At 42.3% G+C, this 115,343-nt stretch carries 88 protein-coding genes and 1 tRNA gene (2 of these 89 running past the window's edge); 35 read left to right on the forward strand and 54 right to left on the reverse strand.

Annotated elements, in window-relative coordinates; translation table 11 throughout:
• The 6 genes from mrcB to purH all read left to right on the forward strand — a co-directional run.
• A protein-coding gene (gene mrcB, locus JMX48_RS03630) for a penicillin-binding protein 1B (protein WP_201534420.1) crosses the window boundary here: on the forward strand, window positions 1-953 show its 3' end. Its footprint begins 1,510 nt before the window's first position; the window shows 953 of its 2,463 coding nt (coding positions 1,511-2,463); its start codon lies beyond the left edge, outside the window; it ends in the stop codon at window positions 951-953.
• Between the two features lie 31 nt (window positions 954-984).
• Window positions 985-1,818, forward strand: a complete 834-nt coding sequence (locus JMX48_RS03635; protein WP_201534422.1) for a tetratricopeptide repeat protein — start codon at window positions 985-987, stop codon at window positions 1,816-1,818.
• 169 nt (window positions 1,819-1,987) lie between these two features.
• Complete coding sequence (gene prmA, locus JMX48_RS03640) at window positions 1,988-2,914, forward strand: 50S ribosomal protein L11 methyltransferase (RefSeq protein ID WP_201534424.1); 927 nt, start codon at window positions 1,988-1,990, stop codon at window positions 2,912-2,914.
• A 181-nt stretch (window positions 2,915-3,095) separates the two neighbouring features.
• On the forward strand, window positions 3,096-4,307 hold the full coding sequence (locus JMX48_RS03645; protein ID WP_201534427.1) for a DUF3426 domain-containing protein: 1,212 nt from the start codon (window positions 3,096-3,098) through the stop codon (window positions 4,305-4,307).
• A 247-nt stretch (window positions 4,308-4,554) separates the two neighbouring features.
• Window positions 4,555-4,860: a DNA-binding transcriptional regulator Fis gene (fis, locus tag JMX48_RS03650; protein WP_227687892.1), complete on the forward strand. Its 306-nt coding sequence runs from the start codon at window positions 4,555-4,557 to the stop codon at window positions 4,858-4,860.
• A gap of 153 nt (window positions 4,861-5,013) precedes the next feature.
• The gene (purH, locus tag JMX48_RS03655) at window positions 5,014-6,594 is read left to right on the forward strand and encodes a bifunctional phosphoribosylaminoimidazolecarboxamide formyltransferase/IMP cyclohydrolase (RefSeq protein ID WP_201534433.1); all 1,581 of its coding nucleotides are present in this window, start codon (window positions 5,014-5,016) and stop codon (window positions 6,592-6,594) included.
• A 154-nt stretch (window positions 6,595-6,748) separates the two neighbouring features.
• On the opposite strand, the gene JMX48_RS03660 is transcribed toward purH, so the two are convergent.
• Window positions 6,749-8,623, reverse strand: coding sequence for a SurA N-terminal domain-containing protein (locus JMX48_RS03660; protein WP_201534435.1), 1,875 nt, complete (start codon window positions 8,621-8,623; stop codon window positions 6,749-6,751).
• A gap of 391 nt (window positions 8,624-9,014) precedes the next feature.
• Window positions 9,015-9,287 carry an HU family DNA-binding protein gene (locus tag JMX48_RS03665; RefSeq protein ID WP_045445077.1) on the reverse strand — a complete coding sequence of 91 codons (273 nt, stop codon included), beginning with the start codon at window positions 9,285-9,287 and terminating at the stop codon, window positions 9,015-9,017.
• Between the two features lie 510 nt (window positions 9,288-9,797).
• Between JMX48_RS03665 and JMX48_RS03670 the strand changes: the two genes are divergently transcribed.
• The 8 genes from JMX48_RS03670 (at window position 9,798) to fdx (ending at window position 17,042) form a co-directional block, all read left to right on the forward strand.
• Entirely contained in the window at window positions 9,798-10,442 is a 645-nt protein-coding gene (locus JMX48_RS03670; RefSeq protein WP_201534437.1) for a hypothetical protein, read from the forward strand.
• 458 nt (window positions 10,443-10,900) lie between these two features.
• Complete coding sequence (locus tag JMX48_RS03675; RefSeq protein ID WP_201534439.1) at window positions 10,901-11,410, forward strand: Rrf2 family transcriptional regulator; 510 nt, start codon at window positions 10,901-10,903, stop codon at window positions 11,408-11,410.
• Window positions 11,407-12,633: an IscS subfamily cysteine desulfurase gene (locus JMX48_RS03680; RefSeq protein WP_201534441.1), complete on the forward strand. Its 1,227-nt coding sequence runs from the start codon at window positions 11,407-11,409 to the stop codon at window positions 12,631-12,633. The genes JMX48_RS03675 and JMX48_RS03680 overlap by 4 nt, the downstream gene beginning before the upstream one ends.
• 154 nt (window positions 12,634-12,787) lie before the next feature.
• Complete coding sequence (iscU, locus tag JMX48_RS03685; protein ID WP_201534443.1) at window positions 12,788-13,198, forward strand: Fe-S cluster assembly scaffold IscU; 411 nt, start codon at window positions 12,788-12,790, stop codon at window positions 13,196-13,198.
• Between the two features lie 224 nt (window positions 13,199-13,422).
• Window positions 13,423-13,743 carry an iron-sulfur cluster assembly protein IscA gene (gene iscA / locus JMX48_RS03690; protein ID WP_110922414.1) on the forward strand — a complete coding sequence of 107 codons (321 nt, stop codon included), beginning with the start codon at window positions 13,423-13,425 and terminating at the stop codon, window positions 13,741-13,743.
• A gap of 151 nt (window positions 13,744-13,894) precedes the next feature.
• Window positions 13,895-14,476 (forward strand): Fe-S protein assembly co-chaperone HscB, encoded by a 582-nt coding sequence (gene hscB, locus JMX48_RS03695; RefSeq protein ID WP_201534445.1) that lies wholly within the window; start codon window positions 13,895-13,897, stop codon window positions 14,474-14,476.
• Between the two features lie 252 nt (window positions 14,477-14,728).
• A complete protein-coding gene (gene hscA / locus JMX48_RS03700) occupies window positions 14,729-16,609 on the forward strand; it encodes a Fe-S protein assembly chaperone HscA (protein WP_201534447.1) in 1,881 nt (626 codons plus the stop codon).
• Window positions 16,610-16,703: 94 nt separating this feature from the next.
• Window positions 16,704-17,042: an ISC system 2Fe-2S type ferredoxin gene (gene fdx, locus JMX48_RS03705; protein ID WP_201534452.1), complete on the forward strand. Its 339-nt coding sequence runs from the start codon at window positions 16,704-16,706 to the stop codon at window positions 17,040-17,042.
• 277 nt (window positions 17,043-17,319) lie between these two features.
• Here fdx and JMX48_RS03710 read toward each other — a convergent pair whose 3' ends face one another.
• From JMX48_RS03710 to JMX48_RS03730, 5 genes are all read right to left on the reverse strand, one after another.
• Window positions 17,320-18,741 carry an adenylate/guanylate cyclase domain-containing protein gene (locus tag JMX48_RS03710; RefSeq protein WP_201534454.1) on the reverse strand — a complete coding sequence of 474 codons (1,422 nt, stop codon included), beginning with the start codon at window positions 18,739-18,741 and terminating at the stop codon, window positions 17,320-17,322.
• A gap of 396 nt (window positions 18,742-19,137) precedes the next feature.
• Window positions 19,138-19,569, reverse strand: a complete 432-nt coding sequence (locus tag JMX48_RS03715; protein WP_201534456.1) for an HIT domain-containing protein — start codon at window positions 19,567-19,569, stop codon at window positions 19,138-19,140.
• Window positions 19,570-19,818: 249 nt separating this feature from the next.
• On the reverse strand, window positions 19,819-23,523 hold the full coding sequence (gene mfd / locus JMX48_RS03720; protein ID WP_201534458.1) for a transcription-repair coupling factor: 3,705 nt from the start codon (window positions 23,521-23,523) through the stop codon (window positions 19,819-19,821).
• A gap of 210 nt (window positions 23,524-23,733) precedes the next feature.
• Entirely contained in the window at window positions 23,734-24,249 is a 516-nt protein-coding gene (gene rraA / locus JMX48_RS03725) for a ribonuclease E activity regulator RraA (protein ID WP_227687893.1), read from the reverse strand.
• Window positions 24,250-24,384: 135 nt separating this feature from the next.
• Window positions 24,385-25,086 carry an NAD-dependent epimerase/dehydratase family protein gene (locus tag JMX48_RS03730; RefSeq protein ID WP_201534462.1) on the reverse strand — a complete coding sequence of 234 codons (702 nt, stop codon included), beginning with the start codon at window positions 25,084-25,086 and terminating at the stop codon, window positions 24,385-24,387.
• A gap of 467 nt (window positions 25,087-25,553) precedes the next feature.
• Here JMX48_RS03730 and rpsT point away from each other — a divergent pair, with 467 nt between their 5' ends.
• Complete coding sequence (rpsT, locus tag JMX48_RS03735) at window positions 25,554-25,820, forward strand: 30S ribosomal protein S20 (protein ID WP_010200097.1); 267 nt, start codon at window positions 25,554-25,556, stop codon at window positions 25,818-25,820.
• A 173-nt stretch (window positions 25,821-25,993) separates the two neighbouring features.
• On the opposite strand, the gene JMX48_RS03740 is transcribed toward rpsT, so the two are convergent.
• The 19 genes from JMX48_RS03740 to JMX48_RS03830 form a co-directional block, all read right to left on the reverse strand.
• Complete coding sequence (locus JMX48_RS03740) at window positions 25,994-26,830, reverse strand: histidine phosphatase family protein (protein WP_201534464.1); 837 nt, start codon at window positions 26,828-26,830, stop codon at window positions 25,994-25,996.
• Between the two features lie 317 nt (window positions 26,831-27,147).
• A complete protein-coding gene (locus tag JMX48_RS03745; RefSeq protein WP_201534467.1) occupies window positions 27,148-27,945 on the reverse strand; it encodes a metallophosphoesterase in 798 nt (265 codons plus the stop codon).
• Window positions 27,946-28,182: 237 nt separating this feature from the next.
• Window positions 28,183-28,881 (reverse strand): orotidine-5'-phosphate decarboxylase, encoded by a 699-nt coding sequence (gene pyrF, locus JMX48_RS03750; protein ID WP_201534469.1) that lies wholly within the window; start codon window positions 28,879-28,881, stop codon window positions 28,183-28,185.
• 79 nt (window positions 28,882-28,960) lie between these two features.
• Entirely contained in the window at window positions 28,961-29,368 is a 408-nt protein-coding gene (locus tag JMX48_RS03755) for a lipopolysaccharide assembly protein LapA domain-containing protein (protein WP_201534471.1), read from the reverse strand.
• A 109-nt stretch (window positions 29,369-29,477) separates the two neighbouring features.
• Complete coding sequence (locus tag JMX48_RS03760) at window positions 29,478-29,783, reverse strand: integration host factor subunit beta (RefSeq protein ID WP_201534472.1); 306 nt, start codon at window positions 29,781-29,783, stop codon at window positions 29,478-29,480.
• A 305-nt stretch (window positions 29,784-30,088) separates the two neighbouring features.
• On the reverse strand, window positions 30,089-31,777 hold the full coding sequence (rpsA, locus tag JMX48_RS03765; RefSeq protein ID WP_201534473.1) for a 30S ribosomal protein S1: 1,689 nt from the start codon (window positions 31,775-31,777) through the stop codon (window positions 30,089-30,091).
• Between the two features lie 294 nt (window positions 31,778-32,071).
• Window positions 32,072-32,839 (reverse strand): (d)CMP kinase, encoded by a 768-nt coding sequence (gene cmk / locus JMX48_RS03770; protein ID WP_201534474.1) that lies wholly within the window; start codon window positions 32,837-32,839, stop codon window positions 32,072-32,074.
• 171 nt (window positions 32,840-33,010) lie between these two features.
• Window positions 33,011-33,586: a tRNA adenosine(34) deaminase TadA gene (gene tadA / locus JMX48_RS03775; RefSeq protein ID WP_201534475.1), complete on the reverse strand. Its 576-nt coding sequence runs from the start codon at window positions 33,584-33,586 to the stop codon at window positions 33,011-33,013.
• A complete protein-coding gene (locus JMX48_RS03780) occupies window positions 33,587-34,324 on the reverse strand; it encodes a uracil-DNA glycosylase (protein WP_201534476.1) in 738 nt (245 codons plus the stop codon).
• 168 nt (window positions 34,325-34,492) lie between these two features.
• Window positions 34,493-37,075, reverse strand: a complete 2,583-nt coding sequence (gene clpA, locus JMX48_RS03785; RefSeq protein WP_201534477.1) for an ATP-dependent Clp protease ATP-binding subunit ClpA — start codon at window positions 37,073-37,075, stop codon at window positions 34,493-34,495.
• Between the two features lie 663 nt (window positions 37,076-37,738).
• Window positions 37,739-38,134 carry an ATP-dependent Clp protease adaptor ClpS gene (locus JMX48_RS03790; RefSeq protein WP_201534478.1) on the reverse strand — a complete coding sequence of 132 codons (396 nt, stop codon included), beginning with the start codon at window positions 38,132-38,134 and terminating at the stop codon, window positions 37,739-37,741.
• A gap of 72 nt (window positions 38,135-38,206) precedes the next feature.
• On the reverse strand, window positions 38,207-39,070 hold the full coding sequence (locus tag JMX48_RS03795; protein ID WP_201534481.1) for a hypothetical protein: 864 nt from the start codon (window positions 39,068-39,070) through the stop codon (window positions 38,207-38,209).
• A 103-nt stretch (window positions 39,071-39,173) separates the two neighbouring features.
• A complete protein-coding gene (argC, locus tag JMX48_RS03800; RefSeq protein ID WP_201534483.1) occupies window positions 39,174-40,241 on the reverse strand; it encodes an N-acetyl-gamma-glutamyl-phosphate reductase in 1,068 nt (355 codons plus the stop codon).
• 127 nt (window positions 40,242-40,368) lie between these two features.
• Window positions 40,369-41,505: a uroporphyrinogen decarboxylase gene (gene hemE / locus JMX48_RS03805; RefSeq protein ID WP_201534486.1), complete on the reverse strand. Its 1,137-nt coding sequence runs from the start codon at window positions 41,503-41,505 to the stop codon at window positions 40,369-40,371.
• Between the two features lie 255 nt (window positions 41,506-41,760).
• Complete coding sequence (gene proB / locus JMX48_RS03810) at window positions 41,761-42,933, reverse strand: glutamate 5-kinase (protein WP_201534488.1); 1,173 nt, start codon at window positions 42,931-42,933, stop codon at window positions 41,761-41,763.
• 78 nt (window positions 42,934-43,011) lie between these two features.
• Window positions 43,012-44,223: an Obg family GTPase CgtA gene (gene cgtA / locus JMX48_RS03815; protein ID WP_201534494.1), complete on the reverse strand. Its 1,212-nt coding sequence runs from the start codon at window positions 44,221-44,223 to the stop codon at window positions 43,012-43,014.
• Between the two features lie 261 nt (window positions 44,224-44,484).
• Window positions 44,485-45,930, reverse strand: coding sequence for a glyceraldehyde-3-phosphate dehydrogenase (locus tag JMX48_RS03820; RefSeq protein ID WP_201534497.1), 1,446 nt, complete (start codon window positions 45,928-45,930; stop codon window positions 44,485-44,487).
• 327 nt (window positions 45,931-46,257) lie between these two features.
• A complete protein-coding gene (locus JMX48_RS03825) occupies window positions 46,258-47,460 on the reverse strand; it encodes a lipocalin family protein (RefSeq protein ID WP_201534500.1) in 1,203 nt (400 codons plus the stop codon).
• Between the two features lie 462 nt (window positions 47,461-47,922).
• Complete coding sequence (locus JMX48_RS03830; protein WP_201534502.1) at window positions 47,923-49,026, reverse strand: NUDIX domain-containing protein; 1,104 nt, start codon at window positions 49,024-49,026, stop codon at window positions 47,923-47,925.
• 307 nt (window positions 49,027-49,333) lie between these two features.
• Between JMX48_RS03830 and hemP the strand changes: the two genes are divergently transcribed.
• Window positions 49,334-49,492 (forward strand): hemin uptake protein HemP, encoded by a 159-nt coding sequence (hemP, locus tag JMX48_RS03835; protein ID WP_227672156.1) that lies wholly within the window; start codon window positions 49,334-49,336, stop codon window positions 49,490-49,492.
• A 276-nt stretch (window positions 49,493-49,768) separates the two neighbouring features.
• Here the strand turns inward: hemP and JMX48_RS03840 are convergent, their stop codons facing one another.
• On the reverse strand, window positions 49,769-54,763 hold the full coding sequence (locus JMX48_RS03840; protein ID WP_201534505.1) for a translocation/assembly module TamB domain-containing protein: 4,995 nt from the start codon (window positions 54,761-54,763) through the stop codon (window positions 49,769-49,771).
• Window positions 54,764-54,848: 85 nt separating this feature from the next.
• Window positions 54,849-58,451, reverse strand: coding sequence for an autotransporter assembly complex protein TamA (locus tag JMX48_RS03845; RefSeq protein ID WP_201534508.1), 3,603 nt, complete (start codon window positions 58,449-58,451; stop codon window positions 54,849-54,851).
• A 448-nt stretch (window positions 58,452-58,899) separates the two neighbouring features.
• Between JMX48_RS03845 and JMX48_RS03850 the strand changes: the two genes are divergently transcribed.
• The 7 genes from JMX48_RS03850 to JMX48_RS14230 all read left to right on the forward strand — a co-directional run bounded on the left by JMX48_RS03850 (window position 58,900) and on the right by JMX48_RS14230 (window position 68,499).
• Complete coding sequence (locus JMX48_RS03850) at window positions 58,900-60,237, forward strand: MFS transporter (RefSeq protein WP_201534510.1); 1,338 nt, start codon at window positions 58,900-58,902, stop codon at window positions 60,235-60,237.
• Between the two features lie 325 nt (window positions 60,238-60,562).
• Window positions 60,563-61,207, forward strand: coding sequence for a 2-polyprenyl-3-methyl-6-methoxy-1,4-benzoquinone monooxygenase (gene coq7, locus JMX48_RS03855; RefSeq protein WP_201534512.1), 645 nt, complete (start codon window positions 60,563-60,565; stop codon window positions 61,205-61,207).
• A gap of 222 nt (window positions 61,208-61,429) precedes the next feature.
• Window positions 61,430-62,593, forward strand: a complete 1,164-nt coding sequence (locus JMX48_RS03860) for a tetratricopeptide repeat protein (protein ID WP_201534514.1) — start codon at window positions 61,430-61,432, stop codon at window positions 62,591-62,593.
• 338 nt (window positions 62,594-62,931) lie between these two features.
• Window positions 62,932-65,394, forward strand: a complete 2,463-nt coding sequence (locus JMX48_RS03865) for an esterase/lipase family protein (RefSeq protein WP_227687882.1) — start codon at window positions 62,932-62,934, stop codon at window positions 65,392-65,394.
• Between the two features lie 373 nt (window positions 65,395-65,767).
• Window positions 65,768-67,273: a cytochrome ubiquinol oxidase subunit I gene (locus JMX48_RS03870; RefSeq protein WP_227687883.1), complete on the forward strand. Its 1,506-nt coding sequence runs from the start codon at window positions 65,768-65,770 to the stop codon at window positions 67,271-67,273.
• Window positions 67,273-68,289: a cytochrome d ubiquinol oxidase subunit II gene (cydB, locus tag JMX48_RS03875; RefSeq protein ID WP_201534516.1), complete on the forward strand. Its 1,017-nt coding sequence runs from the start codon at window positions 67,273-67,275 to the stop codon at window positions 68,287-68,289. Before JMX48_RS03870 ends, cydB begins: the two co-directional genes overlap by 1 nt.
• 93 nt (window positions 68,290-68,382) lie before the next feature.
• Window positions 68,383-68,499 (forward strand): DUF2474 domain-containing protein, encoded by a 117-nt coding sequence (locus JMX48_RS14230; protein ID WP_413786342.1) that lies wholly within the window; start codon window positions 68,383-68,385, stop codon window positions 68,497-68,499.
• 76 nt (window positions 68,500-68,575) lie between these two features.
• Here the strand turns inward: JMX48_RS14230 and murU are convergent, their stop codons facing one another.
• Window positions 68,576-69,316, reverse strand: a complete 741-nt coding sequence (gene murU / locus JMX48_RS03880) for an N-acetylmuramate alpha-1-phosphate uridylyltransferase MurU (RefSeq protein ID WP_201534518.1) — start codon at window positions 69,314-69,316, stop codon at window positions 68,576-68,578.
• 90 nt (window positions 69,317-69,406) lie between these two features.
• Window positions 69,407-70,483 (reverse strand): aminoglycoside phosphotransferase family protein, encoded by a 1,077-nt coding sequence (locus JMX48_RS03885; protein ID WP_227687884.1) that lies wholly within the window; start codon window positions 70,481-70,483, stop codon window positions 69,407-69,409.
• A 409-nt stretch (window positions 70,484-70,892) separates the two neighbouring features.
• On the opposite strand from JMX48_RS03885, the gene JMX48_RS03890 reads away from it, so the two are divergent.
• Both JMX48_RS03890 and JMX48_RS03895 read left to right on the forward strand, forming a co-directional pair.
• Window positions 70,893-74,015: an LPS-assembly protein LptD gene (locus tag JMX48_RS03890; protein WP_201534523.1), complete on the forward strand. Its 3,123-nt coding sequence runs from the start codon at window positions 70,893-70,895 to the stop codon at window positions 74,013-74,015.
• A 174-nt stretch (window positions 74,016-74,189) separates the two neighbouring features.
• Window positions 74,190-75,584 (forward strand): peptidylprolyl isomerase, encoded by a 1,395-nt coding sequence (locus JMX48_RS03895; RefSeq protein ID WP_201534526.1) that lies wholly within the window; start codon window positions 74,190-74,192, stop codon window positions 75,582-75,584.
• Between the two features lie 425 nt (window positions 75,585-76,009).
• On the opposite strand, the gene JMX48_RS03900 is transcribed toward JMX48_RS03895, so the two are convergent.
• Window positions 76,010-77,182 carry an endonuclease/exonuclease/phosphatase family protein gene (locus tag JMX48_RS03900; RefSeq protein ID WP_201534529.1) on the reverse strand — a complete coding sequence of 391 codons (1,173 nt, stop codon included), beginning with the start codon at window positions 77,180-77,182 and terminating at the stop codon, window positions 76,010-76,012.
• Between the two features lie 426 nt (window positions 77,183-77,608).
• Between JMX48_RS03900 and asd the strand changes: the two genes are divergently transcribed.
• The gene (gene asd, locus JMX48_RS03905) at window positions 77,609-78,742 is read left to right on the forward strand and encodes an aspartate-semialdehyde dehydrogenase (RefSeq protein WP_201534532.1); all 1,134 of its coding nucleotides are present in this window, start codon (window positions 77,609-77,611) and stop codon (window positions 78,740-78,742) included.
• A gap of 471 nt (window positions 78,743-79,213) precedes the next feature.
• Here the strand turns inward: asd and JMX48_RS03910 are convergent, their stop codons facing one another.
• Entirely contained in the window at window positions 79,214-79,882 is a 669-nt protein-coding gene (locus JMX48_RS03910; RefSeq protein ID WP_201534535.1) for an SOUL family heme-binding protein, read from the reverse strand.
• A gap of 258 nt (window positions 79,883-80,140) precedes the next feature.
• Here JMX48_RS03910 and tgt point away from each other — a divergent pair, with 258 nt between their 5' ends.
• Window positions 80,141-81,292, forward strand: coding sequence for a tRNA guanosine(34) transglycosylase Tgt (gene tgt / locus JMX48_RS03915; RefSeq protein ID WP_201534538.1), 1,152 nt, complete (start codon window positions 80,141-80,143; stop codon window positions 81,290-81,292).
• A gap of 151 nt (window positions 81,293-81,443) precedes the next feature.
• On the opposite strand, the gene JMX48_RS03920 is transcribed toward tgt, so the two are convergent.
• From JMX48_RS03920 to rimO, 13 genes are all read right to left on the reverse strand, one after another.
• Window positions 81,444-81,575 carry a methionine/alanine import family NSS transporter small subunit gene (locus tag JMX48_RS03920; protein WP_201534541.1) on the reverse strand — a complete coding sequence of 44 codons (132 nt, stop codon included), beginning with the start codon at window positions 81,573-81,575 and terminating at the stop codon, window positions 81,444-81,446.
• Window positions 81,576-81,627: 52 nt separating this feature from the next.
• Window positions 81,628-83,145 (reverse strand): sodium-dependent transporter, encoded by a 1,518-nt coding sequence (locus JMX48_RS03925; protein ID WP_201534544.1) that lies wholly within the window; start codon window positions 83,143-83,145, stop codon window positions 81,628-81,630.
• A gap of 293 nt (window positions 83,146-83,438) precedes the next feature.
• Window positions 83,439-84,218 (reverse strand): acyl-ACP--UDP-N-acetylglucosamine O-acyltransferase, encoded by a 780-nt coding sequence (gene lpxA / locus JMX48_RS03930; RefSeq protein WP_201534547.1) that lies wholly within the window; start codon window positions 84,216-84,218, stop codon window positions 83,439-83,441.
• Between the two features lie 187 nt (window positions 84,219-84,405).
• Entirely contained in the window at window positions 84,406-84,915 is a 510-nt protein-coding gene (fabZ, locus tag JMX48_RS03935) for a 3-hydroxyacyl-ACP dehydratase FabZ (protein WP_227687886.1), read from the reverse strand.
• Window positions 84,916-84,967: 52 nt separating this feature from the next.
• A complete protein-coding gene (gene lpxD, locus JMX48_RS03940; RefSeq protein ID WP_201534549.1) occupies window positions 84,968-85,984 on the reverse strand; it encodes a UDP-3-O-(3-hydroxymyristoyl)glucosamine N-acyltransferase in 1,017 nt (338 codons plus the stop codon).
• 142 nt (window positions 85,985-86,126) lie between these two features.
• Complete coding sequence (bamA, locus tag JMX48_RS03945) at window positions 86,127-88,556, reverse strand: outer membrane protein assembly factor BamA (RefSeq protein WP_201534551.1); 2,430 nt, start codon at window positions 88,554-88,556, stop codon at window positions 86,127-86,129.
• A gap of 262 nt (window positions 88,557-88,818) precedes the next feature.
• Window positions 88,819-90,195, reverse strand: coding sequence for an RIP metalloprotease RseP (rseP, locus tag JMX48_RS03950; RefSeq protein WP_201534553.1), 1,377 nt, complete (start codon window positions 90,193-90,195; stop codon window positions 88,819-88,821).
• A 33-nt stretch (window positions 90,196-90,228) separates the two neighbouring features.
• Window positions 90,229-91,431 (reverse strand): 1-deoxy-D-xylulose-5-phosphate reductoisomerase, encoded by a 1,203-nt coding sequence (ispC, locus tag JMX48_RS03955; protein WP_201534555.1) that lies wholly within the window; start codon window positions 91,429-91,431, stop codon window positions 90,229-90,231.
• A gap of 163 nt (window positions 91,432-91,594) precedes the next feature.
• A complete protein-coding gene (locus JMX48_RS03960; RefSeq protein WP_201534557.1) occupies window positions 91,595-92,404 on the reverse strand; it encodes a phosphatidate cytidylyltransferase in 810 nt (269 codons plus the stop codon).
• 205 nt (window positions 92,405-92,609) lie between these two features.
• Window positions 92,610-93,353: a polyprenyl diphosphate synthase gene (gene uppS / locus JMX48_RS03965; protein ID WP_201534559.1), complete on the reverse strand. Its 744-nt coding sequence runs from the start codon at window positions 93,351-93,353 to the stop codon at window positions 92,610-92,612.
• 251 nt (window positions 93,354-93,604) lie between these two features.
• Window positions 93,605-94,159 (reverse strand): ribosome recycling factor, encoded by a 555-nt coding sequence (gene frr / locus JMX48_RS03970; RefSeq protein WP_201534562.1) that lies wholly within the window; start codon window positions 94,157-94,159, stop codon window positions 93,605-93,607.
• A 123-nt stretch (window positions 94,160-94,282) separates the two neighbouring features.
• Entirely contained in the window at window positions 94,283-95,008 is a 726-nt protein-coding gene (pyrH, locus tag JMX48_RS03975) for a UMP kinase (RefSeq protein ID WP_201534565.1), read from the reverse strand.
• Window positions 95,009-95,180: 172 nt separating this feature from the next.
• Window positions 95,181-96,779, reverse strand: a complete 1,599-nt coding sequence (gene rimO / locus JMX48_RS03980; RefSeq protein ID WP_201534568.1) for a 30S ribosomal protein S12 methylthiotransferase RimO — start codon at window positions 96,777-96,779, stop codon at window positions 95,181-95,183.
• A 134-nt stretch (window positions 96,780-96,913) separates the two neighbouring features.
• Between rimO and JMX48_RS03985 the strand changes: the two genes are divergently transcribed.
• From JMX48_RS03985 to JMX48_RS04010, 6 genes are all read left to right on the forward strand, one after another.
• Window positions 96,914-98,296 carry a two-component system sensor histidine kinase NtrB gene (locus JMX48_RS03985; protein ID WP_201534571.1) on the forward strand — a complete coding sequence of 461 codons (1,383 nt, stop codon included), beginning with the start codon at window positions 96,914-96,916 and terminating at the stop codon, window positions 98,294-98,296.
• Between the two features lie 83 nt (window positions 98,297-98,379).
• Window positions 98,380-100,155: a sigma 54-interacting transcriptional regulator gene (locus tag JMX48_RS03990; protein WP_201534575.1), complete on the forward strand. Its 1,776-nt coding sequence runs from the start codon at window positions 98,380-98,382 to the stop codon at window positions 100,153-100,155.
• A 237-nt stretch (window positions 100,156-100,392) separates the two neighbouring features.
• Window positions 100,393-100,477 (forward strand) — tRNA-Leu (locus JMX48_RS03995).
• A gap of 338 nt (window positions 100,478-100,815) precedes the next feature.
• Window positions 100,816-101,211 carry an outer membrane protein assembly factor BamE gene (locus tag JMX48_RS04000; RefSeq protein WP_201534578.1) on the forward strand — a complete coding sequence of 132 codons (396 nt, stop codon included), beginning with the start codon at window positions 100,816-100,818 and terminating at the stop codon, window positions 101,209-101,211.
• 11 nt (window positions 101,212-101,222) lie between these two features.
• Window positions 101,223-101,753, forward strand: a complete 531-nt coding sequence (locus JMX48_RS04005) for a hypothetical protein (protein WP_201534581.1) — start codon at window positions 101,223-101,225, stop codon at window positions 101,751-101,753.
• On the forward strand, window positions 101,750-102,175 hold the full coding sequence (locus JMX48_RS04010) for a hypothetical protein (protein WP_201534583.1): 426 nt from the start codon (window positions 101,750-101,752) through the stop codon (window positions 102,173-102,175). The genes JMX48_RS04005 and JMX48_RS04010 overlap by 4 nt, the downstream gene beginning before the upstream one ends.
• A gap of 92 nt (window positions 102,176-102,267) precedes the next feature.
• Here the strand turns inward: JMX48_RS04010 and JMX48_RS04015 are convergent, their stop codons facing one another.
• Window positions 102,268-103,287 carry a serine/threonine-protein kinase gene (locus JMX48_RS04015; protein WP_201534586.1) on the reverse strand — a complete coding sequence of 340 codons (1,020 nt, stop codon included), beginning with the start codon at window positions 103,285-103,287 and terminating at the stop codon, window positions 102,268-102,270.
• Window positions 103,288-103,369: 82 nt separating this feature from the next.
• Here JMX48_RS04015 and JMX48_RS04020 point away from each other — a divergent pair, with 82 nt between their 5' ends.
• Window positions 103,370-104,335: an ATP-binding protein gene (locus tag JMX48_RS04020; protein WP_201534588.1), complete on the forward strand. Its 966-nt coding sequence runs from the start codon at window positions 103,370-103,372 to the stop codon at window positions 104,333-104,335.
• A gap of 1 nt (window position 104,336) precedes the next feature.
• Here the strand turns inward: JMX48_RS04020 and JMX48_RS04025 are convergent, their stop codons facing one another.
• The 8 genes from JMX48_RS04025 to JMX48_RS04060 all read right to left on the reverse strand — a co-directional run bounded on the left by JMX48_RS04025 (window position 104,337) and on the right by JMX48_RS04060 (window position 114,428).
• Window positions 104,337-105,440 carry a ribonuclease Z gene (locus tag JMX48_RS04025; protein WP_201534590.1) on the reverse strand — a complete coding sequence of 368 codons (1,104 nt, stop codon included), beginning with the start codon at window positions 105,438-105,440 and terminating at the stop codon, window positions 104,337-104,339.
• A gap of 32 nt (window positions 105,441-105,472) precedes the next feature.
• Window positions 105,473-105,721, reverse strand: a complete 249-nt coding sequence (locus tag JMX48_RS04030; RefSeq protein ID WP_227687887.1) for a hypothetical protein — start codon at window positions 105,719-105,721, stop codon at window positions 105,473-105,475.
• Between the two features lie 85 nt (window positions 105,722-105,806).
• A complete protein-coding gene (locus JMX48_RS04035; protein WP_201534592.1) occupies window positions 105,807-106,475 on the reverse strand; it encodes a glutathione S-transferase in 669 nt (222 codons plus the stop codon).
• A 204-nt stretch (window positions 106,476-106,679) separates the two neighbouring features.
• Complete coding sequence (rarD, locus tag JMX48_RS04040; protein ID WP_201534594.1) at window positions 106,680-107,750, reverse strand: EamA family transporter RarD; 1,071 nt, start codon at window positions 107,748-107,750, stop codon at window positions 106,680-106,682.
• A 356-nt stretch (window positions 107,751-108,106) separates the two neighbouring features.
• Complete coding sequence (rarD, locus tag JMX48_RS04045; protein ID WP_227687888.1) at window positions 108,107-109,234, reverse strand: EamA family transporter RarD; 1,128 nt, start codon at window positions 109,232-109,234, stop codon at window positions 108,107-108,109.
• 83 nt (window positions 109,235-109,317) lie between these two features.
• Window positions 109,318-112,122, reverse strand: a complete 2,805-nt coding sequence (gyrA, locus tag JMX48_RS04050) for a DNA gyrase subunit A (RefSeq protein WP_201534596.1) — start codon at window positions 112,120-112,122, stop codon at window positions 109,318-109,320.
• Between the two features lie 294 nt (window positions 112,123-112,416).
• Entirely contained in the window at window positions 112,417-112,596 is a 180-nt protein-coding gene (locus JMX48_RS04055; RefSeq protein ID WP_201534598.1) for a hypothetical protein, read from the reverse strand.
• Window positions 112,597-112,718: 122 nt separating this feature from the next.
• Window positions 112,719-114,428, reverse strand: coding sequence for an alpha/beta hydrolase family protein (locus JMX48_RS04060; RefSeq protein ID WP_201534600.1), 1,710 nt, complete (start codon window positions 114,426-114,428; stop codon window positions 112,719-112,721).
• 314 nt (window positions 114,429-114,742) lie between these two features.
• Here JMX48_RS04060 and JMX48_RS04065 point away from each other — a divergent pair, with 314 nt between their 5' ends.
• Window positions 114,743-115,343 carry the 5' portion of a methyltransferase domain-containing protein gene (locus JMX48_RS04065; protein ID WP_201534602.1) on the forward strand. 305 nt of this gene lie beyond the right edge of the window, so 601 of the gene's 906 nt are visible here — the first part of the coding sequence; the start codon lies at window positions 114,743-114,745; the stop codon falls past the right edge of the window.

Genomic DNA, 115,343 nt, shown 5'->3' on the forward strand with positions numbered 1-115,343 from the left:
TAAACGACGGTACCAAGTGGAACCCTAAAAACTATGACAATCGCGATCATGGTTATGTTCCTCTTACCACAGCTTTATCGCAATCTTATAATCATAGCGCGGTACGCTTGGGTATGGAGTTTGGGGTAAGCACATTTGCCAAACAATTACAGCGTATGGGTGTTAAAGAAAAAATACCGCCTTATCCTTCTGCTTTGTTAGGTTCGGTCAATCTTAGCCCAATGGATATGCTTGGCGTTTACCAAGTTTTTGCAACTGGTGGCTTTCGCACGCCTATTCATAGTATTCGTAGTGTCATTGATGATCGTGGTCGTATCTTACAACGTACTGGCCTTAATACTCAGCGTAGCATTCCACCTGAGACCAATTTTTTGACCAATTATGCTTTACAGCAAGTGGTTGCAACGGGTTCAGGTAAACGTGCGCAATCGCTTGGTAGCAATTTAAATCTGGCGGGCAAAACAGGCACGACGAATGATTTCCGCGACGCTTGGTTTGCAGGCTATAGTGGTAACTATGTCAGTGTGGTTTGGGTTGGTCGTGACGACAATAAGCCGATTGGGTTGAGCGGTGGTACTGGGGCATTACCAGTCTGGGTTGATTATATGAAACAATTGAAACTCACGCCTGTGGCATTACCAGAGCCTGAAGGTATCGAGTGGCTATGGCTTGAAAATAACTCAGGTAAATTGTCTAATGAACGCTGTGCCGATGCTCGCTACTTACCAGTGCTGTCAGCGCATCTACCAGAAGAGGCCAGCAGTTGCGCTATAGGCTTGTATCAGCAAGATCGTGAGCAAGTGCAAAGCGAGCAAGGTGCTATCAACCAGCAACGCCGCCGTGAAGGTTTAGAGATTCCAGATGGCGAAGCGGTTGATAATGACGGCCAAACAGAGAATGACGCAGAAAGTCGTGCAGATACTTGGTATGATCGTGCTGTTGAATGGTTCTAAAAAAACTTTAAAACTTATAAAGGGTCTCAACATGGTGTCAAATATCACGCAAACAGTCTCAGCCAAGCAAGGCGTTATTATGCCGCTTAAAAGGACTGCACTTGCCAACACAGTATTGGCAGTCGGTGCCTTTATCGCCATGCTGAGTTTGAGTGCCTGTCAGACTGCGCCCAGTACGACTGGTACGGCTGCTACGAGGCAAACCATACCCATTCAAACTGACTCATCGTCGCAAATGCCAAAAACAGCGGCTACCACAGTAGTAACTACGGTTACTCAAGCACCTATTGTCAGAACCGATGACGAAATCGATAATACAATTGATCCTTATAGCACCTCCGACTCATCAGAGCCATTTAATCCGTTGACGCAAGAAACCCCTATCTTTACGCCATCTAGCTCAGCAGCAGATCAATCTAATACAGTGGTTACCCCGCCTTCTCGTAATGACTACATGATTTCTGAGCCATCGGTGCCCTCACATAATGAGCTATTAGAGCAGGCCAGAAAAAACTCCCAGCAGCGGACGCAAAAGGCTGCCAGTAATAATAGCAATTTGCCAGCGTTTCGCAATTTGATGCAAGCGGGTATCAGTCAGCTAAAAACAGGCAAACTGACCAATGCCGAAAATAGCTTTACTCGCGCCCAGCGTCTCGCACCTAAATCCTCTGCAGTTTACTTTTATTTGGCACAAGTGGCATTAAAAAAGAACCAACCTCGCAAAGCAGAAGCAATGGCACGACGCGGTTTAAGTTTTTCTCAAGATACGGGTCGCAGGCGAGCGCTGTGGCAAATAATTTTGCAATCAGGGCAAGCCCAAAGCAATTCACGCGTCATTAGTGAAGCGAAGCAAGCTTTACGCTAATATTTTTAGATTTTGCATCCTTAACTTTTGAAGTACTAAGTATATTTGAAGTACTAAGTATAAAAGTTATTTTCCAATAATTTTTGTACTCTATATATTTATAAGTTATCCAATACTAATCGTTTATCTACAACATATATTCATTTTATTTTCGCTTAAGGTTATCGTTATGGCATGGCAACAACTGCACTTACAGTGTGAAAAAGCAAACGTCGATTTGGCTGAGGCACTACTACTCGAAGCAGGCGCATTATCAATCGCTTTAGACGACGCAGGTGACCAACCTCTATTTGAGCCATTACCTGGTGAATCACCACTATGGGATGACGTTATCTTGACTGGATTATTCGATGCGACCGACGCTGCGGGTAGCCGTCAGGCTGTCGAGCAGTTAAGCCATGAAATCGCAGCGCAAGTACAAGCCACACGTATCTGGCTAAGCGCCGTTGATGATAAAGATTGGGAACGCGAATGGATGAGCAACTACCACCCTATCCAATGCGCAAATGATTTATGGATTGTACCAAATTGGCTCACGCCGCCCAATCCTGATGCGACCAATATTATCATGGATCCAGGACTAGCCTTTGGTACAGGCTATCATGCCACTACTCGTTTATGTCTCGACTGGCTCACAGAGCAAGACTTAACAGATAAAGTAGTCATTGATTATGGATGTGGCTCAGGTATTTTGGGCATTGGGGCTTTATTGTTAGGGGCGCGCCAAGTGTATGCAGTCGATATCGACCCACAAGCAGTACTCGCGACCAATCAAAATGCAGAACGTAATGATGTTGGTCATTGCCTACAAGCATTTTTACCAGAAGCGTTTGCCGATTATTGTGCGCAAAATGATATCTTGCCCGTAGACGTTATCGTCGCCAATATTTTAGCCAAGCCACTTATTGGTTTAGCACCTTATTTTGCCACACTTATGGCACCTAAAGGCCGTATTGTATTAGCAGGTTTGATCGAATCACAAACCGAGGACGTCACTGCTGCTTATCAGCCCTATTTTGCGCTTGATCCAAAGCATGCTTTTACGGCACAAGAAGAACAACATTGGCAGCGGTTGTCTGGTACATTTACAGGCTAGCAACATTTAATTACATCTGTTACGATAGAGGGCGGTCAAATGTTATCTATTTGACGCCACTCTATCGTTGCCTGTGACTCATAAATTTGTAGAGTATCTAAATGGCATTATTAGTATGATAGGCAACTGTTAGTGAGTGGCTAAGCGGTATTGATCATCATACTTTTTTGGATTCGACTCTATGACCACGCCAATAAAAACTCAGTGTCCTCATTGTCATGCCTGCTTGAAAATACAAAAATCTCAGTTAAATCAAGCAAAAGCGACTGTCGAATGTGATCACTGCCACCAGAGATTTTTGGTCAACAAACATCTTATTGTCACTCCTGATGCTTTTAATACTGCTACTACTGAAGCCGATACAATAAAGACCAATATAAGTGGTCAATCCAATCTGAATGGTCAACCTTCAAAAGAATTTTTCTCTGATACTTTAATCCATGACGACTTAATTCATGATGACATGATTTATGATGATATGGATACCGATGGGCCAGCAGAAACGACGTCAGATTATGACTCATTAGACAGCATGGATGCGTGGTTGACTCAAACCAGTCATACCGATACATCGATTGACGAACCATCAAATAATACTCCTAAAACAATCAATAAAAATAGCCGTTCGTCCGTGAAATTATCGCCCTCTCCCGCTGTAACAAAGCATACATCATCACAACAGTCTGCACTTAGCTCAACAGAGGCTAATGATCTTTATGCAAATGTTGACAACTTCGCTGACAATTCATGGCTCGAAAAGCTTCTTATAGAACAAAATAAAAGTGAAAGTATGCCGCAAGATGACACAGATTTATCGCAATTATTGATCGATATGGGTGTTTCTCTCAAAGATGAAGATAACCTCTCTGAAGAGCGTATCAGAAAAGCGCAAGCACAAAAAAGGTTTGCACCAACGTCAGAAAAACATTCGATCGCATCGCTACTGTGGGCACTTGGATGCTTGGTATTAGCACTGCTACTTTTTGCACAATATGTCATTTTTAACCTAGATAATTTGGTCAAAAATCCTGTTTATGCTCAGCGCCTTCAGGCGATATGTTCGATCGCGGCTTGTAGTTTGCCTAGTGCAGATCTAAGCGCATTCGCCATTACCAACGCCAGTCACAAAGCCAGTCAAGTTCAAACGACTGGTGCATTTAGTGATGTGAGTGCTACATTAAACAACCAAAGCGCAAAATCGCAGCTCTATCCTAATGTTAAAGTCAGCGTTTATGGCGCAGATAATCTGATTGGCGAGTTTATCGCAGCACCGAATGACTATCTTTTGAGTAAGCAAAGCCAATTAGCCGCTGAAAGTGACCGACAATTACTACTCACGATACCTATTGCCAACGCACAAATTCGAGAAGTTACCTTGCTCCCTATGTATTGAGCACACTTTTTAAGTAAGGTAGCTTTTTATAGATAGAATCGATATGTTATAAATATCATCGATATGAACGCTAATTAATAATAGTGCTGGCAAGATAACGACCAATATATCAGTGCTAGACAATATTAATTTGATATAATACCCTAACATCTTATGGTTTGATTTCCTCTAATCTCAAGGATATTATCTTATGGCACCTCATGCACAGCATAATGCCAATCATTTTGCCAAAAGCCCTGAGTATCCTATCGACTATAATAAAAGTGATTATCAACATCCGGCTTATGGTTCCAGCTCCTCTCTAGAAAACTATGCAAACTATACGCACGAGCCACTGCGTGTGCATGTAGAGCGGGTGGTAAGACAGTATTTTGCAATGCTGGGTGATGATATACCTACCGACTTATATGAGCTTATTTTAAAGCAAGTCGAAGAGCCGCTTTTAACGGTTGTCCTTGAACACTCTCGAGGTAATCAAACCAAATGTGCACAAATCCTCGGTCTGAATCGCGGTACTTTACGCAAAAAACTCAAAACCTATGGATTAATGTAGCACCAGCCATATGACCGCACCTATCTTCATTGATAAGCATTATGCATGGCAATTGAACGTTCATGACTTTATCCATTGTGATACTGTCTACAATAATTGTCGTTATCACCTTGCCAGACGTTTACGTCAGGCTTTTTTTATGGAAGTTTTTTTATGAGTACAACCCCACTTGCCCTATTGTCGGTCTCCGATAAATCTAATATCGTTGAGTTTGCTCAAGGCCTTATTAACGCAGGTTTTGGCTTACTATCTACTGGTGGTACCTATCGGTTACTCACAGAAAACAATGTCGCTGTGACCGAAGTATCAGATTACACAGGTTTTCCTGAGATGATGGATGGCCGTGTTAAAACGCTACACCCTAAAATTCATGGTGGTATCTTGGGACGTCGTGGTACAGATGATGCCGTGATGAGTGACCACGCAATTGAACGCATTGATTTGGTGGTCGTCAACTTATATCCTTTTGCTGAAACCATTGCTCGTGCGGATGTAACCATGAACGATGCCATCGAAAATATCGATATCGGTGGTCCTACTATGGTGCGTTCAGCGGCAAAAAACCATGCTCACGTAGGTATCGTTACTGATCCAGCAGATTATGAGCGTATACTTGCCGCTTTAGGTAGTGGCACTGAATTGACCACTGCGCTACGCTACGACTTAGCGGTTAAAGCGTTTGAACATACTGCACAATACGATGGTATGATTGCCAACTTTTTAGGCAGCCGTGTCAATGAAAGCCAGCAGCCTGAGCATTTTTCACGTACGTTCAATGTACAGCTTGAGAAAGCGCAAGACCTACGCTATGGCGAAAACCCACATCAAAATGCAGCTTTTTATACCGAAAATCACCCACTAAAAAGCCAACAGGCCTCTATTGCCACTGCTAAGCAGTTACAAGGTAAGGCGTTATCTTATAATAATATCGCTGATACTGATGCGGCCCTTGAGTGTGTTAAAGCGTTTAATGCACCTGCTTGCGTTATCGTTAAGCACGCTAACCCTTGCGGTGTTGCTGTCGATAGCGATCAAGTAGCGGCTTATCACACTGCTTTTAGTACCGATCCTGAATCTTCTTTTGGTGGCATCATTGCTTTTAACCGTCCACTGACAGTCGCTGCCGCTAAAGCCATTATCGACAATCAGTTTGTAGAAGTTATTATCGCGCCTAGTATTGAAGATGGCGTGCTTGAAGCGACTGCTACTAAGAAAAATGTACGCGTATTGGTATGTGGCGAGCTACCAGCCCCCGATCAGCGTGATACTCAACTTGACTATAAGCGTGTCAATGGCGGCCTGTTGGTACAGGAGCAAGATCTTGGGTTAATCACGGCTAAAGATTTAAAAATCGTCACTGACGTACAGCCGACTGAAGCGCAAATTGCGGATCTACTGTTCAGTTGGAACGTGGCAAAATACGTCAAATCTAACGCTATCGTTTACGCGAAAGGTCAACGCACTATAGGTGTGGGCGCAGGACAAATGAGCCGTGTCAATTCAGCACGTATTGCCGCTATCAAAGCGGAACACGCTGGATTGGCCACTGAAGGCGCTGTTATGGCTTCGGACGCCTTTTTCCCGTTCCGTGATGGCATTGATAACGCGGCCCAAGTCGGTATTTCTGCTATTATTCAGCCAGGCGGCTCTATGCGTGATGATGAAACCATTGCTGCGGCAAACGAGCATGGTATCGCGATGGTATTTACCGGTATGCGTCATTTCCGCCATTAATAAGTTACGATTAATGGATGATAATAGAAAAATCTAAAGTGCTGATGGTATATATACCATCAGCATCATCCACAAAAAAGGCCACTGTAACGATACAGTGGCCTTTTTATGTTCTGCTCTTATGGCAGTATAGGATTAATAAGCAATCAAACGCTTAACGCCCCTGTGCACTTGCCATATTAGCTTCGTTGATTTCAACTTTATAAACCAAACGTAGATAATCTAAGTAATCCTGTAGCTGATCTTGTCCTAAATTATCACGAATAATTGCCGCTGTTTGCGCTCGCTGCTCATCAGACAATGGCGACTGCTGCTCGGTTTTGATACGATCGCCGACCAATAAAGTCACACCCGTCTCAGTTTCACTGGCGATAGCCACAACGCCATTATTAGCGGCTTGCTGACTAAAGGCCAATCCGCGTTCTTTGTCTGTCAACCGAGTCGTTTGACGATTGACTTCACCTAATGCCTGAAAACGTATCGATTGCTTAGTCATATCAGCAGGTGTCTTAATACCAGCAGCCAATGCTTTGGCTTCTTTTAGCGCCAGTGCCGTGGCTTTTTGCTGACGTAATATCTGCGTGACTCTTGGTGTAGCAGCAGCTAAGCTAAGCGTCTTAGTAGGACGGTAGTTGCTTGGTTGCACCCATACCGTACTATTACCTACTTCGATGGCGGCTGTCACTGCCTGATCTTGAATAGTGAATTCATCAAAGGCTTGTTTGATCACTACTGGTTGAGCCAGTACCGATTGGTTATTATTTTTACGATAATCTTTGATACGTTTTAACGTCACGTTCTCTTGCTGAGCAATGTCTTCGATACTAAAACCATCTGCTGCCAAGTCATTAATCGCGGTCACTTTATCTGCATACGTTCCCTGACGCTTATACTCTTTTGCTTTGGCGGTTAATTCATCTCGCATGCTCTCTAGACTTGGCGTTTTGCTGCCATTATCTTCGGTTACCGTAAATATCTGATAACCAAAACTGGTCTTGATAGGCGCTGTTACATCGCCAACACTCAGTCCTTCTAAAGCCTTTTGCACCACTGTAGCATCGTTGCCAAATACCGTTGGATTAAAACGACCAATATCGCCACCAGTCTCTCCTGATGGATCATCAGATTCTGTTTTAGCCAATGCGGCAAAAGCTTCACCTTTATTTAGACGAGCTTTAACTTTATCTGCTTTCGCTTTAGCATTGTCACCTGTGAAGAGAATTTGACTGATTTTACGTTCATCGACGACGGCGAGACCTTGTTTGTAAGCGTCATATTGCTGCTGCACATCTTCTTCGGTCACGTCATTCATCTGAATGGTTTGCGGGCTAAGTTGTAGATAAGCCAAATCCACCATGGCAGCGCTTTTTAATGAATCCTTATTGCCATCATAGTAGATCTGTATGTCGTTCTTACTCAACTTAACCTGATCGGCATAATCTTGCCACTTAAATCGATGCAGCCAAATATTACGTGACTCAAGCTGCAAGTCAATCAATTGGCTAACCGCTTTCATTGGATATACTGCGGTACCAACGATACTGGCATTGAGCTGATCAAGACTTAGCTGATTGCGAAACTCTGCAAACAGCTGATCTTTAGTCATACCGCGCTGACGCAAAAAGTTCGCAAATTGATCATTAGAGAAATTACCGTCTGCGCCTTTAAAAACTTCCTCTTGACGCAATAAACGATTAATAGTGTCATCAGAGACAGTCATGCCAAGCTTGCCAGCTTGCTGCTCTAGTAATGTACGATCAATAAGGCCCTTTAGAACCTGCTCATGCAGCACATCTTCATTTAATAAGCTTGCATCATCAACTTGATCTAAGACTTCAGCACGACGGTTATTTACGGCAGTCTGATACTCGGACGACCCTACGCTTGCTTCACCTACCTGAGCGATTTGGTTGGGATCAACCCCACCTCCAAAATAGCTTTCGACACCCAATAGAGCGAGCGGCGATAGGCATAAAATCAATAAAATGCGACCTGGCCAGCTTTTTAAGAAATCGCGCAATTTATCCATAGTTATCTCTGCTTTATTAACCTATATTGATGAAAAACCATTGTAATACTATTATTAATATCAATGCTATCTAAGCAGGCAATGGTAAAAGTAAGAACGTGTGCATTTAATAGAGAATCATAAGGCCAATCAAAGTAGCCTTGTTTAAACAACGCATCTATCGCGCGCCCTATGATACGTGATTTTTGATGCAGACTCAAAATATTCACGTTGCATAATACAAACTATAGCGATAAAAAAAGCACCTAATGATTAGGTGCTTTTTATTCGTTCAAATTTTCGCCTAATTTATCACTTAAGCTATGAACGACCATCTAGTACTTTACTGCTAGCAAACGCTGTTTTATCCGTGTATTACATCGTTATACAGCGTCTGCTTTAAAAGAATGGCTTAGTTTAAGCGCTCTTTTAAGTTTTTACCAGCTTTGAAGCTAGGTACTTTGCTTGCTGGAATGCTAAGCTCTTCGCCAGTCTTAGGATTACGACCAGTGCGGGCTTTACGGTCTTTTACGCTAAAAGTACCAAAGCCAACAAGTGAAATGCTATCACCAGCTTCTAATGCTTCGCCAACACTTTCCATAACAGCATTCAATGCATCACCAGCTTGAGTTTTGTTTAGACCACTTTTGTCCGCGATGCTATCAATTAATTCTGACTTATTCATAAAATTTCCTTCAAGTTTAAGGGGGATAATAAACGCTCACGCCAAGCATTGTAACGCTCTCATAGCATTTAAGCAATAAAAAATACCTGACTGGCGTATTAACAGGTCTCGCTTTGTTATCGTCTTTATATCAAGGCAGCATAAGGAGCGCAAGCAATTTTACATATTTTTGTCCACTGAACTACGTATTTGACACCCAATGTTACGCAAAGCTTTTGAAACTCAGTTATTTGCCCGATATTTTAGCTGAAAGCTAGGCCGAGCTATATTTTAGAACGATTGTTACGTTCTATCGATACATTACTAGGCCACATTGCTGGCTATAAATAACAGTGTTGTCATTGACTCCCCGATTGTAAGGTAATAACTTATCAACTGACAGAAACTATCGTTACTTTTTATTATAAAGACGTTACTATAATCAAAATATCACCGCAGTCATTTGGTAAATTTTAACGATTACTTATCTTTTGCCTCTGATTTGCTAAATAAAAAAAACGGATTATTTACATGAAGCGTTCTACGTTGTCTCACTCTCTTCTTAATATCATTCTGGTGTTCATCGAGTCAGCGCTGACACTATTGTTGCGTTTAGATCCAGAACTGCGTAAAGCGGCTTATCCGCTTGCCAAGCAAGGTACTGTTGTAGCACTACGCTTGTATTTGCCGCATGTCGAGGTTTTTGCTACTTTTAGTACCAAAGGTGTCTTATTAGATGCGCAATTACCTGCTGATCGTAGTGAGCCTGACGTGATTATCAATGCCTACAGTATCCAAATTCTCAATGCGATTACCACTCACGATAGCGAAACCACTGAAAAACTGCAAATGCGCGGTGAGTCGGTTCAAGTGCAATTGGTGAAGCAATTTATAATGCAGCTCGGTCTTGGCGGCTTAATTCGAGGTTTGATGAAGAAGTTTAAAGGCGGCAAAGACAAGAGCCATGCAACTGAAGCTGACATCGAAGAAAAAAAGGAAAGCTACAAGTTACGTATCAAAGAACAACAAACTCAAATAAATACGCTAACTATCAAGAACCGCGAACTTGAAACCACTTTAAAAGAGTCGCAAAGCAAACAAAAAACCCTAATGATCGTAACCGTCATTGCCATCGTTATTATGATTGGCTCAATCATAGCGCTATTTATGAATTAATTTCGATCATGCCGTCCTGTACAATTAAGTAAGTTAAGCGTTTGCTGCTGATAAAAAAGCATTGAACGCTTTTTTTATTTTTCACCTTTACTTGAGATGCTCGAAATACTAACTAACTTTTCTCTATTTAAACACTTAGCATTAATTAAACCCTCGATATTAATGTGCCTATCCTGATTTTTAACTTCCTTTAATATCATTGTTTTTATCAATAATAGCCATAAGCTAGATTAACCATTTAACCACACTTTAATCTTGACTAAATTACTCGGGATTAAGTATAATTGGCCTAATCGTTGTACACATCAGGTTAATCATCTGCTGTTTAATAACGATAAGACACCACTTAGCAGATACAGGATTCAGGCAATAGCTCCAACAGTATTAGCCAATAATAAGTCTCATTTCACTAAGCTCGTTGTTAAATAGAAATGATATATAAAGTTTGGAGATAACATATGCGTTTGACTACCCGAGGCAGATATGCCGTTACTGCATTATTAGATTTGGCATTACAAACCAGCCAACAAGACAGTGCTGTATCCCTATCTGACATCGCCAAGCGGCAATCGATTTCTATCTCCTACCTTGAACAGTTATTCTCAAAACTTCGTAAACGTGGCCTTGTCACTAGTATTCGTGGTGCAGCAGGTGGCTATCATCTAGCCAAACCATTGCATGAAATAGATGTGATGAGCATCATATCTGCTGTTGATGAATCAGTAAATGCGATGCAGTGTGAAGGACGCGGTGACTGTCAAGATGGTACAATGTGCTTAACCCATGACTTATGGTGTGCATTATCCAATCATATTGAACACTACTTGAAAAATATAACTTTAGCGCAATTATTAGACATGGAAAACGTGCCAGCAGTTTCAGAACGCCAGCACACAGCTACTAAAGAGATTTCCATAAAAGACATCAATACTATTACCCTATCGAACAGCGAGGCAAACCCAGCATGAGCCAACATAACAACCTTATATACTTAGATTACGCCGCCACCACGCCAGTTGCTAAATCAGTAGCTGCCAAAATGAGCGAATATCTGACGGTAGATGGCATCTTTGGTAATCCAGCCTCGCGCTCGCATGGTTACGGCTGGCAAGCAGAAGAAGCAGTAGAAACCGCTCGTCAGCAAGTCGCTGATGTGGTTAACGCTGATCCACGCGAAATCGTCTTTACCTCTGGTGCCACTGAATCTGACAACTTAGCCATCAAAGGCGCTGCACATTTTTATCAGTCTCGTGGTAAGCACATTATCACTAGTAAAATTGAACACAAAGCTGTACTTGATACTTGCCGTGAGCTTGAGCAAGAAGGCTTTGAGATTACTTATCTTGAGCCGAAGCCAAGTACAGGTCTTATTTTGCCTGAACAAGTTAAAGAAGCCTTACGTGACGACACAATCTTAGTATCACTCATGATGGTGAATAACGAGCTTGGTACGATTACTGATGTCGCTGCTATTGGTGAAATCACTCGTGAAGCGGGTGTGGTATTCCATGTCGATGGCGCGCAGTCTGTTGGTAAAGTACTGATTGATCTTGAAGAGATGAAAATCGATTTGATGAGTTTCTCAGGTCATAAAGCCTATGGCCCTAAAGGTATTGGCGCTTTGTTCGTTCGTCGTAAACCACGTATCCGTTTAAAAGCAGAACAGCATGGCGGTGGTCATGAGCGCGGTATGCGTTCAGGTACATTACCGACGCATCAAATCGTTGGTCTTGGAGCGGCATTCGCGCTCGCCAATGACAGTTATAAAGAAGACAATGCTCATGCCGCAAAACTACGCCAAAAACTATGGGATGGTCTGCAAGATATCGAAGAGATTTATTTAAACGGTGATCTTGAGAACAGCGTACCTAACATTGTAAATATCAGCTTTAACTTCGTTGAAGGCGAATCTCTCATGATGTCGCTAAAAGACTTAGCGGTTTCATCAGGTTCAGCCTGTACCTCAGCGACGCTTGAGCCATCATATGTATTGCGCGCTATTGGTCGCCCAGACGAATTGGCACACAGCTCAATCCGCTTTAGTTTTGGTCGTTATACGACTGAAGAAGATATTGACACAGTCATCAAGCAAATGCATGAAGCCGTTGATAAATTACGTGCTTTATCACCGCTTTGGGACATGTATCAAGAAGGTGTTGATTTAAATTCAGTCGAATGGGCTGAGCACTAAAATTAAACTTGGATAACGATACCGTTATCAAATACATTCATTAAACGATTGATCAGACAATTACAGTTAAGTGTTTGACCCCAATTATCGATGAGTGGGTAGTGTTTTAAAGACAGATAATCTACCACTCATCATCTAACTAGGAGAAAACCCCATGGCCTATAGCGACCAAGTTATTGATCATTACGAAAATCCACGCAACGTTGGCAATCTTGATAAAAATGCCAAAAATGTCGGTACCGGTATGGTTGGTGCCCCAGCATGTGGCGATGTGATGCGTCTGCAAATCCAAGTCGATGATAATGGTATTATCGAAGATGCACGCTTTAAAACTTATGGCTGCGGTTCAGCAATTGCTTCAAGCTCACTTGTTACTGAGTGGCTAAAAGGCAAAAGCTTGGATCAAGCTGGTGAAATTAAGAATAGTCACATTGCTGAAGAATTGGCACTGCCACCAGTAAAAGTGCATTGCTCTGTTCTTGCAGAAGATGCCATCAAAGCTGCTATTAGCGATTATAAAGGCAAGCACAGCGCCGCCGCAGTAACAGAAGAAGCCGTCAGCTAAAGCTAGTAGCGTCTGCGCTATTATTTTATTAGCAATGCTTTGGTAGCCGTACGTTTAGCCGCTACTAACGCTAAAGAGGTGACAATGACGCTTATGTAATTGTCACCTTTTATTTTCTAGACATTATTAGCATAATGTTTTGGCAAGCTCATCATTTTGGTTGCCAATATATAAAGTTTTAACGTTTTATTGATATGTATTATTGATAGTCAATGGGAGTTGGCATGATTGAAATGACAGAACGCGCCGCTCAGCATGTTCGAGATTTTTTGGACAATCGCGGTAAAGGTGAAGGCATTCGAGTTGGTATCCGTACAGCGGGTTGCTCGGGTTTGGCTTACGTTTTAGAGTTTGTTGATACGCCTGACGAGAATGACACACGCTATGAAAGCCGTGATGTCAGCATCTTTATTGATCCTAAAAGCTTGGTCTATTTGGATGGCTTGTTGATGGATTACGAAAAAGAAGGGTTAAACGAAGGTTTCAAATTCAGTAACCCCAATCAAAAAGGTGAATGTGGCTGCGGCGAATCCTTTACCGTTTAAAGCTACCGAGTTTGAGGCTACTAGGTTTAAGTCTCTTAAATTGGTTTAATGCAGTGATAAGATATTATCGTTGTCATTATAGTCAGTATGGTAAAGCCGTTCTCAGCTAAAGAGAAAACTTAAAAATAAATAAAAAAGTAAGGCGTATGATATGACAGACATTACTTCAGAAGCACAGTTTGATAACTTCTTTGCCCTATTTGAGCAACCTGTACAATTTGAAGTCAATCAAGACAGTCTCGATCAACGTTTACGCCTGCTTCAAAAGCGTTATCACCCTGATAATGTTGCCAAAGATCTGACAGATACTGCCCAAGCTCAACATCATTCTGATCAAGCTTCAGCCCTAATAAACCAAGCCTATCAAGCATTAAGCGCGCCTGACAGTCGCGCCAGCTATTTGCTCGATATGGCAGATCAAGCACAGAATGTAGAGCATTCAATCGCAGACTTAGATTTCTTAGAAGACGCTATGCAGATGCGCATGGACTTGGATGATGCTATTCAAGATAAAGATCGTCAGACATTACAACAGTTACATCCGCAGATTACAGAACGCTTAGCAAAACAGTCTGAGCGCTTTAGTAACGCTTACCAAAATAAAGAGTGGCAAACGGCAATTGACGCCACGCAAAAATTAAAATTCTTAGTAAAATTAAATGCGGACGTTACTACTGGTCTTGATCAAGTAGTGACTTCTGAACATTTAGATGATGACGATCTATACGTCTAGATCTCTGTCAGGTAAGTTTGCATCACTTTTTTTATATGCAAGTATCTATATATGATACGCCTTTACCTTATGACGCTTATTTCAGCATCAAGGTTAAAATAGTACCAACTATACCGTATAATCACTTATTTTAAGCACTCTTAACCGCTATGCTTCTCTGTTTTTAGAGTGGTCTTACCGCCATTAAATGGTCATAGTGCTTATATTGTATTGGCTTTATTTCACTTATTCATTTTATCTCTGAGTTATCTTATGTCTTTATTGCAAATTGCCGAACCCAATCAAAGTGCCCAACCTCATCAGCATCGTTTTGGCCTAGGAATTGATCTTGGTACCACACGCTCATTGGTCGCGGTGGTAAGGTCAGGCAAGGCGCAAGTCTTAGAAGCAAATTCGAGTGCCGATACCCTACTTCCTTCTGTTGTATATTATCCAAGCACAGGCAACCCAGTTGTCGGTTATGATGCCCTAGCTAACTTGGCAAATGATCCAAAAAATACGATTGTTTCGGCTAAGCGTTTTATGGGACGTAGCCAAGCGGATATCAAATTCTCTCATCCTTATGAGTTAAGTGGTGAAAAGGATGATATGCCGACGTTTGTGACGGCCCAAGGCGAAGTCTCTCCTGTTGAGGTTTCAGCACGTATTTTAGCAGCACTTGAGCAACGAGCAGCGAGCGCGTTACCTAATGATAGTATCGAGGGCGCAGTGATTACTGTTCCAGCCTACTTTGATGAAGCTCAGCGTCAAGCAACCAAAGATGCCGCACAAGCCGCCGGTATCAATGTATTACGTCTACTAAATGAGCCTACCGCCGCCGCAGTCGCCTATGGTCTTGATCGTGCCACTCAAGATGATGACAAAGAAAGTTATTACCTTATTTATGATCTAGGTGGCGGCACCTTTGATGTCTCTATTTTAAAATTGACTGATGGTGTGTTTGAAGTATTGGCCACTGGTGGTAACAGCGCGCTAGGTGGCGATGATATTGACCGTTTAATCACCAACTGGCTTATCAAACAATTAGGTATCGATCCTAAAGACGTGAGTCGTCATGATAAATCGATACTTGCGCAACAAGCCAAAACTTATAAGCAAGCACTGACTGACGCTGAGCACATCGATATCGATATCACTGTTAATCAGCAGTCTTATCAAGGTGTATTACGCCGTGAAGACATGCTCGTTATTGCAGAACCTGTCAGCCGCCGTACCTTAAATGTATGCGAGCAAGTGATGCGTGATGCTAAGTTATCGAGTGCTGATTTGGACGAAGTTATCTTGGTCGGTGGCTCTACACGTATGCCTGCTGTGCAGCAAGTCGTGACTGAGTTCTTTGCCAAGCAGCCGCTGTGCCGTTTAAATCCAGATGAAGTCGTGGCTTTAGGCGCGGCACAAACAGCGCATCAATTGGTCAACGGTGATAGTGACAACAATCTATTACTATTGGATGTGACACCTTTATCACTTGGCCTTGAGACCATGGGTGGTCTGGTTGAAGTGCTTATTCCGCGTAATACGCCTATTCCTGTCAAAAAACGCCAAGTATTTACCACTTATCAAGACGGTCAAACCGGCATGGTTATTCATGTGGTCCAAGGTGAGCGCGAAACAGTAGAAAACTGCCGCTCACTTGGTCGCTTTGAATTATATGGTATTCCTTCGATGAAAGCTGGGTTTGGGCGTATCGAAGTCACCTTTAGTATTGATGCCAATGGACAGCTGACCGTCAGTGCCCAAGAAACCACAACCAAGACAGAAAGTAAGATTGAGATTGTGCCTTCTTATGGGCTATCAGATGAACAAAAAGAGCAATTGCTGGTTGCTGGATTCAAGCACGCAGAAGAAGATAAAAACGCGCGCTCTTTAATTGAAACTAAAGTGGAAGCTGAGCGTGAAGTGCTCGCTTTGCAATCTGCGCTTAACGAGTTTGCGAGCTTATTGTCTTCTGATGAGCAACAGTCATTGGCTGAGCACATCCAAAAATTACAAACCGTACTTGGCACTGATGACTTAGCACTTATCGAAACACAGCAAGCCAAGCTCAAGCCGCATAGTGACGCTTTTGCGGCTCGCATTATGAATCAGAGTGTTAAAGCCAGCATGGCAGGCACTAGTGCCCAAGATTGGTAGCAAATATCTTTAGTATTACCGCTTAAAAATTATATCAAGTAGATCTCTTATATTTTTTATTTCTTTAAATTGATTAGCATCGGACAAACGATTTATGCCAAAAATTACCCTATTACCCCATCACGATATTTGCCCTGAAGGCGCTGAAGTCGAACTAGAAGCTGGCAAAAACTTATGTAAAGCTCTTTTAGAAAAAGGTATCAATATTGAGCATGCGTGCGAGATGTCAAAAGCATGTACCACTTGTCATGTGGTCGTGCGTAAAGGCTTTGATAGTTTAGAAGAGATGGATGATATCGAAGCTGACTTATTGGATCGTGCTTGGGGACTAGAGCCTGACTCACGCCTATCATGTCAGGTCATGCTTGATGACGAAGATTTAATCATCGAGGTTCCTAAATATACCCTTAATCATGCAAAAGAAAACCATTAGATATTAGGGCATGTCCTCAATTCAAACGATACTATCTAAATGAGCTAAAAGTGGCTAAATTTTGCCAAACATCGTTAAACAGCTCATTAATATCCCGATATTATTTGCGCTATTTTCCTCGTTTGACGGCAATTTATCTCATTTTTATGACCATTTTTGAAATGAAGACACGCCCTAGTGGCAGGCTCTGATTTATTGTGGTGTTAAAAAAGCCAGCTATTACAATAATAGCTGGCTTTTTCGTATCTGAGCTTAGAGGAAGTCATCTTTTAAACGTCTACTTGTAGTTATTATCATTACGTTTACTTTCTGCTGCTATGCTTATTGCCACTTTTTCTTGCTCTTGCTCAATGCGTTCAAGCGCAAAATTTAAGCGTGCCATAATGTCTTGATAATCATGGTCTTTCATATCTTTAAAATTGAGATGTAAGTTAAAACCCGGTAAGGTGTGATCAACCCATTTAGATTGATGGCCTTTATTTGCATCCGGATCCAATACTTGCCACGCATCCACTTTCTCATCAAAGCCTTTTAGCTGAAACGCGCCAGCATGATGACACTCATAATTATGACAGATATAATCGTAGGTACTCTCGCTGACCAATATCTCACTTTTACCAGCGCTCGACTCAAGTCTTGCTGCGAGATTTGCCTCTTTACCAATCAAGGTATAACTGAGACGGTTGTTACTACCAAAATTACCAACATGGCAATAACCTGTCGTAATACCCATGCGTATGTATAATCCCTCAAAGCCCATTAGCCGCCATTTTTGTCTTAGAATACGCATTTCACGGCGCATATCTATTGCCATCGCCACACAGTCTAGAGCGTCTTGGCGCGGACCACGACTATTAGGCTCACCAAAAAAACATACCATGCCATCGCCAATGAACTTATCAAGCACCGCGCCATGTTTATTGGCAATTAAGGTCATATAGTGCATATAGGTATTTAAAATATCGGCCAAATTATCAGCACTTAAACTATCAGATAGCTCGGTAAAACCTACAATGTCTGAAAACATAATTGTCAGCTTTGCGCGCTTATTGGATACACTAACCGGACTGTTGGTTCTTACAATCGGCTCCCAAATTTGTGGTGGTACAAAGCGAGTCAACTTATTAATGACCGAAACCATGGTGCTTAAACGTTCTGTTGCCTGCTGAGCACGTGTGTTATAACTGACATATTCTTGGTAAATACGCCTAAACCGATATAAGATAACGACTATGCTTGCTAATAATACTGTATTTGGTAGCCAACCATCACCGCAGTTCATATCAGCGTCTTCTAAAATGGTACTCACATAAAAAAAGATAACGGCCGTTACCAATGCTACCGTAATCAGTTTTAGGTAATTATCAGGTCCACTTACGATGATACGTATGCCAATTAGAAATGCCAAACTAAGGGAAATTACTGTGCAAAACTGTAATGATCCAATGACTACGGACAATAAAATAATGACAATATTAGACGTCCAAAAGCTCATGTTATGTCGACAGTTATAAATAAAGATCATGATACTTGGTATCGTAATCACAACCAGTAATGCCATTGAGGTAGGACGAAAATCAAAATGCACCGCAAGCAATATCACAGTAAGAATTAAAACAAGAACTTCTGGGTAATCAAATCGACATAACCCTTCTTTTTTTGATGGAACCGGCGGTTTCAGCTTGTCTAAAAAAGGCATATGAAGTATTCACTTAATCAAAAAGGTTAAGACGCCCAAAAATAGTTTAAATCGATCGTTTGTCATCACAATAAGTTGTATACAACATTACCTAACAATATATTATATCTCTTAAATAAAACAAACCCTAGGGTATTTAAAACCAAAATAGCACCTTCTATCTATCGTTTGAATAAACCACGGTTTGATCAAGCACCTATTTCAATTTATGCAAACGCAATAATAAAAAAAGCCAGATACTGGTAGTATCTGGCTGCTCATAAAAACTCAATCTATTTTCGGAAAAAACATCCAAATATAGTCAGCATCGAGATTGATGTAGCGTCAATAGCTCCTACGCTTTCTATTATTCCAGTGCTTGCCCTTAAAATATTGCTTTTTTGCTTAATGGCTTTACTACATTTGCCAATCGAACGGCATTTGATGATGACCACGTAGCGCCATCATCAAAGTCTGCTGCATCTGCGCCAACACTTCTTTGGTATAAGGAATGGCTGGCACGCCCCATACTGGATTTGGCCATTGCATATCGTTCTGATAACGGACAATATGATGAAAATGTAGCTGCGACACTTGATTACCAAGTGCTGCTACATTCATTTTGTCCGCTTGAAAGGTCTTGGCAAGTTGGCTTGATAACCAGCTCGACTCGCGCAAAAACTGTGCTTGGTCTGCCTCAGACAACTCATACAACTCTTTGATACCAGATACACGCGGCACTAATATCAACCACGGAAACTGGCAATCATTGATTAAACGACAAGTAGATAATGGAAAATCACCCACTAAAAAACTATCAGCAGCAAGTTTATGATGAAGTTGGAACATAATGACGGTTCTCTTGTTATGAAGCTTGAAGAAAAGAAAAATATAAAAAGGCAACATTCAATAAATTAACAATATGAGGAGTTAAAACCATAATAGGCTAAATATAGAGTTTGGCTATTTTATCAGTTATCCATCCGATAAAATAGCACCATCACTTATCACCTTAATATTTTACCTTGGCGTTACTGCGCTACCTCATTTAGCCACTCTCACCAGCATGTCGTTATCAAATGAAGCTATCGAATTAAACTATGCCAACTCTTTTACCATATGCTCACTAAAATAGCGTAATAGCTCTTGAATCACACTAACGCGCTGTTGCGATGTGGCCAGTTTAGTAGCATCCTGATATCGAATGCCAGATGCCCCATTCATCCGATAGCGCTGACCATCCGTTTGAATCAATTTAATAATCGCCAACGCATCAACTGGTGTATCCGGAGCAAATTCAAGCGTCATACTACTGGTATTGGCATCAATTTTATTAATTTTCAGCGGTTCTGCTTGTAAGCGTATCCCATGAATGGCAAATAATTGCTTGGTTTGATCTGGCAGTGTCCCAAATCTATCAATCATCTCGGTACGAATGTCTGTCAGCGCTTCTTTATCATCGGCATTACTAATGCGTTTATAAAACAACAAACGCTGATGTACGTCGTGCAAATACTCCTCTGGGATCAGCGCGGAGCTATGCAGATTAATCTCGCTAGTTAGTGACAATGGCGTACTTAAATCAGGTTCTTTACCCGCTTTGATTGCTTTAGTCGCGCGCTCTAGCATATCCATATATAAGCTAAAACCAATGGCCTGCATATTACCGCTTTGCTGTTTCCCTAATATCTCACCAGCACCGCGGATTTCTAAATCCTCACTCGCCAGCATAAAACCGGCACCCAGTGTATTGGCTCGCTCAATGGCATGCAATCGGCGCTTGGCATCTCCTTTGAGACCTTTAATAGACGGTACGAGTAAGTAACAATAAGCCTGATGATGGCTACGACCAACGCGACCACGCAGCTGATGTAATTGAGCCAGACCAAATTTATCAGCGCGCTCAATAATAATCGTATTGGCGTTAGGAACATCAATACCAGTTTCGATAATGGTCGAACAAATCAACACGTTGAATTTTTTATGATAAAACTGCTGCATCACCTGTTCAAGTTGGCGCTCATGCATTTGCCCATGAGCGACACCCACACGTGCCTCAGGAACCAGTTCACGAATGGTCTCTGCCATACGCTCAATGCTGGCCACATCATTATGCAATAGATAAACCTGCCCCCCACGCAGTAACTCGCGCAAGATAGCTTCTTTCATCAATGCTTCTGTTTTTTGCATCACAAAGGTTTTAATCGCCAAACGACGAGCAGGCGGCGTAGCAATAATAGACATATCACGCATCCCTGACAACGCCATATTGAGCGTTCTAGGGATTGGCGTTGCTGTCATCGACATGCTATCCACATCGGTCTGAATGGCCTTGATACGCTCCTTATGGCGCACACCAAAGCGATGCTCTTCATCGACAATCATTAAACCTAAGTTAGAAAATTTTACATCTGGTTGCAACAATTTATGAGTACCAATGACAATATCAACCTTACCAGCAGCCAAATCAGCCAATACCGTATCTTGATGCTTTTTACCGCCGAATCGCGATAACGTCTCAACACGTACTGGCCAATCAGCAAAGCGATCACGGAAATTGTCTTCATGCTGACCTGCCAGCAATGTCGTCGGTACCAGTACGGCAACTTGGTAGCCAGCACTAACGGCAATAAAAGCCGCTCGCATGGCAACTTCTGTTTTACCAAAACCTACGTCCCCACAAATGAGACGATCCATCGGCTGGTTCTGTCTCATATCCGCCATAACCGCATGGATAGCATTGGCTTGGTCGGGCGTTTCTTCAAAAGCAAATTGGCTAGAAAATAGCTCATATTGTGAGCTGTCTATTTTAAAGTGAATGCCAACCTTGGCTTCTCGCCGTGCCTGCATATTCAAAAGCTCAGCGGCAACATCGTGGATTTGCTCTAACGCTTTTTGCTTAGCCCTGTCCCACTTTCCACTACCAATCTTGTGCAATGGCGCAAGCGCTGGATCTCCGCCACTGTAACGATTAATCATTTGCAAGTTGGCTACCGGTACATAAATACTGGCATCATCCGCATATTTTAAGTGAATGAATTCTTGCTCGCCATCACCAACGTCCAAAGTAATTAGGCCATGATAGCGACCGATACCATGCTCAATATGGACAACTGGACTACCTTCCGTTATTTCAGTAACGCTCTTGACCAAGAACTCTTCTGACACACCACTTTGACGATGACGGCGCGTTTGTAGTACCTGCCTACCAAATAACTGCGTCTCACTAATCAGTACCAAACGTTCAGGTACATAAACGCCACGTTCGATAGGAGCAACTGTTAAACCGACTTGTGGTAAATTATTATCGTTAAAACCATATGTTTTATCTGCTGCTAAAAACTCTTCAAAGCTATCATAAGCTTTGACATCGATTTTACCTTTAAACAGCTCTATCAGAATCTCACGTCGACCCGCTGTTTCTGCCACCACCAATACGGGGGTCGCTGTTTGCGCTTGTATATTTAAAAAGTCCAGCAATTCGGTTAAAGGCTCAGATTTTTGATGGTTCACTGCCAGTTGCGGTGGTTCTTGAGCGCTTAAAGTGACTAGCCCTTGTTGTTTATTGGGTGTCAGATGTGCTAATGAGGCATCTTCACTATCCATTGCTGCAACGTCATTCATGGTGCTCAATTCATTACGAGCACTTAGTATAATGCGTGGATAATGGTTTAAATGCTCGTTAAGGATATTTGATAATAGATATAGCAGCTCGGGAGCGACGATAGGCTTATCAATATCGTGGCGGCGCTCTTCATAGCGGCGCTGGATTTGTGACCAATAATCGGCCTGCTTTTCATGAATCAATTCATCAGTAATGAATAATGCATCACTTGGTAAATAGGAAAATAGACTACTTTCAGTTTCCCAATCTTTTGAATCAAAAAACAGAGGCTGATAGTACTCAAGTCCACTGCTAGCAATACCTGCCATCACATCTTTGTGCAGCTCGAATTTACGACTACTGACATTAGGGAACATCGTTGCAAAATTGGTACGGAAAGTCTCACGGCCTTCATCAAGTGGAAACTCTTTTGCGGGTAGTATTTGAAACTGCTGAATTGGCTTTGAGATATCAGGCAGTTTATGCAGTAACGATAGCGACTCTTTTGCCATACTACTGTCATTACCAGTCATCATTGTCTTGAGATCATCAACGGTCAAGGTACGCTGGGTCTGAGGATTGAAAAATCGAATCGTTTCAATTTCGTCATCGAACAAATCTAGACGCAGCGGAAATGGTTGACCCATTGCAAAGATGTCAATGATGCTACCACGTACGGCAAATTCACCTGGCTCAAAAACATTTTCTACGGCTCGGTAACCTGCCTTTGCCAGTAGCTCACGCTGCGGATTGATATCGAACCGATCACCAACGCTTAAATCAAAATGTTGCCCAATCAACCAGCTTGGCGGTGCTACACGATGCATCAATGCCTGTACCGAGATTAGCAGTACGCCAGACGTTGGCATATCCGTTAATAGATTGATACGCTCGCTGACGATATCTTGATGCGGTGACAGCTCATCATAAGTCAGTGTCTCCCAATCAGGAAACACATAGGCATCCACACCGCAAAACGCCAATTCTGTCTCTATCTGATTAAGCTGATTTTGGTCGCGCGTCACTACGACTTTGAGACGGTCAGCCACCTCCCATATTGGGGCTTGCATCAAACTTGCCAGCCACAAACTACTGACCGCACCGTGCACAGGGGCAAGCCAACGCCTCTGTGCATTTTGGATAGGAAATAACTGCTGGTTAATAGGGTCAAACGCGTCAGTCAGAGCAGTGATAGGCATAAAGGATAGGATCAACGTTAAGAGTCAGATGACTATTATACGAATATTTCAGCAATTACCAAAATTTATGCCGTAACGGTTTGTCACTTAATGCTATCTCTGGCGTTTTTGAAAAGACATAAGCAATAAAAGCGATATAAACCACTTTACAAAATACAAAAACCCCAACGATTAAGCTGAGGTTTTTGATTTCTATTCATTAAGTCGATTTTAGATTAATGGATTGCCACTAGCGATAATGCCGTTATTGTCTGCGTAGACAAACATGCCTGAGATTAACGTTAAATCACCAAAGCTGATTTCGATATCTGTTTGTCCTTCATCACGACGATTTGACTTGCGCGGGATACAGCCTAATGCTTTCACTCCAATATCCATTTTTGCCATATCATCGACATCACGAACACAACCATAAATGATGACTCCTGCCCAGCCATTATCTACGGCTGACTGCGCAATCATATCGCCTAAGAGCGCACAACGCATAGAACCACCGCCATCGACCACCAGTACCTTGCCATTATCATTTTTATCTTTGCCATTGCTATTTAGCAAGGACTTGACGCAGCTATTATCTTCAAAGCATTTCACTGTCACAATTTCGCCGCAAAAACTGTCTTTACCACCAAAGCTATAAAACGATTTTCCTTCAATATTGGGCAAACATACCTGCGATTCAGGATTGGCATCCAATAAATCACACGTTATAAAGCGCTCTTTAGTCATCGTTGCTGATTCTGGCATGATTAGATTCCTTGTTTTTTATTATTGAATGTTTATTTCAGCTTTATATTGCTTATCAATTATTGCTTAGGCTATTTAATAATTAAAAATTATCACGGATGACAGTCAATGCACCACTTAATTTTTTACTCTAGTCATCGTAAGCATCTGCTTATTTTCTATAATATTCGCCTTTTTATTCATAGGCTCCGTACGATACTTGCTACGCTCATAGATATCATGAGCACTCATCGCCATGGCAATGGCCACACGCTTGGCAGAAATAGGATGCAACGATAATGACTCTGATACTAAAGGTGAGATAAGCTGAAACGCTTTTTGACCAATACTCTCAAGTGGACGACCTTTATGCTTACCCAATAATAATGAAGGACGGAAAATAACGAGCTGCATAAAATCCAGTGCCAAAATAGATTGCTCAGTTTCTGCTTTTACCCGATTATATAAAAATCGACTGTCAATATCGGCATTCATTGAGGACAATAAAAAGAAGTTTTCAACACCTTTGTCCTGACAAAGTTTGGCAAAATTTACATTATAATCATGATCAATTTTTCGAAACGCCTCACTACTACCCGCCTGCTTTTTTGTGGTACCAAGACAACTAAAAGCATCTGTCTTTTTATCAACGCCAACGCTTGCAAATATTTCAGTTAAGTTGTCAAAATCATTGACCTGATAAAAACGCATACTGGTATTAATATAGCGCGGTGGACGCCGTGCAATCACAATCAACGTGTCATAAAGCTCGCTCAGCTGCTTAACAAGATGTTGCCCTACCAATCCTGTCGCACCAATTATAATTGCTTTTCGCTGCATATCCTATCCACTTATATACTGTTGGAAAATTTATGATGATAAAAAATGGTGTTATTAGAAGACCATCGCTTTAGTATCATACCTAAATTAATGACTAACTGACGTTATTCTATCTGATTTATTGTAAGAGATTTTATCAATGGCACACTTGCTAGGATAATGAGAGATGACTTTAGTACTTTAATAGACCAAAATTTATCATAAAAAATAACTTCTTTGAGCATTAACTGTCAAATATATTGTCCTGAGCGTAATAATTTGCTAAGATAACCGGCTTCATACGTCAATGCTGTTTAATTATTCCAAATGGCTTTGGCGCTTGCGATGATCTGTTAGTATTAGAGGCTTTAATATTAGACATCGACATCATGTTTGATGAGACGGCTACTCATTAAACATGATGGTTAAACCCTTTATTGTTGAAATCAACATTCATATTTTTATCTGTCTTTATCAAGGAGATACGCGTGGCTAATACTGCACAAGCTCGTAAACGCGCCCGTCAAAACACCAAACGTCGTCAGAACTCTGCGTCACAACGCTCTATGGTTCGTACTTACTTAAAACGTGTTGATGCGGCTATCGCAGCTAAAGATTATGACGCGGCTACCGAAGCTTACAAAAAAGCGGTACCAGTTCTTGATCGTATGGCTGACAAAGGTATTATTCATAAGAATAAAGCTGCTCGTCGTAAGAGCCGCCTAAACAAAACAATCAAAGGCTTACAAGCTTAAGATTGGTAACGTTTAGACCGCATCCCGCCTTTATAGCGTGATGACTAAAACCTTGTCACTGGTTCTAATACTAGGGCAAGGTTTTTTTATGTGTTCAAAAAAGGAATAGTGAAACAGTAATGACACTTCGTATGTTAGGGCGTGTCCCTAATCTAAGTCTCTTAAAATTGGCGTTACAACCATTTTATGTCTGTCGGTAATAACAGTTTACTGGTATGAAAGCCCGCTGCACGGTAACCGTCTAATAAGGAGCTTATCGGACGAATGTATACCTCACCGCGCCATACAAAATGTGCGTTAGCCTGCTCAAAAGGCTTATCATCAAACCATAAAAACACCCCTTCCATCATCTTTGGCCAATCATTCCAATCAATCTCAACCACATCAAACATCACCGCTAGAAATGCAGACAGTAAAGTATCATGGCTGACAGCGAGCATTAAGTGACCATGCTGGGGCTGATGTTGATAAAAAAGCGCTAAAATATCGAGGCCACCTTGATAAGCGTTTTTAGTGCCTTCAAGATTGCCTTGTAAGAATCGATTGATAAAATTGAGGACACCAATTTCTTTGAATATTGGGTTAGCAATTTCCGGTTCAATGACCAAGCTACCAGGCTCAACCAACAACGATTGGTGTGCGATATCACGTTGCAGCCCGGCCCCTTCCTGCATCAGCTGCGCAGTATCGATACAGCGCATAATCGGACTTGAGATACTATCGACATCGAGCGAATATGGTAAATATTCTGCCAGCCAACGTCCCCAAGATTTCGCCAGTATCCGACCTTTGGGTGTCAGGGGTAACTGATAACTGGCAAAACCATTACCATCAGATCGCTCACGTAAAGAATGTCTGGTAAATAGAATCAACCGTTTATTTTCGGGCAATAAGTTGACTGATGAAATCATACTATCGGGCAGGTGTGAGGGTGCTGGCATACTTGAAAGATGACTTGCACGCTTTTCAGCAGATGTTTTTGATAAGGTATTGTTAGGATCTTGGCTCATAGCAATCAGCGTAGCAGATTTTTTAGTAGGAATGGACAAAATATAAATTCAGTTGCAATATAGCTATAATTGGTTTTAGATAAAAGAGATACCACTATTATCACGCGCTACTGAGATAAATTTTGCTTGCTTGCTGTAGCTAGCAGACAGAGGCGGCGCAAAATTTACCCGAGTAGCATTAGTAGCACTGTATCTATTTTATAGTGGATCGACTATATGAGCTAGTTTGTTGAAAGCTTAGTCTGCTAAAAAAGAGTGATTATTACCAGAAACTTTATGATGCTAATAGCAAAGATATTTACATTGATCAAGCTCATCTAATCAATCTCAATCACTTTATCCCATGCAAACGCTAAAGACGTACTGCTTACCTCATTGGGATAAGCGCGAGGGTTGACAATCACACGGGTGTTTCCAATACGATAATCAAACGCTTCGTGGGTATGGCCATGTACCCAAAGTGTCGGTGCCCAATCCTCATGCATCCATCCAGACAAATCACTGACAAAAGCGGCATTACTTGGCAGATCAGCATATTTCTCAGACACGGATAACGGGCTGATACTATGATGGCTCATCACGATGGTTTTTTTGCCCAGCTCTTTTGCACTTATTAATGCCTGCTGAAGCCATTGTCGCTGCTGAGTATGGATTTTCATCGATACCTCAGGTGAGAACAGCTCGCTACCTGCATAGATTTGCTGATAGTCACGCATAAAACGTCCGGCAACAGCCATAGTGTCATCATTGGCTTGATACTGATAATCCGTCCACAGTGTACAGCCTAAAATTCGTACGTCACCAATATCAATATGTCGACACTGTAGTACTTTAACGCCTTGCTTTGACGCTTCATCATAATTATCCCAAGTTGCTAATTGCTTATCAAAATCCAGCACATTTTCGTTAAAGTACTCATGATTGCCTGATATAGTAATCAAAGGTACTTGTAGACGCGCTGCTTGTTCTTGCAGCCAAGGCATACCCATATCACTGTTGGCAGTGTCTCCTGCTACCAACACCACGTCTGCGTCAGTTTTAGGGATATGTCCTATAGGATGTGATTGACGGGCGTAGCTATCGATGTGTAAGTCACTTAAAATCTGTAATTTCATATTATCCAATATTGTCCAATCATACTGTTTTAAAAAACCTGAGTCGCCTAAAAACTAAGCGGAAGTACTATCTCTAGTAGACCAAGCAGGTTTGACAAACCCAATCGTAATTTTTGTGTTGGGTATAAACACAAGTTTAAATAGTGTAGCACTTTTTTTGCTGCCCACAAAAAGTAAAAAGACAGCGCGCTAGGCTGTCTTTTTATCATTATATCGCTATGAGAACCTAGATAGGTTTCAGATACTTTGAAGTATGTTCTGTAATTTAGCAGCAGGGTCTGAGGCTTGCGTAATCGAACGGCCAATCACCAAATAATCAGAGCCATCCTTCAATGCCTGCTTGGGAGTACAAATACGCTTTTGATCATCAACATTGTCTTCTAACAATCGAATGCCTGGGGTTACGAGCTTGAAGTCTTGACCGCATAATGATTTAAGTGCTTTGGCTTCTTTGGCTGAGCAAACGACGCCATCAAGGCCTGCTTGCTTGGTTAATTGTGCCAATCGACTGACTTGGGTATCTAGACCATCAGTAATACCCGTTTGCATCAGTGCCTCATTATCCATAGAGGTTAATACAGTCACTGCTATCAGTAACGTCTCAAAATTGCTATCTAATAAGCGCTGTTTTGATAACGACATCGCCTCCAAACCTGCGCTTGCATGGACGTTAACCATCCATACACCAAGCTCAGCCGCAGCTAAGACAGCTTGCGCGGTTGTATTAGGAATATCATGGAATTTTAAGTCCAGAAATACATCAAAATTACGCTGATGCAACGCCTTGACGATCTCAGGTCCACAGCGAGTAAATAGCTCTTTACCCACTTTTAATCGACACGACGATGGATCTAATTGATCAGCCAGTGCTAGAGAAGCGTTCATAGTCATATTATCTAAAGCGACTATAACAGGAGAATTCGTTACGTTATTCATGGTTTTGCCATTTTGAGATTAAAATTATTAAAACAGTAAGTAAATAGCTTGGTCGGTCGCAAACCTATTGATTGCTACTCTAGTCTCGCTTGTGCTTAGAGAGAACCCCTTCTTTTTGCACATTCACCGCTGCTGTATCTTGTACAGTAGGGACTGTAGAACCATAAACGGATTCTTCTATCGTCGGTGAATTCGCTTGACGATCAATGACGACGTTGGCTTGTGTTAATTGTTGTTGCAAATTGGCATTTGCTTTTTTTAGGCTCGAAATTTCCCACTTATTCTGTAACACACGGAATATCAGCAAGGCCAATAAAATACCAATAACAATACCAAGTACGAGGCAGAGAATCAGCAGCAGCCCTAAATTCATTGTTGGGGCTTGCGAGAATAATAAATTCACTCCAACTTCGGTATTGTTGGCCAGTACTAAACCAAGCGCATAAGCAAAACTTAAGAACAATAGGACAAAAAGTAAAAATCTCATGAGCGGTATACCTCGATTTGGAGTGTCGTTAGCGACAACATGCTATTAGAACGTAGCTCGTAAATTATGTCATTGAAAAGATTATTTGAGCAATATTTAAGAACGGCTATTAATTGTTTGCAACTTTATCATTAACTGCTTCACGGAGCGCTTTACCGGGCTTAAAATGTGGAATTGCCTTGGCAGGTACTGGTACGCTTTCCCCCGTTTTAGGATTGCGCCCCGTGCGAGCACGGCGATGATGTAAACAAAAACTGCCAAATCCACGAACCTCTACCCGACCATCATTGGCTAAAGTATGGGTCATGAGAGTTAATATTTCACGCACTGCGTCATCGACCACGGTATCAGTCATAGTGTCACAGTTCGCACTCAAATTACTAATAAATTCAGACTTGTTAATTGCTTGCTGCATTATTACGCTTGCCTTATTGATTAATGGATAAGATGAGCATGAATTAGACCGTTACTTTTAAGGCACTATATTCATTAGGGTAAAAAACCCAATGATTAAGTCCATATCGTTGTCTTGAATAAGCCATAATTCACATCTCGTTACTCAATGTTGCAAATGATAGCGGATATTATAGTAAATGAAAACAAGAGTTTGCCTCTTTTGGCACAAACTTTATTGATTGATAGCAAACTCAAAGTTTAGTCATAAAAAAAAGCGACCGGAGTCGCTTTTTTTATATTACTTCTATATCAATAATCTTCAGCTTACTGCATTTGCTCTTTGATCAAGTCACCAATAGTTTTTGGTTGTGCATCAGAACCTGGAGCAGCAGTTGTGGTTGTGCTACCAAGATCTTTAATCGCTTGACGCTCTTCAGCTTCGTCTTTCGCTTTGATAGACAAGTTGATGTTGCGTGTTTTACGATCAACACTGATGATTTTCGCTTCAACATCATCACCAACAGTTAGATGCTTAGTGGCATCTTCAACGCGGTCACGTTGGATCTCAGAAGCGCGTAGATAAGCTTCAACTTCGTCAGCAAGTTCGATAGTAGCACCTTTAGCGTCTACTTCTTTCACTTTACCATTAACGATAGCACCACGGTCATTGTTGACTAGGTATTCGTTGAATGGGTCAGAGCTTAACTGCTTAACGCCTAGGCTAATACGGTTTGCTTCTGCATCTACAGACAGTACCATAGCTTCTACGGTGTCGCCTTTGTTGTAGTTACGAATAGCATCTTCGCCAGTTTCGTTCCAAGAGATATCAGATAGATGAACCAAACCATCAATACCACCGTCTAGACCGATAAAGATACCGAAGTCAGTGATTGATTTGATCGTACCAGTGATTTTATCACCGCGCTCATGTTTCTTATCAAACTCATCCCATGGATTGGCTAGAGTTTGTTTGATACCTAGGCTAATACGACGACGTTCTTCGTCGATATCAAGAATCATTACTTCAATTTCATCGCCCACTTGAACTACTTTTGATGGGTGGATGTTTTTGTTAGTATGATCCATCTCTGATACGTGTACTAGACCTTCGATGCCTTCAGAAATCTCAGCAAAACAACCATAATCGGTCAAGTTAGTAACGCGTGCTTTTACTACACTACCTACTGGGTAAGTGCCGCCGACGTTGTCCCAAGGATCAGTACCAAGTTGTTTTAGACCTAGGCTAACGCGGTTGCGCTCACGGTCAAACTTCAATACTTTAACTTTTAGGTCTTGGCCAACTTCAACAACCTCAGATGGGTGCTTGATACGGCGCCATGCCATGTCAGTGATGTGCAATAGACCATCGATACCACCTAGATCAACGAACGCGCCGTAATCAGTAAGGTTTTTAACGATACCTTCGATCTCGATGCCTTCTTCAAGCTTGTTCAATAACTCTTCGCGCTCAGCTGAGTTTTCAGCTTCCATAACGGCACGGCGACTAACAACAACGTTGTTACGTTTTTGATCAAGTTTGATGACTTTGAATTCTAGCTCTTTGCCTTCAAGATGCGTCGTATCACGGATAGGACGTACATCTACCAATGAACCTGGTAAAAACGCGCGTACTGAACCGATATCTACCGTGAAACCGCCTTTAACTTTGCTTGAGATAATACCTTTTACGATTTCATCATTGTCAGCAATTTTTTCAAGGAAATTCCAAGTTTCAACACGTTTGGCTTTTTCGCGTGACAGCAAGGTTTGACCCATACCATTATCAACGGCTTCAACCACTACGTCTACTGTGTCGCCAACTTCAACTTCAAGTTCGCCTTCTTCGCTTAAAAACTCTTCACGAGCGACGATACCTTCAGATTTAAGACCAGTGTCGACAGTGATCCAATCGTTATCGATGGCGACAACAGTACCGTTAATAACCGAGCCACGCTCGATATCCAGACCTGTTTCTTCGATGCTCGCTTCAAATAGTTCAGCAAATGATTCCATTATGTCTACCTTTGTATAGCCGTATCCTGTCCAGCACAGTACGGATCAAATGTATGATTGCATAAAACGAGAATACTGGTTTTATATCTCATACAATCATATATAAAAACGTTTGTTGATAATAAGCGCAATTAATCAAACTTATTAGCAACAACTGTCTTACTTCAAATGTTTTTTATGACTCAAACTGAGCATTCATTATGTTGTTTAACAAAGTCTCACTTTTAACTGAACTATTTTATACTAAAATCAAAGCTCGTGGTTAAGTTTTTAGTACTCAATATGTTGTTTTTACTAACTATTAAAACAAATACCTTGATCTTGACAATGTTTTTTAACGTACTCATAAACGGCATCAGCATCTAATGTTGAGCTATCAAGTAATAATGCGTCTTCTGCTGGTTTAGATGGTGCCGTCGTTCGATTTTCATCACGATCATCACGGGCTTTAATCGTTGCCAAAATCGCGTCAAAATCCGCTGTTTGCCCAGCGTTGATCAGCTGAGTAACACGGCGTTCAGCACGGGCTTCCGCACTCGCCGTCAGAAACACTTTTACATCAGCGTCTGGAAAAACAACCGTACCCATATCACGACCATCAGCAACCAGTCCTGAGCGAGTTGCCATATCCTTTTGCAGTTTAAGTAATGCTTTGCGAACTGTCGGGAATATCGCTATCTGTGATGCATAGCCGCCAATTGTTTCGTTACGAACTTGCTCGCCGACCGCTTCACCATCTACAAGAATATCGACACGACCTGACTCATTATTAGGCACGAAAGCAATCTCTAAACGTTGTGTTAACGCCAATACAGCTGCTTCGTCAATAGCTTGACTCGCATCCTCGGCTATCAGTCCAGCTTCGAACGCTTTGAGTCCTACGATTCTGTACAATGCACCAGAATCTAATAACTGATAATCTAATACTTGTGATAAGCGCCATGTGACTGTGCCTTTACCCGCCCCACTAGGCCCATCGATACAAATAACGGGGTAGCGCGCCGTTTTGACTTGGCTATCGTCTCTATTGAGCAGCTCATTATCAGGTGTAGAAACGGTCATAATACTCACTTAATAATTGACGATATTTATAGGGCTTTTCTTATGCTACAAATAGCGAAATATTTACTTATTTATCAAACGCTTGACAGCATATCAAGAGGTTCGCTATCAAATAGGGCAATATTATAACAAAGAAACTTCACTATCACTAGCAGCAAGACTGATATCTTGTTACTGGTTCATATTGTCTTTCTTTTTTGTCGCATTTCGTCGCTCACGAAAAAACGCTTTAAGCATTTGGCTACTATGCATACTACACAGGCCATGACTGACTTGGATATTATGATTATAAAAAGGCTGTATCGACAAATTCATTTGACTACCAACCATACCTGCCCGTGGCTCGCTTGCCGCATATATTAGCTTATCAACACGTGCGTGAATCAGCGCACCGATACACATAGTGCAGGGTTCTAAAGTCACATACAAAGTCGTCTTCAATGGCAAACGATAGTTTTTTAAACGAGCACAAGCATCTCTTAATGCGACGATCTCGGCGTGGGCAGTGGCATCGTGGCGTCCAATCGGCTCATTAAATCCTTGACCAATAATTTGCTGATCATGTACCAGTATCGCGCCAACTGGCACCTCTCCGAGCGCTGCACCTTGCTTTGCAAGCTTGATTGCTTCTTGCATCCACTTCAAATCTTGAGGTGACCAAAATGTACAATTGGCAAGCTTTAGGATTGTCAACTGGTCAGCTACTGATGAATGCGGCTGTAAATTAAATGAGTAAGTATGTATCATTTATTGTGGTAATTGCCAATCAATGGGGGTTTGATCATATTGTTTTAAATAATCATTTGCTTTAGAAAATGGCTTCGACCCAAAAAAGCCACCACGGTTGGCAGCCAGTGGTGAAGGATGTACAGCAGTCAAAATCAGATGTTTATCGGTATCGATATACTTGCCTTTCTTTTGCGCTTTACTACCCCACAAAATAAACACGGTATGCTTTGTTTGTTCGTTGACCGCATCAATTACCGCGTCGGTAAACTGCTCCCAACCTTTGTTTTGATGGCTGTTCGGCTCGCCTTCTCTCACAGTCAATGAGCTATTCAATAGCAAGACACCTTGCTGCGCCCAGTAAGTCAAATCACCATGTGCTGAAGGATGAATACCAATATCAGCGGCCATCTCTTTCAATAGATTATTCAATGACGGTGGTTTCGGAATGGCTTTGGGCACAGAAAACGACAATCCCATCGCTTGGCCCGGACCATGATAAGGATCCTGTCCTAAGATAACCACTTTTACTTGTGACAAAGGCGTCAAGTTCAATGCGTTAAATATCAGCGGTGCAGGTGGATAAATACTCTCCGTCGACTGATACGCTTCCTTTAAAAACGCGCGTAGATTGTCCATATTATCAGACGTTAATTCTTCTGCTAATGCGGTCTTCCAATCCTCTGGCAGGCGTACATTGTCTAAAATCACCTGCTTTTGTTCTGGAGTTTTTGCCGTCTGATCATCAAACAGTTCCATAATACGTCCTTTTTATTAGTTATGAGATATAGAGAAAAGTGTATAAACACTTTATGACAACCCTTAAAATAAACACTGATAAAATGTCATATAGATTTTATTATAAATTATAGCAATAAAAAAACGGCTACCTCAGTAACCGTTTTTATAATATTAGTAATGAATGATTTAGCTGGCTATTGATTCAGAGTCTGAACGTGGCTCATGCGTCTCAACAACCGTCAAAATAATACGGCTATCCGCTGACCCTTTATCTGATGTCTTGCCACTGCTTTTGTCAAGCTTCACAGTATCATCCTCTTGCGCATCAGTTTCTTCAGGCTCTAAGGTTAGATGTACTACCCCGCCATTAACCAAGTCACCAAACAAAATCATACTGGCCAATGGTTTTTTGATCTCATCTTGAATCAAACGCTGCATTGGACGTGCGCCCATTAAGCGATCGTAGCCTTTTTTGGCCAGATAATCGCGTACTTCATCATCAATCTCTAACGTCACTTTTTTGTCATCAAGCTGTACCTGTAGCTCAACCAAGAACTTATCGACCACTGATACCACCACTGACGTATCCAATGGATTAAACTGAATAATCGCATCCAAACGGTTGCGGAACTCAGGCGTAAAGACGCGTTTCAGTGACTCAGTATTATCACGGCTATGATCTTGCTGGGTAAAGCCCATAGAAGAGCGGCTAATACTATCAGCACCAACGTTCGTGGTCATAATAACAATGACTTGCTTAAAGATAGCCACACGACCGTTATTGTCCGTCAATGTACCATGATCCATCACTTGCAATAACAAGTTAAAGACATCAGGGTGCGCTTTTTCGATCTCATCAAGCAACAACACACAATGCGGATGCTGATTAATTTTTTCGGTCAGCAAACCACCTTGATCAAATCCGACATAGCCTGGAGGCGCGCCAATCAAACGTGAAGCCGTATGAGCTTCCATATATTCTGACATATCAAATCGCACCAACTCCACGCCTAATAGATTTGCCAATTGACGTGATACTTCTGTCTTACCAACCCCTGTTGGACCCGCAAACATAAACGAGCCAATGGGCTTGTCTGGTGCTTTGAGACCTGCGCGTGACAACTTGATTGCATCAGCCAAGGTTGCAATGGCTTCATCTTGACCAAACACCAAGTGCTTAAGATCGCGATCTAAGTGCTCAAGAATACTCTTGTCATCACTCGATACTGATTTGGGTGGAATACGTGCAAGCTTTGCGACAATGGCTTCGATATCAGCCACATCGATTTTCATCGGTGGTCTCTTCTTGTCCTTAGCAGATTTTTTATCATCGGCTGATTTGGCACGATCATTGGCTTTTGCGGTATTTGCTTCCTCTTGCATCTCATTATCAATAGCATCATGAGCCTTGTCACCGTGAACATCACCGTCAAGACCCTCACTATCAGCGTCAATCTGCGAATCGAAGTCTTGTTCTATATCAGCAATGAAGCTTTCTTCGGCATCAATATCATCTGCATCAGGAATCACACCTAAACGCTTATACGCACCCGCTTCATCAATTACGTCAATCGCCTTATCAGGTAAAAAGCGCTCATGAATGTGCTTGGCAGATAATTGTACTGCCGTGACCAATGCTTCATCGGTATATATAACATTATGAAACTCTTCGTAACGCGGCTTGAGACCACGCAAAATATCGATACTGTCATCGACACTTGGCTCTTTCACATCGATTTTTTGGAAACGACGAGACAATGCATGATCTTTTTCAAATACCTGACGGTACTCGGTAAAGGTCGTTGAACCAATACAACGTAGCTCGCCATTAGCAAGCGCTGGTTTGATCAAATTCGACACATCCATATTGCTACTCATTGACGAACCTGCGCCAATAATCATATGAATCTCATCGATAAACAAGATGGCATTTGGTTTGTTCTTGAGCGCATCAAGCAGCGATTTCATACGTTTTTCAAAGTCACCGCGATACTTAGTACCGGCAATTAATGAACCGATATCAAGACTATAAATGACGCAGCCATTCAGCGGCTTTGGTGCCTTATCATTGATAATTAACCAAGCCAAACCTTCAGCAATAGAGGTTTTACCAACGCCTGGCTCACCAACCAACAACGGATTATTTTTGCGGCGGCGACAGAGTACTTGCGCGGCACGCTCAATCTCAGAAGAACGCCCAATCAATGGATCCGTTTTGCCTTCAGCAGCACGTTGGTTCAAGTTAGTGGCAAATTCAACCAATGGATCTTTACTGGTTTTCTCTGACGCACTACGACGCTCACCTGTCATAGAAGCACGCGGCTCAGAAGGCTCGTCTTTATCTTGACCATGTGACAAGTACTGAGTCAGCTCAAGACGACTGATGCCCTGTTTTTTAAGCAAATATACCGCATAAGTATCATGCTCTGAAAACATAGATACCAAAATATCTGAGCCTTCAACGAGGCGACCACCACCAATAGACTGCACATGAAAAATAGCACGTTGCAGAATACGATCAAAGCTTTGAGTCGGTTGAGGTGATTGTTCTGTATCGGCATCGACTGTTGGCGTGTGCTTATTGATATAAGCTTCAAGCTCAGTACGCAGCGTTGAGACATTGGCATTACACGCTGTTAACGTATTGGCAGCGTGCGTGTTTTCTAATAACGCCAATAATAAATGTTCAACAGTGAGATACTCATGCGATTTTTGGCGCGCAAGTGTCATTGCTAAACGCAAAGAAACTTCAAGATGACGACTTAACATAATGACTTCCTACGGTTATACCTATCTTTATAATTGATAGCTTTATGAATGAGTTAGTAAGTAAATCAGGGCAATAGGTGGATTGTTCAAGGGCAATATCTGTATTATTAAAAGTATCGCTAAATGAGATTGGCTTTACACTATTTAAATAGCGTTGCTACCTACTTATTATAGATTAATAGCTTTGATAATTTATATTCGCTTTTCTTTATCTCAACACGATAATTCAGCAGAGTCAATCTATTAACGCAGACTAAAGTGTATCGAAGTATACTGCGCATTGACAGGTAGGCAGATAGCTAAGTCATAAAACTCGACAGCTAGGCAGATAAATGAGGCATTGCTGTTTAGATAACACAGTAGTTAGAGAACAAAAGAAAGTATGTAAAATTTGAATGGTGTTTATTTAAAGAATTAGCTGAATAAACATCACATAGAACTAACATAATATTGCTATTAGACGACAACGGCTTGAAGACTCTGACTGTGCAGGCTTTAAAAAACTATTGAACAGTATGCTTTAATATATAAGGCCATATTGGGAAAAATCAAGATTATAACAGCAATATAGCCAGTAATTTAGCATGGTTTGAAGAGGGAAATTTAAAAAATAAAGGAAGGTTAAAACACTACATTAATATTATCAATATTCATACAGTATTTTTATTCGCCTTGATGCGGCTCTATTTGAGTCAATAGCGGATAGCCTTCACGATGCGCAAGACTGTTTACTTTTTTGGCTTTGGTCTCGGCAATATCTTTAGGATAAATGCCAGCGATGCCTTTGCTATTATTGTGAATCGTCAACATAATCTCAACGGCAGAGTCCGTACTATGACGGAATTCTGACTGTAAGACATAGACAACAAATTCCATGGGTGTATAGTTATCATTATACATAACGACGGCATACATTGGCGGCTTAGCCACTTCTGGCTCTGCTACCAACACATCTGCCTGCGGTGAGGTTTCACCATCCGTATCACCTTCTTGCGCACGATGAGCAGGCAGATTTGGAAAATGCCAGTCAGAAACGCTTGGCGTGTCTTGTAGTATCATTTTTTTTATCATAATAAAATATAATTATAAGGTGAGTGTTAAGTAAGAGAGGTATAAAAGAAGGAAGTTGGATTAAGGCTCAATCGGGCTATCGTCCACTTCTGGCAAGTCGGACAGCGATAATGGCATGCTATCCAATCGAGCTCCAAGCTTCCAATCATAAAGCTGTTCTACTTTTTGGCCACCAGCTTGTAAACTAAGCTTTATTTGTAACGGCTTAAAGCCAGCTGGCATCGTGAAGCGACCACGAATACGAACGATACCTTCAATCGTATAAGTCGATGGATCAAGCGGCAATTCTACAAGATCATTGTCATTGAGCAACGTCAATGTCGGCTTTAGACGCTTGGCCTGTCCATCACTCGCCAGCATTCCGATATCGAAGCCATATTCAAAGGCGTTTTCAGGCAATGGATCAATCTTAGCGCCAAGTATTTGTAAGGGCATACCGCCTTTATCGCTAATAACATCCGCATAGATTTCATTAAGCTGTGCCACTTGTTTGTTTTCGACCGTCAATGCTTGCTGATTTTCGCGAAGCTCTTTTATGTTAGCCAAACTTATCGCCAGTTCTTGCTTGGTAGTAGCGGCTTGATTGGTCGCTATTTTATTACTGAGGCGTAGGTTTTTGAGCTCTTTGGTGGCCTCGGTACTATCAATCATCGCTTGCTTGGTCTCAGTTTCCATAGAATAGAAACCTTGCTGATAGCCGAGTTTATGGCCGAATAACAAACCAACCGTGGCAGTCACCAGTATGACAATGACAAATAACGCCAACACCAGCGTAGATGCGCCTTGCTGTGTATTACCGATAGCATTTATGCAGTCCCTACTCTTAACAGAAGGTAGTTCACGCTCCAAATGATATAAAGAAGAATCTTTGCACAACGAAGGTGCAGGCTGTGACAAAAAGCGTAGTATAAGCTTAACACGCATTTAGATGGTATCTCTTAACAGTAAAGGCAAGCTATTATAGCGGAATTTATAATCAATACCTAGCACCATAAATATAGATAACTTAATCATACAAAAGACATTATTAAGGAACGATAGGCGCAAAATTAAGTCCCATTGTTTCCTCAAAGCCAAACATAACATTCATGTTCTGTACCGCTTGTCCTGCTGCGCCTTTAACTAAATTATCCTGAACGACAATAACGGTTAGCTCAGCACGTTCATTGTCTTGATGCACAGCCATGCGTAAACGATTACTGGCACGCACGCTACGAGTATCTGGATAAACCCCTTGTGGCATCACATCAATAAATACTTCTGACTCATAACATTTTTCAAATACTTGCTGCCAGTCAATAGCAGCCCCAGCATCGGTAAGCTCCATATGGATAGAGCTAAGCATGCCACGTATCATCGGTACAAGATGCGGTAAAAAACGAATACGATGGGTAAACTGACTGTCTAGTAATTGTGCAACGCCTTGCTCAATCTCTGGCAAATGACGATGCCCTTCAACGCTATACGCTTTAAAGTTATCCGTGGTTTCAGCATAATTAAGCGCAAGCTTTGCTTGACGTCCAGCGCCTGAAACACCAGATTTTGCATCAATCACAATACGAGATTCAACCAATCTCTCTGCTTGCTTATTTTGTGCCTCAATGATTGGTTTCAAACCCAAAATGGCCGTGGTTGGATAACAACCTGGATTACCAACCACTAAAGCCTTTGCGAGTTTATCGCGATTGACTTCAGGCAATCCATAAACGGCTGTTTTTAGCAGTTCAGGACAAGCATGCGACTGTTGATACCAATGCTCAAACTCAGGCAATGACTGCAAACGGAAGTCGGCAGCCAAATCAATCACTTTTACGCCTGCTGCCGTGAGCGCTTCAGCTTGTTTCATTGCAACACCGTGCGGCGTCGCAAAAAATACCACATCGCACTTTTGTAGCGTAGCAAGCGTGTCATCGCCTAGGTCACTAAAGACGATATCCGATATACCGCGTAAGCTTGGGAATATCTCATCAGCTCGTGTGCCAGCTTCGCTACGCGAGGTTAGCAAATCAATAGATACGTTAGGATGCGCGGACAATAAGCGAATCAACTCAATCCCCGTATAACCTGTACCACCAACAATCGCTGCTGAAATCATAAGATATCCTTTTTTTACCTAGTAAATATTAAGGGATGCTATACATTCAAAATAGGCATAACGATTACCAAAGCAATTGCTGTTAATGCCACTGTCAAATATTGAACACATCTAAATATTAGCGTTGTTAAAGCTTATATTCATGTACCGCATCAATGAATACTTTGGCATTATCAGGGTTAACCCACTGAGTGATACCATGACCCAAGTTTGCGATGTAACCTGTCTTTTCGCCACTAGCATAAGCACTATCAAGCATTGCATTGACTTCACTGCGTATCGTCTCAGGTGAGCCGTACAATGTTGCTGGATCCAAGTTACCTTGAATGGCTTTGCTACTTTGCAGTTTTTTATGCTGTTTGGTCAATTGGCGCTGGCTTTCAGTCAATACTTGACGTGCACGATCAATCGGCATTGTCCAGTCTAGACCTAAAACATCCGCTTCGCTATCAGCTTGAACATCGAGCCATAGTCCGCCGCCCTTAGTAAATAATACCACTGGTATTTGCGGATGACGTACTTTTAGCTCAGCGACAATACGTTTATTATAAGCGTGAGAAAAATCGATAAACTGACGATGTCCCAGCGCCCCGCCCCAGCTATCAAATATTTGTAAAATTTGAGCACCAGCCACTACTTGCGCGTCTAAATAATCAATCACAGATGTCGCTAGTTTATCTAATAATTGATGTAAAAACTCAGGATTACTATATAAGAAACCTTTGGTATAGCGATAATCTTTTGAGCTGCCACCTTCAATCATATAAGTAGCCAACGTCCACGGGCTACCAGAAAAACCGAATAATGGCACTTGACCGTTTAAGGCTTTACGGATACTCGTCACCGCACGCATGACATAATCTAGAGAGTCATTAGCATCCAGCACTGGCAATCTATCAAGATCTGCCTGCTGGCGAATAGGATATTTAAATTTAGGACCTTCACCAGTCTCAAAATATAAGCCCAGTCCCATTGCATCAGGAATGGTCAAAATATCACTAAACAAAATGGCAGCATCCAAATCATAACGGCGGAGTGGCTGCAACGTCACTTCAGTCGCGCGATCTGTATCTCTACATAAGCTCATAAAGTCGCCCGCTTCTGCACGAGTCGCTTTATATTCTGGTAAATAACGACCCGCTTGACGCATCATCCAGACTGGCGTGGTATCTATCGTCTCAAAGCGTAATGCCCGCAGCAATCTATCGTTTTTTAAAGGCGCAAATGCTTGCTGAATCGAGTTATTCTTGTCTGAAGCACTCATGTACAAATCTCCAAAACAACACCGTATTCATTATTATTAATGAACACTGTGCCGGATAAAATAAGTTGAATAAAAGAATAATAAACGCTTATAACTTACTAGGGCGTGTCATCATTTAGATTGTGAGGCTTAAAATGAGATAATGGGATGAATTTTTTGTCGCCTCTGTCTGTGCAGGCACAGCAAGCAAGAAAAATTTGTCCCAGTCATAAAATATAGTGTCGTGTATCCATTTTATTCAGTATCGACTATATATTATACGGTTAAAGCCAAGTTATCGCGGTGTACCATGACGACGCGCTCTTCACTACTACCAAAAATTTTGTCAAACTTTTCGGTACGCTCACGAGCCACTCGCCGCGCATCATGCGATGAGAAGTTCACTTGTCCAACTGCAATACGCTCGCCTGTATCTTGATGGATAATCTCTACGACATCACCTTCATCAAATCCACCATGTACTTCTACCACACCAACGGGTAGTAGACTTCTATTGTGTTCAGTTAATGCTTTTGCAGCCCCAGCATCGACAACCAAGCTGCCTGACATGCGTAAATGCGCCGCCAGCCATTGCTTACGAGCGATGATTTTATCTTCATCATTGGTTGTCAACAGCGTACCAACCGCCTCACCTGAAACCACGCGAGTGATGACATCATCGATAGCGCCGCTCACGATGACGGTCGGACAGCCACCCATTGCAGCAAGGCGACCAGCACGAATTTTAGTCAACATACCACCGCGTCCAAGCTTGCCGCCATCTCCTGCGATATCAAACAAATAATCAGCCATGGCACGCTCTTGGCGAATCATTTTGGCATTAGGATTGTCTCGCGGGTTATCAGTGAAGACGCCTTCTTGATCTGTTAAGATAATATACAAATCGGCATTGACCATCGCCGCTGCCATTGCCCCTAAAGTATCATTATCACCAAATTTAATTTCATCAATGGTAATGGTGTCGTTCTCATTGATAACGGGTAGTACGTGCCATTCTAATAGTTGTGTCAGCGCACCCGTCGTGTTGAGGTAACGGCTACGATTGGATAAATCATCATGAGTTAGTAGCAACTGCGAGCTTTGGATACCATGTTGGATCAGTGCTGACCACCACGTTTCGATCAAACCCATTTGTCCGATAGAAGCACAAGCCTGTAGTGCTGCTAGTTTTTTGGGACGTTCCTCAAGGTTCATTCGTACGACACCTTCAGCAACAGCACCTGACGATACTAGCAGTACTTCAACGCCTTGCTTATGCAGCTTGGCAATCTGTTTAGCCCACTCGTATATGGCAGTTCGATCCAGCCCTCGACCGTTATTGGTTAACAACGATGAGCCAATCTTGACAATAACGCGCTGAATATCAAAGTTGCGATTTTGCTTAACAAATCTTGCTTCTTCGATCGTGTTTTCTATGCCATCTGCCATATAAACTCCTGCTTCTCTTGTGAATTGATTAGGGGATTGATTTAAAAAATTCAGGTATATCAGTTCAAGCTTGTTAGCTTACGGAACGTAAACTACTTCGACACCGTCTTCATCATCAAAGTCGTCATCGTCATCATTCAACTCCAACCCTTCACGTGCTGCTTTACGAGCCGCGCGATACGCTTCACGCTGTGCTTCAGTGTTGAGTCGCACTTCTATTTCTAGACGCTCAAAACGCTCTCTTTGTGATTGGGCAAAGATAGGCTCTTCTATTTCGCGCTCACGCTCAAGTTCAATCTCATTCATTAAATGATATTTAACAGCATCAGTCCCTTCACCCATTAGGGTTGACGTGCGAAATACATCTCCTGTCCAACCAAGCTCGGCGACAATATGGGTGCAGAGCTCATTTAACTCTTCTTCAGGCACCTGATCGATTTTGTTTAATACCAAAATCTGCGGTAAATTAGACAATTCAGGCGAAAAACGCTCAAGTTCATTTAAGATAACACGAGCATTTTCTACCGGATCGCTGCCATCAATTGGCTTTATATCAACCACGTGTAGCAAACGGCGTGTACGAGCCACATGTTTTAAGAAACGAATGCCAAGTCCAGCACCTTCTGATGCGCCTTCAATTAAACCCGGAATATCAGCCATAACAAAAGAGCGATGACGACCAATATCGACGACACCCAAATTAGGAACCAGCGTGGTAAATGGATAGTCAGCAACTTTTGGTCTAGCAGCAGAGACTTGGCGGATAAAAGTAGATTTACCTGCATTAGGTAAACCAATCAAACCAACATCAGCCACTACTTTTAGCTCGAACTTAAGAACTTTTAGCTCACCTTCAAAACCTGATGTGGATTTGCGCGGTGCTTGGTTGGTAGAGCTTTTGAAATGGGTATTACCCAAACCACCATCACCGCCTTTGGCAATCAGTAAAGTCTGACCAATTTCAATCAAATCACCCAACACTTCATCTGTTTCGGTATCAACGACTGTAGTACCAATAGGCACTGGTAGAAAAAGGTCATCAGAACCCTTGCCTGAACAGTTTCTGCTATGGCCATTCTCCGCTCGCATGGCGTCGTGACGACGAGTATAACGATAGTCAACTAGAGTATTGGTATTATCCTCTGCAATGACATAAACATCTCCGCCCTTACCGCCATCGCCACCATCAGGGCCACCACGTGGGACATACTTTTCTCGGCGAAAACTGGCGATTCCGTTACCACCGTCACCTGCTTTTACCGTTACGACGGCTTCATCAATAAATCGCATCTTACGTTCCTTAATTTACAATCCAGTTTATAAACTGGTTACAGCCAACGACTGTATTTTAGGTTTTAACTATATTATTTGGATAAAATTCTTGCAGCACATTTTGTGTTCGTACTCAGCGTCTATTATGACAACAACACCCGATAACCAATCGGACTATCGGGTGCTTAAGTAGGGCATTTAAGATTATACCGACTTATCAAATATACAATGGACTGCGGTATAACTGTTCTCACCGTATCACTGATAGGTACAGACGTTTTATGCTGGAATCTGAGTGTAGCTGATGCCTGCCATTTGCGTCGCTAAACGTAATACTTGAGTACTATAGCCTACTTCGTTGTCATACCAAATATAAACAATAGCGTGATTATCAGTCAAAATAGTGGCTTGGGCATCAACAATACCTACGTGAGTATCACCAATGAAGTCAGTCGATACAGCTTCCGTAGAATCCGTATACGCAATCTGTGTCTGCCAAGCGTTGCTATTAGAAATCTTGTACATAAACTCGTTTAACGCATCCACACTTGCTGGCGCAGTTTTAAGATTTAGGTTCAAAATCGCTAGGCTAACATTTGGGGTCGGCACACGAATAGAGTTGCCAGTCAGTTTTCCACTCAGCTCTGGTAAGGCTTTACCAACTGCTTTTGCGGCACCAGTACTGGTGATAACCATATTGAGTACCGCACTACGACCGCGGCGATCTGCTTTATGATAGTTATCAATTAAGTTTTGATCATTCGTAAATGAATGAATGGTTTCGACATGACCGTTTTCGATACCGTACTCATCATTCAGTACTTTTAACGTAGGGGTAATAGCGTTAGTGGTACAGCTTGCCGCACTTACAATAGTATCATCACCAATAGTGTCGTTATTTACATTATAAACAACGTTTTTAATCTCACCACCAGCAGGCGCAGTCAATAGTACTTTTTTCACGCCTGTAGATTGTAAATGCTTGCCAAGACCTGCCTCATCTTTCCAAATACCGGTGTTATCGATCACTAACGCATTGTCGATTCCATAAGTAGTGTAATCGATATCACTTGGATCATTGGCATAGATAATTTGTACAAAGCGACCGTTGATGATCAAACCATTATTTTCATCATCGACCACTACACCACCAGCGAAGCTACCATGAATTGAGTCACGCTCTAATAATGAGGCACGTTTCGCTAAATCACCAGCAGCAGCAGGACGTACAACGATGGCTTTTAACTGTAAACCTTTCGCGCTTGACGCTTGTGACAATAGTAGGCGCGTTAAAATACGCCCAATACGACCAAAACCGTATAGCACAACATCAGCGGCAGAATTTATATTACTGTCAGCAGTATTAATAGCCTGAAGTGCTGCTTGTAAGTCACTATCATTGGCGATTAATTGTCCAACATCGACCTGTGCAGAGTGAAGGTTGCTGTTAGCTGCCAATGTTTTGACCATCGCCAACGTATCAGAAATATCGATAGATTTAGCATCTTGGTTACGCAGAGCTACTTTTTGATGCAATCCCAGTATTTGACCAACTGAGGTAGTATTTAGCGTGTCACCGAACAAGGTCACTTGCACGTCTTGCTCATTATAGAGCTTATTCAATAGCCCCATCAGCTCAATGGCTTGTTGCTCTTGATTGTTATAGTTGCTTAAGTGGTCTTGATGTAATTGGCGTAAGGTATCAGCGTTGCTCACGAGAAACATCCTTATGGTCAGTAATGTATGATCAGTAAAGTATAGAAAAATATAGATTAGATGGTTGATATATATTTATAAGCCATTACTCTAATATTGGGCAACCAAACACGATTGGTGTAAGTTATTGACCTCAGAGTATTTAGATGGCATAGATTTTAGCCTAAAACGCCTTATTTTGCCAGCGATAACCGATATGCTAGAACTTATAAGGCATTTTATTGACATATACTGGTTATCATAAAAATAAAGACAGCCAATTATGCTGTCTCAAGTCTAAAATATTAAATATAACCTCATAAAACCAATCTATGGTTTAATTCAGCATCTAAGTAATTATGGCTCTAAGCTAACCGTTTGATTGGTTTGCGGCGTTAATTTAAACTCTTTCAAATCATAACCTTGCTGCTGCGCAATCTGACGATACTTAGCGTAAGTTTCCTGACTGACATTTGGCGAACGAGCCAGCAACCACAAATAATCCTTATCAGGTGTCCCTACCAAAGCTGTTTTATAGTCATTATCACGTGCTAGTACCCAATAATCAGCACGACCTACTGGCAACCAACGAATCCAAGATGGCAAAAACGTGACTTTTAATTTACTGCCAGTGCCATCCGCAGGCTTGGCTAAACCTTCAGCAACGATACTAGAGCCTTTTTCATCTACACATTTATTGGTGACAATGATACCTGAACCATCGGTCTTTTCGGTGTAATTGGCGGTAACATCGCCAGCGCAATTGCGTTGGAAATACATGGGCAAGCGCCCTATCTCATACCACGTTCCTGCATACTTTTTAAGATCGACACTATCGACAGTAGTCGGAGAAGTGGCAGATTTATGTATGATAGCACTTGGCTTGATGGATATTGTTTCGGTCATCGTTTTGTCAATCGTTGCAGGAGCAGCCATATCCGCTTTGGCGGCTGTGTTAATTTCTGGCGTCGCAGCATAAGCTGAAAATGCCGCCAACGGTATAATAATTGCCAAAGCAATAGCGGTGTGCTTGATAAGTCCATTCATAAATATACGCTCCGGTATTTCTGTATATGAAGGGGTAATAGTAGATGGATCGCTATTTAGCTCAGACTGATTATTCAAAGTATTCAAATTTGAACCCTCTAACTCATTCTCTAAAAAATCTGCCAACAGTGGCTCTTTCTCATTCAGCTTTTGTGGCTTCTTATAACCATTAGAGATGTCAAAACTCTCACTGCTTACATTGCCTGAATTTATATTGCCCAAATCATCATTTTCTGTATTAGCGATATCAACCATGTTGGAATCTCTTACCTGCTTGAGGTTTTTAGTGGCGCTTTTATATCCAAAATAGCTGTTATTCGAAGAGATATTTTTTGCTAAATCGTTAGAATTTTTATCGCTCTGATTATAGCTTGAATCGTTGCTGGCACAGCTTGTCTCTGGACCATTATTGCCATCCAGATAATAGCTATTCTGCTGGCTAGTCTGCTGAGACTGAGAACCAGATTCCTGTGAATCAGACCATGCTGATTTAGGTAATTTATTGGTTTTCATAAGAAGTACCATTATTAATAGTGACGGTTAAAACTTATATACCCTCAATCTGATCTAATTTTTTTACATCGATAACTTCAAGAAATGTCTACGATACAAGATCTGGCGCTACCAAAATTAAATTATATTTGAACGGTAGTGAAATATTTTTATAAGCAATTCACTCATAAACAATAGGGTAAAAGCTCTCTAATTGAGTAATATATATTAAAAGCAAATCGAATATTAAAACAGTGTCGCAATGTAGGGAAACGCAACGGTTTGTAAGTAACTATGTGCATATGTGGTTCAATAAACACATAGTTACTCACTGGATAAATACATAGTTACTCACTGAATAAATACATTGAAAATCAGGTGTTTGTCCTGATAAATGATGCGGTTTGATAACACTAAAGCATGTTGTCTACCTATTTGAATCAAAGGCTATTGGCTTGGTTTTTATCGATAGAAAAACGGGTACTAGTGAAACTGGCGAATACCCGCAAGACTGACGCCACCATGCTCTAAAACTTCGTCAATCATAGCTGGCGATAATCCACCTAAACCTATGACAGGCATGTCAGCCAGCTGTGCCAATTCAGACCATGCCTCCCAGCCAAGTGGTGCAGTATCAGAGTGCGTTTGGGTCGCTAATACAGGCGATAAGAAAGCACCAATCAAAGGTGGTAATTGCTGCTGTATGCGAGCGCTGGCGAGTTTATTGGCAGCAGCAATACTGGCGGCATCATGACAACTGACGATCAATGGATGAGTGGTCGTTAATCCTTGGTCAGGTGCAGAAGCATCTTGAACATTATTAAACCAGTACATCAATGAGGCATGCGTCAAGTGATGCGCAACGACTTTATCATGAGCGCTTATTTCTTTGGCTACTATCGATTGTTCAGAGGCTAAGGACTGGCTATCAGCCTCATAAGGCACAATGGCATGAATATCTGGACGCACTCGCATCAATTGGGTGGCTATATTGTTAGATTCCGCTTCTTTTACTCGAATATATACCCAAGCTTCTGCTGCTAATTTTTCTTGATGATATTGTAGCCATGCTGCCACTGGGTCAGAATGAAAGTGAAAATGTGACATCGGATAGGTAATTGCAATCTTCGTGGGCAATCTTAGCCACTCAAGAATTGTTTTATTGGCCGCTGGCAAATGATATTTGCCTATTAATAAATCAGATTTATCAACCCATGTCAGCGCCTGACCTTCTAACCCATATTCACAGTGCTTGTGCTGCTCGTACTGCGCTGCTGTCAGCTCAATCTTGTAAATCTGTAAGCTAACCTGTTTATCGCCATAATCATGATGCAGACGGCCAAGTTTGACGATGATGTTGTCATGAATGGCAACCCCTGTTTCTTCAGCGACTTCTCGAATAATGGCCTGCTCTGCGCTTTCATCAGCATCTATCTTGCCGCCGACGAATTCATAGCGATTACCCTGATGTTGGGCAGCGCTTCTAAATCCAAGCAAATACTGTTCTTTATGATGAATAACTGCCACGGCAACGTTTACGATGGCAGTTTTTTCATTTTCGGTTGGATGATTTGACGTGCTCGGCATAAAAATGTCCTTTATGGCTGGTTTTATTATTTTTCTGCCTTATCACTTTATATACTAATAAGACCTATTAAATTTTTCTTAATGCATTGATTAATATAAATATTTATACAAATTAAAGTTTTTTATTGGTCGTTAATTCAGTTGTTAATAAAGATGGAGTTAGATAAGTTTACATAATGACTGCATTTTATTTTATTAATCACTTGCAAAAACATCCAATGTAAATGATAATTATTATCGTTAAAAGGCAGTTATGCTACTACTACATTATCCAGCCACTTTTTATCAAAAGGAATTTACTATGAGCATGGTCATCTCTCGTTATTTGAATTGCCGTGAAAACCGTTTACCTACTTTACAGTCACAGCATCTGTTTGCCCTCACTAAAGAAGTGCGTATCGAACATGAAGGTGAAGAGTACCGTCTACGCCTAACACGTAATAATCGCTTAATTCTGACCAAATAAATAAAATATAACGTCAGTATACTCATAAAAAAACGCCTTCATTAAAAGGCGTTTTTTATTGGAAAAAAATTGTGGAAATTTACTCTATTTAAGATTAGGGCGTGTTGAGTATAGTCAAAACACCCTAAAAACGATACGGTACTGCGGCTATCAATCTTTTGCAGCCTCTGTCTGCGCAAACGCAGCAAGCAAAAAAAGTTGATAGCCGCAGTGCGTAATGTATCGATATTACTTTTTACTGACTATATCTAACTATTTTTTGACTCAATACACCTATTAAAACTGCCAACTATAAACCACGTCCACCGCGTTTTCTATGGCTGAGGTTGCTTCAACATAGATACGGCGTGTGAGCTGATATCGAGCTGAAAGGCTGTTTTGCGCATTAAAAACGCCTACGCCATAGCGAATATATAAGTCAGGAGACACGTAACCTGTCACGTTGACATTGGTATCCTCACTACTGCCTGAAGCATCGACCGTCAGACTTTGGAAGCCAAAAGCTTGACCAATCTGATTGGTTAAGTTACGCGTACTACCCAAGCCAAAGTTCAACCCAGCTGCTGCCAGATTGTTGGTAACCTGCGACTTAAATCCTTGTTCGCTGATTTGTGTGGCGCTTCTATTATCAATTCGACCGGTCACTAGAGCGTTCATGGCTTGCTGCTGAGTCAAACCCGCATTATTAAAGACAACAATATTTGGACTTTCAGTCGTACCCTTCACACGTACGCCTACTGTCTTACCACTGATCTCTTTAACGGCTTCAATACTAAGATTTGGCTTCATAACATCGCCATCGAAGCGTACTTGGCCGTAGTTAAGGTCTAAATTCTGACCAAAGATACCAACGCTGGTACGACGTGATACTTGCACCACACCTCGAGCACGCATGACACCCGTACCAGCTTGAGTGATGTTAATCGCGCCTGCCAATGGAATGACCGCACCAAAACCACGGAAATTGATATCATCGCCCAAATCGACACCAACATCAGCATTGATAGACCAAGGTTTTGAGACAGCCAATACGTCATTAATATTACCAATCAGACGACGATCAAGCACGACTGCATCTTCAGTTTGCGTAATGATATCTTCGCTGGCTTCTGGTGGACGAATGGTGGCCGAGGGCACACTGACTGCGCCTTTAATATCGACATAACGATCACCTGGACGCACGATGATATCAATATCAGGATTGATATTAGCCACTAATAATGGCGGTTGTGTAATTACCAAGTTTTCGCCGACGATACTAAGTTTGGCCTGTAGCTTCTGTTGCCAATTAACGGTACCCGTCAAAGTACCATTACCGGTACCACTCTTAAACTTACCATCAATGGTGGCCTGTGTGCCGCGGATTTTGGCCTCAGTATTGATATTGGTTAAATTCACTGGCAAATCGAGCATCGCGATACGACCATTGGCAAGTTTTACGTCACCGTAAAACTGCGGTGTATCTAACGTACCACCAAGCCCACCTGCCATCGTGATATTCCCTTCAAGTACTCGCATACCGGGTAAGAAAGGCTTAAATACCGCTAAGTTAAGCTCATTTAGCACCAATGCACCAGAGATTGGCTTAGGCGCTTTATAAGGGTCAACAACGACTTCAGCGTAGCCGCGAGCACCGCGACCAGTATTGATATCCGTACGTAGCTTGATACCTTCAGGGACTGATACCGCAATCAGTGACACACGCTTGTAAGGCAAGGAGACAGGTGTACTATCGCCATCTTGGGTCAAGCCGATTTTGCCATTATCCGAGTATAGTGTGGTATTGATGGTTGGCGGACGACCACTTTGCCAACCGACAATGGCTTTACCATTAATCTTGGCTTTCCACTCGATGTCTTTAGGTAAAAAGACTGAGAATAAAGAGGTATCTAGATTTTGTAGAGCGACATTAACCTCACCCTTGTCTGGCGATGCCACTAAGTTTTCGCGTAAACACAGCTTGCCCGTTTGGTCAGAGGCTTGCCAGCAATGCGCTGCCAACTGAACCTTTAAATCATTATTCTTGCCATTATTGTTATTAGGCAAATTAACAATCAATTGCGCGGGCTGCAATTGATTTAAGGTCGCGTATTTGGATTTAACACGGCCCTTACCAATCACGCCCGACCAACTAAATTTGTCTCGATTGAAGCCGCCTTTAAGTCTTGCACTAATATCAAGCTGCTCATTGGCAACGTTGAGGTTGACCAAATGCGCCTGTTCAGTACCATTAAACGAGACATTAATACTTTTAAAACTTTGTCCGGCGGCATCTAAGCCTTCAGCAGTAACGATAAGCTGACTTGGGCTATTTGCTAAATTGACCAGTTTGCCGCGCACACGGCCTTGGCGCAAAACAAAGCCTGGCAACGCAATACGCTCACCAACCAAATCAATATAAATGGTTGGCAATGCCTGTCCCGCTGGCTGAGCTAAAGTTGCACCGCCAGTGACTTTACCAGTCAACTTGTCTGAGAGTTGATCCAAACTGGTAATATTGATTTTAGTTTGTAGCTGCTTGGCATTGCCATTCGCCGTGATGTAGTTATCGCCCCAACGCAGCACTAGATTGTTCGCATTTAAACTGTCGATTAAAGCGTTTACTTGTTTATATTGTGCTTGCGCATCTTGTGTTTGTAGACGTTTAAAATAGCTTGCCAAATCTTTTGGCAAACGCATTTTTGCCGCCAAACTGCCTTTAGCGCTAAGCGGCTGACCTTTCAACATACCTTTTAAATCAATTTTATCGATATTAATAATTTGCTGCGAATCACTCCAACGTCCATCAGTATTGATAGTACCAGTGATAAGACTTGGCGTATCCTTTAAGAAATACCCGACGTTAAAACGATTCATTACGGCATCGATATCCCAAGCAATGCCTTGACGCACATCGACCGTACCTTTAGCATCGATACTGCCTGCCGCGCCCACATGACGGAAGCGTTTGATACGAATCAGCTGAGAGTCACCACTGGCGTCAATGGTCAACTTGCCTGCTGGTAGTTGCTCTGCATCTAGTACACCATCAAAATTCACCGCAAAACGTTGCAGCTTGCCTGCCGTATTTTTAGTGTTTTTGGGCGCAGTTTGCCACTCGCCACTGGTTTTGAGATCACCTGTGATGATGGCTGGGTTATTGGGTAAAAAGTAACCCAAGTTAAATTTATCAAAGCGCCCATCGATGGTCCAACCGATATTTTTACGCAAATCGATAGCGCCCTTCGCATTCACTGCGCCCGCCTCACCGCTATAATTTACTTTACGAATACTAATAAGCTTTGGCGTACCAGCCGCATCGATAGACAGACGTCCTTTTGGTACATCCGCCGTATCAATCTGACCATCAAAACGCGCATCAAACACAGACAGCTCACCACCAACGATATCGACGCTGGCATCACCGCTACCGGCTATGCCAATATTACGTCCCTCTTGTGTGGCATCAAGCTGCGCCTGCAAATCGGTTTTGTTCAAGGTAATAATGTGACGCTGGCCACTAACACCACCTTTGGTAATATTTAATAAACGACCGCGTGCGCTGATATTACCTGTTAGACGCTCAAGCGGTAAATCACTGCGATATTTTTTGGGTAATAATCCATTGGTGCTAGCATCAATTTGCCACGTTAATGGACGCTTCTTGTTCGCCAGTTGGATCTGCCCTGTACCCGATAAATCACCTACGATACCTTTATAGTTAAGACGGTTAATATCGATGACATCACCCTCTTTACGCATGCGCACATCATAGTTACCTTTAGGGGCAGCATTCAGCTCATTAATAACGGCATTGGCATCAACTGATAGTTTTGATCCTTGGACGATAACATTCGCTTGTCCACTTGGACTGTCAATATTGCCAATGTTAGGCACATCTCGACGAGTGAGATTTTGCCATTTGGCATCAATATACCAAGGGGCTACCTGTTTAGACTTTGCAGAGGTTTTACCACTGACGATGTTGGCATTGACGTGCTCGCCATCACGTTGGCGCAAATCTGCATCAATCTCTGTATTACCAGCGATGTTTTGCTGCTGATAATGCACTGACAATCTACCATCGAGTTTTTTTGGCGCGTACGCTTTAAAATCAGCATAGTCATCAGGAATAGCGCGGCGAATGTCAAAATTACTGCCCGTTGCTCGTATTTTTGCATCAAAGCTATTTTGCCAATCTAAAATACCCTGCAAAATCAAACGACCAGCGGGAACCTCAGCATCTAAACGATCGATGCGTAATTGACTGTTTGCAATGACCGCACGACCTTGATAATGACCTGATGGAATGTCTTTGGCCGTCAGTTCGGTATTGATGCGCAGACGTATCTCAGAGATCACCCCTGACGCAATCGCAGTACCACTTTTTAGATGAATATTTTGACTGTCAGCATATGGAAGCAAAATATCATCCCATTGCAATTTGGCCTGAAACGGCGAATCACTATCCAATCCCTGTACGACGAAATCACCGCTGACATCGCTGTCATTGTAACGACTGCGTACTTTGCCAATTGTGCGTTTTAGCGTCCCTGTTGCGGTAATATTTAATGGATCGATATAGGCTTTTTCTAGCGCGCCGACTTCTGCAATCGCGCTTAAATCTAGCGGATAATCGCCTTGTAGATCAATCTCACCTTGTAAGGCACTGATTTTTACAATATCAGCATACTGTAAATCGCCACGACCGACCGTTACCATCGTCCCGACCCATGTCAAATCACGAGCCACAATATCATGAACGATAATAGGATCTTTGGTGACTTGTTTATAAATAACTTTTTTAATATTGGCTTGATCGAAACGTATATTAACGGGTAACTGTAGGGTTTTATAATCGAATGGCTCACCTGTTGGTGGCTTATTATTGATGATCTCAATCGTTTGTATATCTGCATCACGTAAATGCACTTCTTTGGCAAATACAGCACGCCAGCCTATCTTCACATAAGCTTTATCAACCAATATCTCAAGATCCTCGGTCGCTTCGATATCGATGTCAGTAACCCAAATACCGTCACGTAAATTTCCTTTTCCATACTTAAACTTGATGCCTGTCTCAGCACTGATTTTGTCTAATACAAACTTAGTACCTGAGTCGGTACCCACGGCATAAAAAAACACCGCAAACATAATTACTAGTACGATTAAGATAAGTACCAGTAGCTTGAGTAAAAAGGACAGCGGATACCAACGTTTGACTGCACGGGCATCGCGCTGTGCTGGATCTTCATCTGGTGAGTTACTAGGCGGGGTATTTTTTGTCAACATGACACTCAACTACGTTAAAGAATGATTACCAGCAATTGGCACGATAAATATTAAATATAACGAATTACACGATTGGATTAAATGACTACAAAGGCGAACCAATAAAGAAATGTAGTCTAATCGGAATACTGTCTTCTGTCACACCAGCGGCAACATCGACTCGTACCACACCGACAGGCGATGCCCAGCGGATACCAACACCAACGCCGACTTTTGTCTCAGTATCAAAATTTTTGTCGTAAGCATTACCCACATCAGTGAAGAATGCCCCACGGAAACCTGGTTTAAACTCATAATTGTATTCAGCGCTACCCACTGCGAGGATTTGCCCACCAGTCAGATAACCTTTATCTAATGGCGATAAACTCTCATAATCATAACCGCGAATACTTTGATCGCCACCAGCAAAGAAGCGTAACTTGTAAGGGACTTCATAAAAGTCATCTGCCCAAATATAACCCGTATTCACAGAACCCAATACTTGATGTTTTTTATCATCACCAAAGCTATAAATACCGCTGACGCCCGCACGCGCGATTGCCAAGTTAGTGTCACTAAACGCTTTATCAGCACCCGCTTCTATCGAATAATACTGACGTATACCGCGCGTTGGATTGGTCGCATTATCTACACTGGTTTTGTTGATACCGTAACCCAATAAAAGCGCTTGCTGCTTCGGACTCGACGACGTAAAGCGTATAGGAAGATCGTCAATCTTTGTATCATCGACACCTGTTTCAAGCTCATCCAAACGGTAGCGCAAAGAATAGCTGCGATTCCAGCCCTTGTCACTACGAATATTACGTGCCAACGCGGCTTTTAACGTTTTGGTAGACAAATCGAAGTTACCTTTACCTTGATCGATCACTTCCTCTTCATAGGTCAGACGTGCGTCTAATTTATCATTGAGCGGATGCTTCCAAGGTCGGCTGGCGTAAACAGCGACGTTTTTACTAATTCTTGAGACTTCAGTTTCAGCCCCTGCTTGGTAACCTTTACGATTTAGCAGATTATAATCTATCTTTGCGGTGGCTCGTACGCCCGTATCTGTTCCATAACCAAGACCAACTTCGGCATCGCGTGGCTTACTGGAAGACACAAAAACATACAATGGCACTTTTTTATTTTCTGCCACTTCTTGCGGGGTTTTGCGCCCTGCTAGCGTTGGTGGTACAAAGTTTTCGTCAGCAAGTATGCTTTTTTCATCTGGGAATATTTTTTGAGCAACATTACTGATTGAGTCGCTAATCTTACCTAAAAGATTACTTGCTTCTTGATCTTTTTCATCCAGTACACGATTATCCGGCAAACGGCTTAAACGATCCGCCTTTTGCCTGATGGCTTGCAGTTTATCTAATGTTTCTTCATCAGCTGAAAAGTCAATAGCGGCAATGTCGGCTGCATTAACAGTTTCGCCAGTATTAGTTTCAGGATTGCTAGCACCAAGATTATTAGCATCAAGATTTTTTTCTTCGCCTGTATCAGCCGCAGCAGCATTATTGTTAGCAGCATTGTCTTGGCTGATGTTACGAGGATCGTTGGAGGCGGCTACTATCCCCTTATTATCATTAACAACGTTCGATGCGCCGCCGTTATTGATGTCACCATCTAGCGTGCCGTTATTATTGATGGGTGAATTATCAAAAGCCAGTGTGCTGGCTTCACTGCGATCATTTGGTGGCAATATCGATTCGACGTTGACCGTATTAAAATAACGAGTCGCTGATAAATCATTACTAAATTTGGTAACGTCTGGACGATAAAACGGATCACCTTTCTTAAAGTCAAATAACTGCCGTAGCAAAGGTAACTCAACAGGCAGCTTGTCAGGGTCTTGGGTTAGGGTGTTGGTTTCTGCATCATACGTAAAGAACACAACATCATCAAACTCATAACGATCGCCAGTGTTATAGATTAAAGAGACGTCCGCTGTGTTATCTGGCAAGATGATATCGACTGATTTGTTTAACCAATACTGATCGAAGTAACCATACGTATTACTCAGTGACTCAAGTGCCGCTTTACTACTTTGATAAACACGGTGATTAAAGACATCACCTTCTTGTGGCGGCAATTCTTTTTCAAATGTTGCGAACTCTTCTTGCTCACTACCTTCACCGCGAATCTCGATAATACGGCTATCCACGATGACAGGCTCGCCCAGCTCTTCAATCACAACCTCTATCGTATCAGGACTAGGCTGGCGCAGACGCAAGCTGGTTTCATAATAACCAACGGCTTTGGCCGCATTTAATGCCGTTTCACGCAGCCGCGGCAAAGCAGCCGTAAAATCGACGACCGATTGAACGGTCGTGTCATCAAGAGCCGCTTTAATGTTCTTCATCGGCTGAATATCATCATCCGCCTCAATTATTTTTGGCTGACTATTGGCGGTATTTTCAGAGTCCGCTTGCTGTAGATAAATGGTGGTTTCTACATGTGGTAATGACATCGAACCGCTGTTAAATAAGCGATTATAAAGGCGCTTAACGATACTACCTTTGCTACGAGCCGAGGGCTTGGGCTTATTGGTTTGTTCGATACTTTCATCGGCTGTCTGAGTGGCTGCTTGATAATCTGGCAAATAGTCATCAGGATTGATAATTTCTGATGGCTTATCCTCTGCATTGGTTTCAGCATTGGCATTTGTGGCGACACTACCACTTGTGGAGACATTGTCATCTGCTCCATCCACGCGTCCACTACTCACAGAATCGCTCACCTTGATCGGACGCGGTATAACCCCAGCAGCTTCAGCGGCTGTTTCAGTTTCCACCTCAGTCCTACCTAATGTATCAAGGTTGCTAGGTAATGGCAGAGTATTCGAATCTAGCGCCAGATCCAAACCAATGGGTGGCGTCGTATCATTCAACGTCGCAATTGGCCCATCAAAATCGCTATCGTTACTACTAATGTTGTTGGCAAAACTGTTATCAAAACCACTGTTATCAAAACCACTGTTATCAACGTTATTATTGTTGTTAATACTATCAATGTCTTGGGTGTTCTGTAGATCCATCGCAGCCAGCTCACGATCAATCTGCTCAGGCGTCATCATCTGATAGCCCTGCTGTTGTATCGCTGCCGCTTTTTGCAACAAGTCATCATTGGCATTATCAGCAAGATTGAGCTGAGCACTATTTATATCATCAATGGCAGTGAATGCATCGTTGCCATTCGTCTGAGATGAAGCGGTGTTCCGAGGCTGAGTAGCTGAATTTTGAGTGCTGTTATTTTTCGAATCAGAACGCTCAGAGCCAGACTTCTTCATACCTAGGGTTTGCTCGGTATAGTCATCAAGCACCGACTGATCAATGATACCTTGCTCTACTGCCTTTTTTAGGCGCAATGCGTCCAAGGCCTTATCAAGCTGGGTATCATCCTCTAAAAGCATGTCTGATTGATCGGTCACGACTGAATTGTTAACAGATTGGTTAGGAATATTTGGCGTGTTGACCGTATCAGCCAAAGCCGCAGGAGCAATGCCAAAACCCACTAAGCTAGTCGCTAAAGCCGTAAAAAGCGTTGAGCGCCTAAAATGAATACGCGGGACATTACTATGAGTATCAACGATAGCAGTGCGAGTGTTTTTTCGAAGATCTTGATTAATAATATCATCCTGAATATTGATAGTATCACGCTGCTTAACCGGTATATTGCGCGCTAGCGTTGAAGGCTGGTGTTCCATGTTTATTTCCTATCACCTCACGCGGCACAATATGATTAACGATAACAATCGTTAAGTCTTACCGGTGGATAAACTAATAGCAGTTGGCTGAAATGAGGGTTTACTATCTTGCTTTTGATACTGACAGTTTATAATGCCTATTTTCACACTACATTTGTATCAACCAATGGGCAAAATTGAGTGATAGAAAATAGTAATCTTTTATCATCACTCACAATTTATAATGCAACCATGCAAAATTTACAAATCATAACTTAGTTAATTATGAAATCATAGCATTGGTCGCATGTATTTTTATCAAAGCCTTGCTATTATACGGTCTAATATCGATAAAACCTATGCTATATTTCAATAAGTTTTTGATACTATTGATAATTACCATTACTTTAAAACTGTGTTCAGCGCTTTTCTTTACTTTATCAGCCACGACTCATCTGTAGGAACTTTCATGGCCAACCAGTTTCAGTTATTTAAGCATCGCCGATTTAGCGCCATGTTTTTTACCCAGTTCTTGGGTGCATTTAATGACAATATCTTTAAGCAAGCACTGATATTAGTACTGACCTACACTGCTGCTAGTCAATTGGGAATGGAAGTTAGTATCTTGAACAATTTGGCGGCAATGTTATTTATCTTGCCCTATTTCTTGTTTTCGGCATTAGCTGGACAAATTGCTGATAAATTTGAAAAATCAAAGCTAACGCGTCTTATTAAACTGCTTGAGCTGGTTATTATGGCGATTGCCGCTGTTGGCTTCGTCTTTGAGTGGTATGCCTTACTATTTGTAGCATTGTTTTTAATGGGTACGCACTCGACCTTTTTTGGACCGATTAAGTACGCCTACTTACCACAAGCGATGAACGAAAATGAATTGGTGGGTGCTAACGGTCTGTTTCAAATGGGGACTTCGCTTGCTATCTTGCTTGGTATGATTATCGCTGGCGTTTTAACACAGTTATCGCAATCGTTCTATTGGATTAGTGTGGCGGTATTGGTTGTCGCGGTTCTAGGTTATTTAGCGGCTCGTTATATTCCTACCATGCCAGCGATGCAACCTCACCTAGACATCGACTGGAACATTTTTACCACCAGTGTGGCGACAGTACGCTATTTATATTCACTGCCATTTTTATTCTTTGTCATCTTAGGCAACAGCTGGTTTTGGTTTTATGGCGCGACATTTTTGACTCAAACGCCAGAATTCAGCAAAGTTATCTTGCATGGCGATGAGTCAGTGGTCATTTTTCTATTAACCTTATTTTCTGTTGGTGTGTCGATTGGTTCTTTATTATGTAAAACCTTTACCAAAAACCAAGTCAGCCTACGTCTATTGCCTTTTGGTATTGCTGGTTTAAGTATCTTTGCTATTGATTTGTACTTTTCACTTTCAGGCCTCAACATTAATGTGGATAATGAGACACTACTCGGTATCAGTGATTTATTTGGTATCAATGGTAGCTGGCGCGTGTTTGCTGATCTGTTCTTTTTGGGTTTTAGTGGCGGTTTGTATATCGTGCCTCTATACGCGTCTATGCAGGCGTATGCACCTAAGAGTCATCGAGCTCGGATCATCGGTGCCAATAATATTTTCAATGCGATATTTATGGTCACCTCAGCGATTTTTGCGATTGTTATTTTGAATACGTTGGGTTTGACATTACCGCAGCTGTTTTTAGTGACAGGATTACTCAATATTGCATTTGGTGCCTTTTTATACATTAAGCTCAATAAGCATATTAAAAATGCCGTCATCCAAACAAATGATGATGTCAATCTACCAGATTAAATGAAAAATAAGATGGCTGTAGTTGCGATGGTTGTAGTTAAAACGGCTTTTAGTTAAGATAACTTTAGTTAAGACGGCTTTAGTTGAAATGACTTTAGCTAGAACAACTAAAGCCATGAGAAAATGATAGTGACGAATCATATAGGCAAAAATGCGTTATATAATGATGCATGAGTTATTGAGCCACTTATATTCGTGCTGATAATTTGGATTATTTACTATAGCAATGTGCATGAAGACATGGCTATAATTGCCTTAAAAGAATAGATAACTTTATTTTATTGTTGTTTTTATTGATACTATATTAAGCCATCAGGAGTGAATCATGGCCCTGCGTCCATTGTCTAAAGTCGACCATCTGTTACTTGGCGTCGATAAGGCATTACGAGCTGTCGTACCACATTCAAACCCCAGTACTCGCCCATTACCCGTGAGTAGTGACGATATTCCTGAGCTAACCATCACTGAAGCGAGGCATGTCGCAGGCTTGATGCGTATCAATCATACTGGTGAAGTATGTGCGCAAGGGCTATATCACGGTCAAGCGTTTGCCGCAAAAGATGAAGGCGTTAAACAAGCCATGCAACACTCTGCCGAAGAAGAAGTCGATCATCTGGTTTGGTGCGAGACTCGTTTAAATGAGCTTGGCAGCCATGCCAGCGTCTTCACGCCATTATGGTATGGCATGTCTTTCGGCCTTGGCGCAGTAGCGGGTGCTATCTCTAACGAGTTTAGCTTGGGGTTTGTCGCGGAGACAGAAGCACAAGTCAGTGAGCATCTGCAAGATCATATCAATCAGCTGCCTGAACACGACCAACGCTCAAAAGAGATATTGGCACAAATGGATATCGAAGAATTGCATCATCGTGAACTAGCGCTGACCAGTGGCGGCGCAGCATTGCCACCACCTATCCGTCACACCATGCGCTGGATGGCCAATCGTATGAAAGCCACGGCTTACCATTTATAACGGCAAGTATAATTATGATGAATACAGTTAGCTTTATCATTGATATGGTCAATGATCTGACCGATATAAGCTGACTGTTCTAATTTTTACTATTAACAATCCTACTACTGATAGCGCTTGGCTTAATTTGCTACGGTATAAAAAATTTGTACGATTTTGCACCAAAGACATGACCTGATTGCCATCCATTTTAGATAACGAATAAATAAGGTAACGATTTTTATGAAAGCCATTAACCCATCGATTTTTTCAAGCAGTTTATCTGCTAAGTCGCCTAAGCTTGCCACACTGACAGCACTAGCCACCGCATGTGCGATTATATTATCTGCGCCAGCCAATGCTGCTGAAGCGGATGCGGCTGCCACAGCTGCACCTACTACGTCTGTGCCTAGTGCTATGGATTCAAGCAAACGCGTCATTCGTCTTGCTAGCCCTAACGCTGCCACAACTGCTCAACCGAATTCGCCATTAGCCTCACAGCCGAACTCACAAGCCAGCACAGCAGCAACCAGCAATCAGCAAAACAATGCTCAGCAAAACAGTGCTCAACAAAACAATGCTCAACAAAACAATGCTCAACAAAACAGTGCGCCGATGAGTGCTACACCACAAGCAGCTCCAATGGTAGCAACGCCTGAGTTGACAGGCACTACTCGTGTATATACGCCTAGTCCAATGACCGCGACCGGCATTGACCTACGCAGCGGTCAACTTTCTAATATCCCAACGCCGCAAGTACAATTGTCAGACGTGAGTTTTGTAAAAACAGTATTAATACCGCAGCAAAAAGGACTTGGCACCGACAAACTAGACGTGAGCCTGCTTGATGCCTTTATTACCGAGGCATCACCTAACGCACGCCATTACCCACCAAACTTCCCAAACCGCACACAGCGCTATTACACGCGTGAAAAAATTAAAGTATTGACAGAATGGATCGAGCCTTATGCTAAGTCACCAAACGCCTCTTATGATGTGTTAATTCGTGCCGCCAAACTTAACGGCATGGGACGTAATCTAGACTTGGGTTCAGACTATACGGTACGCGGCGGGCAGTATGTTGATCGCGCCATCAAGATTCAAAATGATAGCGGTGAAGCCAATTTCTTATACGGCATGATGTTATCAGAAGGCGGTGGCTTTAAAGAAGGTCAAAAATACTTAGACCGAGCAGTATCTCTAGGCTACACCGAAGCCGAGCAAAGCTTGGCACAGTCAGATGTGTTGAGTGATCGTCGTGATAACGCGCTAGAGCGTTTGCGTCGTCTTCAAGCCAAAAATCCAAACAATGCCATTATTCGTGAGCAAATCAAACTTGTAGAAGAAGGTAAATTCTATATTTGGGATATACCCGCTCCAAATATCGATATTAAATCAGGTATCTAAATTTATCTCATGTATTAAATAATCAAAGCTCAACACTAAGCGCTTTCATTTTATATCGATATTATTTCAATATAAAATGCGGGCGCTTTTTTATGCCTACTAAAAGCCTTTTTATCTAAATTTACTTTACTTATTGCTTCATCTAAATGATGATTGTATTCATTTATTCAAATTTAACGCGAGCAAAGTGATAACGATAATTTGATCCTATAATTCGATGGATAAAACTTAGTTATTGAGCCTTAAATAAAATAGTCTAATGCGAAAAGTTACGCTACACTCACTCTTACCAATCTCACTGATCCTATCATTATGACTACCATTTACTGGACTGACCTATGACCTTTGCTAGTTCTATCAAAACTATGGTGGTGCCCGCTCACAAAAACTCCCTTCCTATCATTTCACTAGCATTGATGGCAGTTGTAGCGCTGCTACCTGCGTGTAGTGTGGTATCAGTGAATAAACAAGCATCAGCGAAAACCATTACTGCGCAGCGTGGCAATATCGTCACCACTAAAAAACTAAGCAGCGATACAGCATCGGCATTACTATCAGCGGGCCTCAATGAGCAAGCCTGCATGCAACAATTTGACTTATGCTTGACTCAGCTTACTGATAGTATTCTGAATGAGCACTACCGTCCTTCATTGGCAATTTTTGCAGAATTGCATTATGCAAAAGCGCGTCAGCTTGCCGACTCTCAAGATTGTCGCGATGCTCTTGCTCGCCCACCACTCGACCCTTACTATGCCAATGCTCCTTTAAAGGAGGCGGAAGTTGAGACCCAAAAAGAAAACGCCAATAGCTGCCTGACGGGTTATCAAGGGCGTTTGTTTGATGCGATCAAATCTAGTTATACTTATTTATTTTATGACAGTTTGGCGCATGATTTTGAGGGTGCCGATCAAGATAATGATCGCTCTAATGCACAAAATCGTATTCCTAGTGACGTCGATATTCAAACTCAAGATATCTATAACGCCGCCAGTAACGATGTCATTACCCAGCTTTATAGATCGACCAATGGCTCAGGTAAAATGATGGGTGGCGTAAAAGTAGAATACCTACCAACGGCCGATAACCATCTCAACAGCAGCAAGCAAGCATCTATTGCCAACCTGACAACGCTAAAAGGAAAACCTACTGACCAAATCAAAGTCATGAAGGTACAAGTCAACGATTATGATCTCGGTATTTATTTGCCAAATGAAAACAACTATCTGCAAAATGCACATAAGCAAACGTCTGCTCTAGCAGATTTAGTGTCCACTTATGAGCTGCGCCTCTCTGGCCTCAACTCAATCAGCAAACGTCCAGGCTTAGGTATCAGCTTGGTAGCCTCCCTAGATGACCGTTATACCACCACCATTCGCCAATTATTAGAGTCATCATTATCAGGTCGATTGTCCAATGACAAAGACGATGACAGTGCAGATGATAGCAAGCCAAGTTCGCGCATCTATCCTACGGGTCACCTACTATTAACTGGACTAATTAAGCCAAGTGGCGATAGCGTGTTGGATACATTAAGCAGTCGCAAGCTCGATATTCATCTATATAATCCGTATCAAAGTGAAACCATTAATATTCTTAATAATGATTATCCACTGGCTGCTAACTTTTCTGCTGGCTATGGCTTGTGGCTGTCAGAGAACCAGCTAGATGGTGTGGGTTATTTAAATTTAATTACTCGCCAGCCAGAAGCAAACCTGCCGAAACTCTTTATGCTTGAGCCTTATGATCCTGATAAGCGCGTAATAATCATGGTACATGGCTTGGCCTCTAGCCCAGCAACGTGGGTAAATTTAACCAACGATATTTTTAATGATGATAAATTACGTGATAATTATCAGGTTTGGCAAATATTTTATCCAACCAATTTGCCCATCTTAGAAAATCGCTATCAAATTCAGCGCTTGATTGACCGCACTTACCAACAAACTGACCCCGAAGGAAAAAATCGCGCCAGTAAAAACAGCGTGATTATCAGTCATAGTATGGGTGCCATTATCGCTCGCATGATGCTGTCCGATGAGAACTTGACTGACGACCTAGATAGGCTTGATGATCAAAATATCCTGTCTAATAATGAAAAACGTAAAATTCGTGATGCGCTTGAAGAATCATTTGCTGAAGATGCGCTAAAAGAGCGTTTCAAGCTAAAGGCTCTACCACAAGTAGACACCGTTGTCTTTTTATCTGCCCCTTTTCGCGGCACAGATTATGCAGACCGTTGGTTCACACGAGCACTGCGACGTATCGTTTATTTACCAGTAGGTTTGATTAAAACAGTGACTGATAATTTAGCAACGATTGCAACACAAGGTGATTTGGCGCAAAACCCGTTGGGCGCTTTATATTTACAAAATGGTGCCAGCCAGCTCAGTGATAAATCATCCTTTATACAATTGACCAAAGATATCACCATGAATGATCGCATTACCTATCATTCAATTATTGCCAATAACGATGCTGACATCACTAAAGGACTGGCGCAAATGCAGTCTGGTGGGGTAAAAATTGACTTGTCGCAAGCGGTTGAAGAAGACTCTAAAAGCAAGCCATCCGATACACCAAATATACCAGCAGAACCTCTCATTGCTGCCGTGACTGTCGATGACGACATCAGCCAAGCACTGACGGAACGCTTATCAGACGGCATAGTGCCTTATACCAGTGCCCATCTAGATGGTGCTGCTTCTGAAACTGTTATTAATGGTGGTCATAGTATTCAAGCCAATCCACAAACTATTTTGACGTTACGACGTATTTTGCATAAACAGTTACAGGAACAATGAAAAATTGAATCTCAGGCTCAATTTAAAAGCAGTACTTACTAAAGCATGTCCGACACACTCTAGCTGTTTAGGCTTCTGAAAATTATTTGTGGCTATTTAGATATGTTACCAAGACGTTGAGCAGCTTGCGTGTGTATGTAAGTAGGTGCATAATATGTTCACAGCAATATATTAATTTATAAGGATGTAAGTTATTCAATCCAGCTAAACAGTCGTTAGATTGGCGTCAATTTTTCTTTGATGCTGCTCGCCAATCAACACTGATCAATTGCCCGTAATATTTGCCATTTTAATATGTGGATAGTTATGGACAGTTACTTGAGCGTTTTATGGAAGCTAGCGCCATTCAGCTAATACATAAGAGTAACCGTTTATGTTCGCTACATTTATGATTGACCAGCTCGATGCGCTCACACTTGCGCGTATCCAATTCGCCTTTGTTATTTCTTTCCATATTGTCTTCCCCGCTTTTTCTATCGGGCTTGCCAGCTGGCTGACGGTTCTAGAATTCCGTTGGTTAAGAACGGGTAAGCCTATTTACGCCGAAGTTTATAAACAATGGGTCAAGATATTTGCCGTTGTGTTTGGTTTGGGCGTCGTATCCGGTGTGGTCATGTCTTACCAGTTCGGCACTAACTGGGCCGTCTTTTCTGATAAAGCGGGTAATGTCTTAGGCCCACTACTCGCCTATGAAGTCTTAACCGCATTTTTCTTAGAAGCGTCTTTTCTGGGTATTATGCTATTTGGTTGGGGCCGTGTCAGCAAACGCATGCATTTTACCGCAACGGCTATTGTCGCCATCGGTACATTAATCTCAGGTTTTTGGATTTTGGCTGCCAACAGCTTTATGCAAACGCCGCAAGGCTTTATGATGGGCGCAGACGGGCTACTATATCCTACTAATTGGCTCGAAATTATCTTCAATCCCTCATTCCCTTACCGCTACGCTCATATGATGACAGCCGCGTTCTTGACGACTGCCTTTGTCATTGGTGGTATCGGTGCTTATTATCTTCAATCGAAAAAACACGTTGAACACCGCCAGCATGGTCGTGTCATGTTAGGTATGGCGATGATTATGGCCATATTTGTGGCACCAGCTCAAGTGTTGATTGGCGATGAGCATGGTCTAAATACGTTAGAACATCAGCCAGCCAAAGTGGCGGCGATGGAAGGTATTTGGGAGGATGAACGTGGTGCGGCGTTACGCTTATTTGCGATTCCTGATCAGGAAAACCAAACCAATAAATATGAAGTCAAAATTCCTTATGTGTCGGGACTAATCTTGACCCATTCTTTAGATAAGGAAGTCAAAGGCCTCAAAAACTGGGCACCAGAAGACCAACCACACGTTATTATTGTGTTTTGGGCGTTCCGTATTATGGTCGCTATTGGTATGTTGATGGTACTAGTGGGTTTATTTAGTATCTACAAATACTTCAAAAAACAACAATTTGATCGTGAAAGTATTTGGTTCCACCGTGCGTGGATGATGATGACACCGCTTGGTTTTATTGCGTTACTGTCTGGCTGGTTTGTGACCGAAACAGGACGTCAGCCTTGGACCGTTTATGGTGTGATTCGCACCGCTGAAAGTATGTCACCAGTCGCTGCACAGCAAGTTGCTACGACGCTGATTGGCTTTATCATATTATATATTTTCGTATTTGGTGCGGGTAGTTTTTATATTTTGCGCCTCATCGCCCAAGGGCCTAAACCTTATCTAGATCCGGCAGCAGATCATTTTTATGATCACTCTATTACCGAATCACAAGGTCGTACTTTAAGTGGCGATAAGCATGCCGCCGATCATACAAAGGAAGATGACACAGACATGAGCAAACCTGCTAACGACGTCGAAGATGGAGGGTTACGCTAATGTTTAATTTCGGTGATGTATTAGACTTACCTTTGATCTGGGGCGGCCTGATCGTTCTTGCTGTCTTTGTTTATGTACTGCTTGATGGCTTTGATTTGGGTTGTGGTATTTTGTTCCCATTTGCGGGTTCAGATAAAAACCGTAGTCGGATCATGAACTCGATTGCGCCATTTTGGGATGGTAACGAGACTTGGCTGGTATTGGGTGGTGGCGGTCTGTTTGCCGCTTTCCCAGTCGCTTACGGTATCATTATGACGGGGCTTTATTTACCCGTAACAGCGATGCTTTTTGGTCTTATCATGCGCGGTGTGGCATTTGAGTTTCGCTTTAAAGCCTCTACTCGTCGCCATGTGTGGGACACTTTCTTTTTTATCGGTTCTGTCGTTGCGACGTTCTCTCAAGGGATTATGCTCGGCGCACTGGTACAAGGTCTAGAGGCGAGCAATCGTCTATATACTGGTGGCCCATTTGATTGGCTAACGCCTTTCTCTATCGTCTGTGGTTTCGCTTTAATCATTGGCTATGCTTTACTTGGCTCTACTTGGCTGATTATAAAAACCGAACACACGTTACAAGTTTGGGCGCGCAAAGTCTCAGGTTGGATGCTGTCTGCTTTAGTGGTCGCAATGATAATCGTCACAATATTTATGTATTTTTCAGATATCGATGCACTCGAAGGCTGGTTCCGCCTCCCAAGTCTACTTTATCTCGCTCCTATGCCAGTTATCGCCCTAATATTATTTTTTATTATGCGTAAAGACTTAACAACGGAGCGTGAGTACCGTCCATTCTTATTGACGGTTGCGCTGTTTTTGATGGGTTACATTGGTGTGTGCTTTGCCTTGTTCCCCTATATCGTACCGTACCAAATGACTATTTATGAGGCGGCCGCTGCTGACACGTCGTTATCCTTTATGTTAATTGGGGCCGTTATTATGCTACCGATTATTTTAAGTTATACCGCTTTTGCATATTATACTTTCAAAGGCAAAACTGATCACAATCCTATGTATTAATCGCTAATAGCGGGATATAGGATCAGCCAGAAACTGTGATTGCCATGACTGATTCATGGTAGTCACAATTCATAAGCTAGTCAGGAGATATTTATGAAGAAGCTCAGTAAGAAACGATCACAATGGTTATGGTTCTTTGGCTTGTATTTGGGAGGTTTTTTAGTTGTTTTTACCATTGCACAATTAATCAAACTGGCTATGGGCGTTTAACCCCAACCTCTAAATTTATATAAAAAAGCAGCGTTGATGAATCAACGCTGCTTTTTTATGATACTGATTTTGTACTTTATATGCCCAAATGATTGTCAGCGCCCTTACTTTCAATAAACGCATTCACCTGTGTCAAGCGCTCAGGCGTACCGACATCTATCCAATTATCAGTCATCACCTCAGCCGTGATCTGAAATTTTATCATCGCTTGCCTTAGCAAAGGTCCCAACGGTGCTGGTTGTCCTGACACTAAACCTTCTACCAATCTAGGAGATATGACACTGATACCTGCAAAGGTATATTTGTCTGCATCGCCAATGGGCTGCTCACTGGCAAGACCATTATTGATGGCAAAATCACCACCATCGTTGTGCTCTGGATTATCAATTAATAATAGATGAGCACGCTGATCGGCACTCAAGCTATAAGCGCGTAATTGGGAAAAATCATAAGTCGTCCAAATATCAGAATTAACTAAAATAAACGGCTCATCTCGCAATTTACTTGTTTGCAATGCCTGAAAAATGCCGCCTGCTGTTTCAAGAGGCTCATCACCTTCGATCGACCAATGCAGTTTGACCCCATATTGCGAACCATCACCCAATGCCTCCATTAACTTATCAGCCAGCCATGACGCATTGATAGTAATATCAGTGATACCAGCTGCCTGTAGCGCTTTGATATGCCACACGATAAGCGGCTGTCCACCTACTTCAACCAACGGCTTTGGCGTTTTCAGTGTTAGTGGGCGCAAACGTGTTCCTTTGCCCGCAGCCAAAATCATTGCTTGCGTGATATTAGACGTAGATGTTGTCATGCAGGCTCCTTTTAATATGATGATGTAAATTCGCAGAATAATTGATCGGTGCTATTTATCTTAAAAAAACCTCTATCTTGCCAGGAGTTTTTATCTTGAAACAAATGTATTCTGATAAGCAGGTAGGACGGTATCTTGCAGCCATTGATTAAAAGGCATAACAGCTTGCTTCATCTCATCACTACCCTGCTCAGCAAGCCAGTTCAATTCAGTAAGCATATCATGCATGACTTTGGGAATATCAGCCAAATAGCGGTCTTTGCCATCACGTTCAGACAAGCGAATAAAAATCCCCAATACTTTTAAATGTCGCTGCACACCCATTACATTTACATCGTTCTCAAGCTGCTCTACGCTATCCGCTGTGGTTAATGCCGCCTGCTGTTGCAATTGCCAAAAATCATTAATCCATTCAGATATTTGACGCTCTGGCCATTCAACATAAGCATCACGTACCAACGATACCAAATCATAAGTATATGAACCGATGACCGCATCTTGAAAGTCAATCACACCTAGGCGCGCATTGTTCGCTTGGTCTTGCATTAGATTGCGACTGTGATAATCACGATGGACGATGACCTGTGGCTGTAGCAAAATCTCTTTAGTTAGTGCCGCTTTTAAATTTTTCCATAATGTTTTATCAAGTGCTACACCAACATAAGGTATAAACCAGTCACTAAACAAATCCATTTCACGATCTAATAATGCAGTATCATAATCTGGCAACTGGTATTGAGATTTTGCCGTCTCAACTGGCACGGTTTGTAGTGCTACCAACGTCTGCATTGCTAACTGATAATGTTCATTGACTTGGGCGGGCGTTGCATTAACGAGCAAATGGGCAAACTCCACCGTACCAAAATCTTGTAATACCAAGAACCCTTTTGCGACATCTTGTGCGATAAGCGTCGGTACATTAATCGCTGGTGACATTAGCTTGGCGACACTAATGAACTGGCGCAAAGCGTCTTGTTCATCAGCAGAATCCATGACAATATAACGCGATTCTTTCGTATCATTAGCTGCTGACAGTTGGAGACGATGGTATTGGCGCGCGCTTGCATCCCCCGGTAAGCTGTCAAGATTAAATACTTGCCCTGCAAATACTTGCTGCAACCAGCGTTCTAATTGCTCTAAACGGTTATTCGTGTTGGTCTCGGTCATATTTGGCTCTAAAGTTATTTTATCAGTCATAAAAGGTATCACAGGTTAAATATTGGTCTTAAACAATTAAAGTAGTGATAAGTCGAGCAAATACTTGCTAAAATAGTCATGTCTTGAGCCATAGCCGCTATAAATATTCGTATTGATAGCACATTCAATATATAGTGCTAATGATAATCTCAACGCTCATTTAAAAAACCGCTTGGCTATATTATAAATTTTGATAAATAGTGTAGCTGATTTGGTTTTTTTTGACTATGATTAGTCGTCATTATATGTAAAATACCCAAATTTTTAACATTACATTATTGATTTGTTAGCCATTTATGAACTGCTATATACCATTAAATAGTACGGCTAACAAATTCAGTATCGCAATCCAATAGGCTCTGCAATCATAGGTGTGCCCTTGTTATATTCTCCGCTTTACCAAAGCATTCGTTTGATCTTATTTGGTGCCCTAGGTTTGTCCAGCCTAACTGTTAGCGCGGCGCCCAGCGATGCTGACACGCAGCAAACTGAGCCGCGAATCACTAACAGCAGTGCCCGTAATGTCGCAGGCGTAACGCCTGAGGCCAACAGCAATAGCATCAATCAAAACAGCAATAGCCAAGAGACTACCTTACCAAAAAATAAGGATCAAAAAGTAGGTGCTGCGACTGACAACGCTACTTCAGCTAACCGTTTTGATAATAGCAATTTTGATGATGATAATCTTGATAACAGCCGTTTAGATAACGGTGACTTTGATAGCAATAATATCAGTAACAATGACTTAGACAATGGTTCTTTAGATGTTACTGAAATTAATGAGAGCAATGATACAACCTCTATCAAACCCTCAAATACCATTAGTAATAATCAAATAGATAGCAATACACAGGCTAGTGGAACGATTACCCCTAAACCTGTGACAGATACTAGCAAACTTAATGTTAATGATGAGAGCATCCAAGACAGTTTAATGCGTTTGGCAGAATTCTATGAGCTGACACCAGATACTGAAACGCCGACATTAGACAGTACCAATAAGACTGGCAACACTAAACCAGACGACATGCAAAATGCGTTAGCGCCTGCGTCACAAACTATTCCAAAAGTGGGTAACAATCTACGTCTATTGCCTAGTGCGATAGATAGCGCACAGCGCTGTGAAGGTCAATGGGTATACCCAAAAAGCAACCCTAATTATCAGCGCGCGGTGAATGAAACTGGAGCAGCCAATGGCCAGCCAACACCAAACTTAAATGGCATTCCAAACAATCAAGCACCTCTGTTCACAGAGTCAGACTATGGTTATTACGATAATGTTGACTATGCCGAGCTATCAGGCAACGTCATTATTAATCAAGGTACTCAGCAGATAGAAGCAGAAAAAGTCGTGCTAGATTTGAGTAATAGCATTGCTGCGGCTCAAGGCAATGTCATGTTTACTGATAAAGCGATAGGTCAACAATCACAAGGTAGCAATGCTTCGAGCAGCTCTCCAAATAACACTCAACCTAACTCTGATTTTAAAGGGTCAAAAGGTGGTCTTATTGGTGTCGCAGACAGCTTAAATTATAATACTGAAACGGGACAATCAACGGCCAATGATGTGGCATTTGCTAGTGTGGGACTGCAAGCACACGGTTACGCCAAACGTTTAAACAAACCCAATGACAGTCAATATGAGTTAGATGAGGTGATGTTTAGCACTTGTCCGCCCACCAATCGCAAATGGCAGTTCGATGCCAAAAGCATTGATTTAGATACCGATACGGGTCGCGGTAAAGCCTATAATACAACCTTCCGTATCGCTGATGTGCCCGTGTTTTATCTGCCTTATTTTAACTTCCCGATTGACAGTCGTCGCAGTAGTGGATTCTTGTTGCCGAGTGCGAGCGTTGGTAGTGAAAGCGGTATTGAACTTGACGTACCCTACTATCTTAATTTAGCACCCAACTATGATGCCACACTTAATACCCGTGTTTATACCAATCGTAATCCCATGCTATCAGGTGAGTTCCGCTACCTGACCGAAAATTATGGCGAAGGTATCTTTAACGGCTCATATCTACCCAATGATAAAGAATATAATGACGAAGATCGTACCAGCTTTTTTTATGATCATTATTGGTCGTCTAGCAGCATTCCACGTTTAAGTGGTGATGCCAAATACAGCTATGTGTCAGATGCAGACTATCTAAACGATTTCGATACCTTGGGTTTATCAGACAATACCATCAACTTACCACGCCGTGCTCGAGTTAATTATTATAATGATTATGTGGATGGTGAATTAAAAGTAGAAACCTTTCAGACACTAGATGCTTTTACTGACAGTGGTCAGCCTTTACAAGACAAAGATAAGCCTTACTCGCGTTTACCACAGCTCAAACTTGATTATCGTTTGCCTTGGGCAAAGAACTTTGACATCACTGGCGTACACGATTCCGCTTACTTCAAAAAATCCATCGATGATGGTTCTGAAAATGAAAAAAGTGGCGCCCGTATTTATAATAAACTCAGTGCTGCTTATCCAATAGAGAAATCTTGGGGTTATATTAGACCTGAATTAAGCTTGCAGCATCTTTATACATCATTTGATGAGGACAGCTTAGCCGACAATCAGCTGGATGATGCGGACGGAAGCCAATCTGTATTTGTGCCGCAAGCTAGTATCGATGCTGGACTGAACTTCTATCAAGCTGGCTCACCTTTTGGTGCTTTTGACGATACGCTGGGTGGATATCGCTTGCTTAGCCCGCGATTAAAATACACTTATTCGCCTTACAAAAATCAAAATGAGCTTCCTAACTTTAACACACGCATTGCCTCTATCAACTATGAGCAGCTGTTTTCGGACAGTTGGTTTTTAGGTCATGATCGCTTGCAAGATTTGCATTCAATCACGCCTGGTGTCAACTATCGTTACATCGACGCAACGGGTGTGACACGTTTTGATGGTAGCATAGCAGAGCAGTTTTATATCGATGATGGACGTGTAACGCTTGAAAATGAGCAACCAGTCTTTACTTCTTCTTCTTCGGGGATGGTCTGGGATACCAGTACGCAGCCCTACAATAACTTCTGGGTTGATGTCAGCGGTGCAATGACCAATGATTATGATTTAAATTATATTACGACCGAACTGCGTTATCAGCCCTCAGACAACAGCTTATTTAACGTGGGATATATTAAGCGTCAACGTGATGAAAACACAAACCAGCTACCGCTTTCTGCTTTTACAGCATCTGCCGTATTCCCTATTAATAACAGCTGGCGGATATTGGCTCAAGGTCAATATGACTATAATCGCAACAAAACGTTAGATGCATTGGTCGGCGTTGATTATGAAGATTGCTGTTTTGGTTTTGCAGTTTATGGTCGTCGTTACTATAATGACCTAAATGTTAGAGACAAACCGACGCAAGCGATTATGGCTGAGATTAGACTGAACGGTCTTGGTAGTGGTAGCAGTCGTTTGACACGTTTGCTCTCTGATAAAGTTTTGGGCTTTGAGCCGGTCCAGACTGCATGGAAAGATTAATAAGCTGTCTTTTGCCTAGATCAGAAAATGTCTTTTATAGACATTGATATAACATTTTTCACGACCCCGTTCGTAACCCTATTATGGAAAACGCTATCCAATATTTGCCTATCAAAAGCATTGGATAGCGTTGACCGACTACCATCCGATGTGATGACACTGATGAGGAGCATCATGAGATTTTTTTCTTTACGTCAAACCAGCCGCGCTGTACTGCTATCTATGAGTGCCAGCCTTGCGCTTACATTAAGTGCTCAAGCTGCGACCGTTGAGTCTGCAGCAGCAAAAGCGACGACCACTGCCGATCAAAGCAGCGTCAATCGTTTGACACCAGCCAATAGCACAGATGGCATTATTGCTTTGGTCAATGAAAATGCTATTCTAAAAAGTGAGCTGGTCGATGCTATCACACAAACCCAAGCCCGTGCACAGGCTGCTGGTGAACCCATTGCGAACTCGCCACAATTACAGTCTGAAGTATTAAATTCGCTTATTTTGCGTGAATTGCAGCTGTCTATGGTCAAGCGCGTCGGCCTGAACCCTGATGAAGCGGCTATCAATCAGCGCCTTGCTCAAATCGCACAATCACAAGGGCTTGACAGCCTCGCAGCATTGCAACAACGTTTAGATGCAGCACAACCTGGTAGTTATGCTACTTTACGTGCTCAATTAATTGAAGATGCCGCCATTCAATCGTTACAACAACGCCAAATCAGCAGCCGTGTCCGCATTAGTGAACAGGATATTGATGCATTTTTGGCCTCTCCTGAAGCCAAGCGCTTAAACCAAAGTGAATATCAAACGATTCATGTACGAGTGCCTTACATTGATGACTATAGCCGACTATCAGAAGCTCAGCGTGCAGAAGCCTTAAAAGTGGCAGAAGCCTTGCGTACTCGTCTGCTCGTACCAAATGTCGATGTTGCAGAAGCCGTTGCTGCTAGCCAAGGCAATTATCCTATCCCGTTACAGGGTGGCGATATGGGCTTTCACAAATCAGCGGCGCTACCAACAGAACTATCGAGCGAGATTACCAAGCTTGATGTTGGCGCGGTTAGTGAACCATTAGTGACGCCTGAGGGCATTGACATCATCAAGCTTGCTGACAAAAAAGACAGCGACAAGATGCTTATACCGCAATGGCACACACGTCACATCTTAGTCAAAGTCGATGAATTACAGACAGACGCGCTTGCTGAGCAAAAGATCAATGATCTATATGCACAGCTACGTAACGGTGCTGATTTTAATAGTTTGGCATCAACTTATTCAGACGATCCAGGCTCAGCGGGCCGCGGTGGTGACCTTGATTGGGTGAGTGAACAAGATATGATTGCCCCATTCGAAGCCACGATGAAAAACACGGCAGTTGGTGATTATTCCGCTCCTTTCAAGACCCAGTTTGGCTGGCATATATTAAAGATTGAAGGCAAGCGTCAGCAAGACGTTAGTACAGAATATCGTCGTAATATGGCACGTCAAGCACTATACCAACGTCTAGCGCCACAAGCTAAAGAAGACTGGCTACAAGAGCTGCGTGCTGGTGCCTATATCCAAGTGCTTGGATAATTTATCCATTCATTAATAGTACGAATAAAAGCTAAAATAGTTTTATAAACAAAGGGTACATGTCAATTCGTGTGCCCTTTTTATTGGGCACTGATCTTTGGTTTGATGCTGGAATTGGATGTAAAGTGAGAAACCTACACACAAAGAAAAGCCCCGAACCTAGGGCGATTGGTTCAGGGCCATGATACTTCGTGTTGTTGTTATTATTTTTTCCGTATTGACTCATCCTAAGTCATAAACAGTAATATATAGGACAGTGGGCTTATCTGAACTTTTATAATACTATTTCAACACTACATCCTTGCCTAACCTTGTGTTGATGGCCTTATTGTAGGGCAATCACTTTGATGCGACTAGAGGCTAAAGACCTTATTTAACGTAAGCATATGCTTACATCTCTGTAGAGAGTTTCATAATGTTATAAGTCATTGCTTTAGCACCTCACTACCCAGACTTCTTTGCTCTTTTACACGCGCTTTTGCACGATCTTCTGCACGCTCTTTTGAGACTTTCTCTCCCTCTTTTTTACCCTCTTCTATTTTGTTGTTCGTCTCGTTGATATCTTCTGCTTCAGCGGTCGGCGCATTTTGCTCTTGATCACTCGCGGCTTCTGGCTCGTATTGCAAGGTAGTCATGACAGGAAAATGATCTGAACCGACAGAAGGCATACGTCGAATATCAACCACAGTAAAGCAAGCGCTATGGAAAATATGATCCAATGCCCAGCGTAAAAATGGATACTTGGCATGGAAGGTATTGATAAAATGCCGACCAATACGTGGATCTAATAATCCTGAAATACGTTGAAAACGACGGGTTGTCTTCGACCATGCCACATCATTGAGATCACCTGCCAATATTGCTGTTTGATCACTCTCTTTTATATGTTTACCAACCAACAATAACTCGGCATCACGGGTCGTCGACTTGTCCGCTTCTGTCGGACTGGGCGGCATGGGATGTAAGCAGTATAACCAAATCACACGGCCACTTTGCAGACGTAATTGCGTATGAATAGAGGGTATGTCGTCAATCATCAAATATTTGACTTCAGGATCAATCAACTCAAGCTTAGAGTATAAATGCATGCCATACAAATTATCCAATGGCACTTTTACAGTATAGGGATAATCAGGTTCTATTTGATGCAGGGCTGCTTCCCATTTTTTATCACTTTCCAAAGTAATTAAAATATCAGGCTGTCTTTGCTCAACCAAATCGACCAGTTTCTGTGTCTCATCATTGGGTGTCAAAACATTTGAGACCATAATTTTGAGCTGATGTGACTTTGCGTCTGGCGTATTTTTTGCTTGTTGAACTTCTTTTTTCCACAGCTTGGTATAAGGCAATATCATTCTAAGTTGGAACGCCAAAGCAATGCTCAACAATACAAACAATAGCCACTGCCCTAACTGCCACTCTGACCAAAATACAACCATGCCAATCCAAGCAATGATCCCAAGCACCATTATCTGAATGCGTGGAAACTCAACACCGCGTACCCACCAATTATCGAGTGGTATCCAGCCCCAAATCGTTACAAATGCGATGAATCCTGCTAGCCACTGTACGCTGTCATATAATAGTGAGAGATCCATAGTATGTATTAACCGTTTATTAAAATAATAATTGAACCAATAAAGACATTCATCTTAAGCCTAATGATAAGGGCTAGGATGCTATTCGCTGAGCTAAAATTAGTGCTTACTTTAGCATTTAGTGAGATTTTCGCCTACCAATTGAGTATTAATTATGCGATAAGTTCGGTAAAACGTTACAATTCTATCCCATTTATCATAGCCAGGACCTCGCCCAATACCTCTTTATGTCAAACGCTATAAGATATCCATATCTAAGCATATCAAGTATCGGCAGAATGTTAATAACTTAAAGTTATAATGAACACAGTTATTATTGTATAAAAAAAGACTAAAAACAGTCGAAACGTCTTGCTTTTTATAGCCATTCACGGCATTGTTATCGGCTGGCAATGCAATAAATAATGGTAAATAGGATTAGATTTCATGAGTGATTTAACAGTAGGCTTGGTAGGCTGGCGCGGCATGGTTGGCTCAGTATTGATACAACGTATGATTGAAGAAAAAGACTTCGAGGGTATCACACCCGTGTTTTTTTCGACCAGCAACGCAGGTGGTAATGCCCCAAACTTTGATGGTATTCAGACCAGCCAACTAAAAGACGCTCATGATATTGACGCACTCGCTGCTTGCGATGTGATTATTACTTGCCAAGGTGGCGACTATACCTCAAAAGTTCATCAGCCACTACGTGATAGTGGTTGGCATGGCTATTGGATTGATGCAGCAAGCACTTTACGTATGGAAGATGAAAGCATCATCATTCTTGATCCAGTCAATCGCACAGTCATCGATGATGCTCTAGCCAATGGCAAAAAAGACTTTATCGGTGGCAACTGTACTGTGTCATTGATGCTAATGGCAATTGGTGAGCTATTTAATAGAGGCTGGGTAGAATGGGTCAGCGTAATGACTTATCAAGCAGCAAGCGGCTCTGGTGCCAACAATATGCGTGAGTTGATCAGTGGTATGGGTGTATTGCATGACGCTGTCCGAGATGAGCTGGCTGATCCTGCTAGCGCTATCCTAGATATTGACAAAAAAATTGCTCAAACCCAGCGCTCAGCTGACTTTCCTACGCAATACTTTGGCGTGCCATTGGCTGGTAGTTTAATCCCTTATATCGACGCACAATTAGAAAATAAACAGTCAAAAGAGGAATGGAAAGGCGGCGTTGAAACCAACAAAATCTTAGGTAACTCCGAAGCCAATACGATTCCTATCGACGGCATGTGTGTACGCATTGGAGCGATGCGCTGTCATGCTCAAGGTCTAACCATCAAGCTAAAAAAAGACATTCCTTTAGAGGAAATCGAGGCTGCCCTTAAAAACAGCGGTAACGAATGGTTAGATCTGGTCGAAGATGACAAAGAAGCTGCCATAAACCGCTTAACACCAGTGGCCGTGACAGGTACTCTGACGGTTGCACTAGGGCGCTTGCGTAAGCTTAATATGGGGCCTGAATATTTAGGCGCATTTACCGTTGGCGATCAGTTACTGTGGGGTGCAGCTGAGCCATTACGCCGTATGCTAAATATCATCCGTAAGCAAAATAGCTAACCTTAGACCTTTTAAGACTTAATATAAAAAAGACAGCAATCGCTGTCTTTTTTATTGGCTGAGTAAAACCAAAGATAAGAAATGCGGGTGAATCTTAGATATATAGTCAGCTCGAAATAAAATCGATACGTTAGTAGCTATGTGCTACTGAGATAAATCTTTCTGGCGTGCTGCTTGCAAGCATGACAGAGGCTGCAAAAAATCTACCCCAGCATCACTGTATCCGATTTAAAGTGAATCGACTATATTAGGGCGTGTCCTTAATCTAAACAAAAGCGACTAAATGGGCTAAAAATAGCTAAATCTTGCCAAACTATGTCAAATAGCTAGTCAATATCTCGATATTATCTGCACTATTTTCCTTGTTTGGCTGCCATTTATCTTATTTTTATCACCATTTTCAGATTGACGACACGCCCTAGCCATCAGCTCAGTCAGTTTGACAGCGCCGACTTAGTTTTGGCAATGATATTATTTTGGCTGATAGGCAATCATCATTTCATTTCGGCGCATAAAAGGTAGTGTCCATGGTGGATTATAACGTGCCAACTCAGCTGCGCTCGTCATTGCTAATTGTTGCTCTTGCATCCAAGATTGCAATTTCTTCGTATTCTCTGCTACCTTTTTGCTACCTGCCAATCCCGAGAATTTTATAACGCCATAATTTTGCGCCGGCACTTTTTTGATGGTGATCGCCGCGTTATTTGGTTTAGGCAGTGTCTCCATCGTATATTGGTGAGGCATGGTGAACTGTACAAGCCATTTATTATCAGCTTGTTGTATACTCACTGGCGCAGTCATTGCAATTTTTTGTGATTTATCATCACTGCCCTTCTTACTTTCAGGCTGCGTTGCTTCAGATTGCATCGTCACAGGCGCCGTCATGCTGATCTTACTACTCTCGCCAATTGCCGCTGTATTATTACCAAAGATATAGTCTGCTAAAATTTTGAATCCTTCGCGACTGGCAGATTTTTGATCACCTGTTACCCAAGTTTGCGCCACAATTTGCTCATCATAACGACGTAACTCAAAGTCATTTACTTGCGATAAAACGCTATAGTTTGGTTCTTCGATAGCCATGGCTGCTCCTGATATAAAGAATAAACCACTCATTAATAAGTAGATTATTTTGGTCATATTATTACTCCAACATCTACAAATGCGATCCAGCAACCTTCAATAATTCACTAGCATACTTTCTATTCTACCAACGACATAGTTACTACTTTACCAACTAGTCACCAGTGCTGTCTGTGTCTTTTGGTTGTGGCAAAGTGATATTAATAAAAAGCACATTGACCAGATATATCGATGACATTAAATATCCATGTCCAAAAAAATCCCTAATAATGCTATAATTAGCGCCATTTTCATAGCTTAGATAGCGGTTATCATATGCAATTTGTCTTACATAAAACGGCCAGCGGCGAAACGCGTGCACGTCGCGGTACCGTTCATCTCAATCATGGCGACGTGCAAACGCCTGCCTTTATGCCTGTCGGTACTTACGGTACGGTCAAAGGTATGCTGCCACGTGATATTGAAGCCATCGGCGCTGATATCATTTTAGGCAATACCTTTCATTTATGGTTGCGTCCAGGTACAGAAGTTATCGATAAATTCGGTGGTCTGCATAAATTCATGCATTGGGATAAGCCAATCTTGACCGATTCAGGTGGTTTCCAAGTATTCAGTCTTGGCGCGATGCGTAAAATCACCGAAGAAGGTGTTGATTTCAAATCTCCGATTGATGGTGCCAAAGTTTTTTTATCACCAGAAAAATCCATGCAGATTCAGTATAGTCTCAACTCTGACATCGTGATGCAATTTGATGAGTGTACGCCTTATCCAGCGACTCATGATGAAGCCAAAAAGTCTTTAGAATTATCACTACGTTGGGGACAACGCTGTGTTGACGAGCATCAAAAACTGGGCAGCACCAATGCCTTATTCGGCATCATTCAAGGCAGTATGTATCCTGATTTGCGCAAGCAATCACTTGAAGGTCTGCTGGAGATTGGCTTTGACGGGTATGCGATTGGTGGCCTGTCTGTTGGCGAGCCAAAAGATGAGATGATGGATGTCCTAGACTACATCGCAGATGATATGCCAGCCGATAAGCCACGCTATCTGATGGGTGTTGGTAAGCCTGAAGACCTCGTTGAAGGGGTGCGACGTGGTGTCGATATGTTCGATTGTGTCATGCCAACACGTAATGCGCGTAATGGTCATTACTTCGTCACAGGCGATACAGACAACGCGGGCGTGGTACGCATACGCAATAGCCAATATCGCAACGATGAAGGGACGCTGGACCCAGAGTGTGATTGTTATACTTGCCAAAACTTTAGCCGTGCCTATTTATATCATCTTAATAAGTGTAAAGAGATGCTTGGTGCACAGTTGGCGACCATTCATAACTTACGTTATTACCAGCGCTTGATGCAGGGTATGAGAGACGCCATTGAACAAGACAACTTTGATAGCTTTGTAAGTGATTTTTATAGCAAACGTGGACAAACTGTTCCTGAGCTTAATTTGCGTTAGGCTGTATTAATTTTGCTTTTTGTTCAGATTATTTAAACCTAAAAATACCAGTCAGTTTTCACTGACTGGTATTTTTTTATAATCGTTAAAGTCTTCAATATTCTAAATATCTTCAATACTCTAAAGTTTTAATAATCTAATGCTTTAAAACTTAAAAGTTATCATCTGGTACTTGATCCATTGGAATATCAGGATTGTTTCGCAGATGTATGATAGCAGCAATCAAGCCACCCCATATCAGGACCATTGAGATAATCATAAAAATAATCGCCGAAGTGCTCATAATAAATTCCTATTGAAATGTTAATCTATCTGCTAACTATCTGGTTTGACGACTAGCGCGCATCAGCAATGGCACGGGCTTTATCATCTTCTTCATCATGGACACCCTTCAAACGACTTAATATAAAGGCACCTAAGCCAAAGAATACGACGATACCCCAACCAAATAATAATAAAATAGTTGAAGAGTAACCTTCATAAGGTGTTTTAACCAAGTCAATAAACTTAAGACCTAGAGCGATAGTAAGTACAGTTGGCGTAATAACGGTCAACATAAATATCCATGCGCCGCCTAACTTAACGCTAGAAATACGATTGCTGTGGGCCAGTAAGCTTGGAATTTTATGACGATTAAACCAAGTGACTAAAACAATTGACATCAAACCACCAGCAACGATACCGATGTTATTAGCGAAGTGATCAATGACATCGACTAGCACCAATGAGCTACCAGTAGAGAAAGCAGAAATAGAGATGACCGCACATGCTCCGCATATGATACCAACTGCTTTTTTGCGTGACCAATCGAATTTGCTTTGGAAAGCAGAGATAGGTACTTCTAAAATACTAATCAAGGAGCTGATACCAGCCACGACTAACGAGCCAAAGAATAAGAAACCAACGAAATCACCGCTGGCACCCATGGTAGAAATGATTTTAGGGAAGACAAAGAATGCAAGTCCAACACCACCACTGGCAACTTCAGAGACATCCTGACCTGTCGACATCGCCATGAAACCAATAGCAGCAAAAATACCAATACCAGCAATAAGCTCAAACGAAGAGTTAGCGAAACCAACCACCAAACCTGCACCCGTTAAATTGGTGTTTTTCTGTAGGTATGAGGCATAAGTGACCATGATACCAAAACCTACTGACAATGAGAAAAACACATGACCATAAGCCGCTAGCCAAACATTAGGGTCTTGCATTTTGGTCCAATTTGGCTCAAAGAAGGCGTTCAAACCAATGACTGCACCTGGCAGGGTAACTGCTTTAAATACCATAACGCCAAATAATACTAGCAATAATGGCAAACAAATTTTGTTAGCAAGTTCAACACCTTTACGGATGCCACCAAACATAATCAATATAGAGACGCCCCAAACAATGACCAAACCTATAAACATCTGAGGCACAAATACCGACGTTAAGTCGCCAGTATGTTTTATGAAGTCACTGACGAAAAAGTTTGTGGTATCTTCGCCCCACTTTTGACCAAACGAGAAGAACATGTAGCTGCCGGCCCATACAATGACAGCTGCGTAGTAAATCGCAATCACGAAAGAGACCAACGTTTGCCACCAGCCCACAAATTGACCAGAAGGTGCCAGTTTCTTATAAGCACGAGGTGCGGCAGAGCGATATTTATGTCCTATAATATAATCTAGAAATAATAGCGGGATACCTGCGGTTAATAAAGCGATAAGGTAGGGCACCATAAATGCCCCACCACCGTTGTCATAAGCCACATATGGAAAACGCCATATGTTACCCAAGCCTACGGCTGAACCGACAGCGGCTATAATAAACCCAGTTCTACTGGACCAATTTTCCCTTTGCTCTGCCATACGACGCTCCTAAAATTTAATGGTAATTCCCTTTAAGTTATCAGCCCCATCAACAGACCAAGACAGATACTTAAAAAGACTACAAATTGACGGTTGGTTAAAATAAGTTACTAGAGTCTAACTGTATATAACTAGGAAGTTTCTGCTAAGCGATAAGAAAAGTCAAGCAGTTATAAACATAAAAAGCCATAACGATTGGTTATGGCTTTTGGTTATTTGATTTTCAAATCAATAAATTTTGTCAAATAGACTTTTAATAATTTATATACCTTGGATATTATATTTTCATGATTTTAACGGACAACACCGCGACCGCTTTTTTCTAGTGAATCAATAAGCAATTGAATTTTTGGCTCTTGTGGTAGCAACTCATTGTTTAGAACGTCAAGCGCTTGGCCAGTCGTCAAGCCTGATCTAAAAATCGTACGGTAAGCTTGACGCAGTAAATCGATAGTTTCTTTTGTCCAGTCTTTGCGACGCATGCCCTCAACATTGAGACCATGCGTTTTTGCTGGATTACCAGACACCATAGTAAAAGCTGCCACGTCTTTTAGAATAAGACTTGCACCACCAATCAGACTATAATCATCAACCGTACAAAACTGGTGAATACCTGAATTGCCACCGATAATCGTGTGATTGCCAATAGTAACATGCCCCGCCACACCGACATTATTGGCCAATACGTTATGATCGCCAATCACACAATCATGAGCCACATGCGTATTGACCATCAGCAAATTATGGCTACCAATTTTGGTCAATTCGCTGTCTTGTGCTGTACCACGGTGTAAGCTACAGGCCTCGCGAATGGTATTATGATCACCAATTTCAAGCCACGTGCGCTCGCCCGCGTACTTCAAATCCTGCGGGTCTTCGCCAATACTTGCAAACTGATAGAACTGATTGTATTGGCCAATACGAGTCAACTTGGTTACAACAACATGCCGATGCAAAACCGTATGTGCGCCAATGGTCACCTCATCACCGACGATGCAATAAGGACCGATGATAGCAGTCTCATCAATCTGAGCGGACGGTGAGATGAGTGCTGTTGGGTGAATCTGACTCATAATTTGGGCCTTTGTATCATTTAATGCAAGTAAATAGTAAAACAAAGACAGCCAGCTTAGTCTTATTAGATAAAATAAAACGGCTCCGCTGTCAAATATAACTATTAATTATCATTTTTGTTGCCCACTTTGAATAACACTTTTTCAATGTTATATTCAATGATGGGCATAGATCAGTAAGCAATTACTATTGTTCTTGACGTGCTATCATTATTTGAGCACTAGCGGCAAGTTCGTCTCCAACATGCACCGTACAATCAAACTTATAGATACCACGCTTTTGCATGACTGTTTTGGCACGAATCGTTAGTTGATCACCAGGAATAACTCGGCGCTTAAAACGAACTTTATCAACACCTGCAAACAGATACAAATAACCATCTTCTGCGGTCAACCCTGCACTAATAAACCCTAGTACCCCTGAGACTTGGGCCATCGACTCTACCATCAATACCCCTGGCATAATTGGTTCGTCAGGAAAATGACCATTAAAAAATTCTTCATTGATAGTGACATTCTTAATACCAGTAATACACTCACCCGGCGTACAATCAATGATCTTGTCTACCAATAAAAAAGGATAACGATGTGGCAAGTAATGCTTCAGGGTATGATAAGTTAATGGCAATGTGAGACCTTGCTCAGCCAAGCTTTTAACATCTTTATCAATAGGGCTATCTATATCATTGCTGCTCATAATGGCACTTCCTTGCTGTATGTTAAATCTTTATGTTTTATATATGTTTGAGCTAATCTTGACCGAGCTTGCGAAAACGTACTGCTGCCCGCCGCCAATTAGCAGTCGGCATGGCAGCTGTACCAGAGGAGTATGAACCCGCTGTTTTAATCGATTTCGTTACCATTGTCATCCCAGATAAAATGACATCATCTGTGATTTTGATATGGCCTGTAATACCGACAGCGCCACCAATGATACAACGTTTACCTATAATAGTACTGCCAGCGATACCCGTTTGGGCAGCGATAGCCGTACCATCACCGATATGCACGTTGTGGGCAACTTGTACCAAATTATCGATAATCACATGATTGCCAATGACTGTATCATCAATGGCACCGCGATCAATACAGGTTTGGCTACCAATTCGCACATGGTCGCCAATCACTACCCGTCCTAATTGAGCAATGCGTTCCCATCCAGTGGTGCTAGGATCGCTAGTAGGGGCAAAACCAAAGCCTTCTGCACCCACACTCACACCTGCATGCAATCTCACATGATTACCGATCAAACAATCATGCCCAATCACCACTTGCGACTTGATAACACAATCATGTCCGATGACAGTATTTGCCTCGATAACCACGTGAGCATCAAGTGAGCTTCGTGGACCAATCTGCACATTATCACCGATCACACAAAAAGGGCCAATATTGACTTGATCGCCAATCACTGCACTATCAGCAATCACAGCGCTAGGATGAATCCCATTAAACAATGATTCACGCGCAAACAGCTGACTGGCACCAGCATAAGCTAAATACGGGTTCGCGACTACCAGTGCTACCGCTGCCTCAGGTACTTGGTCACGATACTCTGCAGTGACCAACACGGCTCCTGCATCACTATTTGCTAGACTAGAAATATAGTGAGGATCCGCTAAAAAGCTTAATTGCTCGTGATCGGCAGTAATTAAACTCCCAACACTGTTAAATTCTTGACGTAACTGTTGAGCATCGATTTCAGCTTTATTAATAATAGGCTGACGCTGCTCAATTCGAGTGATAAGTTGCTCAATCGTGATCATAGTTGCTATTAATATTATGGTGAATAAGACAATCGCCAAGCTGAAAAGTCATCTTGGCGACTCAATGATATTTAATTGACGCTTCGTTCATGTAAATAATTTTATATCATTAATGCAATGCATTTGGACGATGACGGCTCAATTAGAAAGTATTACCAATCTGGAACTGCACTTTTTCAGTCTCGTCACCTTCTTTGTCACCAAATGGCACGGCATAACTGAGTGAGATCGGACCAATTGGTGTATACCAAGTCACGCCTGCCCCTGCACTAAAGCGCATTTTGTTATCTTGCGTCAATAATGGTACATCAGTATCGACACCAGTACTAGGATTAACAAAGGTGCGATCTTCTTTGTCAGTCGTATCAAATACCTGACCACCTTCAGCAAATATCACTGGACGGACTTGATCTGCCCAGTCACCCTTAAATGGCATTGGCAATATGAGTTCACTACCGAAGCTAACTAAGGCATTACCACCTACTTCTTCTGCTGAAAAAGTTTGATTGGCTGGGTCATTGATTGCATCAAAATAGGTTTGTGATTTTGGCCCAAGCGTTGAGGACTCATAACCACGTACCGAACCATAGCCACCAGCGTAGAAGTTTTCATAAAACGGCAAATCATTACCATAGCCAAGCTTGGTATAACCACGAGCAACCCAATCTTTATAGAAAGGATAATATATGTTGCCCGTATAAAGGAGTTTTTGATAACTGGCATCACCAAGACCGATGGTTCCATCTATCGTATGGCTCATACCTTTGGTTGGAAACACAGGGCGATCCAACGTACTGTAGTCCCAGCCAAGTAATAAATTATAGGTGCTGTAATCGTTTTTAAAGCCCGTACGTCCTGAAAGTGAATCGTCATCATTAACGAAGTCTTCAAACGTACCACCGTCATCAATAATTTGCTGTACGTTGGACACACCAAGGAAGCGACCACCGCGTATTGAAGTATTATCGACATTTAGACCAGCACTAACACGCTTGGTTTCATCGACAGGATAGCTATAATTCAGCGTTGCACCATAAGAGTCAGTCACATAGTTACTGACGTTTCTATCATCGAATTTAGTCTCACGATAATAAGCGCTAAGACCTTGTGATACGCCATTTTCAGTAAAGTATGGATCAGTATAGCCCAAGCTATAAGAGTCGCGTGTTTCTGAGCGTGATAGCGCAGCTTTGACGCGGTTACCAGTACCCATGAAGTTGTTTTGCGTTAGATCTAACTGGAAGGTAACACCACCACTTTGCGAGTAACCTGCTGCAATTGTTGAGCTACCAGAAGGTTGCTCTTCGACGGTATAGCTAACATCCACTTGATCTGGTTGATTAGGTACTGGTTTTACATCAACATTGACGGCTTTGAAGAAGCCAGTACGCATCAAGCGGGTACGTGACAACTGGATTTTTTCACTAGATGCTAGCGAACCTTCTAATTGACGCATTTCACGGCGCAGTACTTCATCTTGCGTTTTAATATTACCAGTGAAATTAATACGGCGAACATAGATAGGACGTGCAGGGTCAATAAAATAATCGATATCAACTACTTTCGTCTCATCATTGATGCGCGGTACCGGTCTGACCTGTGCTAAATAATAACCTTCATTACCATAACGACTCTTGAGTGCTGCCGTAGTAGCATCTAGCTTGGCTTGTGAGTACTTTTCATCAGGGGCAAAAGTGACCAGCTCTTTTAGCTCATTTGTATCAAATGTCGGTTTGCCCAAAAAGTTTACTTCACCAAATTGATACTGCTCGCCTTCACTCAGACTGACTTCAATAAAGACATTCTTTTTGTCTTCACTAATATTAAGGACCGCATTGTCTACTTCAAAACGTACATAGCCATCGTTTTGATAGAGCGCTTTTAGATTTTCTAAACTGGCAGCCAATTTTTCTTTGGCATAACGATCAGACTTAGACAACAGACGTGTCCAAGAAGATTCTTTGACGGCAAAGACATCTTTAATATCTTCGTCACTGAAGTGCTTGTTACCAATAACATTGATATCGACGACTTTGGCGGGCTTGCCTTCGATAAAGCGCACATCTAACTTGACGCGATTGCCATCAAGTACAGTTTGGTCAACCTCAATATTACTGTTGTAATAACCTTGGCTTATATACTGCTGCTGCAGCTCATTGGCGACGCCCTGTAGCGTAGCTTGCTTAAGCACGTTACCAGCAGCCAAACCTGCATTCTTTAGGCCTTGTTCAAGACCTTCTTTTGGAATGAGCTTATTGCCTTCAAAATTCACCTCAGCGATCATTGGACGCTCAACGACATCAAATCGTAGTTGACCACCTTCGACGCGGCTTTGAATATCGGCAAAGTTTTCGGTCGCATATAGCGCCTTAATACTGGCCGCCAAATTACTGTCATTAACCGTATCCCCTACCGTAATGGGTAGGACCGGATAGAGGCTATCGGGGGTTAGGCGTTGTAGGCCGTTGAAACCGATGTCAGTGACTACAAATTCTGCAGCATGCACGGGCATACTCATCATCGCTACAACTAACGGCAACCCTGCCGCGCTCATAAATAAAGGCGTACGCATAAACACTATCCGTCAATAAAAAACTTGCTTAAGTTAAGTTAAAAAGCACATATTGTCTAGCCCGTTTTGCATAAACGTCAACTTTATGCATGGGAGACTCAGGACACTTTATATAAAATGCATCACAAAATAAACTAAAAATTACGATTAGTACAGAGATCTTAATATAAAGCATTCGTTCTATTATACTAACGATCATCGCATAATTGACGTAGAGCCATTATTATATCGTCTTTTACCGATCATATGATTGATTTGTGAATCAAAACAGACGACTGATGTCATTACCAATTGCTAACACCATGAAACCTGCCAGCAAGAGTAAACCGATATTTAACCCGACCATTTGTACGCCTTCTGATAGAGGTTTACCACGAATCAGCTCAATGAGATGATACACAATATGACCACCATCTAATACCGGAATAGGCAAAAGATTTAGCACAGCAAGACTCAAACTTATCAAAGCTGCGGTAGATAATACCATCTGCCAACTGATATCAAAGCTTTGTTTGGCAACCTTGGCAATGGTAATAGGGCCTGATAAATTGTCCAAACCAATCATACCTGACAGCATTTTTCCCATTGAGCTCACCGTCATTACCGCTAACTGCTCAGTCTTTTCAAATGATTTAATCAAAGATTCACCAGGACCATAGACCACTGTGGTTTTATAGGCGTCAGGAATAACAATCTCAGACTGTGACACCATAGCACCAATTTGACCATAATCGTTACCCAAATTGTCTTTTTTACCTTGTGGCATAATCTGTAGTTGGATAGGTTTATCGCCGCGTAATACAGTAAAATTAAGCAGCGTTTCAGGACTGTCACGGATGATACGGGTAGCAGTGATCCAATCTTTGATTTCTTCGCCATTAATAGCGGTAATGCGATCGCCTTTTTGCAGACCTTGACGACTGGCGGCACCATCAGCCATCAGATCACCGATTATTGGTGCAATCTGAGGTTGCCACGGTAGCATACCAAAGCTGGTCAATGCATCTTTACCTTGCGACGCACCTTGCATAAACTGTGTCACTGGCGCTTGATACGTTTTGGTCGACTGACTGGCTTGTGTGTCTGACTGCAAGGTAATACTCACATTGTCTGTCTCACCCATACGTCCAGCAAGGCGATAGTTAATGCCTTCCCACGTTTGCACGTTATGGCCATCAATCGCGACAATCTTATCACCGATGGGTAACTGCGCGATTGCAGCGGGCGTATCAGGCAATACCTGCCCAATTTTGGTCGCCAGCTGCTCAGATGGGGTCATAAATAATACCCAAAATAGCGCAATAGCGATGATAAAGTTCATGATAGGACCCGCAGCCGCAATGGCGATTTTTTTGAGCGGATGCTGATGATTGAAGGCTAAATGTTTTTCATGTTCTGCGACATTTCCTTCGCGCTCATCAAGCATTTTGACATAACCGCCGAGCGGTAACACTGATATACGATAGTCAATGCCACTTTTTTTGCTGGTCCAACCAAAGAGCTTGGGGCCAAAACCGATAGAGTACGTCAGCACCTTAACGCCGCAAAGACGCGCCACGATATAGTGACCCCACTCATGTAAAGCAACGAGTGGGCCTAAGACAAATATTGCCGCAAGAAGCGTTAATAAAAATGTCATGCTATGTTCTCTATGAAGTTGCTTTTGATACGATCACGCCAGCTTTGTGACAAGCGCATCGGTATGGCGGCGGGCTATTTTATCAATCGCCAATATATCCTCTATATCAGCACTCTCATTTAATAACGGTACCTGTATCTCTGTTAGTGCTTGCTCATTGATATCAGCAATATCAGTCAAGCGAATTTGCCCATTCAAAAATGCAGCCACTGCAATCTCATTGGCGGCATTAAGTACGATCGTTGCTTGCGTACCTGCTTTCATTGCTTGACGAGCAAGGTGCAGACAGGCGAATTTTTGTACGTCAGGTTCAATAAACTCCAATCCACTTAGTGCAAACAAATCTAATGGTTTTGAGCCGCTATCAATACGATTAGGGTAGCTGAGTGCATGCGCGATGGGAGTTTTCATGTCTGGGCTGCCGAGCTGCGCTAAGAAGCTGCCATCGTTATATTCTACCATTGAGTGAATGATACTTTGTGGATGAATCACCACATTTATTCTGTCTTCAGGCAAATCAAATAAATGGCAAGCTTCAATTAACTCTAGGCCTTTATTCATCATCGTTGCAGAGTCGACTGATATCTTTTGTCCCATTGACCAATTTGGATGCTTGACCGCTTCAGCGACGCTTGCTTGCTGCATCTGAGTAAATGATTGCTGCAAAAATGGTCCACCAGAGGCTGTTAACCAAAGCTTACGCACACCGTGTTCTGACTGATGAATCTGAGTATTGTCTTGTTGAATAGCCAGTGGTAAACACTGAAAAATAGCATTGTGCTCAGAGTCCAGAGGCAACAAAGTAGCGTTATGCGTTTTGACTGTATTAATCATCACTTGGCCTGCCATCACCAACGCTTCTTTATTGGCAAGTAAAATACGCTTGCCTGCACGGGCTGCGGCCAAGGTAGACGGTAGACCTGCTGCGCCCACGATCGCTGCCACCACCGTATCGGTTTGCGAGTCGCTGGCAATATCTACCAGACCTTCTGAGCCGCCTACTACCTCAATATTTAGACCTGCTGCACTAAGACGCTGAGCAAAATCATCAATCGCTGCCGTCGGTACGTTAACGCGACTTGGCAAAAACTGCTTGCACAGAGCAAACAGCTTGTCTAAACGGCGATAGCCCGACAAAGCGTAAACCTCGTAGTGCTGAGGATGCGCCGCCAAGATTGCTAACGTGCTATCGCCAATCGAGCCTGTCGCGCCTAGTACAGCGATGCGTTGCGTCATAACAATCAATGCCTGTAAGTAATATTATAAAAAACAAATAACAAGAGGATAAATAAGGAAAAAAAACAGTGATATATAGTAATAGATGAGACTAAATAATCAGCATATACCAGCTAATACCTCAGTTCACCTACTATAAAATAATCGCGCTCACCTTGCCAGCTTAGACGACTATCAGACCGAGTTGCTGTATCGCCCAAAAACCAAGCGCAAATATCGGCGTGGCAGATAAAAGCGAATCAATGCGATCAAGTATTCCACCATGTCCAGGCAATATAGTTCCCGAGTCCTTCACCTTAGCACGGCGTTTAAGCATTGATTCAAACAGATCGCCAAGTACTGATGCCAAAATGGTTAGCACAGACAATGCCACAAAAGCAATCAAAGGCATGCCTGTCAGATGTAGTTTAAAGACACTGATGCCGACAACCACTATCAAACCAGTCACTAAGCCGCCCGCCAATCCTTCCATACTCTTATTGGGTGAGACATTTGGGGCCATTTTGCGACGACCAAATTTACGTCCAACAAAATAGGCGCCACTATCAGCACACCAGACCAATAAGAACACATACAACAACCACCAAGCTGATAGTTGCCACAAATAAAACATAGCGGTAATGGATGCCGTCAATATTACCGCGCCCATCAATGCCAGTTTTTTACCATACCAATTGGTATGTGTTGGAAAAGCATTTACCCAAGACAGTGCCATTAGCCATATTGCAATTGAAGCAATCCACCAAAACAACCAAGTAACTTTAAAAAGTAATGATACCGATGTCAGTATCAATACCAATAATACAAATACGGGAGGCTGACGCCATGTTGGCATCAGCTTTGTCCATTCATGAGCGGCAATAATGACACCAATGGCTAACAATGGTGCAAATAATATAGGAGTTTGGCTCGCAAACATTGCAATACCAACGATAATAACGAGAATAATTGCCGTCTTAATTCGTTGCCACATACTTATTGAGCCTTATAATAATGAAGAACGTATGACCAAAAGTGGATTATAACAGCCAATCTACAATAGCTCTCTAATAGCAATTAACACTCATTAAAGCGGTTAATTATTTCACAAACAAGGCGTATTAACTACTGATAGCATACTTACTTTGTAAGATATAGAACAAACGCCTGAAACAGTCGCTATGTTCATGCGTCTACTGCTATGTCACCATCTGTTCGCTGGTTTTGCCAAAGCGGCGCTGACGCTGAGCGAAATCCGTTACCATCATTGCCAGCTCATCTGCTCCAAAATTTGGCCATAACGTTTGGGTAAAGAACAGCTCCGCATAGGCTGATTGCCACAACAAAAAATTAGAAATTCGATGGTCACCGCCTGTACGTATCAACATATCTACGGCTGGCGCATCTGCTAACTGGACGTATTTGCCAAGCATGTCCTCATTAATCTCTTCAGCACGCAATTGCCCTGCTTGTACTTGCTGTGCTAATTGTTTTGCTGCATGGGCGATGTCCCATTGTCCACCGTAGCTGATGGCAATGACCAATGTCATGGCTTCAAATGTTGCCGTTTTCTCTTCTGCATCTATCATCAATGCTTGCAAATCATCACTAAGTTGACTGCGATCACCAATAAAACGCAAGCGAATACGGTACTCATTCATACGCGGTATTTGCTCATAAATAGTCGATGCCAACAGTTGCATCAATAGAGCCACCTCACTCGGCGGGCGTTGCCAATTTTCACTAGAAAAAGCAAAAACTGTTAATACTTCGATACCGGCATGGACACAGTACTCGACAATAGGGTCTAACGCCTCTTTGCCAGCCACATGCCCTTGACCTTTTCCTAAGTCATTGGCTTTACCATAGCGATTATTACCATCCATAATGACAGCAATATGACGCGGAAGAAGATCAGAAGCCAAAAATGTTGAAGCGGACATAGGCAAACTTGCTTATTGTTGAGTTAAGGTAATAATAACGTGCGCTGTGGCGGTTAAAAAGCACAATACATCTAATTCACAAACTTATCATAAACTCGTCGTTAGACTTTCTATCGTTTACAAAATATGGTTTATGAGATATACCCTAGTGTACATAATAATAAGCAGCCAATAGCACTGGCACATTGGCTGCTTAACGTTAGAGATGTGATTTAACGGGTTATTGCCATAAACGACAAGATGGTCAGTGTTTAAACACTCATCAAATCGCTTTCTTTTTTGCTCAGACGGCTATCGATGGTTTCGATATACTTGTCAGTAATTTTTTGAATATCATCGCTGGCACGGCGCTCATCGTCTTCTGATATCTCTTTTTCTTTCGCCAACTCTTTGATGTCATTCATCATATCACGGCGGATATTACGGATAGACACGCGGCTACCCTCAGCTTCTCCGCGAGCAAGCTTTTGCATATCGCGACGCGTCTCTTCTGTCAACGCTGGCATCGGTACACGAATGACGTCAGCAGTCATCGGATTCAGACCCAGATCCGCTTCGCGAATGGCCTTGTCAACTGCTTGAACCATCGTACGGTCAAATGGCTGCACCAGTAGCGTACGTGAGTCTTCAACGTTCACACTGGCCACTTGGTTCAATGGCGTAGCAGAACCGTAGTAGCTGACCATCACACCCGACAACATACCTGGATGCGCGCGTCCTGTACGGACTTTGCTAAAGGTGTTCTCAAGCGCTTCCAACGTTTTTTGCATACGCGCTTCGCCGTCTTGCTTAATCTCTGTAATCATTATGTGTCCTTATTTATCGCTACCGACAAATCATTCATTATTGTTAGTTATAAAAAGTTATTAAGGTATTTACTATTATATAAATTGTCACTTCATATAATAGTTATGCCAACGCTTGCTATATTAATGAAAAACGCGCGTGCCTTCATTTTCGCCCATAATGACATTTAGTAAGGCGTTAGGCTTGGTCATATCAAAAACTTGTAGCGGTACATTATGCTCACGGCATAATGCAATAGCGGTTAAATCCATGACACCCAGTTTTTGCTCTAAGACTTCATCAAACGTTAAACCGTCATATTTGACCGCATCAGAATGTAGGCTTGGGTCTTTGTCATAAACACCATCTACTTTGGTCGCTTTCAAAATCAAGCCTGCTTCAATTTCGATACCGCGCAAGCAAGCAGCTGTATCTGTGGTAAAGAATGGGTTACCCGTGCCCGCGACAAAGATACACACTTCACCGTTTTTAAGATAACGAATCGCGTTACGGCTGCTATAGCTTTCGGTCACCTCACCGATTGGTAATGCTGACATCAAGCGCGTTTTAATATTACGGCGCTCAAGCGCATCACGCATGGCAAGCCCGTTCATAACGGTTGCAAGCATACCCATCTGATCGCCAGTGACTCGACCAACCAAGCCTTCTTTTTGTAACTGCGCGCCGCGATATAAGTTACCACCACCAACGACGATACCGACTTGCACACCAAGACCGCGCAAGTGGGCGATAGACAAGCTCATTTTATCGAGTACTTCGGTATCAATACCCATGTCTTTGCTGCCAGCTAAAGCTTCACCTGATAGTTTCAACAAGATACGAGAGTAACGCGGGTTTTTGTCAGACATGAGGTCACCTTGTTAGCATTAAATTATAATTAAAGTCATTGGTAAAACACAAATAGCGTTTGGCCGTATCGCCCCACTGCATATGAGGCGTATTAAAAAGGCTAAATTGCGCTAATTGTAGCAAAAACTGCCCGCTGTTGGGCAATTTTCACGCTTAAATCGTTACGGCTTTTTAACCTTTATAACTGGCAAATAAATCATATTCGCTAGCATCATCAATAGTGACCGTTAAAAACTGCCCAATTTTTACTTGAGCGGTAATATCATCAACATAGACATGACCGTCAATCTCTGGCGCATCCGCGTAACTACGGCAAATCGCAATACCTTCATCGCTATCAATTTCGTCAACCAATACCGTTAAGGTTTTACCGACTTTCTCTTGTAGTTTTTGCGCTGAGATCTCTTGTTGTAGCGCCATGAAACGCTCATAGCGTTCTTGCTTGACCTCTTCAGGGACATGATCTGGCAAATCATTGGCGACCGCGCCTTCAACTTCTGAATAAGTAAATGCACCAACGCGATCAAGACGCGCTTCGACCAACCAGTCTAGCAAGCACTGGAAATCCTCTTCTGTCTCACCAGGAAAGCCCACGACAAAGGTCGAACGAATGACGATATCAGGGCAAATCTCACGCCACGCTTTGATCCGCGCCAAGGTGTTTTCGCTGTGTGCCGGACGCTTCATGGCTTTTAGAATGCGATGGCTGGCATGTTGAAATGGTATGTCCAAATAAGGTAGCAGCTTCTTCTCACCCATCAATTCAACGACTTTATCGACGTGCGGATATGGATAAACATAATGTAGACGCACCCAAATACCCAAGTCATTCAATGCTTGGCACAGGTCATAAAACTTCGACTTCAGCGGCATACCGTTCCAAAAGCTGGTTTTATACTTTAAATCCAGCCCATAAGCAGAAGTATCTTGCGAGATAATCAGCAATTCTTTCACGCCAGCGTTTTTGAGCGCCATCGCTTCATTCATGACACTATCAATCGGACGCGAGACCAAGTCACCGCGTAAACTTGGAATAATGCAAAAAGTACAACGATGGTTACAACCTTCAGAGATTTTTAGATACGCATAATGACTTGGCGTTAATTTAATACCCGCCTCATTAATCAGGTCTATTTTTGGGTCGTAGTTGGCATCCAAACTGCGGTTTGGCTTAGGCACATGCTGCGCAACCGCCGTAATTACTTCATCATAAGCATGAGCGCCAGTCACTGCGAGCACTGCTGGGTGCATCGCACGGATTTTGTCCGCTTCTTTACCCAAACAACCGGTGACAATCACTTTACCGTTTTTGCTAATAGCCTCACCGATTGCATCGAGCGACTCTTGTACCGCTGACTCAATAAAACCGCAGGTGTTGACCACGACAAGGTCTGCGCCTTCATAATCGCTAGCAACTTGATAGCCATCACGGCTGAGTTCCGTGATAATACGCTCACTATCCACCAATGCTTTTGGACAACCTAATGACACAAAACCAATCTTTGGCGCTGTGTTAACGGGTGCATTAGCAGTCGCTGCTGAAGTGGCTGAAACCACATTGCTGCTTTGTTCAATGCTACGGTTTTGGTTATGATTGGCTTTATGATGATAAGGCTGGGCACTATCCGCCGAGCTTTGCACAGGCGTTACTGTCGGTTTGGCAGGATTAAAAATAGTGGCAGTGTTTTTTGACATAGAAGCTGTTGGCGTAGAAACTGACGGTGAGGTGGTAACAGTCGTATTGATCGACTCGATAGAAGTTTTAGGCATGGCTGACCTTGCTAGAGAAAAATGGCTGTGCGCATTGTACGTTTTTTTTGCAAAAATCGCCAGTTTTGCCGCTCTATAGCGTTGATTTGTGGTTAAATATTATATCGAGCACCTTTTTATTCTAGGTATTATTCATGACAGCTGATTCAATAACCAAAAAACCAACCCCTGACCTAGCATTTATATCGCAGCATTTGTTCACAGCTATATTATGGGTCGATGATTCACTCTCCATCACTTGGTTGAACACCCAAGCTGAACAATTACTCGCTATCAGCAGCGGCAGGTTACTCAATCAGTCTATATTGACCCTGCTTGCACCCGAGGAATTAAAAGACAGCACGACTACCCATAATGACGATAAAAAAGAGCAAACTTATTCTTTGGCTGAACGTTTTAGTCAAGCAAAGCAATATCAGCAGCCGTTCATTGATCATGATCACATCATAAATACGCCATTGAATGGCAATTTGCCTCTCTCAATCGACTATAGCGTGACGCCTGTCATCTACGAGCAGCAGGCTTATTTTATCATTGAGATGTGGGGTAAAGATCGCCAAAGTCGCATCTCAGAAGAACAACGTCAGCAGCAACAATATGGCGTCGCCCGTCACATGCTACGCTCGGTCGCTCATGAAATCAAAAATCCGCTGGCTGGTATTCGCGGAGCCGCACAATTATTACAACGGAAATTTATCAAATTCAGTGACACGACTACTCTTAACTCTCAATCTTTTGGAATTATAGCCAATCCAAAATCTGTATTGAATAATGATGAAAGCCCGCAAAAAATCGCTATAAAACTCCGAAACTATACCGATATCATAATCTCAGAGACGGATCGCTTAACCCATCTTATTGGACAATTCCTTGGCTCCAACCAACTGCCAAATTGGCAAACGCTTAATATTCATGAGCCACTGGAGCATGTGCTAACCTTGGTACTTAATCAGCATCCACAAGTGACGTTACAGCGCGATTATGATTTGTCGTTGCCGGAGCTAAGTGCAGACAAAGACCAATTGATTCAAGTGTTTTTGAACCTCATTAATAACGCTTGTGAATCGATGACTGAGTTTGCACAAATGCTCAAACAAAAAGAATTATCCGAATCTAATACGGTACAATTTGCTATATCACAGACGGACAGTGAGGGTGATGACGGCGACTCCAACTACCAGCCGACGCTACATATTCAAACACGAGTGGCTTTTCAACACACCATCAGTGGGCAACAACACAAACAAGTCCTGCAAGTTAATATTACCGATAATGGCTCAGGGATTGATCCTGCCCTCATCGGACAAATATTTTTTCCCATGGTGACCAGTCGTGCGGCAGGGACTGGCCTTGGATTATCCATTGTGCAAGATATCATTAGCCATCATCATGGTATGATTGATGTCAGCTCCACTCAATCGCAAAACCCTAGCCACAGTGTCAAAGACAACCTTAATCATAATCAGACACGTTTTACGCTATATCTGCCGTTTAACCAGCCAGTCATTGAATCATAAACAATGTGGATATGTAAAATTGCTAAGCCGTAAATTTCTACCTCATAAACCTGAACCAACTCATTGCTCATTAGGCCTGATACATGACTCAATATAACGACAAGAATAATCCTAAAAGCGATCATCAAGTATCGAACGGTCACACACTAACTGACCCGACCATAAAAGTAACGGTTAATAATGACCCTAATGATAGCTCGGCTACTTTGTGGCTCATCGATGATGACGCTGCATTACGAATGGTACTGGCTGATACTTTTGAAGATGCGGGATTGACCGTTATTAGTTTTGCGCAAGCGCAGGCAGCATGGACGCGCCTCAATGACATTTTACAACAGCAAGAGTCAGCCGAACGATTACCAGATGTGATATTGACCGATATTCGTATGCCGATGATGGATGGTTTGTCCTTTAGTGATTGGGTAAATCAGCATTTCCCTAAGCTGCCAATTGTCATCATGACCGCGCATTCTGACCTCACCTCTGCTATTAATAGCTATCAGACGGGCGCATTCGAATATCTGCCGAAACCCTTTGATTTGGATGATGCGGTCGCAACCATTTATAAAGCCATTAATTATCAGCCAAATATGGTTGTGAAAAATGACATAGCTGAGCCTAAAACTCATATAACCACCAATATGTCATCTGACAATAATTCGACATTAAATAACACCAAAACCACACCTATCAGCAAAGCCAATCCAGTAAGCAAAACCCATAAATCTACTACCAACAAACCGACCAGTAAGCCTAACAATAATAAAGCTGCCATTAAAACCGAAAGCAAAGCTAACGATAATCCCAGTGGCATCATTGGTCAATCACAAGCCATGCAGACCGTATTTCGTGCTATTGGCAGACTGGCTCACTCACCTATTACCGTGCTAATCACAGGAGAGTCAGGGACAGGTAAAGAGCTGGTCGCCAGCGCTTTACATCAGCACTCTCCTCGTAAACAGCAGTCTTTTATTGCCCTAAACATGGCCGCCATTCCGCATGATTTGATTGAGTCTGAGTTATTCGGTCACGAAAAAGGCGCTTTCACTGGAGCGACAACGACACGGCAAGGTCGTTTTGAGCAAGCAGATGGCGGGACGTTGTTTTTGGACGAAATCGGTGACATGCCATTTAGCACCCAAACCCGTCTGCTACGAGTACTCGCTAATGGGGAATTTTATCGTGTGGGTGGGCAGCAGCCGGTCAAAGTAAATGTGCGCATCATTGCTGCCACTCATCAAAATTTAGAAGAGCTGGTAAAACTGGGCCGATTCCGTGAGGATCTATTCTATCGTCTAAATGTCATTCGTCTGCCACTGCCGCCGCTGCGGACGCGGCCTGAGGACATTCCTGCATTGACCATCTACTTTATGCAGCGCGCTGCAGAGCAAATGGATACCGCACCAAAGGCGCTACATCCTACGGCACTACAAATGATGCAGGCTTTTGAGTGGCGTGGTAATGTACGCCAGCTGGAGAACGTTTGCCTATGGCTAACCGTGATGGCTACTGGCGATACCGTCATGGTTGAAGACCTACCACCAGAGCTACTCGAAAATACTCCTTCGAATTATCCACAGCAAAACAGTGATGCCATCAATAATCACCGTCAAGATAGCCAAGCTCATACCATTTCTGATAGCTCAAGTTGGCAGCAAGCATTGGCGATCTGGGCTGAACAATCGCTACAAAAAGGGGAAACCGATATTTTGCAAATGGCAGCGCCTGAGTTTGAACGAGTCCTACTCATAGCCGCGCTTAAACATAGTGGTGGCAAAAAGATAGAAGCCGCCAACTTACTTGGCTGGGGACGCAATACACTGACACGTAAGTTGCAGCAATTAGACGTCTCTTCATAATGAAGAAATAAATAGTGATAAAAGAGCTAAAAACGTCAGATGAAAAATTTAGTAATATCATCTACTTATAACAGACAGAAAAAATAATCATCAAATAATTAAAAATAATGACGAAAAGGGCTTGCCAAAACATTCAAACTCTATATAATAGCCAACCACTGAGACGCACTACCGAATCAGTTAACTGTCTAGATAGCATTTGAATTTAACTGCTTTTGATGATAGAGTAACGAAAATGGGGCTGTGGCGGAATTGGTAGACGCACCAGATTTAGGTTCTGGCGCCGTAAGGTGTGAGAGTTCGAGTCTCTCCAGCCCCACCATTTTCGGATAGTACATCTTAGATCAAATATTAAAGCCTGCTTTTTAGCAGGTTTTTTTGTGTCTGGCGTTTTCCTAACATACAGCCAAAGAATCATTTGCTTCAAAACTATCCCTACCTTCTTACTTTTTCTCTAATGCAACTTCCATACTGTACAAAAACCATAAAAAACTACAATATAGTAATATATGTATTTTTTTAGCAATAATAACGATTAATTATATACATTAGTTAACTTTTTGTTTACATTGTTAACAATAGCCTTAGGTATTAGATACTTTATAAGAATCGTACTTAAGTAATAAGGTTAAGTTTATTGATGGTACAAAAGGAAAGATAATGAAAGCTATAGTTGCGTTATTGGCTACCCTATCATTGGTTGGTTGTGTTTCAGCCTCTGAGCATGCCGCACAAGTCCAAAACAATGGAAACATTTCTGTAGGAGTTGTTCAAAAACAGATCAAAGTTGGAATGAGTGGCGCAGATGTATTACAGGCGCTTGGCTCACCAAACATGGTTTCTACAGATGATCAAAGAAGAGAGGTTTGGGTTTACGATAAAGTAGCAACAGATACCGTGCAGTCATCCAGTACAGGTTGGATATTTGCTGTTCTAGCTGGTGGCCAGACTAGCTCAGGAGCATCATCTAGATCACAAAGAACGTTGACTATCATAATAAAATTTGATGAGCAAAACTTGGTAAGAGATTTTGCCTACCATTCCTCAAAATTCTGAAGGCAAGCTAAATGAAAAAACTAAAATATATAGTTGTTGCTTGTGCTTTAGGAATAACAGGTTGTGCAACAACTGCACCAGAAAACTTATTTCAAGTAGCAGAGACGTCTCTACAAGATCGACAAATGCAGTCGAGATTTTTCGAAACAAGCAATGAAGTAGAGCTTCTTTCGGCTGGAGTAGCCGTGTTGCAAGACATGGGATATTCAATAGATGAAACAGAGACAAAATCAGGTGTTGTGACTGCATCTAAAACTGTAGATGCTACTAACAATGCGCAGATAGCGGGTGCTGTATTACTAGCTGTACTTGGTGGTGGAAATATGTCAATTGATAGTCAGCAACAGATAAAAGTTAGTTTCGTAACATTACCGTCTAAAAACAATAAAAACGGCTATTTAGCTAGAGCTACTTTCCAACGCATTGTGACGAATACTCAAGGGCAGGTAACCAAAGCCGAAACAATGAAAACCGAAGAGCTATATGCTGAGTTCTTTAACAAACTATCTAAATCAGTCTTCTTAGAGGCTCAAAAAATATGAATCCATTAAAAATAGCTTTATTCGCAGCTTGTCTAACTTTAACTACTGGTTGTGCTACAACTCATGATGCCAGAATTTTAGGCGCTGACAATCAAGTGGAATTACGTAGTATGCAAACTAGATCTTTTGATACTAATGATAAAACTATAGTTGTTAGAAATGTCATATCAACGTTACAAGATTTAAGCTTTGTAATTGATAAGGCTGACACTGACCTTGGTACGATTTCAGCTACTAGATTACTCAGTGGCAACAAGGTAAGAATGACTGTAACCGCTAGACCTTCTTCTTCTGCTAATTCTGTAATCGTTAGAGCCAACGCTCAGTACAACCTAAAGCCAATTGAGAATCCTAAAATATATCAAGACTTTTTTTCGGCTTTATCAAAGTCGCTTTTTTTATCAGCTAATGCTATAGAGTAAAACATGGCATCCTAACCAATAAAAACAAGAAAACCTACTAAATAGTAGGTTTTCTTATTTAACATCCACATAAAACTGTACTCTTAGCCAGTTCATAATCGCTCTAAATCCTTAATCATCTCATCCATACTCTCATACCGCCTCTCTACCCGCTTCGCCAACGCCTTATCGATAATACTTTGATAGTGAGCACATTCTATCGGTAGTTTTGGAATCGGTTGCTGGCAGTGCTGAATTGCCCAATCCATCATTGGATCGCTACTTTGCGTATTTATCTTAAAAGGTCGATTGCCCACCAATATCTCAACCATCATGATGCCCAACGCGTAGATATCGCTTTGGGCAGTAGCTGCTTGCCCTTGCCAACGCTCAGGCGCGAGATACGCTGGCGTACCAGCAAGGTTTGCTTCTCTTGGTTTATCAACTCTCTCTGCCAAGGCAAAATCAGTTATTAATAAATCAGCCATTTTTCTGCTATTTTCAGCCTTGTCCACTGAGTGACCATCTAACAAAATATTGCTGGGTTTAATATCATTATGTAGCCAGCCAGCGTTATGTAAATTGGCTACGAGATGGGCCGTTTGATTAATAAAATTATGTTTTTGCTTGTCTGTTAATAACAAATGATTTCGATTGATAAGCTGCTTCGCTAAATTACCATTTACATAATAAGGCATGACCAAAACCGTTAATTGCTGGCTTTCTCCCAATGCTTGGATAGCCAAGTTATGGTAGGCTGATACAGATGGTGTGATAGTATTAGATTGATTTTTCTGCGAAATATGTAACGCTCTTAAAACGCTTATTTCATGATTTAAATCTGAGGCACTTTGAGGTGTATCTAAAGTGATATCATTAGCGCATAACTGCCATTTAATCATCACGCTACCGAACTGCGGATGCTTTGCGCGCGTTAACCCTTGATAACTATTCTTCTCAATAATAGGCGTTTTGACTGTCTTCGTTGGCACAGTAGTTTGCTGACCAAGTCGCTGATGCGCTATTTCAGTATATTGCCATACTGACAATGCTTGAGTAATTGCTGGCAATAGCTGCTGAGCTTGCGCTTGCAATACTTGTATAATAGACGAATTACTGGCATTATTTTTCATAGCATTGTTTTCATATTACAACGAAGTCCTGACAAAACTGCTATCGCCTAATTTAAACGTAACTTTAACTGTTAGAGTCATTATGTCGCAACCATCCAATTCATCTAATCCGCCCGTGCATTACGCTCTGCCGACTCCTTTATTGGATTTACTCAGTCAATACTTAAAAGAGCAGGTCACGCCAACTATTGAGATCGATCCTACGCAGTTGGCCTATCGCTGGGTTGGTGGTCATAATGGTCATTTAGAACCACTGGCGGTCAATCTGTTTTTAAATTTAGATGACTTACATGGTATTGATACCCAAAAGTCAAAATTGGTACAAAATACGCGCCAGTTTCTAAAAGGCTATCCAGCCAATCATGTGCTGATGACGGGTACGCGCGGTGCGGGTAAATCTTCACTGATTCGCGCATTGCTACAAGCCTACCATAGCGAAGGATTACGCATTATTGAGATTGCCCGTGATGATCTACAGGTATTAGACAAGATTCGTGCGGCAATTAATGCACTGCCAGCGAATTGTGGTTGTCGCTACATCGTATACTGTGATGACTTGGCATTTAACGGTCAAGACGAAAGTTATCGTACTCTAAAAAGCGTACTTGATGGCTCGCTGGACTCTGAGCAAGACAAATTACTCGTCTATGCCACCAGCAATCGCCGACGTCTGCTACCGCAGATGATGAAAGACAATCTCGACATTTATAATGGGCAAACCGATGAAGTTAATCCTTATGAAACCATCGATGAGACCGTGTCATTATCGGATCGATTTGGTTTATCACTCACCTTTCATCCGATGGATCAGCAGACTTATTTACAAATTATTCACCATTATCTCAGCCTAGAGCAACAGAGAATTTCAGCCAAAATTGATACTGATATAGAAATTAATTTGCAAGATAATAATCTGCCCGACACGATCAGAGCTGATGCCCTACGCTGGGCTTCCGAACGTGGTGGGCGCTCAGGACGAGTGGCTTATCAATTTAGTCGTTATTGGAGCGGTAAAACACAATTGGCTATTGACGACAATAAGGACTAAATCATGTCGCATTATCGCGTACAGAACCTGAATACTGTACGCGGTCGTTGTCTTCACTGTCTATCAAGTCGCTTGCACCATTGATGATATATTGATCAAAATCTGCGGCCAGCCATAAGTTACCTTGATAAACGCTTTCGGCATCTTGACGAATATGCCCCATGTTTGGTGTGCTGCTACTCGGATTGTCAAAGCGCTGATAGCGAGCACTAAAATGTGTCAGAATTAAATTCTTGACGTTCGCATCTTGAGCAAATTGACCCACCAGTTGCGCACTACTATGCATCGGATCAAAGTCTGGATTTTTAGACTGAATCTTAGTTAAGACTTCATGGGTATAAGTGCCTTCATGTACCAATAAATCAGTATCAACGACTGCCGCTCTTAGACAATCTGGCGTATCGTTATCTCCAGCGACCACTATCCGTGTACGCTGCACCTCATTATCAACATAATCTGCTGAGCGTAGTTGCCGACCGCCATCGGTTATCACATCGTTGCCTTGTTGTAGCTTGCCCCATAGCGCTCCTGCTGGAATGCTTTCTGCTATCAACTTATCCGCATTAAGCAAGCGGCGACTGATATTTTGAGTAATGCCAAAGCCATAAGAGGAGACGCGATGCGATAGTGGCGTGATATCGATACTCAGCTGATGCTGATCGTTTAAAGTGATCTCAACCTTACCTGCTTGTGTTTCTAATAATTCTTCAATCGCTATAAAATCAATAGCAAAAGGGAAATACAGCTCTGTAGTCAGCTTGATAGCCTCAAGTAGCGTAGCGATGGCTTTTGGTGCGATTAAAGTCAGCGGATCGCGACGCCCTGCCATCGCCGCACTTGCCAGCAACCCTGGCAGACCATAGCAATGATCTCCATGCACATGTGTGATACAAATAGCGCTCAGCTGATGAATGGACAGCTTGGTATGCAACAACTGATGCTGAGTGCCTTCTCCGCAATCTATCAATATCCAAGGACGTAGTTTACGACTTTCTTGCTTCGAGCCTGAAAAAAAAGGATTCAGGCACTCAATTGCTAATGCTGTCACGTTACGCTGTTTGGTCGGTACACCTGCCGATGTACCCAAAAAAGTTAGCTTTAGCACAGGCGATTTCTCTTATTTATAACACTCACGCGCTATGACAATTGGCATATCATTGTTTTTTGGCCTTCGACCATTTGACCGCCATTGGCCGTACATTCATTGACCATATTTGACTCATAAGACTTCCAACCTCCATAAAAGCTGGCGACACACAGCAGAACCACCAATATCTTTTGTGTCCATGACTTAATGGAGACTTGCTGTGCACGGATTTCTTGATCGCGAAGATCACTATCATCGATATTTGCGTTATGTTTAGTCAGTTTATTCTGATCGTTCATGGCCCTGCCTTTTATATATGCTATTGTTGAATATAAATCAAAAATGCTCACAATAGCACATTATTTATTCAAAACTTCGGTATCTTTAAAATTGTGGCGTACCGCCTTTTTCTTCAGCACGCTTAAAGGCTGGACGTTCTTGACAGCGTTTGAGCCAGTTCAATAGATTGGCATATCTGACTCGATCCATTCCTGCACGCGCATTAGACGCGGCGACCACGATGTACATTTGAATGTCGGCTGCACTAAACATTTCACCTGCAAACCAGTGATTGTCTTGTAAATGCTGCTCCATCAGATTCAAGTTATTGATGATGTTATTGTTAATCATTCCATCTTCAACCTGTTTACGAATACCTTTACTGATTGGTTTGATAAGCATGGGTGATCTTTCAACCACTTTGCTAAAGACTAGACGCATCACCAATGCTGGCATCGCAGTGGCTTCTGCAAAATGCAGCCAAAAAGTATAAGCTTCCCACGCCGCTTCGTTGTCATCAGAAGGCTTGAACTGATGCTCAGTATCATAATGTCTAAGCAGATACTCAATAATAAATCCTGACTCAGCCAGCGCGCGACCATCAACTTCTAGTACAGGCGTGTGTCCTAGCGGATGCACTTTTTTGAGGCTATCAGGCGCGAGATAAGCTTTAGTGCGCTCATAGCTGGTCAGCTTATAATCCAGCTCCAACTCTTCTAACAACCATAAAATACGAAATGAGCGCGAATTGTTTAAATGATGCAGATTTAACATAAACCGTCCTAGTTATATGATGAATAAACGATAATATCTTATATAGGGTGCCACGCATTCAGTTAAGCATGACAACACTAACATCGATAATAGCGTAATTAATCCACCTTTAACATAAGAACTGCGTAGATCACTGACAAAATACCATGTCTACCAAGTCAGGTTAGTAATCTCTATAATTGAGCTTAAATAAAGTAGCCAGCATTACTCTACATGCAACGCTTCAATCTTGCGTGCCATCTTGTCTATCTTTTGCTGATACTTTTTAATTTTGCGAAATCGGTGAGCGATTAGTACACCTTTAATGCGACGATTTTTGAGACGACGACGCGGCGGAAAGCTGCCCACTTGTGGCTCATTGTAACCATGTAAGCGGTCATCACGTTTGCGAGCCAAATAACCAAGTGCGCTATCAGCAATCATAATAAGCAATGCGACGAAAATCATGCTGTACATCAGCATGGAGCCACCTTCTTCTAAGCCACGATCCAAAATAACCATAGAAAATATGAACAAGAATATCGGCTCAAGGTAGCATAATGTCCCAAATAATGAGACAGGTAGCTTTTGGCTTGCGACCATTGTCAGTGACATCGCAGCGGTGCTGATAATGCCTAATAGTGGCAATAGATACCAAAGCTTGCTGTTAGAGATTGCTACCTCAAAACCACCATTCATGTACAGTGCCACTAGAACCACTGGAGAAAGCAAAATCAGATCAGAGACAAGGCCAGTAATCGGCGGCACTGCCAGTTTGCGACGTAGCAGATAATAAGGAGGATAGCCCAAACATACAAACAAGGTTGCCCAAGAAATAGCACCATATTCAAAGATATCGTAAGCGATGCCAATACCTGCACATACAATGGCAGCCCACTGCAGTAGACTCATATCTTCATTATAAAAGAATCGACCAACGACGATCATAATCATGGGGTATAAAAAGTAACCCAACGTCACCTCCAGCCCCAAACCATTGACGGGCGCCCACATAAATATCCATATCTGCGCACCCAAAATGGGTGTGGGCAATATAAATAAAAACCATTCTTTTGCATTCTTCAATGTTTTTAGATAGTCAAAAATATGCTGCCACTGCTTTAATACACTGACCAGTAGCACCAGACTAAATAACATCGTCAGCACACGCCACGAAGCGACCTGCGTACCAGATAACGGTTGCAACAGCAGACCAAATAAGAACAGCAATGAGTATAAAAAGTTTGCAGCGACGGCACTGATCGTGCCTTGCGAGGTTTGGTCTTTGGTCAGCATAACAGCAGCCCTTAAAGATTGGCGCACATCCTTGGCAATTTTTAAAAAAAACAAAAGCCTCAGACGTATTCGTCTGAGGCTTTTGTTCATATATAGTATTCATAATAGGCTAACAAGCACTAAATGGTTGTCGTGCTTATCTTATGGGCAGCATTATGTCAAAGTGAGTCTGGATAAGCAACACAAGTGTTCAAACAGTTTAGCAACCACACCAACCTCCCAAATGCTTTCAACATTTATGCCCATTATCCTCATTAAACAACCAACCTCACTTTTTTATTTTTCTATCAGATTATCGCTGTCGATTCGCTGCATCTACTTTATAGTAGATCGACTATAGCCGTTGTTATGATGGCTTATTTTGAGTCTAACACCTCAATTTTTCGTTTAAGCTTATGCACTTTATGTTTGTAGCGACGAATTTTACGGAAACGATGCGCTTGCAACACTCCTTCGATACGGCGATTTATCAAATGGCGGCGTGGTGGAAAACTAACCACTTGCGGCTCTCGGTAACCATGTAAATGATCGTCACGTTTACGACTGATATATCCTAAAGCACTATCGAACAGCATAATCAGCAAGGTGAGCGTAATCATGCTATACATAAAGAGCGAACCGCCCTCCTCGATATTTTGACTCAAAACCGTAATCGATAAGACAAATAACAGCATAGGCTCTACATAGCTTAACGCACCGAATAATGAGACGGGCAGCTTACTACTCGCAATCATCGTCAGCGACATAGCCAGCGCACTAAAAGCCCCAAGCACTGGCAATAAGTACCAAAATTTGCTGGTTTGTGCTGCCAAACTGAAGCCACCACTGTAATAAAGCATGGTAAGCACTACTGGTGTCAATAGCGTCAAATCAGACAACAGGCCAGTAATAGGCGGCACAGCAAGTTTACGTCGTAACAGATAGTATGGTGGATAGCCCAAGCACACAAACAAGGTAACCCACGACACTGTGCCGTATTGCACTATGTCATAGCCAATCCCCATCGCCGCACATATCGCTGCCACCCACTGTAACGCACTCATAGATTCATGATACAAAAAGCGACCAACCACTATCATCACAAGCGGCAATAAAAAATAGCCCAGGGTAATATCAAGACCGAAACCATTGACTGGCCCCCACATAAACAACCAAATTTGCCCACCCAAAATCGGCGTTGGTAACACAAATAATAGCCACTCCTTTGGGGTCTTTATCGTTTTTAGATAATCAAAGACGTGCCGCCATTGTTTGGTGAGGCTGACCAATAACACTAGACTGAGTAGCATCATTAATATACGCCATGACGCCACCTGCGTACCTGATAATGGCAGCATGAATAGCCCAAACAAAAACGTTACTGAGAATATCAAACTTGATGAGACCGACGCTACGGTTCCTTGAAAGGTTTGATTGGTCGCAAGCATAATAACCGCCTTAAAAAATAGTACTTTATTGGCATTATTGATAAAAATGACGTTCATAAAAAAGCCTCCAACGATAACGTCAGAGGCTCTTTTTAGAACAGTTCAGAAAAACTAGACTAGTAAGCTATACACTGAGAGGTTTATTGATCATCATCTATTGTATGATCATTAGCAATATCGACAGCGTCGCTAATATCTGTCGTTGCTGCATGGTCAGTTGCCGCATCAATATCTATTTGCTCTTGACCATCCACATCAAACGTACCATCTTCTCTCATTGCATCGATCAGCTCATCGGCGCTTTCTTCGTTTTCAACACGCGCCATGGAGACCAGTTTCTCATCTTTAGATAAGCGAATCAACGTGACACCCTGAGTATTACGACCAGAACTGGCGACATGCTCGACTGGCGTGCGCACAAGTGTCCCTTTATCTGAAATTAAGATGATATCATCTTCAGGCCCAACTTTAGTGGCACGGACTAGCGCACCATTACGCGCACTGGTCTTGATAGCGATAACGCCGCCACCACCACGATTCTGTGTATTGAACTCATCGATAAAGGTACGTTTACCAAAGCCGTTTTCACAAGCGATTAGAATTTCGCGTACATCATCTTCGATAACGACCAATGACTTGATAAATTCATCACTCGCCAAACGCATACCACGTACACCTTTAGCCGTACGACCCATAGCGCGGGCGTCATTCTCATCAAAACGAATGGCTTTACCACTTGAAGCAAACAACATCACTTCTTGGCTACCATTGGTGATACGAGCACTCACCAATTTATCACCATCTTCTAATCCAACCGCAATTAAGCCATTCGAGCGAATATTGGCAAATTGCTTAAGTTCTACCCGCTTGACCGTGCCATTGGCGGTTGCAAAGAAGACAAAAGGAGGCTCCGCTTCATTGCTCTCTTCTAATAAATCATCATCGTTATCTGTCAATACCACGGTAGATTTCGTAGATATATCTTCTACTATTTTTGGAATTGGCAGTATCGTTGTGACAGTTTCGTCGCCATTCAAACCTATCAGGTTGACCAATGGACGACCACGCGCACCGCGACTGGCAATCGGTACTTCAAAACCACGTAAGCTAAAGACACGTCCACTATCCGTGAAGCACAATACCGTTGCATGCGTTGACGTCACCACCAAATGATCGATCACATCGTCTTCTTTCATCGCGGTTGCAGACTTGCCTTTACCGCCACGTTTTTGCGCAACATAATCGTCAATTGGTTGGGTTTTTGCATAGCCAGTACGCGACACCGTCATGACGACCGTTTGTTCAGGAATCAAATCTTCACGATTAAAGTCAGTACGCGAGTCGATAATATCAGTACGACGCTCATCACCAAAATTATCACGAATCTCAATCATCTCGTTTGAGATAATGGTCATAAGCTTATCAAAATCGCCAAGAATAGACTCTAAATGAGCGATTTCACGCAACAAGTCTTGGTATTCTTCTGTCAATTTATCTTGTTCAAGACCCGTCAAGCGATGCAATTGCATGTCTAAAATCGCATTGACCTGCTCTAATGACAAACGATAACTTTGCTCACCTTCGATTGAGCCATCAATTAAGCCAAAAGGCGCTTTAGGATCTTCGCCTTCGATGAAGTCAGGACGTACTGATTGGCTACCAGCAGCCGTTAGCATCGCAACGACACTACCTGAACCCCATGTGTTATTTAATAAACTTTCACGTGCCAAACCGCGGTTAGCAGAAGCTTTAATCGCTGCAATAATCTCGTCAATATTCGCCAATGCAACGGTCAGACCTTCCAATAAATGACCACGGACGCGTGCTTTATTAAGCTCATAAATTGTACGACGCGTCACCACTTCTTGACGATGACGTACAAACGCGGCAATCAGCTGACGCAAGGTCAATACCTTTGGCTGACCATTATCTAGCGCCACCATATTGATACTGAAACTTGATTCAAGAGGCGTTTGTAGGAACAAGTTATTAACGATAACTTCCGCTGTTTCTCCACGACGCAAATCAATAGCGATACGCATGCCGTCTTTATCAGACTCATCACGAATCTCAGTAATACCTTCGATTTTTTTGTCACGCACCAGCTCTGCGATACGCTCAATCAACTTGGCTTTATTGGTTTGATAAGGCACTTCGGTAAACACAATGCGTTCACGGTCACGGTTGACGCCCGTCTCACTCATCGGCTCAATAATATAACGACCACGTACGTGCAAACGGCCTTTACCGGTACGATAAGCATCTAAAATGCCCGCGCGACCATAGATAATACCGCCTGTGGGAAAATCAGGGCCTGAGATGTGTGACATCAACTCTTCAGCTGAAACTTGTGGGTTATTTGCATAAGCCAAGCAAGCATTGATCACTTCGGTCAAATTATGCGGTGCCATATTAGTCGCCATACCGACGGCAATACCAGTCGCACCATTGACCAATAAGTTCGGAATACGTGCCGGCATAACGCTTGGCATACGCTCAGAACCATCGTAGTTGTCTTCCCAGTCAACCGTGTCTTTGTCTAGATCAGCAAGCATCTGGTGGGTCAGCTTGGTCATACGTACTTCGGTATAACGCATCGCTGCCGGTGGATCATCATCAATCGAACCAAAGTTACCTTGACCATCGACCATCGGATAACGCAGGCTAAAATCCTGTGCCATCCGCACAATCGCATCATATACGGCGCTATCGCCATGTGGGTGATATTTACCGATGACATCGCCGACCACACGGGCCGATTTTTTATAAGGTTTGTTGTAATCGTTAGATAGCACATGCATGGCGTACATGACACGGCGGTGTACAGGTTTGAACCCATCACGCACATCAGGTAGCGCACGCGAGACGATCACGCTCATCGCATAATCCAAATAGGATTGCTTTAGTTCATCTACAATGCCAATAGGACTGACCGATTCGCTCATATACACTCCTTCACTCACATTCTTTTTCTAATGTTGACACTGTTGCTAAAGATATTCACGAACTATACAAAAATATAGCTGCATCAATGCGCAGCTAATATTCAAAATATAGACCATAAAAAGCACTACTCAACGTGCAAAACAATAGGAAAATGGCGATAGTTTTAATGTTTAATAAAAGAAGCTATTTTAGCACAAAATTGCTGATTTAGGGGCATCTGACTGTCATTAAAATCAAGGAAAACAGCTCATTAGCCATGATATTCTGGCTAATTCACATCCCCTAAACATATATCAGTGACAAGTTCGTTTTGATTGACTAATTTTGCCGTTTTTACAGACGAATTTACCGTCTGCTGAGCAGTGAGATACTCCGCCCATTTTGCCCGAGCAAGGGGTGTTTTGTGCCTGTGCTTGGCTGATAGGGAGCGTAATAAAGGCAAATGCCAGTAGTGACAACATCATTGATTTCATATTTTTTCTCTCATCAATTATTGAAAACACTTATTTAGCGAAGGAGATTCATAAAAAAACTGCACCCAACGGATACAGTTCTCTGATATTGAAAAGACCGTTACATTCAAGTCTAGACCATATTAAGTGGCTTTAAATTCTTGATTAAAGAATTCACGTGTTGCTTGCGTACAGGCAGTGCTGACGAGACCACCATGATAATTAGCTAATACTGCTGCTCCTGCTGCTTGTACTAACGTGGCTTGATCCGTAACCCCTGCGGCTTGAGCCGCTGCGATGGCTTTATTCTGAACCGCTGTCAAGTTAGCAGAAAATCCACCTTGAACTTTATCAAGTACAGTCGTTGCCATCCATGGATTGCTCATGGCACTACCGATCGAAGTCACTGCCCCGCGATTGCCTCTTGTATCGACATCTAGTACCGTGACATTGAGATTAGCAGCTGGCGCTGTACTTGCTTGTTGTATGATGGCAGTCATTGATCCTGTGTTTATATCATAATAAACGGTTGGATCTTGATTACCGCCACATAATAGCGTTGGCATTTTGGGTATATAACCGCGCAGATCATTGTCTTTTAAGGCTTTGCGTAAATTATTTTTTGGATTTTCGGCAGGCAATACACCTGTACCAGCTATTAGGCTATCTTGGTTTTGTAGCGCATCACTAACGTAAGCGGCGCGGAAATCCGTTTTTATCAGATATTTATCATCATCAAACCCTAAGAATGCAAAAGGTAAATTGCTGGCTGGTAATTGATCAAGTATCGCATTATTGGTAGGTTTTGACTGAAAGAGCGCGTTATCTGGCAATTTACCTTCATTGACCAACTCACCAAAAGTTTTCATACTTGGCACCTGAGTATCAGCATACTGTGCCGAAAAGATATCTGATGGACTATTATAGATATTCTTATACTTTTTTTGCATGCCTTCTGCCAATAATGGAGAGAAGCGAGTCGCGCCGATATTCACATTACCTGCAAAGATTGCATCACCAAACGCGGCTAGCGCATAAGGGCCCGATGAAGGTGCAATCGCTGTAACTGGTCTGTTTTGTTTCTCTAACAATCTAGCGGTTGCCATGGCTACATGTCCACCTTGAGAGTAACCGCTAACAAACAACGCACCAGAATCATCAATATTGGTGTAATCGGTATCGTTCACCAGCTTTTGCTGCCTAATAATATCGCGGGCGCCGTCTAACGCATCGACCATATCAGTTGATTGTTGTTCTGCAACGAGATAGGGATGATAATCAAGATCAGATTTATCATAACCAGCATAGTTTGGCGCAACCACGATATAGCCTTGTGCGGCAAAGTTTGCGGCAATCAATGTCGCTTCACTAACTGCTGGATTTTTAGGATTGCCCACTTGGCTGAAATCATAACCTTTATCGGTGGTGGTACCATGAGCATAAAGCAATATGGGTCGATCGCCTTTACAGTCAACACTATCACCACTTGGCAACATCAATGCGGCTGTCGCATTAGTACGCTCGCCTGCCGCCCCTACTGTCGGATAGTTCACTTTCTCGATTTTGATACCGCATTTAGCAGCAGGCGTGCCTGTATTAGTTAAGCCAAAGCCCTTGTCTATTTGAGCAACACTAAATGAGCCAATCGTTTCAACGGTCGTATCGGAGGACGTAAATCTTTCGTCATCATCATCTCCGCAACCAACCAGCAGCAAACTACTGGCAATGGCGACCGACAATAAGCAGCGTGACATCTTTGGTTGGGTTGGTTGATTAATAATGACAGAGGTTAAGAGAGGCGTATTGGTCGCTGTTCTGGTGCTTGTACCAGTAGCAGATTTGGATTTTATCATCGTTACTATCCTTAGCAATGTTAGATGAGTCGGTTGCCGAGAGTCCTTGGCAATAGATAATTTCAATTTGGCAAATACTTTTAATCATTCTTCTTAAACATTCTTTAGTAAAACGTACATAATAATAATTGTTACTTAAACCTTACTATACTATTTATACCGTAAAAAATGATGAAAAGCTACTGAGAAACATGCACTTGATAGCATTTTTCATGGTATAAAAAATACTTCCTGCTATCGAACCAATTCTAGCTTAGCGTTCGTCTTTGTTGTACGATATGCCAAAATATAATCCTGTTACAGATAATCTCACTATGAAAACGAGCCATCAAAATATAAGTAAAAATGACACGCAATCGATAGACACGACACCGCAGGTAACGCAAGCAGAAGAGACGCGTACTGACCGCAATTTCGATACCATTGCTGATCATTTTGAAAAGAAGGTTTACGGCGGCCTAAAAGGTGAAATTCGCTTGGCTGTTTTACGCCGTGATATTTTTGAATATAGCGTAGAGATGAGTAAAAGTCTTGGACGACCGTTACGTATTTTAGATGTGGGCGCAGGGCTTGCTCAGATTGCCATTGAGCTTGCCACTCAAGGTCATACTGTGGTCATCAATGATATTTCAGCCAATATGCTTGAGAAAGCAAAAGCGAGCGCAGCACAGATTAATACAGACCTTGATATAACGTGGTATGTTTGCCCCTATCAAGCGCTGACAGATAAGCTGGCTAAAGACCATGAAATAAAGAATAGTGATAATACTGTTAAAAGCGACGCAAAGTTTGATTTGATCATGTCGCATGCCTTACTCGAATGGCTCGCAGATCCTGCCAGCGTCATGGACTTTTTTGATCAGCATTTGGCAGATAATGGCGCACTCTCTTTATGTTTTTATAATCCCGCCAGCT

This window comes from Psychrobacter immobilis (genome assembly GCF_904846225.1).
Lineage (GTDB): Bacteria > Pseudomonadota > Gammaproteobacteria > Pseudomonadales > Moraxellaceae > Psychrobacter > Psychrobacter immobilis_F.

What these genes read in the sequence shown, in the direction of transcription:
- JMX48_RS03845 (WP_201534508.1), bottom strand. Translation starts at nt 58,451, where the DNA reads ATGGAACACCAGCCTTCAACGCTAGCGCGCAATATACCGGTTAAGCAG.
- prmA (WP_201534424.1), top strand. Translation starts at nt 1,988, where the DNA reads ATGGCATGGCAACAACTGCACTTACAGTGTGAAAAAGCAAACGTCGAT.
- gyrA (WP_201534596.1), bottom strand. Translation starts at nt 112,122, where the DNA reads ATGAGCGAATCGGTCAGTCCTATTGGCATTGTAGATGAACTAAAGCAA.
- frr (WP_201534562.1), bottom strand. Translation starts at nt 94,159, where the DNA reads ATGATTACAGAGATTAAGCAAGACGGCGAAGCGCGTATGCAAAAAACG.
- JMX48_RS03865 (WP_227687882.1), top strand. Translation starts at nt 62,932, where the DNA reads ATGACCTTTGCTAGTTCTATCAAAACTATGGTGGTGCCCGCTCACAAA.
- JMX48_RS03660 (WP_201534435.1), bottom strand. Translation starts at nt 8,623, where the DNA reads ATGGATAAATTGCGCGATTTCTTAAAAAGCTGGCCAGGTCGCATTTTA.
- JMX48_RS04000 (WP_201534578.1), top strand. Translation starts at nt 100,816, where the DNA reads ATGAAAGCTATAGTTGCGTTATTGGCTACCCTATCATTGGTTGGTTGT.
- uppS (WP_201534559.1), bottom strand. Translation starts at nt 93,353, where the DNA reads ATGTCCGCTTCAACATTTTTGGCTTCTGATCTTCTTCCGCGTCATATT.
- rarD (WP_227687888.1), bottom strand. Translation starts at nt 109,234, where the DNA reads ATGAACGTCATTTTTATCAATAATGCCAATAAAGTACTATTTTTTAAG.
- pyrF (WP_201534469.1), bottom strand. Translation starts at nt 28,881, where the DNA reads ATGAATAACGTAACGAATTCTCCTGTTATAGTCGCTTTAGATAATATG.
- rimO (WP_201534568.1), bottom strand. Translation starts at nt 96,779, where the DNA reads ATGCCTAAAACTTCTATCGAGTCGATCAATACGACTGTTACCACCTCA.
- pyrH (WP_201534565.1), bottom strand. Translation starts at nt 95,008, where the DNA reads ATGTCTGACAAAAACCCGCGTTACTCTCGTATCTTGTTGAAACTATCA.
- hscB (WP_201534445.1), top strand. Translation starts at nt 13,895, where the DNA reads ATGACAGACATTACTTCAGAAGCACAGTTTGATAACTTCTTTGCCCTA.
- JMX48_RS03850 (WP_201534510.1), top strand. Translation starts at nt 58,900, where the DNA reads ATGGCCAACCAGTTTCAGTTATTTAAGCATCGCCGATTTAGCGCCATG.
- JMX48_RS04015 (WP_201534586.1), bottom strand. Translation starts at nt 103,287, where the DNA reads ATGAAAAATAATGCCAGTAATTCGTCTATTATACAAGTATTGCAAGCG.
- JMX48_RS03985 (WP_201534571.1), top strand. Translation starts at nt 96,914, where the DNA reads ATGACAGCTGATTCAATAACCAAAAAACCAACCCCTGACCTAGCATTT.
- JMX48_RS03830 (WP_201534502.1), bottom strand. Translation starts at nt 49,026, where the DNA reads ATGCCGAGCACGTCAAATCATCCAACCGAAAATGAAAAAACTGCCATC.
- JMX48_RS03745 (WP_201534467.1), bottom strand. Translation starts at nt 27,945, where the DNA reads ATGAAATTACAGATTTTAAGTGACTTACACATCGATAGCTACGCCCGT.
- JMX48_RS03635 (WP_201534422.1), top strand. Translation starts at nt 985, where the DNA reads ATGGTGTCAAATATCACGCAAACAGTCTCAGCCAAGCAAGGCGTTATT.
- purH (WP_201534433.1), top strand. Translation starts at nt 5,014, where the DNA reads ATGAGTACAACCCCACTTGCCCTATTGTCGGTCTCCGATAAATCTAAT.
- JMX48_RS03895 (WP_201534526.1), top strand. Translation starts at nt 74,190, where the DNA reads ATGAGATTTTTTTCTTTACGTCAAACCAGCCGCGCTGTACTGCTATCT.
- iscU (WP_201534443.1), top strand. Translation starts at nt 12,788, where the DNA reads ATGGCCTATAGCGACCAAGTTATTGATCATTACGAAAATCCACGCAAC.
- JMX48_RS03645 (WP_201534427.1), top strand. Translation starts at nt 3,096, where the DNA reads ATGACCACGCCAATAAAAACTCAGTGTCCTCATTGTCATGCCTGCTTG.
- tgt (WP_201534538.1), top strand. Translation starts at nt 80,141, where the DNA reads ATGCAATTTGTCTTACATAAAACGGCCAGCGGCGAAACGCGTGCACGT.
- mfd (WP_201534458.1), bottom strand. Translation starts at nt 23,523, where the DNA reads ATGCCTATCACTGCTCTGACTGACGCGTTTGACCCTATTAACCAGCAG.
- JMX48_RS03680 (WP_201534441.1), top strand. Translation starts at nt 11,407, where the DNA reads ATGAGCCAACATAACAACCTTATATACTTAGATTACGCCGCCACCACG.
- JMX48_RS03730 (WP_201534462.1), bottom strand. Translation starts at nt 25,086, where the DNA reads ATGCAGCGAAAAGCAATTATAATTGGTGCGACAGGATTGGTAGGGCAA.
- hemP (WP_227672156.1), top strand. Translation starts at nt 49,334, where the DNA reads ATGGTCATCTCTCGTTATTTGAATTGCCGTGAAAACCGTTTACCTACT.
- JMX48_RS03670 (WP_201534437.1), top strand. Translation starts at nt 9,798, where the DNA reads ATGAAGCGTTCTACGTTGTCTCACTCTCTTCTTAATATCATTCTGGTG.
- lpxA (WP_201534547.1), bottom strand. Translation starts at nt 84,218, where the DNA reads ATGAGTCAGATTCACCCAACAGCACTCATCTCACCGTCCGCTCAGATT.
- JMX48_RS03820 (WP_201534497.1), bottom strand. Translation starts at nt 45,930, where the DNA reads ATGTTTCTCGTGAGCAACGCTGATACCTTACGCCAATTACATCAAGAC.
- ispC (WP_201534555.1), bottom strand. Translation starts at nt 91,431, where the DNA reads ATGACGCAACGCATCGCTGTACTAGGCGCGACAGGCTCGATTGGCGAT.
- rpsA (WP_201534473.1), bottom strand. Translation starts at nt 31,777, where the DNA reads ATGGAATCATTTGCTGAACTATTTGAAGCGAGCATCGAAGAAACAGGT.
- JMX48_RS03840 (WP_201534505.1), bottom strand. Translation starts at nt 54,763, where the DNA reads ATGTTGACAAAAAATACCCCGCCTAGTAACTCACCAGATGAAGATCCA.
- JMX48_RS03870 (WP_227687883.1), top strand. Translation starts at nt 65,768, where the DNA reads ATGTTCGCTACATTTATGATTGACCAGCTCGATGCGCTCACACTTGCG.
- JMX48_RS03780 (WP_201534476.1), bottom strand. Translation starts at nt 34,324, where the DNA reads ATGGAACTGTTTGATGATCAGACGGCAAAAACTCCAGAACAAAAGCAG.
- JMX48_RS03910 (WP_201534535.1), bottom strand. Translation starts at nt 79,882, where the DNA reads ATGACCAAAATAATCTACTTATTAATGAGTGGTTTATTCTTTATATCA.
- clpA (WP_201534477.1), bottom strand. Translation starts at nt 37,075, where the DNA reads ATGTTAAGTCGTCATCTTGAAGTTTCTTTGCGTTTAGCAATGACACTT.
- proB (WP_201534488.1), bottom strand. Translation starts at nt 42,933, where the DNA reads ATGGCAGATGGCATAGAAAACACGATCGAAGAAGCAAGATTTGTTAAG.
- rarD (WP_201534594.1), bottom strand. Translation starts at nt 107,750, where the DNA reads ATGCTGACCAAAGACCAAACCTCGCAAGGCACGATCAGTGCCGTCGCT.
- JMX48_RS04030 (WP_227687887.1), bottom strand. Translation starts at nt 105,721, where the DNA reads ATGAACGATCAGAATAAACTGACTAAACATAACGCAAATATCGATGAT.
- asd (WP_201534532.1), top strand. Translation starts at nt 77,609, where the DNA reads ATGAGTGATTTAACAGTAGGCTTGGTAGGCTGGCGCGGCATGGTTGGC.
- JMX48_RS03760 (WP_201534472.1), bottom strand. Translation starts at nt 29,783, where the DNA reads ATGCAGCAAGCAATTAACAAGTCTGAATTTATTAGTAATTTGAGTGCG.
- rraA (WP_227687893.1), bottom strand. Translation starts at nt 24,249, where the DNA reads ATGACTAAAGAGCGCTTTATAACGTGTGATTTATTGGATGCCAATCCT.
- JMX48_RS03960 (WP_201534557.1), bottom strand. Translation starts at nt 92,404, where the DNA reads ATGTGGCAACGAATTAAGACGGCAATTATTCTCGTTATTATCGTTGGT.
- JMX48_RS03710 (WP_201534454.1), bottom strand. Translation starts at nt 18,741, where the DNA reads ATGCCTTTTTTAGACAAGCTGAAACCGCCGGTTCCATCAAAAAAAGAA.
- JMX48_RS04035 (WP_201534592.1), bottom strand. Translation starts at nt 106,475, where the DNA reads ATGTTAAATCTGCATCATTTAAACAATTCGCGCTCATTTCGTATTTTA.
- JMX48_RS03885 (WP_227687884.1), bottom strand. Translation starts at nt 70,483, where the DNA reads ATGACCGAGACCAACACGAATAACCGTTTAGAGCAATTAGAACGCTGG.
- cydB (WP_201534516.1), top strand. Translation starts at nt 67,273, where the DNA reads ATGTTTAATTTCGGTGATGTATTAGACTTACCTTTGATCTGGGGCGGC.
- JMX48_RS03860 (WP_201534514.1), top strand. Translation starts at nt 61,430, where the DNA reads ATGAAAGCCATTAACCCATCGATTTTTTCAAGCAGTTTATCTGCTAAG.
- JMX48_RS03825 (WP_201534500.1), bottom strand. Translation starts at nt 47,460, where the DNA reads ATGAAAACCAATAAATTACCTAAATCAGCATGGTCTGATTCACAGGAA.
- fabZ (WP_227687886.1), bottom strand. Translation starts at nt 84,915, where the DNA reads ATGAGCAGCAATGATATAGATAGCCCTATTGATAAAGATGTTAAAAGC.
- JMX48_RS04020 (WP_201534588.1), top strand. Translation starts at nt 103,370, where the DNA reads ATGTCGCAACCATCCAATTCATCTAATCCGCCCGTGCATTACGCTCTG.
- cmk (WP_201534474.1), bottom strand. Translation starts at nt 32,839, where the DNA reads ATGACCGTTTCTACACCTGATAATGAGCTGCTCAATAGAGACGATAGC.
- JMX48_RS03665 (WP_045445077.1), bottom strand. Translation starts at nt 9,287, where the DNA reads ATGAATAAGTCAGAATTAATTGATAGCATCGCGGACAAAAGTGGTCTA.
- JMX48_RS04010 (WP_201534583.1), top strand. Translation starts at nt 101,750, where the DNA reads ATGAATCCATTAAAAATAGCTTTATTCGCAGCTTGTCTAACTTTAACT.
- iscA (WP_110922414.1), top strand. Translation starts at nt 13,423, where the DNA reads ATGATTGAAATGACAGAACGCGCCGCTCAGCATGTTCGAGATTTTTTG.
- JMX48_RS03900 (WP_201534529.1), bottom strand. Translation starts at nt 77,182, where the DNA reads ATGGATCTCTCACTATTATATGACAGCGTACAGTGGCTAGCAGGATTC.
- JMX48_RS04060 (WP_201534600.1), bottom strand. Translation starts at nt 114,428, where the DNA reads ATGATAAAATCCAAATCTGCTACTGGTACAAGCACCAGAACAGCGACC.
- JMX48_RS03990 (WP_201534575.1), top strand. Translation starts at nt 98,380, where the DNA reads ATGACTCAATATAACGACAAGAATAATCCTAAAAGCGATCATCAAGTA.
- JMX48_RS03920 (WP_201534541.1), bottom strand. Translation starts at nt 81,575, where the DNA reads ATGAGCACTTCGGCGATTATTTTTATGATTATCTCAATGGTCCTGATA.
- bamA (WP_201534551.1), bottom strand. Translation starts at nt 88,556, where the DNA reads ATGCGTACGCCTTTATTTATGAGCGCGGCAGGGTTGCCGTTAGTTGTA.
- JMX48_RS03755 (WP_201534471.1), bottom strand. Translation starts at nt 29,368, where the DNA reads ATGAGATTTTTACTTTTTGTCCTATTGTTCTTAAGTTTTGCTTATGCG.
- murU (WP_201534518.1), bottom strand. Translation starts at nt 69,316, where the DNA reads ATGACAACATCTACGTCTAATATCACGCAAGCAATGATTTTGGCTGCG.
- fdx (WP_201534452.1), top strand. Translation starts at nt 16,704, where the DNA reads ATGCCAAAAATTACCCTATTACCCCATCACGATATTTGCCCTGAAGGC.
- hemE (WP_201534486.1), bottom strand. Translation starts at nt 41,505, where the DNA reads ATGAGTGCTTCAGACAAGAATAACTCGATTCAGCAAGCATTTGCGCCT.
- coq7 (WP_201534512.1), top strand. Translation starts at nt 60,563, where the DNA reads ATGGCCCTGCGTCCATTGTCTAAAGTCGACCATCTGTTACTTGGCGTC.
- tadA (WP_201534475.1), bottom strand. Translation starts at nt 33,586, where the DNA reads ATGATACATACTTACTCATTTAATTTACAGCCGCATTCATCAGTAGCT.
- hscA (WP_201534447.1), top strand. Translation starts at nt 14,729, where the DNA reads ATGTCTTTATTGCAAATTGCCGAACCCAATCAAAGTGCCCAACCTCAT.
- JMX48_RS04055 (WP_201534598.1), bottom strand. Translation starts at nt 112,596, where the DNA reads ATGAAATCAATGATGTTGTCACTACTGGCATTTGCCTTTATTACGCTC.
- cgtA (WP_201534494.1), bottom strand. Translation starts at nt 44,223, where the DNA reads ATGCGATTTATTGATGAAGCCGTCGTAACGGTAAAAGCAGGTGACGGT.
- JMX48_RS03740 (WP_201534464.1), bottom strand. Translation starts at nt 26,830, where the DNA reads ATGAGCCAAGATCCTAACAATACCTTATCAAAAACATCTGCTGAAAAG.
- JMX48_RS03715 (WP_201534456.1), bottom strand. Translation starts at nt 19,569, where the DNA reads ATGTTCCAACTTCATCATAAACTTGCTGCTGATAGTTTTTTAGTGGGT.
- JMX48_RS03675 (WP_201534439.1), top strand. Translation starts at nt 10,901, where the DNA reads ATGCGTTTGACTACCCGAGGCAGATATGCCGTTACTGCATTATTAGAT.
- JMX48_RS04005 (WP_201534581.1), top strand. Translation starts at nt 101,223, where the DNA reads ATGAAAAAACTAAAATATATAGTTGTTGCTTGTGCTTTAGGAATAACA.
- lpxD (WP_201534549.1), bottom strand. Translation starts at nt 85,984, where the DNA reads ATGATCACGATTGAGCAACTTATCACTCGAATTGAGCAGCGTCAGCCT.
- JMX48_RS03795 (WP_201534481.1), bottom strand. Translation starts at nt 39,070, where the DNA reads ATGCGTGTTAAGCTTATACTACGCTTTTTGTCACAGCCTGCACCTTCG.
- JMX48_RS03790 (WP_201534478.1), bottom strand. Translation starts at nt 38,134, where the DNA reads ATGATACTACAAGACACGCCAAGCGTTTCTGACTGGCATTTTCCAAAT.
- argC (WP_201534483.1), bottom strand. Translation starts at nt 40,241, where the DNA reads ATGATTTCAGCAGCGATTGTTGGTGGTACAGGTTATACGGGGATTGAG.
- JMX48_RS03925 (WP_201534544.1), bottom strand. Translation starts at nt 83,145, where the DNA reads ATGGCAGAGCAAAGGGAAAATTGGTCCAGTAGAACTGGGTTTATTATA.
- rseP (WP_201534553.1), bottom strand. Translation starts at nt 90,195, where the DNA reads ATGACATTTTTATTAACGCTTCTTGCGGCAATATTTGTCTTAGGCCCA.
- JMX48_RS14230 (WP_413786342.1), top strand. Translation starts at nt 68,383, where the DNA reads ATGAAGAAGCTCAGTAAGAAACGATCACAATGGTTATGGTTCTTTGGC.